We start from the raw sequence: 115343 nt of genomic DNA on the forward strand, positions 1-115343 counted from the left end.
TTCATGCAGAATCTCCCTGCGTATATATTACGAGAAAATTCTACTTTTGAAATCTACTATTTTTAGGGGGGATTACCCTGGTGATTATTACGATGGTGCTGAAGTGTTTTGGATGCTTTCAATATTCATTTATACGCCTCAAAAAAGAGCATAAGGTCACAGACAGATCTGCAGGTCAATTACCTTATTAATAACTGACTAAAAAACATTCATGATCTTTCCCTGCAGAAATACCTAGGTTTTTAGTGAGAACATTGAAGTAACTAGCGAAACAAAAATACTTATGCAATGTACTTAAAAAGAACATGTGATCATGATGATAATAGTGGGTCAAATAGCTTGTGAGTTATGTGAAAAACATTCAAATTTAAACTGATTCTTAGATCAATAATTTAACGAAGTAAATAAAAGCGATTGCTGTTGATTTAAACCATTAGCCGCTTAATTTGGCGAGTGTCGCACTTCGGAGTTGAATTAGGGCTTAATCGAATATCATAAAGATATAGATCTATATTTCAGGAAATAAGTATGACATTGATGAACGTAAACAATTGACCACGTAATTATCATGGTCATATTTATTACATTCTCATGTCTAATTCATTGTGTATTAACACCACGCATTGTGATGCAAACAACATTTTGGGCCCCAAGTTTATGTGCTGGGTACCCAGGCGTTTAAGGCTATTAAAGCTCTTCTTAGGCATAGGGATGTGATCGGTCAGTAAAAAACACGGGTTAGCTGCAAACTCTATATCACGTACAGGTGTACCTTTTTTCTCTAACATATACAGCTGATAATCTTCCGCTAACTCTTGCACCAGTTTTTCAAAGCTAACAGTGCGCACTGTGATACCTGCTTCAACTTCACGTAACTGTTCTTTCGCCATGCCTTTAGATGTCGTTAAAGCTTTAGCAATTTTATGGGTTAAGTTTTGCTCATGGAAGCCGCCAATATGACCTAACTCACTTGAACGGAAACAGATGGTGCGAGAAAAATCGAGGGTGCTTTCTAACACTAAATACACCACTACATCGTCGCGATGTGATTGGGCGACAAAAATGGTATTCATCAAAGTGTGAGCTAAAATTTCAGTGTGGGCCGATTGACCAATACCTGCCAAAAATTGTTGGCTATCAACGGGAGCTGCTCTGGCTCGAACTACAAAAGCGCGCATGGGGAAATCCTATTAGAGGTAAATTAAACATGAAGCGGATAACGTAGTCGAATAATCAATCAGTTACTGCGCATAGCATTATTATTGCAGTTTTGAGCTTGGCTGTAACGCGATTAATCTAATGGTTGAGTTTTAGATGGCACAGACTAGTGCTATTGAGCAATACAGTTGTTAAAACAAGCGCTAAGCGTTATGTTATTGATAATGAAGACGTGTGATTTATTCAATTATTGGTGCTGGTCACCAAACCCGTAAATTACATTCATGAGGTCACTAATTCAAGGTCATTTATGATGAAAATCAGGAAAGCGCTAGAGTCTGACGTTCAATCTATTTACAGCATGAGAAACCGAGCTATTATTGAAAAATGCACCGGCTTTTATAGTTCATCGCAGTTGGCACTATGGACACAAGGCGACATTTCAGCAGCATTGATTAATGATATTGTAGCGAACTTCTTTGTATCGGTATTCAAGGATCGTGTTATCGGATGCGGTAAAGTTAATCTCGAAACTGGCATGATAGACGCTATTTTTGTCGATCCTGACCATTCTGGCCAAGGGGTCGCAAAGTTCATGTTGGTTTTTCTGGAAGAGTTAGCCTTGGATAATGATCTGAAATTATTACAACTTGAATCTACACTGAACGCAGCGTCATTTTACCGTGCCTGTGGTTTTGTTGGTGATGAAGTATCGACTTATCATTCGCCAAGGGGAATTAGTTTGGATTGCATTCCGATGCGAAAATTGCTTAAAAACTAAAGCATCAATTATCATTCTGCAATTGCGGTAACAGTCATAACCCCTTAATCACCGCCAAATAAATAGCAAAGTCCATAATTATAGACAGTTATCTACAAGATGTAATCCAGAAGTTCACAGATCTGCTATCTGTGACTTCTCATTTCATCAGCTAAGGTTCGGCGAATCGCAGTTACTTGATTTCTGCAAGTAGCGCTGGGTTAGTGACTAAGTTTCTCACACCAAGAGCGTTTTCTCCTTGAAAATGTTACCCACACACCACTTGCCCGCAGTGCTAACATTCACTTTAACCCCTTTAGGGCGGACACTCCAAGACACTTGGAATGGTGATCCTTTTTCATTATAACTAAGGCCTGTTGTTGAACCATTATACAGAATCAAATTTTGTGTGTGAGATCGGTATTTATAACTAAAAAATACGTTATAAAGTACAAATAAATTACATCTTTAATTGGAGATACTATGTCTGGATCAGTTCACGGCCATCAAGTTATGCAAATGATGCTAACCCACGGCTCAGCGTTAACAAAACAAGAACTTAAAATGATGATGCAAACTACATTTGGTGCAGATACTCGTTATCATACTTGCTCTGCAACAGAGATGGACGCTGAGATGCTGATTGAGTTTTTAGAGGGCAAAGGTAAGTTTATTCCCAGTGACGGCGGTATTACCACTGCAGCAGATAAAATTTGTAATCACTAAATTAATCAAGATGACAATATGTGGCTTAGCACTAGTTGGTTCTAGATAAGCCTAATGTAAATATAATTTACCATACACTCTTCAATTTCACTCACTAACTCTTCAGTGTTGATTTCTGGCTCGGATAAATCCATTTCACCAATTAAGCACACAATCCCCTTTGAACCTTTGAATTTCAATATGTGATCAACATCAAACTTTAACAATAGGAAGGCTCGTATTGTGTAGATAAAGGTAAAGGTGTGGTTATACATATAAATATAGATTTTCTAATTACGCAATCTAATCACGCAATCTAATATCACACAAATAATCGCTGTTAAATAGCACACTTACGCAGATACTCAGGATTGGCTGAAGCCCATCCTGCTGATTTAAACACTCATGCCATTGGCAGTATCTAAGACTAAGGCCAACTCATGAACACATTCTTTTCGTCCTCAAAGTTGAATATTGCCACAAGCAGCCTTGACTGGGTTATGGGCCAAACCATAAGACATTCATTAAATCTGCAAGATGCTGTAGCACTTGATGAATTACAACAGCTGATTGTGCCAGACAAGCCGATTGAAACGCTTTATATCCACATTCCTTTTTGTCATACCTTGTGCCGTTATTGCTCGTTTCATAAAATTAAATTTAATGAACCAGTAGCCCGCGAATACTTTAAGGCGCTGAGACAAGAAATCCGCCAAGTGCTTGCCAAAGGATTTCGTTTTAATCGGGTGTATATCGGCGGTGGTACCACAACTATTTTAGAAGATGAGCTGATCAAAACAATAGAGTTGATTAAGTCATTAACATCAGTACGTGAAGTCACTTGTGAAAGCGATCCTATTTACTTTAAAAATGGTCAGCCGCATTTGCTTAACGGTTTGGTCGACCGAATGTCGATTGGAATACAAAGCTTTGACGATAAGATTTTAAAAGCGGTTGGTCGTTTTGAAAAATTTGGCAGCGGTTTACAACAAGCTGAGTATGTTAGCCGCGCTATCGAGATTATCCCTACGGTTAATCTAGATATGATGTATGGCTTTACCATGCAAACACCGCAGACGGTGGCGAACGACTTGGCTCAAACCATTCGTTTACGTCCAGATCAAATTACCACTTATCCGTTAACCATTGGCATTGGTAAAAATCGCAAAAAAGCCGGTTGCCTTGCTGGCGAACCTGAAGCGTTATGGCCACAGTTTTTAGCGGTAAAACAAGCGTTAGCTGAACACTATATTATGGAGTTTCCGTGGACCTTTAGCCGTAATTTTGGTCAGCCAGTTGAACATAAATATGTATTAGATGGTGAAGACTGCTTCGGTGTCGGTTCAGGCGCATTTGGCCGCTTTGGGGAGCAATTTAGAATTTCCAGTTTTAATATCCCAGATTACATTAACCGTATCAAAGCAGGACATAGCGGCACTTGTTATACCAAACCATTAAAAACCAAGGCACTGTCACAGCATTATTTAATGATGATGATGGGCTGCGGCTTACTGGACAATCGACAATGTAAAGCCTATACCGGCAAGTCTTTGTGGCACGCATTCCCGTTAGAAATGAGTTTTTTAATTTCAGCTGGAGCACTGAATAAGCAGGGTGATAATTATATCACTACGGTTGAGGGTCAGTTTATAGCGCTAAAAATGTTTTCAGGCTTTTTGTCTGGAATGGATTTTTTACGCGAACAGGCCTGTGGATTGCCCTTAAGCGCAATTGAAACGATGCCGAATATTTAGTCTGTGCGTTAGCGATAAACGTTTAAAAAAGCCACAGGTAAGCATATCTGTGGCTTTTTAATGAGATACTTTTTTACATAAACTAAACAATTATAAGTATCAGTTTATGCCTTATTGGCGACGTTAAGAATAACAGACTGCAAAGGGGCTAATTCAATATCAACACTGGCGCTGCCATCTTTGTGTAAAATGAGTTGTTGATTCTGTGGGGTACTTTTCAGCAAATCTGTCAGCTTTTTATTACTGCTAATTTGCCACGTTTGTATCAGTGTGTTTGGCAACTGAAGGGTAAATTGTTTGCTGTGGCTTTGACTGAAATTACTGACAATGATCAATTGCTGTACTTCGTTAAAACGGCTAAAAGCAAATACGCTGTCGTCATAGCCTTTAAGCTTATTTTGGCGTTGTAGGCTATCGAGTTCCCTGTACTCACCGCTTAGCGCAGTAGCAGTGTGGCTTAAGTTTAATAACGTTTGATAATAACCGCGTAATGTCTTTTCATCGCTTGTGGACTGTCCGCCATCAAACTTGCCGTTGTTCATCCAGCGTTGATGAGCCGGTACGCCCACATAATCAAAAATACTGGTGCGAGTCGGTTGGCCAAAGCCTGCATTTTCAGCGCCTTGTTCGCCAACATCTTGGCCAAAATACAGCAAGGTGGGTGAGCGACTTAAGGTTGTAGACACCACCATCGCTGGTAGGGCATTAAATGGATTGCCAGCAAACTCGTTGGTGTTGATGCGTTGTTCGTCGTGGTTTTCTAAAAAATGCAGCATGTGCTGATCGATGTCACTGACTTTGGCTTGAACTGTCGCAATGGCTGCAGTGCTAGCTTTACCTTGAATAATGGCTTTTAAGGTGTCATATAAATCGACTTTGTCGTACAAGTAATCCATTTTACCTAAATGAATATAATCGCGGTATAAATCGGGGTTATACACCTCAGCCAGAATAAATGCATTTGGATTGGTGTGCTTAATGTGGCTATTGAGGTAGCTCCAAAACTCTACTGGTACCATTTCAGCCATGTCGTAGCGAAAACCATCTACGCCTTTGGCTAGCCAATATTGCGCAATGTGCTCAAATTTACGCCATGAATCGGGAATGTTATCGGCCGCTTGTGTTTGCCAAAAGGCTAAATGCTCGGCGGTGCTTTTGTTTGCATATTCTTTTGGCAGAGCAGGGAAGTCATGGCTACCATCGGGTTTGACTCCATAATTTATTTTAACGGTTTCGTACCAATCGTTGGCATCGGGCTTGGCTAAACGTGAACCGTTGCCGGTCCATTTAGCCGGTGACTCGGCAAACTTTCCGTCTATGAGGGGATGTGTTTCGCCGCCTAATGGCAAATAACCATCCGATGCTTGTGGGACTTGAAAGTCTTCACCGACTACATAATAGAAATTGTTGTGTCTACTATAGGTGTTAGTTTTATCGTCGTTAGCACCAAAGTCTGGCTCGCCTTTTGGCGCTGAAATAGAATGATAATTGCGCGCGACATGATTAGGCACTATGTCGATGATGACTTGCATACCATTGGCATGGGTGCGGTCGATTAAGGCTTCGAATTCTGCTAATCGAGTCGCTGGATTATCCGCTAAATCTGGATTAACGTTGTAATAATCTTTTACCGCATAAGGTGAACCCGCACGGCCTTTGACGACATCAGGATCATCATTACCAATGCCATAAGCCGTATAGTCATTGACCAACGCATGATGTGGTACGCCGGTATACCAAAGGTGAGTGGTGCCTAAAGATTTTATATCTTGTAATGCCACATCGGTAAAATCACTGAATTTGCCTACGCCATTTTCGGCAATAGTGCCCCAAGCTTTGTTGGTAGTATTGGTGTTGCCATACAGACGAGTGAATACTTGATATACCACAGGTTTGCCTGTTGCAGCAGTTTGACTGGTTTGAGTCACTGATGCCTTATCGTTATCGTTTTTTACAGCAGTATCAGTTTGCTCAACGGTATTGGGTTGGCAAGCGCTTAATCCTAACCCCAGTATACAGGCTAGTACTAATACGTTTGAGGTCGGTGAAGGTAGGTGAAGTTGGCTTGCTAACGGTTTAATGATGGTGCCCATGAGTCTCTCTTTTATTATTTTTATGGGAGTGGTTCTATTGAAGAACATAGAACCACTCCTTAATTTCAAATAACGGATCAAAATATCAGTGATAAAAATCAACGGTTCAGTTTAAGAATCGTGACACCTTTATTGGATAACGTAAGCGGCTTAGATAATGAGTACGTTTGTTTGTTGATAATATCAACGCCAGTAGTGTTGTCATTAATCGCAGGTTTGAAACGTTGTAAATCAAGTTCAATAGGCTGGCTGTTTTTATTGTAAATGATCAGTAAGGTTTCATCGCCCTGATGACGGCTTTGGACATAAACACCGTCTTTGGGCACAAAGTGCTGCAACTTACCTTGTTGAATCGCTAATGAGTTTTTACGGTAATTTAATAATGTACGTACGAAGTTAAGTGCTTCGGTTTGTTGTGCATTCAAACCTTTACCCGTAAACACATTGACACTGTCTTGTGGCCAGCCACCAGGAAAATCTGCGCGCACAGCGCCGTCGTTACGGTCTTCTGTAGGACTTTGCATGACTATTTCTGAGCCGTAAAATATTTGTGGGATACGGTTGCTGGTCAGTACATAAGCCATGGCCATTTTGTACAGTTCAATGTCGTTTTTCATTAAACTGTAAATACGGTTAGTGTCGTGATTACCTTCAAATAACACTAACTGGCTTGGGTTTGCATACACCACATCGTTAGCCAACATTTGGTAAAGATCGATAAATCCAGCTCCCCAATCTTCCTCTTTGGTTAAGCTTGCTATAAGAGTGTCATACAAGGGGAAATCCATCATGCTAGGTGCAAAAGATTGATAACCATCTGCATTTACCTTACCAGCTTGCCAGTAGCTTACCGTCACTGGGTTACTACTCCATTCTTCGCCAACAATATTAAAATGCGGGTATTCATCCATAATGGCTTTTGACCATGCTGTTAGGAAACCTTTGTCAGCATAAGAGTAAGTATCTTCACGAACACCGCTCAGCCCCGCATATTCAACCCACCAAATGCTATTTTGGATTAAGTATGTTGCCATGTGTGGATCGCGCTGATTGAGATCTGGCATAGTGACGTCAAACCATCCATCGCTAAAATCGACCGTGTCTGCATTCACAGAGTAAGGATCTTGTACGGTAGTGCGTCTATGGCTTGAATAGCTAACATTTGTAGGGTCTTTCACCCAACGGGATTGACCATTAATCCAAGTGTTACTCGGCATACTGCTCATCCATTTATGACCCGAGCCCATGTGATTAACAACCACATCTTGGATGATGCCAATGCCAAAGGTTTTCGCTTCTTCTACCAAGGCTTGGTATTCTTGATTGCTACCAAAACGAGGGTCTATTTTATAAAAATCTGTGGTGGAATAACCGTGGTAAGAATATTTTTGTTGGTTATTTTCAAGCAGTGGATTAATCCACAATTGAGTGACACCTAAATCATGCAAGTAGGGCAGAGCTTTGCGGATCCCCATAATATCACCACCATGGCGGCCACCATCAAAGCTTCTATCGGCTTTTTCAAGCATGTCTGGGTGGTTATCATTGTCGGGATTACCGTTAACAAAACGATCTGGAGTGATTAAGTAAATCACATCTTTATTACTAAACCCTTGGCGATCGCGTGAACCTTTTTGACGGGTTTGCAGCTCATAATCAAATTGATCAACTAATTGGTCGTCTTTATATAGACCCAAAGTAAGTTGTTGTGGTTTAGCTTGGCTTAAGTCCAAATTAACGAATAAATGGTCGTTACTGTCGGTTTTATCTACGCTGCTGAGCGTGACACCTTCAGCCTTGATTAATTTCACTTGGGTGTCGCGAATGTTATCGCCAGCAATCAACAGTTGTAACGTAGGTTGTTGCATACCCGCCCACCATGACATGGGCTCGACGTTAAGTGCGGCATTCACCGACATGGCGCTGACACTGAGCGCACAGCCTAATACTAAACGTGATGCGAGCTTGCTGATGCGATGTTGGCCTAGGGGCGTTGGGTGTGAGTAATGTGATGACATGATTACTAGTCCTGTTTTATGTAATTTATTTTTATTCTGTTAACTCATTATTACTTTTTATCAAATACTTAAATTTTTTCGATATAGGTTTCATGGGTCGGCATTTGCTTCACCGTGCTGGCAATGACCTTACGGATATTAGTTAAGTAGTCGGTTAAATCGACTTGGGTGACCGCTTGGGTAAGTGGATGATAATCTAGAGGAATAATGCCTTGCCCTAACATGACCTGGATCCAGGCCGCTTCGGTAAAGAGTTCATCTTGATGCCGAAAAACCGTTGCCGTGGTGGTAAATAAATCTATTTTACGTTGTAAGCTTGCGGGAATATCCATGTCGCGACATTGCTGCCATAAACCGTGTTCACCGTCGGCAGATTGTTTAGAATTAAGATGATAGTGCAAAATAATAAAGTCGCGAATTTGCTCAAACTCGGTTTGTGATTGGCGATTAAACTCATCAATGTGCTGGGGTTGAATGCCGTTTCGGGGAAATAATTTGGTTAAACGAATGATAGCCGATTGGACTAAATGTAAGCTGGTGGACTCTAAGGGTTCTAAAAATCCGCTCGATAACCCAATAGCAACACAGTTTTTATGCCATTGCTTGACGCGCCTGCCTGTGGTGAAGTTGATTTTACGTGGCTCGGCTAACGGTTTTCCGTCTAGGTTGGCTAATAAATGCTGCTTAGCTTGCTCGTCGCTCATATGTTGGCTGCTATACACAATGCCATTGCCAGTGCGATGTTGCAGTGGAATCCGCCATTGCCAACCAGCATCGTGGGCGGTTGCTTTAGTGTAAGGAATGACAGGAGAAGAACTTTCAGATGGCACGGCATATGCGCTGTCACAGGGGAGCCAATGCTGCCAGTTTTCGTATTCTACCCCTAATGCTTTTTCAATTAATAAAGCAGAAAAACCTGAACAATCAATAAATAAGTCACCACTAATACAGCGACCATTTTGTAAGGTGATACTGTCTATCGAGTCATCATTGGTGAGTTGAGTGCTGGTTATAGTGCCTTCTATTCGAGTGACGCCACGTTGTGTGCTGTATTGGCGAAGTAAGTTGGCGTATAAGCTGGCATCAAAATGATAGGCATGGGTGATACCACTCATCTGCGCTTGAGCAATACTTTGAATAGGTTGGAATTTATTATGTTTAGCGGCCTGATAATTAAGCGAGTATTGCCAAAAGTCATTCGCGTTAAATGAATTTTGATTTTGTTGGCTACAATTAGCTTGAGCGCTGAGCCAATAATGATGAAACGAGGTAAAGCCTAAGTCACGACCAATGTTACCAAAAGCGTGCATATAAGCATCGCCTTGTTGGTGCCAGTTTTCAAACTCGATGCCCAATTTAAAGGTGGCTTGAGTTGCTTTAATAAAGTCTTTCTCGTTAATGCCTAATACGCTGTTAAATATCTGCAGTGGTGGAATGGTGGCTTCACCCACACCTATAGTGCCGATGGTATCAGACTCAATAAGGGTGATGTTAAGTTGTGTTTTAAACAACTTGGCTAACATCGCTGCGGTCATCCAGCCCGACGTTCCACCGCCTACAATGACAATGTTTTTTATTATTGTTTGATCCATTGTTATCGCCTTTTTAACTATTTTTGATTTATTTTTACTGAATCCGATAAAATAAAAAAGCCCCTGTAATAGGTTACAGAGGCTTTTTTGTCGGTTTAGTACATTCTATAAGCCCATTAGAACTTGTAGTTTGCGCCTAACATAAAGTTACGACCGTAGTTTTGATAATCACGCACGTGACGTGCATCTTCACCTGTGTACGATGTAAATGGCTCATTGGTTAAGTTGTTTACTTGGAACTGAACCGATAAGCCGTAAAGAGCATCGATACCGCTTTCGGTAAAGTCATAACCAATTTGGGCGTCAACAACTGTTTCAGCTTTTACGTTTACGTTGACACGAGTCAAGCTGATTGCGGTGACTTCACCTAAGAAGTCACTACGGTAACGTGAGCTAATACGTGCTTCGAAGCCAGCATTTTCATAGTAAACAGTGGCATTGAAGGTTTTTTTAGAAAGACCTTCAAGTTGTTGAGGTTCACTGTCAGCGGTTTCTTTCACTTCACTTTCGTTGTACGAACCACTTAAAATAGTACCAAAACCATCAAGCGAATCCGCAAATGTACCGAAATCTAGAGAAACTGAGGCTTCAACACCACGAACATAACCGCCATTACCGTTTTGAGGTTGGCTGATACTACCAATCGGGTTGTCACCTGGGTTTTGCGGTAAAAACGTGCTGAAGTCTAAAGTAGAGTCGTCGTTAAAAACATAGGTTTCTAGGTCTTTATAGAATACAGCTAAGGAAAAATAACCTTGATCACTAAAGTAGTTTTCATAGCTAATGTCATATTGACGCGCTAACCAAGGTCGAAGTTGGGGGTTACCCGAGTTACCAGACCAGTTAACACCATCATTAGGATTTTGGCTGTAACTATAATTGACGTTAGCATTCATTTTATCCATACGCGCACGGGTTAATGTACGCGCAGCGGCTAAACGTAGCATTTGGCCATCGGCAACTTCAAAACCTAAGTTAATACTTGGTAACCATTCAAGATATGTATCGCCTGCGGTACGAGGAAGTAACTCAACAATATTATTTTCAACTTTAGCTGCAGTGCCGTCTGAACTTTGATCTGTATAGACGGCTTGCAAGCCAATATTACCTATCAAAGGTAAACCAAATAGTTCTGACTCTAAGTTGGCTTTAACATAGGCCGTTGACACTTCTTCTGATACAGACCAAGAGTTGGTTGCACGTGATAAATCGACATCTGCAACGTCAGTTTCGGTATAACCGCCCGCATTGTAAAAGGCTAACGAATCGTAACTGAGCACATCACCCATGCCGAAAAAATCGAGTGAGGTTGGCGATAATAAATATTGCTCTGGCACAGATTCTAAGTAGTTATCTGTACCGTCATAACCCGCTAACGTTAGGTAATAACCTTTGTCTAACTTACTTTTATCGCGATTAGTGCGGTTAACACCAAACTCAACGCTGCGCACAGCGCCTTCATCAAACACATATTCAGCACTTAAGCGGAATGATGTTAATTCATCATCAATTTCGGGTTTGTTAATAAAACCATCTTGAGTATTGGCACCAAGCGGGCTTCCCCAACCCAGTGGGTCGCCTAATTTAATTAGGTTTGGATCTGCATAATTAAGATCATGAGTGAAGTTGTAACCACCTTCACCATTATATGCAAAACCTAGGTCATCAACCGCGCCAACACCGGTGCCACGGCCTGTACCGCTATAACTTTCCATACCAATATCGGTACGTTCAGCTTTTGATAAAGCGATATCTGCTTCAACGCGCCAATTGTCATTAATGGTGAACTTGTTGTTCCAACCAATTGACAGTGATTCAGCATCACGCTTGTTAACATCGTTACGGATGACGACTTCAGCGCCATTAATGGTACCTTCAGTCACTAAACCATTTTCTGTTTTAGTTGCTGTTACACCACCGTTAGTACCCCAAGCAGCAGGAATTTCGATACCGCGTAAACGTTGGTCATCAGTAAATTTGGTGTAATACACATCAACAACTGAAGTGAATTGGTCGTTAGGTGCGTATTCAAATACAGCTAATACACCGTCACGTTCTAATTCGCTTGAACGAACAAATGGTTTTGCGCCACCTAAAACACTGTCACCGGCATCATTTTCTGGGTAACCCCATGCCTGCCAGCGTTCTTCTTGGTTTGGTGACATCATGCGGGCATAACCTAACGCAATACCGATAGTGTCGTCTGCAAACTGGTCGATGTATGAAATACTGCCACGATAACCGGTGTCACTTGAGCCACTGTTAAGTGAACCTAAGTCGTTCATTTCGCCACGAAGCGACATGGCAATAGTTTGCTCACCATGGGTCAGCGGGCTAATTGTTTGCATATCAACGGTGCCGCCGATGGCTTGAGCCATGACAGACGCATCAGGGGTTTTATATACCACTACACGATTTAATAATTCAGAAGGGTATTGGTCAAACTCGACACCACGGTTATCGTTAACCGAGGCTTGTTCACGGCCGTTTAATGTCGCGGTAGTAAAATCTGGGCCTAAACCTCGAATTGATATGACGTTAGCGCGACCGTCAAGGCGTTGCGCTGCAATACCGGGTAGGCGAGCAAGTGACTCTGCAATACTGACATCAGGTAATTTACCAATGTCTTCGGCAGAAATGGCTTCAACAATGGATGATGAAGACATTTTTAGTGATTGTGATTCTTGTAAGCTGCGACGAATACCAGTGACTTGAATCACTTCAATATTTTCTTCGGCAGTATCAGTAGTATTAACGTCATCAGCAGCGTAAGCACTCATGCTTGCACCTGCAGCAACTAACGCTAGCGTAAGTAGGCTCGGTTTAAATAGCAACATTCATCTTTCCCCTTTAGTGGATACTTAACAACTTGAAGTCCAGGTCGAGTGTTAGTGTCCTTTTGAATTTTGGTTACAGTCTTTATTGTGTTTTTCCCTCAGCATGCTTAATTAACTTTTATAAGTGACTGCATAAGTGCTGAAGTTATGACCAAATTGTTGCGCAACAGTGACGATACTACTCCCAGTACAGTTTTGCCGACAATATTATGCATACGTATTCAACGTTATTAGTGGCGAATTAGCGGCTCGATTTTACAATTACGAAACAACTTAAGGATACTATTTATACAAGTTAACCTATTGTATTCATAGTTTTTTTATTGTTTCCAGTAAGTGCGTTAGGTCAATTAATTCTTTGCATACGTATGCAGGTGTATTGAACCTGATTTCCTTATTCACGTATCCTCGGGGTAATGAAAAACAACAGCGAGCTGTTACCCAGCCGCAACATCAAGGTAACTCACAGGTAATTTTGGGGTTAGCTTAATTCTAAGGGGAAGCAATGGATCAGGTAACCTGGTGGCGCGGTGGAGTGGTATATCAAATCTATCCACGCAGTTTAATGGATTCTAATGGTGACGGTGTTGGCGACTTACAGGGCATCATTGCTAAACTTGATTATATTGCCAGTTTAAACGTTGATGCTATTTGGATTTCGCCTTTTTTCAAATCACCGATGAAAGACTTTGGTTACGACATTAGTGATTATCTTGAAATAGACCCACTGTTTGGCACCATGGCCGACTTTGATCAACTTATTGAGAAAGCCCATCAATTAAATATAAAAGTGGTGATTGACCAAGTACTCAGTCACACCTCAGATCAGCATGATTGGTTCGAGCAAAGTCGTCAAAGCCGTGATAACGATAAAGCAGACTGGTACGTGTGGGCCGATCCTAAAGATGATGGCAGTGCGCCAAACAATTGGCTCGCTATTTTTGGCGGTTGTGCATGGGAATGGGAACCACGCCGTCAGCAATACTATTTGCATAATTTTCTTAAAAGTCAGCCAGATTTGAATTTCCATTGTCCGCAGGTTCGTCAAGCTGTGCTGGATAATGTTGAATTTTGGCTTAAAAAAGGCGTTGATGGTTTCCGTCTCGATGCGATTACATTCTGTTATCACGATGAACAATTACGCGATAACCCCGCTAAACCAAAAGATAAGCGTCAAGGCCGTGGCTTCAGTGAAGATAACCCGTATGCTTACCAATACCATTACTACAATAATACTCGTCCACAAACCGTTGGCTTTATTGAAGAGTTACGCGCATTAATTAATCGTTACCCTGGCGCGGTTACCTTAGGTGAAGTGTCATCTGAAGATTCACTTGCCACGATGGCAGAATACACTCAAGGCGATGACCGTTTACACATGGCCTACAGTTTTGAGTTGTTAACCGATGATTTTAGCGCGGCTTATATTCGCCAAACTGTTGAAGAACTGGAAGCCAGTATTGGTGATGGTTGGCCATGTTGGGCTATCGGCAATCATGATGTGAAGCGGGTTGCATCACGCTGGGGTAAAGATAGTGTTAACCCAACGATGGTGAAAATGCTCAATGCGATGTTGTTTTCATTACGCGGCAGTGTGTGTAGTTATCAGGGTGAAGAATTAGGCTTAACGGAAGCACCGATTGAGTTTAATCAATTACAAGACCCCTTCGGCATAGCATTTTGGCCGATGTTTAAAGGCCGTGATGGATGTCGCACGCCAATGCCTTGGGTAAAAGAAGCACCTAATGCAGGTTTTAGTGACGCAACACCTTGGCTACCAATAGATCCGTTACACAATAATAGTGCCGTAGATGTACAAGAAGCCGATCAAGATTCGATACTGAACAGTTATCGTCATTTTTTACAGTGGCGTAAACAGCAACATATCCTGATTGAAGGTGATATTCAGTTTATTGATAGCCATCCTGATGTATTAGCGTTCATCCGCAGTCAAGATCAACAACGGATGCTAGTTCTGTTTAACTTGTCAGCAATGCAACAAACCTTTGACCTAAAAGCGTTACGTTTATCTTCGACCTTAGATGGACATGGGTTACTCAGTGGCATGCAAGATAAACAGCATCCTGCGACTATCGTATTACCAAGTTATGCCAGTTTTTATGGCTTGCTTGCTAAGTAGAGTGACTAAGCTGAAATACGACAGTATTTCAGCTTTTTTGATCTATTAGTTTTCAGTAGAGAGACAATATAAAAATTAATGTATCAAACTTCAAATGCTATACGGCCGCCATTATAAATTTATAAAACAGCGACATAATAATTAATAAGAAGAGACCACACTATGGCTTCATCAATGCAAAGTACTCAACAAACAACAGTGACCGGAGGCAGCGGTAGTTATCGCTTTGCACTTGTGTCATTAACTTCACTGTTTTTCATGTGGGGATTTATTACCTGTTTAAATGATATCCTCATTCCACATTTAAAAGCGGTGTTCTCGCTTAATTACACCGAAGCGATGTTGATCCAATTTTGTTTCTTTGGAGCCTACTTTTTAGTCTCATTACCAGCAGGTAAGTTAGTCAAAAAATTAGGTTATCAAAAAGGCATCGTAACAGGGCTTGTTATTGCTTGTATCGGGTGTTTGTTATTTTACCCTGCTGCAGCGTTTGCAACGTATGGATTATTCCTTGGTGCACTGTTTGTATTGGCGTCTGGGATCACCATTTTACAAGTGGCGGCAAACCCTTATGTCAATGCGTTAGGCAGCGTTGAAACCGCATCAAGTCGTTTAAACCTAACTCAAGCATTTAATGCATTAGGCACGACAGTTGCTCCTTTCTTTGGTGCTGTATTGATATTATCTGTTGCATCTGGCGCGGTAGAAGGCTTAAGCCAAGCGCAATCAGAAGCAGAAGTGGTTAAGCTTCCATACCTTATTTTGGCTGCAATGTTAGGCTTACTCGCGTTAATTTTTTCAAAACTCAATTTACCTACCATTGCTGAACACAGCGATGATTCAGCGACTGGCGTGATAACGCATAATGGTAAAACAAGTGCCTTACAAAGCATCCATTTGGTGTTAGGTGCTGTAGGTATTTTTGTCTATGTTGGTGCTGAAGTGTCTATTGGTAGTTTTTTAGTTAACTTTTTAGGCGAAGAGCAAGTTGCCGGTTTACAAGAAGCAGAAGCCGCTAAATATATCACCTACTATTGGGGTGGGGCGATGATAGGCCGTTTTGTCGGTTCGGTTATTATGCAAAAAATTCCAGCAGGTACTTTATTAGCCTTCAATGCTTTTGCTGCCGCTGCACTGGTGTTAGTGGCAATGAACAGTACTGGCGCAGTGGCCATGTGGTCTATCTTGGCAGTTGGATTGTTTAATTCGATTATGTTCCCAACTATCTTTAGCTTAGCACTCCGAGATTTAGGCCCACACACCTCACAAGGCAGTGGCATATTATGTTTAGCCATTGTTGGCGGCGCAATTGTACCGTTATTACAGGGTGTGATGGCCGATAGTATGGGCTTACAAGTGGCGTTTATTTTACCGGTTGTGTGTTACGCGTTTATTTTATTCTATGGTGCTAAAGGCTCAAGAATGTAATCTCGTTTTGATTACCGGTCATTAGTATTAACCATCAGCGGCTTTCGGGCCGCTTTTTTAATGCGTTGCATTAGTGAACATAACATCATGCAGTTATGAATGGGGACGGGTTAGCTTCAGGGTATTAAGGTCGGTTGCTGCTACAAAATATTATTCACAGAAAACCTATAAAGGTAGAATAATTGGCTGTTTTATGCTGTCAAAGTGAGGAGTAAAGCCTGATATGGCCTTGCTATCAACAGCTTTAATCCCTATGATCAGCACGTTTTTAAATTGATCGTTATATTAGATAGAGAGCCCCCATGTTGACTTATCCGTTGTCAGGCAGTTCATCAGAGTTAGTCTTAAATGTACTAACCATGGTGTTAACCCGAGGAAAACCATTAGATAGAGCTTATTCAGAGCATTTTTCTGGTTTAACGCTTAACCCATCAGAGCAAGCGCGGATCACGCAAGTCACCGGCGATATTTTACGTCGTTTAAACTTATATTGTTTTCTGGTTGATATTAAACCAGAAGAATTCGATCGTTTAGGGTCAAAATTACTTAACGGTTGGCATGTATTTCATGGCTTAGATTTACCTAAAATGCAGTATTCATTGCAACTAGAGCAAGCAGCATTTGAGGCTAATCTAGAACAAGCCAAAACTGATCCTGTATTATGGGATGGTTGTCCTGAGTGGTTAAATGAGCTTGGTCAGGCACAATTGGGTGATAAGTGGCCTGCTGAACGTGCGGCACTGGCTGAACAACCAAAACGCTATTTACGCGTTAATGAACTGAAATGTAATCGCGACGCCCTTATTGAAAGACTTAATAAAGAAGGCGTAACGGCAATAGAAGTAAGCGATGTAGCTTCTGCTATTGAGGTCACATCAGACTCAGCATTATTTCGTACCGATGCATTTAAAGACGGTTGGTTTGAACAGCAAGACGCGGGTTCACAATTAGTTGCTAATGCTGTGGATGCAAAACCAGGTATGCGTGTTGTTGATGCTTGTGCAGGTGCGGGCGGTAAAACCTTGCACATTGCGGCACAAATGCAAGGTAAGGGACGTTTGCTTGCGATGGATGTAGAGCAATGGAAACTGGATAATCTTAAAACTCGCGCTAAACGTGCAGGTGCCCATAACGTTGAAACGCGGATTATTGCCAGTTCAAAAACCATTAAACGCTTAAAATTAACCGCTGACCGTGTGCTATTAGATGTTCCTTGTTCTGGACTTGGCGTGCTAAAACGCAATCCAGATTCAAAGTGGCGTGATACTCCTGAGCGTTTGCCTGTGTTGGTTGAATTGCAGAAGCATATTTTGCAAAGCTACAGCCGTATGGTTAAAGTCGGCGGAATATTAATCTATGCGACTTGTTCAATCATGCCAGAAGAAAATCGCGATCAAATTGATGCATTTCTTGCAGACAATCCACAGTTTACGCTTATTGAAGATGAAAACATCTTAGTTTCAGAACGCGGCTTCGATGGTTTCTATCTTGCAAAGATGGAACGCATTAGCGAATAATTATTCAAATAATACCCATTTTTATATTCATTAAATTGATGGTGAGTAACATAAAAACAGTGCATTTATTTGCACTGTTTTTATTTATGGATAAATTTTGCTCGTTAAACTGAGTGTTTTGAATTAATTTACGTTAAGACATTGATTAAGTTCTCACAAATGCATAATCTTATTCATATTAGAAATATCTATTTTTAAGCATTCGCCGTAATAATGGAGCGTTATGGATATAGGACCGCATATCAATAAATTCATAGAAGATACAGACCAACATGATTTTCGTGAATCGAGTATCGAGCGATACAGTACAATACTCGATATGGTATTGCAGGGCCTACCATTAGGCGAAATGCTTCATGCCTTAGTACTATTGATAGAAGCACAAAAAATTGGTACTCGTGCATCAGTGCTTTTATTGAGTGATGACGGTAAACGGTTATTCTCGGGTGCGGCTCCTAATCTTCCTGAAGAATATAACAATGCGATTAACGGCATCGAGATTGGCGTTGATGTGGGCTCTTGTGGCGCCGCCGCATATACTTGTGAAAGAGTCATTGTTGAAGACATTGAACATCATCCTAATTGGAAAGACTTTAAAGCATTACCTTTAAAAGCCGGACTAAAATCGTGTTGGTCTGAACCGATAAAAGACAGTAATCAAAAAGTACTGGGCACTTTTGCCATGTACTATGACACGATTAAATCGCCGTCCAAGCAAGATTTGCACCTAATACAAGAAGCGGCACGTTTGGCCAGTTTAGCCATTGAACGAAGCCGCGGAATGCATATTCAACGGTTAAGTAGCAAGATTTTTAACAGTTTGCCTATTGCGTTAGTTATTACGAGTGAAGATAACTCGGTGTTATCAGCCAATCCCATTTTTAAATCCTTAACGTCTACCTATTACGCCAATCTTAAATTATTTGATGTTCATCGTTTTTTGAGTCACTCCCAACAAGATGTAGTAGCAGATTTATTTGAGCATTTAAAGCGCGGACACCCTTGGCAAGGGGAATTAAAAGGTCTTAAAACCGACAATGATATTATTGATATCTCGCTTAATGTGACCGTTATTCGGGATAGTTTTACGCAACAGAATTGTTTTGCATGGTTAATTACCGATATTTCCGCCCGTAAAAACGCTGAAAAAATGATTAACTTTCAATCCAACTACGATCAACTTACCGGATTGTCGAACCGTAAATACTTGTTTGAAAGTCTACAAGCTATGATCGATTCAGAAGACAGCGTAAACGGTTGTAAGCAAGACTTTAGCTTGATGCTGATGGACATCGACCATTTTAAACAAATTAACGATACCCTCGGACATGATAACGGTGATCTTGTATTGAAATTTGTAGCGCAGCGCTTACTGAGTGCCATTCCTGATAATGTCCTTATTGCGCGTATTGCGGCCGATGAATTTGCATTAGTTTTACCGGGTAAAATGTGTACCGACTCATTAATTAGTCTTTTTGATGATCTAACGGATGAGTTGAAAAAGCTTTTTATTGTTGGCAGTCAAGATGTCATGTTATCCATGAGTACTGGCCTTGCTCGTTATCCACACGATGCTGATAATGTGGAACAAATATTAAATTGCGCCACGCAAGCTATGTACAACGCAAAATCTCGAGGTCGTAATTGTCTGCAGTTCTTTAATCTGCAGATCCAAAAAGATGCAGAAAGACATGCAGAATTGTACTTACACCTTAAGTCTGCATTGAGCCAGAATGAATTTGAACTGTATTATCAACCCATTGTGAATCCGTTTAGTGGCCAAATCATTAAAGCTGAAGTGTTATTGCGCTGGATACATGATGGTCAATTTATTTCGCCAGATGAGTTTATTCCTATTGCAGAAGAGTCTGGTTTAATTGTTCAAATCGGTGAGTGGGTGAGAACACAAGCAATAACCAGTATCATCGCATTGCAGAAAAGTGGTTATGCCATTCCATTTTCAATTAATGTGTCGACGATTGAATTTTGGACGACCGATCTACAACAACGATTTTTACGCTATTTTGATAACCTTTCACAGTTGTTAGGTGGTAGCCAGATCCCGTATCAGCTAATCACTTTAGAAATCACCGAATCATTAATGATGAAACAACAATCATCGATTAGCCAATTATTAACAGAACTTCGGCATCGTGGAATGAAAATTTCAGTGGATGATTTTGGTACTGGCTATTCATCTTTATCTTATTTGGCAAACTTCCCTGTGGATCAAGTTAAAATTGATAAATCCTTCATCCAGAAAATTTCATTGGGTGCGCGACATGAAGCGTTGATAGAAGCTATTGTCAGTATGAGCCGAGCATTAGATCTGTCAATTGTCGCTGAAGGTGTCGAAACTGAAGTTGAATTAGATTTTATCAAAAAACAGAATATTGAAGCGGTGCAAGGGTATTATTTTTATAAACCTATGCCTAAAGCTGACTTCTTTGCATTATTGGCGAAACAATCTCGTATCTTTTGATATCAGGGTTTAATATAAGTGTTTGATATTCTTGCTTAATAAACATAAAAAATGCCGCATTTATTAATGTGGCATTTTTATTGAATAAAGTTAATTCAATGACTTACTCATTCAAGCAAGCATGCTTCTTGGTTCAGTGAACTCAAGGTTCAACGCTTCTGCCACTTCTTTACAGACGACTTTACCGTGCATTACGTTTAAGCCATTTAATAAATGTTTGTCATTTAATAATGCTTGTTTGTAACCTTGGTTAGCTAACTTGATAATGTAAGGTAGTGTTGCATTGTTTAATGCAAATGTAGAAGTACGCGCTACTGCACCTGGCATGTTAGCCACACAGTAATGTACTACGTCATCAACAATGTAAGTTGGGTCTTGGTGAGTGGTAGCGTGCGATGTTTCAACACAACCACCTTGGTCAATAGCAACGTCAACAATTGCACTGCCTGGTTTCATGCGCTTAACCATGTCACGAGTGATTAATTTTGGCGCTGCAGCACCTGGAACTAATACACCGCCAATAACAAGATCAGCTTCTAATACGTGACGCTCAATAGCATCAGCTGTTGAGTAAATGGCTTTAACCGCTGAACCAAACTGAACGTTTAGACGACGTAATGCATCGATGCTGCGATCTAAAACAACAACATCAGCACCCATACCAACAGCCATTTGCGCTGCGTTTGTACCAACCATACCGCCACCAATGATGACCACTTTAGCTGGCTCAACACCTGGAACACCACCAAGCAACATACCACGGCCGCCTAATGATTTTTCAAGTGCGCGAGCTCCTGCTTGGATTGACATGCGGCCAGCCACTTCTGACATTGGTGCAAGTAATGGTAATCCGCCGCGGTCATCTGTTACGGTTTCGTAAGCAATACAAACAGCGCCACTGGTGATTAATTCTTCAGTTTGCGGCAAATCTGGTGCAAGGTGCAAATAAGTGAATAAAATCTGGTCGTGACGTAACATTGCACGTTCTACTGCTTGTGGCTCTTTAACTTTTACAATCATGTCTGATTTAGCAAACACTTCAGCTGCTGTAGCTAAAATCGAGGCGCCCGCATCCATATAGTCTTGATCGGTAAAACCAATACCCACACCCGCATCTGATTGAACATAAACAACGTGACCTTTTATGGTTAATTCACGTACGCTTGAAGGAACCATGCCTACACGGTATTCGTGGTTTTTGATTTCTGTTGGAACACCAATAATCATTATTTGAGCCTCGATTGACATAAAAAACCCCACTTCAAGTGGGTATAGTTGTTATTAATTGTGACCTGAACGTGCTTATTTCAGGTGACTCTAGTATAGTGCTGCTTTAGCAGATTATGTTGCTGAATTTCGATAATTAATAGGCAGAAATGTTGTTTTAAGGACAAAACAAGGTTGAATATATGGCAAATAGCAAAAGCTTTTCAGTGAAAGATTTAGACCGCATTGATCGTAATATCTTAAATGAACTTCAACAGGATGGTCGCATATCAAATGTTGAACTATCTAAACGAGTCGGCTTAAGCCCTACACCGTGTTTAGAAAGAGTAAAAAGGCTTGAGAAACAAGGTTTTATTAGCGGTTATACTGCGTTGGTTAATCCACATTTTCTCGGTGCTTCTTTATTAGTCTTTGTTGAGATCACTCTAAATCGTGACACTCCAGACATTTTTGACCGCTTTAACCGTGCTGTGCAATTGCTTGATGACATCCAAGAATGCCATTTGGTCTCTGGTGATTTTGACTACTTATTAAAAACTAGGGTGTCAGATATGTCTGCATATCGGCGATTATTAGGTGAAACCTTACTGAAACTGCCATCCATTTCAGATACTCGTACTTATGTAGTGATGGAGGAGGTTAAACAAACCAATAAGGTTGCGTTATACAACCTAGGGTAATCTCGCTAACTTAATCGCCTATCCCGTTTTTAGAGCCGGAATGATGAATTATAGATGACTGTTGTTGCCTATGTTCATCTTTTTCGCTAACTAAACATTTTTTGTATATAAAATCATCATCTTGACTACCATCATCAATGCTTTTATGTTTCTTGATTAATTCGACATAACAATCGATTGAGCTTGATTAATTCAAGGTGCATAATCACTGCAAATACAGTGATATTCTGTTATCTTAACCCTTATTTTTCACTTTTTTATGGATGCTTTCGTTTGACTCAGGAAAATAGTCTTAAAACACTCAGTGGCCTACAAAGGCTACTTGAAGGTGGTCTTATATTATGTTGCATGGTTGCAACCTATATTCTATTGGCATTATCCAGTTTCAATCCAAGTGACCCTGGCTGGAGTCAGTCGCATTTCCAAGGTGAGATACACAACTGGACTGGTGCTGTAGGTGCTTGGACAGCAGATGTGCTGTTTTATTTCTTCGGGTTCATCGCTTTTTTAATTCCCATGATTATAGCCACAACCGGTTGGTTTATTTTTAATCGCGCGCATCGAGTGTTCGAAATAGATTATTTTTCTGTTGGCCTAAGAATTATTGGTTTTATTCTGATGTTGCTGGCGTTAGCTGCGCTGGTCAGTATGAATGCCGAGAATATGTTTGTGTTTTCAGCCGGTGGTGTTGCAGGTGACGTTATTGGTCAAGCCATGTTGCCGTATTTTAATAAGCTCGGTACCACATTACTATTAATGTGTTTTATTGGTGCAGGCTTCACCTTAGCGACAGGCGTGAGTTGGTTAACCATTATTGAGTTAACGGGTTTAGGTTCTATCTGGTTAGCTAAGAAAATATGGACATTGCCACGATTATTTAAACGTGAACGTGAGACCGAAGATACCAAAGGTTTTATGTCATTAGTGGATAAGTTTACCCAACGCCGTAATGAAATTGATCTACAAAATGAGCCCTCACTGGATAAGCCAAGCAAATCGGCAGTCAAAGTGCCAATTCATATTAAGCCAGCAATAGAGACGCCACCTATTGTTGAGAAAAAACGCGGTTTCTTTAGCCGCAAGGCTAAACCTGCTGAAGATATTAACGTATCAGACAATGATGACGATGAATTTGATATAGATGATCGCCAAGAACCGTCGATGCAACTCGATAATGACGACACATCTTTTGCACCTTGGGTCGCGACTAAAGATGATGTCGATTTTGATATTGATGACGACAATGATGATGGCGTTAATGATAGCCCTGCAATTAATAATCTAGATATCGCAGATGAACCTTTTGAGGAAGCATTTAATAAGCCTCATTCAACAGGGGCATTAGTCGCTCAGCAAAAGCCGAAAAAAGATGTCCGAATTGTGGATGGCGTTGTGGTAATTGATGGCCAAACCCCTCAACAAGCGCGTCAAAAAATGGATCCGCTACCGAGCATTACCTTACTTGATGTTCCTGATCGTAAGAAAAACCCCATAAGTGAAGCTGAGTTGCAGCAAGTTGCTCGATTGGTTGAAACAAAACTGGCCGACTTTAACATTATCGCCAATGTAGTAGGGGTGTATCCTGGACCTGTGATTACTCGTTTTGAACTTGAATTAGCTCCAGGCGTTAAAGCGTCTAAAATCACCAATTTATCGAAAGATTTAGCCCGTTCATTATTATCTGAAAACGTGCGTGTAGTTGAAGTTATTCCTGGTAAAGCTTATGTAGGCCTAGAATTACCGAACAAGTTCCGTGAAACAGTGTTTATGCGCGATGTACTCGATTCTGCCGCGTTTAAAGACAGCAAATCGACATTGTCTATGGTGTTAGGACAAGACATTGCCGGTGAGCCTGTGGTCGTTGATTTAGGCAAAATGCCGCATTTATTAGTTGCTGGTACAACGGGTTCTGGTAAATCGGTTGGTGTGAATGCGATGATCACCAGTTTGTTGTATAAATCGGGCCCAGATGATGTCCGCTTTATTATGATTGACCCTAAGATGCTCGAATTGTCGGTGTATGAAGGTATTCCACATTTATTGTGTGAAGTGGTTACCGACATGAAAGAAGCAGCCAATGCACTGCGATGGTGTGTAGGTGAAATGGAACGCCGATATAAATTAATGTCGGCATTAGGTGTGCGTAACCTTAAAGGCTACAACTTTAAAATTAAAGAAGCAGCCGCCAAAGGGGAGTACATTCCCGATCCATTATGGAAGTCTTCTGAAAGCATGCTAGACGATGCGCCACCATTAGAAAAACTGCCTTCTATTGTGGTGGTCGTCGATGAATTTGCTGACATGATCATGATTGTCGGTAAGAAAGTAGAAGAACTCATTGCCCGTATCGCGCAAAAAGCGCGTGCGGCAGGTATTCACTTAATATTAGCGACACAGCGTCCATCGGTTGATGTGATCACTGGCTTGATTAAAGCTAACATTCCAACCCGTATTGCGTTCCAAGTGTCGTCACGAATTGACTCTCGTACCATTCTTGATCAACAGGGCGCAGAAACCCTATTAGGCATGGGTGATATGCTGTATTTACCTCCAGGAACCGGTTTGCCAAATCGTGTTCATGGGGCGTTTATTGATGATCATGAAGTGCATAAAGTCGTAGCCGATTGGTGTGCTCGTGGTAAGCCACAATATATTGAAGAAATTCTTAATGGTGCTACAGATGGTGAACAAGTACTGTTACCCGGTGAAACCTCCGATAGCGAAGAAGAGTTGGATGCGTTATATGATGACGCGGTAGCATTTGTTACCGAAACTCGCCGCGGCTCCATTTCTAGCGTACAACGCAAATTTAAAATTGGTTACAATCGCGCCGCCCGCATTATTGAAATGATGGAAAGCCAAGGTATTGTGACAGCCCAAGGCCACAATGGTAATCGTGAAGTGTTGGCGCCGCCACCACCGAGGAATTAATGATGAATAAACGTATTACAGTGTTAAGCCTATTATTAGCCACAAGTTTAAGCAGCGTTGCCGCAATGGCCGATGACGCAACCGAATTACGCGCTAAGCTATCTAATATAGACAGCTTGCATGCGACATTTACCCAACAAGTGACTGACATTAACAGTAAGCCTATTCAAACCGGAAGCGGGGTGTTTGCACTTGCATATCCGAATCAATTTTACTGGCATTTAACTCAGCCAGACGAATCATTAATTGTGGCAGATGGCGCTAACTTGTGGATTTATAATCCTTTTGCGGAAGAAGTGACTGTGATGGATGTTGCTCAAGCCGTTGATGCATCTCCTATGGCCTTGTTAGTGCATCGAGACGAAGCCACATGGGCTAAGTATTCGGTCACTAAGCGTGCCGTAAGCGGAAAATCAACTTGTTTTGATATTCAACCTAAAAAACTTAACAGCAATGTTGTTGCTGTGAGTGTGTGTTTTGACGCGAGCCAGTTAGTTAAATTCAACTTAACCGACGAGCAAGGCAACCTCAGTCAATTTGCGTTAACTCAGCAACGCAAAGTAAAAGATAACGAGACAAACATATTTAAGTTTGCCGTACCTGATAACGTTGATATTGACGATCAACGTTTAAAGCAAACAAACTAGGTTGTTTGATGGCTAATTTAGGTTTTGATTTTGCACCAGATTTTCGCCCCTTGGCCGCTCGCATGCGCCCAAGGGAGATTAGTGAATACATAGGTCAGGCACACTTATTAGGTGAAGGTAAACCTCTGCGTAAAGCGCTAGAGGCTAATCGAGCACATTCTATGTTGTTATGGGGCCCACCCGGTACGGGGAAAACCACCTTAGCTGAGTTAATTGCCCATTATGCCAACGCCCATGTTGAACGTATCTCTGCGGTAACATCTGGCGTAAAGGACATTCGCGCCGCAATAGAACAAGCTAAAGCCATTGCCCAAAGTCGTGGTCAACGAACCTTATTATTTGTCGACGAAGTTCATCGCTTTAATAAAAGTCAGCAAGATGCATTTTTACCTTTTATTGAAGACGGCACGGTTATTTTCATCGGTGCCACCACCGAAAATCCCTCATTTGAAATCAATAACGCTTTATTGTCGCGTGCGCGTGTTTACCTTATAAATCGACTAAGCTCTGACGAAATAAGCTTAATTGTCACTCAAGCATTAGCTGATGTTGAACGTGGTTTGGGCAAACGCCAATTAACATTACCTGCAGATGTAGCCAAGCAATTGGCCGACATTAGTGATGGTGACGCACGTAAAGCACTTAACTTGCTTGAATTAATGAGCGATTTAGTGGCTGATGCTGGCGCGTTTACCACCGAGATGCTGACGCAAGTCGCCGGACATCAAGCTGCGGGTTACGATAAAAATGGCGATCAATTTTACGATTTAATTTCAGCTGTACATAAGTCTGTGCGGGGCTCTGCGCCGGATGCCGCTTTGTATTGGTATTGCCGTATTTTAGAAGGTGGCGGTGATGCTTTGTATGTTGCTCGCCGCTTATTAGCGATTGCCTCTGAAGACATTGGTAATGCCGACCCAGTAGCCATGACCGTTGCACTTAATGCCTGGGATTGTTATCACCGCATTGGCCCTGCAGAAGGTGAACGAGCGATAGCGCAAGCAGTATTGTATTTAGCCAGTGCTCCTAAAAGTAATGCTGTTTATAGTGCATTTGGTGCTGCTCGCGAGTTAGCCAAACAAACCGGACACGAACCTGTGCCCAACCATTTACGTAATGCGCCAACCAAACTGATGAAAGACATCGGCTTTGGTAAGGAGTATCGTTATGCACATAATGAACCTGGTGCTTATGCTGCTGGCGAAAATTACTTTCCAGAATCACTGCAACACAGTCAATTTTATCAACCCACTAACAGAGGTTTTGAAAAGCGCATTCAAGATAAATTGGCCCAATTAAACCAACTTGATCAACAAAGCGAGGACAAACGCTATGACTAATGTGTTCTTGGTGGCATTAGGTGGGTCGATTGGTGCAGTTTTACGCTATCTTCTGTCAATTTTTATGATCCAGGTATTTGGAAGCAGTTTTCCTTTTGGTACACTGTTAGTCAATCTATTGGGATCGTTTTTAATGGGCGTAGTTTATGCGCTAGGGCAATTGAGTCATATTAGCCCTGAAATTAAAGCGCTTATTGGCATTGGTCTATTAGGTGCATTAACGACGTTTTCGACTTTTTCGAATGAAACCTTACTGCTATTGCAAGAAGGCTTATGGCAGAAAGCTATTTTAAATGTGTTGTTGAATGTCACCTTATGCCTCTTTATGGTGTATTTAGGTCAACAGCTTATATTTTCACGTGTTTAACTAAAAAGAACTCACAACATGCTAGATCCAAAATTTTTGCGTAATGAACTGGAAATCACTGCCGAGCGTTTAGCCACTCGTGGCTTTATTCTTGATGTCGAGAATTTGACCCAACTTGAAGAAAAGCGTAAATCGCTACAAGTTGCTACAGAAGACTTACAAGCATCGCGTAACGCGATCTCGAAGTCGATTGGTCAAGCTAAAGCGCGCGGTGAAGATACCAGTTCCATTATGGCGCAAGTGGGTGATTTAGGTGCGCAGCTAGATGCAAAGAAAGCTGAGCTTGCTGAGTTGTTGCAACAAATCAATAGTATTGCCATGAGCATGCCAAATTTGCCAGACGAATCTGCTCCTGTAGGCGCTGATGAAAACGACAATGTTGAAGTGCGTCGTTGGGGCACCCCAAAGGTATTCGACTTTGAAGTGAAAGATCACTTAGATTTAGGCGAAGCACTAGGCGGTTTAGACTTTAAAAGCGCGGTTAAAATTACCGGTTCACGTTTTATTATCATGCGTGGCCAAATTGCCCGTTTAAATCGTGCCTTAGGTCAGTTTATGCTAGACCTTCACACCACTGAACACGGCTATACGGAAGCTTACGTGCCGTTATTGGTGAACGAAGAAAGCTTATTAGGCACAGGCCAATTACCTAAGTTTGGCGAAGACTTATTCCACACTAAACCCGCTACTGAAGAAGGCCAGGGTTTATCACTTATCCCAACTGCTGAAGTGCCATTAACCAACTATGTGCGCGATATGATAGTGGACGAAAGTGAGCTGCCAATGAAAATGACGGCGTTAACGTCATGTTTCCGCAGTGAAGCGGGCTCTTATGGCCGTGATACCCGTGGTTTGATCCGTCAGCATCAATTCGACAAAGTTGAGTTAGTGCAAATTGCTCACCCTGATCATTCAATGCAAGCACTAGAAGAAATTACTGCCAATGCTGAAAAAGTATTACAGTTATTAAACTTACCGTACCGCACTATGGTGTTATGTACTGGTGATATGGGCTTTGGTTCAAGTAAAACTTTTGATATCGAAGTGTGGTTACCAGCGCAAAATACTTACCGAGAAATTTCATCTTGTTCAAATATGAAAGATTTCCAAGCGCGAAGAATGCAAGCTAGATACCGTAGCAAAGTCGACAACAAACCTGCTTTATTGCACACCTTAAATGGTTCAGGTTTAGCGGTTGGCCGAACGTTAGTAGCAGTACTTGAGAACTATCAAAATCAAGATGGCACCATTACAGTACCCGAAGTATTACGTCCATACATGGGCGGTTTAAGTCTGATTGGTTAATGTTAAGCGCTAATTATATAGTTAGCTAATATGATTGGCCAATTGATATAGTCCTAGCCGCAGTCCATTTTAGTGTGGCTAGGGTGTTAATTGTCAGTCTTGTGCAAGATAGAGCTTTAGGCATTCGTGGCCTTAAAAGACCTGTATGTTGTAGCGCGTTGAGTAACCCCCGTAATCCGTAAATCGTGTTAATGGGGTTACCGTATCGCAGCACATATTTTATTTTTACGTTGCATTGGAAATTGTGTCACTCAGTTTGAGTAGGTCACATATTTATAAGGGTTGGTACAACCAGTAATGGGTTCAAGTCGGCGTGATAATCGTAGGCTTATCTATTTATCAGTTATCTTCTTTTTTATTTTGTTGGTAATTGTTCAACTAGCTCAAGCAGCATTTATAGTGATAGAAAATATATTTCCAAAATAGCCTCAGTCAAGGTTAGCCATTTAAAAAGCCCGCTTAAGTTATCTTAAGCGGGCTTTTTTGTCAGTACTAATCAGCTATAAACATTTCGCCGGTTTGGGTAATCCTGCTATTTTTGTTGCTTGTTTCGCTGGGCCAATCGGAAACAAAGTATATAAGTATTTTGAGTTACCTTTATCTGCTCCTAATCGTTGGCCTATCGCTTTGACCAACACACGAATAGCTGGGCTGGTTTTGTACTCTAGATAAAAATCACGCACAAAACGGATAACTTCCCAGTGTTGCTCAGTTAACTGAATGTTCTCAGTGGCAGCAATCGCAATTGCCATAGGCTCTTGCCAGTCATTTACATTTTTTAAATAGCCCTGATGATCGGTTTCGATTTGTTGGCCATTAAATTCAAAAAAGTTTACCAAGTTATCACCTTCTCGTGTAACAAAGATTGTTCAACAAATTGTGAATAATCAATAATATCAAAAGAGCCCGCAGCCTTATTGGCTAACATAATCGTCAAGCGATCGGATAAACCCCGTGCAACAACATCATCTTGTAGCACAAACAGAGTAATGTTCACTAAACGCTGTTGCCACTGGGTTTGTAATAAACAATTCACCGCATCGCTAGACAATAAAATACTGTCGTTAGGGTGAATATAGCGTAAGCATGTAGTCAAGGCGTCGTCAGTCATTACTGACGTCTGGATATGATGTAATATCAAAATACTAACACCTCGTCAGCCGCTTGCAGGGTTTGGGTAATCGTCTCAGCCGTCGCCACTGTGGCTGCAATACTAAGGTCATTGGGCTGTAATCCTAATGTGTGCATTGACTCTGCACAAACCAACACGGTGTCAATATCGTAAAGAGATAGCGCTTTAAACGCCGACACATAATCTTTAGAACCTGCTTGCTCAGGTGTTTGGCCTGCTAATAAATGTAATACCGCTTCATTGGTAAATATAATACTCACTTGTTGTTCAAAGCTGGCACTGAGCATGGCAAAATCCAGCCCTTCACGGGTACTTGTAGTGCCCAATGGTGCATGCCTAAACATAATTGCCAGTGATTTCATTGTCTTTTCCACTAATACGTTAAAAGCTAATCAACCTGTCAGCTTGTTCAATACCGACCACTAATTCACCCAAACCGCCCATGGTAAATACCTCACTGCTATTCCATTGTGGTTTACCGTTTTCAGCAGCATCTTGTTGTGACAACACACCACGACGCAGCGCTGCAGACACACAATTGGTTAGCGGTATTGAATGTTGTGATGACAATGATTGCCAATTGGAATGCATATCAATTTCGTCAGATGCAGGACAGGTGAGGGCATTACTGTTGGTTACGCCATCTTGATAGAAAAAGACATTGATGACTTGATGGCCATTGGCTAATGCACTTTGACAAAATGATAACGCACGAAAACTGGCCGTAGAGCCATAAACGCTGCCGTTTACTTGAATGATGAATTTGCTCATGATAAAAAAAATGACCCTAATGTAGGGTCATTTTAACGTAATTTGTCAATGAACTCTATCGACGATTAATCGTCGTTGCCAATACCCATTAAATGTAACAGGCTGATGAACAAGTTCAAAAAATCTAAGTACAATGAGATAGTCGCACGAACGTAGTTTGTTTCGCCGCCATTCACGATACGACTAGTGTCATATAGAATGAAACCTGTCATTAGCAACGCAATACCTGCATTCATTGCCATAAATAATATTGAGCTACCGACGAATATATTAATGACCATCGCACCAATCATCACTAATAAACCCGCAAATAAGAAGCCGCGCATAAATGAGAAGTCTTTCTTAGTGGTTAACGCATACGCTGAAAGCGACACGAAAATGATAGAGGTTAACCCTAAGGCCTGCATAATTAAGCCAGGGCCATTTGCCATACCAGCATAATGGTTAAGAATGTAACCGAGCGACGCACCTTGCATACCGGTAAAGGCAAACACCCAAAATATAGCGGCTGCACTGTCTGCTTTTTTAAGGGTCACAAATAATAACACTAAGCTACCAAGCGATAAGCCTATCGACATCATTGGACCAATGTTGATTGCCATGGCTAAACCTGCAGTAACAGCAGAGAATGCCAATGTCATTGCAAGCAGCATATAAGTGTTTTTTAGCATTTTGTTGACATCAGTAGTCGATAGACTAGGTGATATAACTGATTGTTGATTCATTATCGTCTCCAGGTGTTAACTCAATGATTTGCTCAACGAGAAAAATATCTTTCACAAAAATATATTTCACTCTGAAGCTAAATCCTTTTGTATAGCGTAAGCAATGTACATTAAACAAAAATTAATTCATAACAAACATCATCTTAATAGTCGCTAATTTAACATAAACGTTTGTATAAGTAATGTTATTAACAAAAACTTATTTTGCAAAAGAGGTTTAACTAAGCCACTCTTTTTTTAATTTTTCGGTATCGCCGAGATGATCTAATACCCACTGCATAGCAGGCGTCATATTGGCATTATTCCAAGCTAAACAGCAGGCTGTGTCTTGCTTTGGGGTGGCAAGTTGTTTTTCTATTAGCGCGCCGGCTTTAATAAAAATATCGGCCAAATGATATGGCATGTAACCCACGCCTAAGCCTTCTCTAAAACAATTTATTGCTCTGATCCAATCAGGTACCACAATTCTGCGCTGGTTATTTAACAACCAATTTGGCCTGTGGGCAATATTATGAGCCGTGTCTTGCAGGCAAATTGACGGATATTGTAATAATTCATCATCGGTTAACGCATGCTCTGCTTTGGCTAACGGGTGATTTTTACCGACTAAAAAAGACCACTGAATCATTCCCATATCGCGCGACTTGAAAGTGCCACCAACAGGAATACTTGAGGTTGCTCCAATGGCGATATCGCTTTTACCCGTCGACAATGCTTCCCACACACCATTATAAACTTCTAAGCGAATAATCAATTCAATGTCGGTAAAGTGGCGATAAAAATCAGCAATCAAGCTACTGATTTTGTCTGCGCGAACCATATTGTCAATCGCAATAGATAAAGAAGGGCGCCAGCCATTAGCCACTTTCTGAGTATCACGTTTAATGTTGTTCAATTTAGTCATTATCTCGCGCGACTGCGCCACAAAATGCTCACCCGCGGGCGTCAAACTGACACTGCGATGGTGACGCTCAAACAATATTACCCCTAAGTCATCTTCAATCTGTTTAATGGCGTAACTCACTGCAGACGGTACTTTATTCAATTTATTGGCTGCGGCGGTAAAACTGCCCACACGGGCAACAATATCTATCATCTCGAATGCTTGTTCTGAAAGCATCTCGCTATCCTTGGCATTGGCAAAATTACTTGCAGTAAAGGTAAACATTAAGCCTAATCAAATCAAGCAAAGTCGCCGCTATCAGCTGTTTAATCACATTTTAAATGACAAAAATGGTCAGCTTAAGTTGATAAGCACAATTCAACTGCCGTTGAGCTCGTTTAAGAACACTTCAAACCACATATTGTGTTCATCCTCAGTATAGAGGCTTAGCTGTTAGCGAATAATCCATATCGATACACCAATTACAGTTAACTTGAGTGTTTAATCACCACTTAACAAATTATTTGCAATTTACCCTTTACACAAAACAGTCATTGTCATATTATTCGCCCGCTCGGAGGGATGGCAGAGTGGTCGAATGCACCGGTCTTGAAAACCGGCAACGGTTTATCCCGTTCTAGGGTTCAAATCCCTATCCCTCCGCCACATTAAATAAAAAGGCCTTATCGAAAGATAAGGCCTTTTTATTTGGGCGAAAGATAGGACTTTGAACCCACGGGTTCCTCTTTATTACAAGCAAGCTATCCCTCCGCAAGATTTAAGGCAAAGACGAAAAAGTATCATCATGAATTACAGATTAACTGCAGGTGTCACGATTAATTTTATTAGCTAAAACCCAAAGTCTATGTGTCAATGCGCATGCTATCTATTTGAAAATAAATATTGTTATTACTGTTTATCATCTTTAGGATGACATCCAATTGGTTGTATTGAATATTATGGATGATATTAATGTTACGTTGCTTATTAACCCTCTGCTTAATTGTTTTTTCTTGTCACTCTTTATCTTCTGAGAAAACGCCCTTTGTAAAAGTAACCTCAGCTTGGAATAAGCCGAGTTTAATCACAGATAATGATCCTGCATGTCAATCCTTGTTGGAAGATGCACAATCAAAATTCTACTCAGATATCGATTGGGGCGCAGCTTATGGCGTTAGAGGGCATGGCTATGTAAATACGGGAGAAATACTAGATTGGACAATATTAGGAGGAGACTCTTTAACAAGCCTGTATGCTTACGGTAAAGAATTCTATCTCTATAATTATTTGCATAGTGGCTGCAGTGGAGCGTGTGAGAGGCAGCAATCGCTAGTGTCTACTTCATCATTCATTGAGTTAACCGCCAAGCAAATTGCAGCACTAGCCAAAAACGCACCACCCGCAATGAGCTATGGTTATACATACGCACAGTCGGGCACAAATATCCCGTATATGTTTGTTTTAGGACATTATGGCGCTGATATAGGCCAGTTATTTGTTTATCGTCTTAGCCCAAACGCAACATGGGCACCAGCTTGCGAAATAAACTTAACAGCAACAGTAGTGCCATTCAACAAAGAGCATAGTTATTTCAGCGCGATGAAAAGTTTTGATGATTTGTATCAATCGACTCTGGCTTTAAGTCAAGGTAGTGGCTCTTCATGTGGGCGAATGAATACTCGTTGGCGTTGGGGAAATGCCATTAAGCATAAACTGAGTTTGACATTAACTCGCCCCTGGGCAATGAGGGGCGAAAGTAGAGAAAGTAAAAATAGTCACGGTAATTATTCTAAAATGATAACCGATTTAGAAAGGTGGTCATTAACCGGTGTCGCTGAGCAAAAAGCATTTAATGGCTATAAACATCAGTTAGCTATCTCGATAAAATCGCTTTCGCAATTTTATCAACAGGCGAATCATTGGTATAAACAACAATCCGATGAAATAGCTGAGCTTGCATTAACATCAGCAATTAGTGCAGGTTTTGGGTTCTATATGTATAACCCTGAATTTTCCGCAGGTGAGTTCAATCTAAGAAATGCAATTATTACCAAACAATCGTTAGATACCATAAAAACAATTGAATTTATTGCTAGTGATATCGACAGCATCGCAAAAACTTACTATTCGCAAGAAGCACAAGAAAGTATTTTAAACCTAGCGATAAACCAACCTGAAGTATTAGAATATCTATTGCAACAGGGTATAAGTCCCAATCACAGTAATGCATTTGGTAAAACACCTTTGATGTACGCGGCTCAATATAACTTATTAGAGTCCGCCAAGTTGCTTATTCAACACGGGGCTAATACCGTCGCCAATACCACAATACCTGATGATACTTGTTATTACGCGTTAAGCACCTTCAAAATGACGGCTCTTCATTATGCGGTAAGGTATGCTTCTCCTGATTTTATTAAGTTATTAATAGACAATGGTGCTGCAACTTATATGAAAGCTGAGAACCATCATAATTACCCAATGACAGAAGAAACACCATTGGATTGGTTCTATCGATATACCGATACAGCATCAGCTGAGATAAATAGTCATATTCCCCAAGAAAGTAAGTTAACTGTACAAAAGTGGCTTACGCCTCCAAGTTCACAACAATTAAATAAAGTAGAAAAAAATCAAATAAAATCGGCTATAGCGGCTTATCCACAGGGCAAAGTACAAGATGCTTATGAGTATTTAATCAAGGCATTGAGCATTAATCCTAAAAATGAGAAAGCACTCAGTGATATGTCATTAATCGCGTTAAAAAATAACCAATTTGGTCATTCATTATCAGTCAGTAACTGGTTAATTAAACATAGTGAAAATAGTAAAACTGTGGCTAATGCATGGTTTAATCAAGGACTAGCCTGTGAACAGCATCAAGTAAAAATGCTTAATACTGATATCGGCTATACCATTACGTATGACGGTCAATATTATTGCGCTGAACCAGCTATTTACTCATATATCAATGCTTGGATGTTGGCCAAAAGTACCGCTAGAAAAAATAAGATTATAAGCCAATTCGATGATGGATTAATACAGACTTGTAGTGCTGTTCTGGCGGGTAACAACCAATTAAGATTTTTCTTCCAAAATAGAAAAATATTGATACTGCGCGCTAAAAATGATCACACATCTCTAGATGTGTTATTCCAAAATATAACTTTCAATTACAATAGAATAGACAATAAGTCATTGGATAAGAATACTTCGATAGAGACGATTAATACATACGACTTAGATGATTATGTTATTGAAGAAGTTAACTCACCATTTGTTTTTTTTAATGCTAAATACAATGGTCAATTGCAGTGTCAGACTATAAATGCAGTTTGATTGAGGTTTGATATTGTTTAGGGGTTAGGTTGAAGTCATTCCACAGTATCGTTGCGGTTGTAGAATTACTATTTTTTAAGAACGGAGCCTATTTTATGGGTTCCGCATTATAAAAATGGGTGGCATCCCTGTTGACATGGCCACCCATTCCAACTGCAGAGAATTGGCTTAAAATCACCACTGAATTTGGTGCATTATTTAAAGGTGCAGTTGGAGTATTACCTGCCTTATCCGAATACTGCGAGCATTTAGACCGAAAACGACGACAAGGCGCTGTAAAATTACCAGCGCGGGTTGTGTGCGTAAACAATCACTTCTGAATCCCACAAACTATTTTCTACTTGATTGATATCAAGCTTTTCTGTTGCCTTGGTTTTAACTAATGAGTCATTTTGTGGCTATTGAGTAAACATTTTTCAAATCACTCGGTTGAATCTGTACGTTAAGAAAATCATAGCAGGTGTTGGCAACTCAAAAACGAAAGGCGTTATGTGTTACCTTAAAAATGGGTGGCATATTTTAATTGGAATATTTTGATGGAGATAGTGATCTTAAGCTCTTGGTTAAGAACATACCATGAACTCTGTTCATCCTGACTGAGTAAACTAGGCCATTTATGGCTTGATTATTGTTATTATTGTGCCATGAAATAAATGGCATCATAGGCTGAGAATTGCGCATTAATGCCAGTAGAAGCAATCATATTCTGCACGTCCCATCATATCCTGCACATCTAGACAAGAATTAACCTAAGGGGTCTTTTAGCATGAATAAAGAAAAGAATAGTGGCAGCCTTGATTTGCCAGTTGACACTTTCAGTAGCCACACCCCAACACCAACATCAGTTTCGCACTCCATACCCGCGGGGTTTGTGCGCGTGCGCGGCGCCCGAGAAAATAACCTGCAGAACGTTGACGTGGATCTACCCCGGGACTCGATAGTTGCTTTCACAGGGGTGTCCGGCTCTGGCAAATCCTCGCTCGCTTTTGGCACAATTTTCGCTGAGGCCCAGCGACGTTTCTTCGAGTCCGTCGCGCCGTATGCCCGGCGTCTGATCCAGCAAGGCCATACGCCTCAGGTGGACGAAATTACTGGATTGCCGCCAGCCGTCGCACTCCAGCAGCGCCGAGGTACACCCAACTCACGCTCAAGTGTAGGCACAGTCACCACCCTCTCGAACTCTCTACGGATGCTTTATTCCCGTACAGGTATTTACCCTGATGGGGCTTTGCGCCTCGAGTCGGACTCCTTTTCACCCAACACCGCCATGGGCGCTTGCCCTAAATGCCAGGGACTCGGAACCGCGCACACAGTCACCGAGGCATCGCTGGTGCTCGACCCTTCACTGAGCATTCGCGAAGGCGCCGTCACGGCTTGGCCTGGGGCGTGGCAGGGTAAGAACTTGCGCGACATCCTCACTGCGCTCGGCCATGATGTGGACATACCTTGGGAACAGCTGTCCCGCGCCGATCGCGATTGGATCTTGTTCACCGAGGAACAACCCGTGGTCGACATCATGCCGGAGCGAGAACGGCCCCGGCCTTACAAGGGGAAGTTCTGGAGCGCGCAGAGTTATGTGATGCACACGCTCGCCGATTCAAAAAGCGCTTCGGTGCGTAACCGTGTACTGAAATATGTTGAATCTGGACCATGCTTAATATGCGCGGGCAGCGGACTGCGCAGCGAAGCACTCGCCGTTACCTTTAACGGCCGCACCATAGCCGAGCTCAACAGCTTGTCGCTCACCGAGCTCCGCCACGTGCTTGACCGTCCGGCGGCCGCCAATACCCCGGGTGCGACTATCACCAAGGATCTCACTCGCCGCCTCGACGTGCTGCTCGATCTCGGCCTCGGATACCTAAGTCTAGGCCGCGCAACACCCACGCTCTCTCCTGGTGAAATGCAGCGGCTGCGCATAGCCACCCAGCTGCGCTCTGGGCTTTTTGGCGTAATCTACGTACTCGACGAGCCTTCCGCTGGGCTTCACCCGGCCGATGCCGAGCCGCTCCTAGCCGTACTCGACGAGCTCAAATCTAGTGGTAACTCAGTTTTTATCGTGGAACACAATATGGACGTGGTACGCCGCGCCGACTGGGTCATCGACGTCGGCCCGCATGCGGGAGAGCAGGGCGGAGTGGTCCTCTACAGCGGCCCGACGGCTGGACTCAAAGATGTACCTGCCTCGATCACGCGAAAATTTCTCTTTGCAAGCGAGCGTCCAGTCCCGGCTGCACGCGAGCTGCGACAACCGCTCGGTTGGCTTGGCCTGACGGGTATCACCCGCCATAACCTACGCGGACTCGACGCTGAGTTTCCGCTCGGCATACTGACCGCGGTCACGGGTGTCTCGGGCTCAGGCAAGTCCACTCTAGTGAGCCAGGTGCTTGCCGAGACTGTTGGCCTGCACCTTCATCCTGATCTGGATCCCAGTGACGGGAACGCATCCACAGCCTCGGTGGCCGGGGATAAGGATGAACAACCCGAGCCTAAACCCGTCGACATCACCACGGTTGAAGCGATCAACGGCGCGGATCTGATCGATCGACTGGTGCGCGTTGACCAGAAACCAATCGGTCGCACACCGCGGTCCAACCTCGCCACATATACAGGCCTGTTCGATGCCGTGCGCACCACATTCGCCGCGACCCCCGAGGCTCGGAGCCGAAAGTTCGGCGCTAGCCGGTTCTCGTTCAACGTGCCGGGTGGCCGCTGCGAGACCTGCCTTGGCGAGGGATTTGTGGCGGTCGGTCTGCTTTTTTTACCTGGCAGTTACTCGCCCTGTCCCGACTGCGGTGGCACGCGGTACAACCCTGAGACCCTCGAGGTGACATACTGTAACAAGAATATAGCCGAGGTGCTTGGGCTTACAGTGGATGCGGCAATGGTGTTTCTCGCCGATGTACCCTCGGCATTGCGCAGCCTTAAAACCCTTAGTGAGGTGGGGCTCGGCTACCTACGACTCGGCCAACCCGCCACCGAGCTTTCCGGAGGAGAGGCGCAACGCATCAAGCTCGCGACCGAGCTACAGCGGGCACGCCGCGGCCATACGTTGTACATTCTCGACGAGCCCACAACAGGGCTGCACCCTGCCGACGTACTATTGCTGCTCGCCCAGCTCAACCGGCTCGTCGATGCCGGCAATACCGTGATCGTGGTCGAACACGACATGGACGTGGTTGCCGCCGCCGACTGGGTTATTGACATCGGCCCTGAAGGCGGTGACAAGGGAGGCTGCATAGTGGTCGCTGGCACGCCCCATGCTGTGGCCGCCCACCCGGCGAGCCGAACGGCGCCCTACTTGGCCCAGTGCATCCCTACCACCTGAGCGACTGCCTGTCGTGGCAAACTAGGGGTCGCGCAATAATAAAGCTGACAGCTTTCTGAAATAGGCATGAATTTTGACCAGTGTACTCTTGAAAAAAGACTCTTAGCTGATTTGGGGCCAGCCTAATAGTTCCCGTATCATCAAACATGTCAATAAACGTTTTTGAAGCTTTTTTTTGCCGGCCCCAGGCGATCCGTACATAAAAATAGACACCGACTGTAGATCCGCAGGAAACGTGTTTAAATTGGCCTGTTCACGCGCTATCTGAGTGCGATTTGCTTTCGCATAGATGATGCCTTGGTTTCAATTTTAGTTTTTCTCTGTCATAGGTCGCGATAGGTTTACCCAATTAAAACAACAAGATACTAGCAATTGCAAGGTGAGTGTAAATTTACCATAGCTTGTATGTATCTACATGAACGGTTGGGTGTAATAACATCACGATAACATGGCACAACCTATTAATTATGATTACGGCAGCCTATATCGCGATGAAAACACCAATAAAACGGCGTTTTACCGCTAGGGAAATCGCTGATTTATTAAGCCATTGAATGGCTTTTTTATGCTCTCCGCCCTTAACTTCGTTGCTCATCGCACTCATCGCACTCATCGCACTCATCGCACTCATCGCACTCATCGCACTCATCGCACTCATCGCACTCATCGAGGGCATCGCTCACTTTGTTTGCAGTTTACCGCCTCATTGGTTTTACGCCGGTTGATACTTCGAGTATTGATGCCTATAAGGACAAACATAGTAGTATTTGTTTGGTTGAACTTGCTAACAAGTTTATCGACAGTCGCGACAAAAACACTTCCTTTTTCAGCACTATGTCATCTATTGAGTATTGCTCAATAGATGACAAAGTTGTGCCGTTTATCTACACGCTTGTGTACATACAATGGCGTAGAAATGCCTGTAAATAAGTGTATGTACGCAGTCGCACAGACAGTCAGATTGGCTGATGACATGATTTGAAGTTCTGACGTTATCGTACCGTGCGATTAAAGATCCTCAGATGAAGGAGTGACATGCCAAATGGATAAAACCTTAATCATAGATTATTACACTGACATTCTTTGTGTCTGGGCTTGGATTGCTCAGAAACGTGTTGATGAACTTAATAAAAAATTGGGACACAAAATCGAACTTAAATGTTACTACGTTGACGTTTTTGGTGATGTACCGACAAAAATAAACACTCAATGGCAATCAAAAGGCGGGTTTATTGGCTTTGCCGAGCACATACAACAGTCAGCATCTGCCTTTGAATATGCCTATATAAACCCAAAAGTATGGACGCAAGTTAGACCCACCACTTCAGCCAATGCGCATTTGATGCTTAAAGCGGTAGAGATTACTTATGATAAAAAGAAAAGTATCGATATGGCGCTAACATTTCGAACCGCATTTTTTGTTGATGGCTTGGATATTGGCAACCTTGAAGTCCTCTGTGATTTAGTTAACGCCAATGGACTAGACCTAAACACCATTAATACCAGCATTGGTGATGGCTCTGCTATGGCATCTTTAATGGGTGATTATCAAAAATCAAAGAGTCAAGGCATTAACGGTAGTCCTTCATATGTCCTTGATGGTGGGCGTCAAACATTGTATGGCAACATAGGTTTCGGCGTAATTCTTGCCAATATTGAAGAGCTTTTGAAGCATCCAACAGATGAGGCTAGTTGGTGCTAAAACGAAAGTGTACAGAGGTGAAGTTGAGAAGCATGTCTTCGATTGGAACATGAGGTTCTGCAACGCCCCAGCGCTATTTTACGTAATCAGATTAGCGCCTTCGCAGCCGCCACATCTGTTGGATATCGCACAGACGAATACCTATGGTCAAGTCCAGACTGACATACATTGAAAGTATAAGTCGTCTCAGTTTACCCAATCCTTAGCGCCGAAACTGACCAGATTACATCTGTTTGTGACAACCGGCTTATGGTAATCAGATAAGCTATAAATGTTTTAATAACAAGGGAATAATTACCATTACTGTCAAAAATGAAACCCTTCTTGAGAAATGTGATATTTAGGAGACAGACCATGATTGAAAAAATAGCAACTATCCAGTGGCAAGGTCAAGGTAAGAAAGGCCAAGGTAAAATAAGTACCGAGACCGGTGCACTGAAGCAATATCCTTACGGCTTCGGTAGTCGCTTCGAGGATGACCGAAGTGGCACTAACCCTGAAGAGATACTAGCCGCAGCCCATGCCGCGTGTTTTACGATGGCGTTTTCATTCGCCTGTGATAAGGCAGGGTTTGCCACCGCCAATATCGACACTAAGGCCAGCGTTCGTCTCGCTAAACAAGGCGAAGGTTTTGTTATAGACCGCATCGCGTTGACGATGAGCGCAGAGGTTGCGGGCATCGACGAGGCGAAATTTCAGGAGATTGCGGCTGCGGCAAAGTGTGACTGCCCGGTATCGAAGGCTCTTGCCGGTGTTGAGGATATTACCCTGCAAGCGACACTGAAGTAGGTCATCTCCTGAGACACGCTGTCAGCCCGCGCCATGCAACTACACAGCAGCAACGCCAAAGTCAGACCGAACGCTAAAACGAAGGTTTAATGACTGTATTCATATCCTGTTCCAGCATTTTTCTAACCGTCGGCAAGATTGCCGACGGTTCTTCTACGGTGAATAACGTTCGGTCTGGTGTCCGTGCGTTAACACATTCATCAATAGTCCTGATTTGGCAACTAACTCGGATACATAGACACAGAGCGGTTCGTCAATCGCATGAAAATGACACCAACGTTTGATAGCGTACAGACAGCGTTGCCGCTTTTACCTTTTAATAGTTCTGTATCGCTCTCATGTTGGTACATTTAACATTCGAAGGAGACGATACCTATGTTACGCACCGTTAACAATATAGAGGACTATGTCATCAGTGCTACAGATGGCAACATTGGTCATATCAAAGTCAAACGGATTCAGCATAAGGGGCCTGTGCTAATCAATATTTTTACCGTTCCCAATGCCTCCGTTCGTAAACATTGATCAAGTGAAAGGCATGGCAGCATCCATGGCAAAATTAATGTTGAATGGAAAATTTGCAGAAAGAGTCGATACAACCAGTACCGATCTAAAATACCTACGGGAATTATTATAAAACATGATGAAGCAAGCTATTAGGTTCACCACAATCGTCCTGCTTATTTTTGCCGTATTCATCTGCATTATTATCTGGCCTTTAGCAGGTTCTATTGTTCTTGTAGCGTTGCTCGTGCTGCTTGGGTTGTATGATTTATTTCAAACAAAACACACGATACTGAGAAACTATCCTGTCATTGGTCATATTCGTTATCTATTAGAAATGATAGGTCCAGAGCTTCATCAATATTTCGTAGAGTCTGATACCGATGGTAAACCCATTAACAAGAATCATCGCAATTACATCTACGAGCGAGCCAAAGAGCAAAATCAAACACGCCCCTTTGGCACTCAGCTAGATGTATATGATGATAATTACAAATGGATGCAGCACAGCATTTATCCTGCCAGCAAAATGGACACACCGCCACGGGTTATCATTGGCGGCAAAGATTGCCAACAACCTTACAGTGCTAGCCTATTTAATATCTCAGCCATGAGTTTTGGTGCGTTGAGCAAAAATGCAATTCAAGCCTTAAATTTGGGCGCTAAAGCAGGTGACTTCTTTCACGATACAGGCGAGGGAGGTATATCAGAATACCATTTACAAGGTGGCGATTTAGTGTGGGAAATTGGTACAGGTTATTTTGGTTGCCGCACAGATGATGGCTGTTTTGATGCGGAAAAATTTAAAGAAAAGGCAAATTTTGAGCAAGTAAAAATGATTGAAATCAAACTTTCACAAGGTGCAAAACCCGGGCACGGAGGGGTACTTCCCGCAGCCAAAAATAATCAAGAAATTGCTGGAATAAGAGGCGTTGAACCCCATACTGATGTGCTTTCACCTCCCGGCCATTCAGCTTTTAGCAATGCAGAAGGGTTATTGCAGTTTGTTGATCAATTGAGAGTACTATCCAACGGAAAACCTGTTGGCTTCAAACTTGCCATAGGCAGTAAGCAAGAGTTTATTGAAATATGTGAAAAAATGCTGGAAACAGGTATTAAACCCGATTTCATCACAGTGGATGGCGCAGAAGGGGGAACAGGCGCCGCTCCCATCGATTTCTCAAACTATGTCGGTATGCCTTGGGAAGATGCACTCATTTTCGCCGTGAATACGCTCAATACCTACAAGCTTAAAAAAGACATAAAAGTGATTACAGCGACTAAGATATTTACCGCTTTTGATCTTTTTAAAGCCCTTTGTATCGGGGCTGATATCTGTAATTCCGCTCGGGGTATGATGTTGGCTTTGGGTTGTGTTCAGTCCCTGAAATGCAATACCAATGAATGCCCTACGGGCGTCGCCACAAATAACCCCAAATTTGTGAGAGGCTTGGTGGTTTCAGAAAAATGGCAAAGAGTCCGTAATTATCACCAACACATGTTGGAAGATTTTTTGCAACTATTGGCCGCTTCGGGCTGTGATTCACTTGAAGAAATGAATCGAAGTTTAATTTATAGAAAGCTTGATAAGCAATGGTTTTCCTATGATGAGGTGGTAAAAGTCCGCTGATTTTTATGAATTCACGCTATTTAAACGCCGTATCGCTATACGCATAGCTATAACAGAAGCCGTGTCTACGCCTGCCATGATGCTTATGAGAGTGCCACGTTTTCACTGCAACATCATCTCTCAGAATGTGAGCGATGCTCAAAGTCTCATCACATCAACATTGGGCCCTGACAGGCCACAACATAAAGGAGTTTAACCATGAACAAGAAAGAAGCTTACCAAAAAAAACTACAGGCACAATTAGACCAGTGGAGCGCAGAGATCGATAAGCTCAAGGCAAAAGCTGATAACGCGGAGGCCGATGTACAAATTGAGTACTACAAACAAATCGAGGAACTGCGAACGATGCAAAAATCGGCCAACAGCAAACTTACCGAACTTAAGGCATCCAGTGACGATGCATGGGAGGAGCTTAAGGCCGGTATGGATAGTGCGTGGAATTCGCTGAAGTCGGCCACCTCTAAATTCAAATAAACAGCTGGTCATCTCGGTAGGATCTTGTGGTTATCGTTGTGCAGTTACCATATCCAATTCACCACTTAATCGTTCACTCTACAGTCGAATATGTTTACTTTTTGTATATGCAACCCGAGCGTAAACGCTCGAGAATGCGACTTGCCAACTCTGCCAATATACTATTGGTGGGTAATATTACAAAGGATCATTGTCAGTGGTCAGTGGTCAGTGTTAGTGACGGAGGCGGTTAGTCACTAGTCAGGCTCTGCAAGGCATTGGTGATCTCAGTCATCCGCGCCGCCGTGACTTTACCATGAACCTGCGATATAAGATTACCGTTCTTATCCAAAACAACAATGACCGCCTCTTCGCTATCAGAGGGCACACCCAACGCGCTTTCCATGATCTGTGAGTTGAGAATCCAGGTTTGATCGTGATAGCGCTGCGGCACTTGTTCTTTGGCTCGGCCAATGACATCTTCTTCCGACATAAAGAAGGGTAAATTGACAGCCAATACGTCGCGAACCCGATATTTACTATGATCTATCTCTGAGCGCAATGTGTTAACCCACTCCCGAGTGGATATTGCGGCATTGCGAGACGGCGTAAGTATGAGCAGTGTCGGTTGACCTATCAGTTTGTTACTGTCAACTTTTTCGCCGCTAAGCGCCGTCGCTGTAAATGACGGCCATGGTCCATCGCCTGCAGTAGCAGACGGCCCACATAGGGTTAGTATCGCAAGTAGGGTCAGTTCAGTAACGCGTCGGGATGTTGAGCCCCAAAGTGTTGTCGGTATCATTGGTCTGGTTAGCATAGTATTCCTCCGCTCAGTAGTAGGGGTGCGAACAAGCAGGCCAAGCCAGATCCAAATACAGAAGTCGCAGCATTCAGTGAAACTCCTTCATAAATCATCTTGGCTCTCATGTTTGACGAGTAAGCATCACACATACAATATGCGATTGACGACATTTCATCTGTTCGCTAGCGAACTTTCTGCCAGCCAATGACCCTATTAGATCTGCAGGCATCATTTGTGGGTATGTGTTCTAACGAACAGACCAGCTAAATGCCAGCGCGCAAGCTGTAGTTCTCAGGACTTGCCGCAATGATCTTTTCCTCGGGTTCGGCAGGATTCATCCTCATCATACATAACAGGATATCTAGCTTATGCTTTTCGAAACATTTTCTAACCGCTCGCTGCAGCTATCCAATCGCATGGTAATGGCGCCGTTAACACGCAGTCGGGCTACGCCTGAGCACACGCCTAACGCGCTGATGGCAACGTACTACGGCCAACGTGCGACGGCTGGACTGATTATTACCGAGGGCACTTCGCCCAGCCCCAACGGACTGGGCTACCCACGCATCCCCGGTCTTTTCGATAGCACGCAGATGAATGCATGGAAGGCAAGCACATCAGCGGTACACGCCAAAGGCGGTAAAATCTTCTTACAGTTGATGCACTGCGGTCGAGTCGCGCATGTCGACAACTTGCCAACAGGTGCCGAAATACTCGGGCCAGATGCCGCGGCATGTCCCGGCGAGATGTATACCGACACCCTAGGGATGCAGCCCCACAGTAGGCCCCGCAAAATGACCGAGGCCGACATCGCTCATGTGATAAATGAGTATGTGACGTCAGCGAAGCTCGCGCTGGAGGCAGGTTTCGACGGTGTCGAAATACACGGCGCCAACGGCTACTTAATCGAGCAGTTTTTGAATCCGCTTATCAACCTGCGCACTGACGGTTACGGCGGCAGCATTGAAGGCCGCAACCGACTCGCGCTGGAGATTGTGCGTGCGACAGTGGCAGCCATCGGCAGCGATCGGGTTGGTATCCGGCTCTCTCCTTACGGTGTGTTCAATGGCACCGGCGCATTCCCCGACATAGAGACGCAGTACCTGGCATTGACTAAGGCACTTTCCTCACAGGGGCTTCTCTACATCCACTTGGTTGATCATTCATCCATGGGGGCACCGGCGGTACCCGCCGACTTTAAGCTTAAGCTGCGCGCTGGTTTCGATGGTCTGTTCATTCTGTCTGGAGGGTTTGATCATCAAAGCGCTGAACAGGCGTTACGCGATAAACATGGCGACCTGGTAGCCTTTGGCCGTCCGTTTTTGGCTAACCCTGATCTCGTCGCTCGGATGCGCCAAGATGCAACGCTCAACACGCCAGACGAAGCGACTTTTTACGTACCTGGCGCCAAGGGTTATACCGACTATCCAACTCTCGCGACTTCTCCAGAGCGTTAACGCCAAAAGTTATCGCCGAGGTAGCACAATTTAGTAGAAGCTTGCGGCGTCCATAAGACCAAATTGAAACAGGATTTCACTATGACTTACAAAAGCATTAATCCCAATAACGGAACAATATTGAAGACCTTTGATGAAATCAGTGATGCACAGCTTGACATCAAACTTGCCACTGCGCATGCCTGTTACCAGACATGGAAAAACACCAGCTATAAGCAACGCGCCGCTATTATGGCCAAGGCTGCGGAACTTCTGCATGCGCATACTGATGACTATGCCAAGCTGGCAACACTGGAGATGGGCAAGCGAATTGATGAAGCCCGTGGCGAAGTCAATTTCAGTGGTAAAATCCTCAGCTATTATGCAGACCACGCAGAAGCGTTTTTAGCTCCAGAGCAACTTGACCCGGAACATGGCGAAGCCCATATGGAAAGCAGCCCGATAGGCGTGATTTTCTGCGTCGAGCCGTGGAACTTTCCCTTTTATCAACTTGCTCGTGTCGCAGGCCCGCAACTGATGGCGGGCAATGTTTTGGTGGTGAAACATGCCAGCAATGTACCCCAATGTGCTATTGCCTTTGAGCAGTTGTTGATTGATGCGGGCGCACCTGAGGGGTTGTACACAAATCTGCTGGTTTCGCACCAACAGTCTAACCAGATTATCGACGACCCGCGCGTCAAGGGCGTGGCACTGACAGGTGGTTTTGCCGCTGGCAGAAGCGTTGCCGCCCGAGCAGGGCAAAACCTCAAACCCTCGTCGATGGAGCTCGGTGGCAGTGATGCCTTTATCGTGCTTGATGACGCTGATCTCGACAACACTATTCCCTGGGCTGTTTGGGGCCGTATGTACAACCAGGGACAAACCTGCTGTGCTGCTAAACGCTTTATTGTGCTCGATTCGATTGCTGACAAATTCATCGAAAAGTTTCAAACCGCGCTTGAACTTCAGCAACCTGGCGATCCGATGGACGAAACAACGACCAAGGGACCGATGTCGCAAGAAGCCGCTCTGGTTAATATTTTGAAGCAGGTCGATGATGCTGTAGCCCATGGTGCTAAGGTGTTAATGGGCGGCAAGCGTATCGACTGCCCGGGCTCTTTCATGCAGACCACGATACTGACCAACATTGCGCCAGGCAACCCTGCTTATCGCACTGAGTTCTCGGCCCAGTTGCGTTGATTTTTCGTGTCAAGGACGAAGCCGCGGCCATAGCGCTTGCCAACGATTCTGACTTCGGACTTGGTGGATCTGTGTTTACCGAAGATGCCGCTCGTGGCAAACGCGTCGCCAGTCAGATTGATACCGGTATGATGTTCATCAACAATATTGATTGGACCGATGCCGCGCTTCCGTTCGGCGGGGTCAAAGATTCCGGTTATGGCCGCGAACTCGGCGAAATGGGCATTCAGCAGTTCGTTAATAAGAAGCTGGTTCGCACCATTTCGATGGCAGCACCGGTGTAACGGTTGCACAGCTAGGGGCTAGCAAACTGAAAATATTAATATTTCACAAGCAATACCCTATATGGCAACGGCATAAGATGGCGAATGAGCTTAGTTATCTAAGATAGCGACATAGTTATCGAGAGTTTAACTAAATCGATGGGTTAGGTGGCTGTGGTTTGAAAATGCTATGGTTTGACAATGCTGTGGTTTAACAATGCTATGGTTTCACAGCGCTGAGTTTGAATGAAATTAATTCATAGCACTTTAAGCGTCTAGCTGTGAAGCCGATTAATCTTGCTTGGGAGGATATAGAAAGGGCATGACGTTATTGTTTTTAATGTTTGGGATGATTTGTTATAAACGACAAGATGGCCAAATATACCATGTCAAGCCACCAATGAGGGGTAGCTTGGCATAGATGATTAGTTAATAGATGATTAGTTAATAGGTTTCTAGTCTATCGGTTTCTGTTTTTACCACGGCATAACATTCGCAGCACAGCGTTTCGAGTTTTTGTCTGTTGGTCACGGTAATTTGACCGCGCTTATAGTTGATTACCCCAAGTTTTTGCAGTTTACCGGCGGCTTCAGTTACGCCTTCTCGTCTGACGCCTAACATGTTGGCGATCAACTCTTGGGTCATTGTGAGATTGTTGCTAGCCAGTCTATCAAGTGATAGTAGCAGCCAACGACAAAGTTGCTGGTCGATAGAATGGTGCCTGTTACATATTGCCGTCTGCGCCATTTGTGCCATCAGTGCTTGAGTGTAACGTAACAACAGTTCGCGAAGGTTTTGATTGTCGTTAAATTCATCGAACAATATCGATGCGGACAATTTATAGGCTCGGCCTGCGCTTTGAACTATGGCGCGATTTATGGTGCTTTCTCCCCCCATAAACACGGCAATGCCCACTAAACCTTCATTGCCGACAACAGATATTTCTGCCGATGCGCCATCTTCGAGAACATTCAGTAAAGAGACAATACTATCAATGGGAAAATAGACATTTTCAAGGTTTTGACCAGCTTCATAAATAACTTTACCTAAGGGCAGTTTTATTATCTTTAACTGTGGAAATAAGCGCTGTTTTGTCGCTTCAGGTAATGCTTTAAGTAATGCGTTCTCATTTGGGTCAATCATTGATAACCTTTCAATATATTAAAGTGAGACATTCACTACTTGCTATGATCTTTCTTATGTCATTGATTTAATGCAAGATTACATAATACTTAAGTAATCTTGTTATCAATATAACAGAGTTTGTTGAATCGAGAGGGTTAAAATGCCTTGTTTAGCGTGATTTGCGATCACAGCAGGCGAGTGGAACCATTATTTTTGGTTCAAAAGGCATTGCATGTTGAGTTGTATTTATGAGTTGTATTTATACTCATCGACAGGATATTTAGTTGGGGGGGAGATAGTAAAAAGACCTTTGCAAAGCTGCGTTTCGCTCATAGGAAAGAGACTAAACAACGGCCTACAGCGATTACGTTTAGGCCGCAAGTCAGCTGCTAAGGCTGCTGTTTTGTGAAGATGGATGGCATAAAAGGGCTGAGCAGAAAAGTGATTGCAAGATCCATTTCTCTAGTGGCTATACATTCGGCTTTTGCCGCCGGAGTTAGTTAAGTTTATGTGCTTTAAGTTTATGTGCAGTCTGATGCAAGATGCATTTAACATCTGATTTTTTCGTCGACCTAAACTCACATGTTGAAGCGCTTTGACTGATATTTACAATTTAATCATTTTGAATATCATCAAGCGCCTGACGAACTTCATCCAAAATTAATCTGTTTGCCACTTTTTCATCGATATCGGGTACATCCCATCCAAAAATAGCGCGATATTTCTCAATCAAATTGTTGACATCTTCGATGATATCGCTGCGATGGGCCGCTAACTCTAATTTTTCTATGTCAGTCATGCTCGTTCACCTTAAAAGTTTATAGATAACTCCAGATTAAACTATTATTCATGCTCCATCGGTGCGACACCGAACAGATTGAATAGAAAATTTGGTGCAAGCTGATAGACATCCACTCTATTAGGAAAGCAATGATTTATTGTTTGCCATCTTTAATCTGGAGCAAATACATCATGTTACATACATTGAATGATTTACAAAATTTATCTATTCACGCCTCTGATGGCGATATTGGATTAACCAAAGATTTTTATTTTGATGACAAGCATTGGGTGATTAGATATTTGGTAGTCGAAACGGGTTCTTGGTTATCAAGCAAAAAAATATTGCTTTCACCCATATCAATCAAAGAATTTAATCAGGAACAAAAGACGCTTGCTGTCACAATCTCAAGAGAGCAGGTAAAAAACAGCCCTGACATCGATAGCGAGAAACCAGTCTCTAGGCAGCATGAGGTCGATCATATGGAATATTATGGTTACTCACAATACTGGGGTAACACTGGTATTTGGGGAAGTGAGCCCAGTCCAAACATGATGGCACCTGGTTATTATAGTGTCGCGCCAAAGCCAGATAACTTAGATAACCCAGAGATGTCCGCAGATGTTGAGGCAGCACTATCACGGGATAATGATCATCATCTACGCAGCAGTCATGCCGTGGCGGGTTATCACCTTGATGCCATAGACGGTGAATTGGGTCATTTGCAAGGTATGTTAATAGATATCGACACTTGGGCTATTCGTTATTTGATTATTAACACCAGTAATTGGTGGTTGGGTCATCTGGTTTTGATTGCGCCCAAATCGATTAAAGAGGTGAGTTGGCCTACCTCTAAAATTTATGTTGATATGACGCAGCAGCAAGTGAAAGATGCTCCCACATACGATCCATCAGTGCCTTTCGATCTTGAACATGAGCAAAATCTGCATACTCATTATGGCCATAATGATGGATAACATTATTACCTCTCTATAAGGTGTTTGGCTGTCGTGTTTAGGTTGTTTGTTTAAAAAGTGTTCTTGGAGTCAGTTATCTATTTCAATATGAAAATATAGTCAATATCAGTTAGTTATTGCAGTTTTTTCTTCTTGAAATTACTGCAATTAATTGAAACTAGGAGACATATTAAATATTTAAGACGATGACTTTGAACCCAAGGGGTACCCTTTATAAAAACAAGCTATCTGTTTTCAACATTTAACGATAAAGCTTTATCAGACATGATGAAGCTTTTTTGTGTTGATGAAAGACTCCCATCAGATTCATTAGACCATTACACAAGAACCTCGCGGGCCTGAGACACACAGACCTTTAAATACTCTTCAAACGTGTCGACTAAATTAAGCGTTCCGATGAAGCTTAAATGGTGGCTGGATTTACTTTAATGAATGAAAGATAAACATTTATGCAGGCGCTTTGGATTAGGTTGTTGCTTCAAATTGGCTGGCAATTTTGTTTTGATACAGTCAAGAGCTTGCTAATATCATGTGCACTCTATACTCGACATCTTGTTTCATACTTTCTGATTCGAATCCCGCGCGGGCACGAAATACATAGCCCTGTCGAATATCAAACATAAGCTTTGCACGTGCTAATGATGGAAAATTGGCAGGTAAAACACCTCTTGCTTTTTCTAGCTCAAAGCGTCGCGATAATCGCGCATCGGTATCTAATACTGCTCTTTGTAATAGTTCTTGTGCTCCCTCGACCTCGCCAGCACTTGTGGCAACGCTGGAACTGAGAAAGCAGCCTTTTGCGCCGCTACCATTTGCAGTACTGTAATCAATCACTGCAATCATGAACGAGCGGACAGCTTGGTTAATATCGGGTTCTGTTTCAAAGGCTACTAATGGTGCGCATGCATCAATTGTGGCGTAGCAGTTTATAGCTTCTAAATAGAGTTTACGTTTGTCACCAAAAACCGAGTAAAGGCTAGGGCTGTTAATACCCATTGCTTGGGTTAAATCTTTAATGGAGGCGGCATCATATCCTTGTTTCCAGAAAACATGCATGGCGGACAAAAGCGCTTCGCTACGATCAAAAGCGCGTGGCCTACCAGCCTTATTTTGAATCATATCGGATACCTCAACGCTGTGGATTTAATGATTTATTTTAGTATCAAATGATACATAATTCAATTAATTAAAACCCATTAACCTCGGTAAGGTAATGATTATGCTCTAGGAAGTTGTCTATATTGGCAATATAATTTTGTAACGATCACTATGAAATGTTGACACCTTGGCATTATTTTGTTTTTATAATATTCACTACAAAACATTGGAATAAACATGAACTCATCTAAATTAGTAGCAGGACAAACCTTTCCAGACATCACTCTAGCGCTGCTTGGTGGTGGTGAAATTAATCTTACGGCTGTTCCGGCAGAGGGCTGCGATTGGCGTATGGTGGTTGTTTATCGGGGTAAGCACTGTCCCATTTGTACTCAATATCTATCGACGTTGAACGAGCTGTTGCCTGAATTCAAGAAGTTAGGTGTTGATGTTGTAGCTGTATCCGCCGATCCCATAGAAAAAGCGATGGCTCAAATGGAGCTGGTTAAGCCTTTATTTGATGTGGCGTACGGCTTAAGTATTGAACAAATGCAACAAATCGGGGTGTATATTTCAAATCCTCGCTCGCCGGAAGAAACTGACCGACCTTTTGCCGAACCCGGATTGTTTATTATTAATGATAAAAAACAGGCACAAATTATTGATATATCGAATGTTCCTTTCTCTCGCCCAGAGCTGAAGTCAATGATTATGGGTTTAGGTTTTATCCGTAATCCACAAAACAATTACCCAATAAGAGGAACCTACAAATAAAAAATCATGGCCCTCTACATGAAGAAGTACGGCAACTAATTGTGTAGTGACATGGTATTTTAGCCACCTAAATAGAGGTAATATTATTGCCTCGTACATGACTTTAGGTGAGCAAATGAAATCAAATACCAGAAGCACACCATAATACCGTTGCTGTAGCGGTATATTATGGCGTGCTATCTTTTGGCAAGTGGATACTGCGGTGAAAGCAGGCCGTTGTGGTTTTATTTTCATAACGTTCATTCATCAATGGCGGTATCGTTATGTGTTACAACGCTTATAAATCGATTTCGACGATGCTTATTTCATTTAAATTGCTGTGTGATGATTGTTTTTTAGGAACCGCACAACAAAGCAATACCTCACCTTCGGTTGGAGTGACCACTGGCTTAGTTCGATAAGTGATTGATCCTTTTAGCAGTCTTACTGCGCACGTGCCGCAAGTTCCGTTACGGCAACTGAAGTTAGGCGTGAGCCCATGGTTTTCTGCTGTTTCTAAAAGTGTCGCATCATTTGCGTTCCATCTTTGTTCAAAACCAGACTTAACAAATTTGATGACGGCTTCATCGGCTTCGTTTTCTGCTGCAAGTGACTTTTTTGCTTCAAGTAACATTTTTTCTTCAAGTAACATTGATTCATTATCGATTTGGCGAATAAGTGCCGCAGGCCCAAACGCTTCGGCAAAAATACGTGCATCACGTACTCCTAAACTGCGTATTTCATCATAGAGTGCTTGCATAAACGCAGGTGGACCACATAAGTAAAAATCATAATCGTCTAGTGCTAATATTTGCCGAAGTGTATCGGCGGTAATGTGGTCGATTGCATTAAAATCAATGCCTATTTTTTCCTGCTCATTAGGTTGAGTGATAATTGAATAGTATCGAATTTTACCATTAGATTTTATTTCAGCATCACGGAAGTTTTGTGTAAAAGCGCGTTGTTGGGTCGTTTTGGCGGCGTGTAATATGGTCAATGGTCTTAAATGACGGGTACGCTCAGCTTCATTTAGGATATGCGAGGTCATCGAAATCATCGGCGTAATCCCTACGCCTGCGCCGATTAATACGGCCGGGCGCTTTTCTGCTGCATCAATATAAAAATTACCCGAAGGAGCTTTAGCTTCAATAACATCGCCGACGCGCACATTATCGTGTAAGCATTGCGAAATAGTGCCATTAGCTTCTCGTTTAACTGAAATGCGGTAATACATGTCGTCTGGTGTTGATGATACGGTATAAGTTCTTATCACGGCTGTGTTTGCATTGGGTGGGGTAAGGCGCACCGTTAAAAACTGCCCCGCTTTTGAAGACACTAACGGGGTGTTGTCTTTTGGTTCTACATAAAATGAACGAATAACACTACTCTCATTTTCAATACGTTTGACTGTATAAGATAACCACGATTCTCTTGTGGCTTCAGCTGCCAGTGAAGCATGTGCTTGTTCCCAATCACCAGCCATTAAAGTATTTGGTGAATACGCAGTAAACGATGCGCGAAAGGGTAGTGCATTCCTTAATGTCACTCCGTGGCTGAGAGTGAAACGCCATGCTCGTTCAGCACCTTTAAAAGCGCTGACTTCTGGAGTGTCTTCCCATAATAATTCGACAGTGCCGGTTAACATAAATAAGTCACCAGTCGAAAAGTCGATAAATATCAAGCCTGCTTTAGGGTTAACCAAAAAGTTACCGAGAGTGTTAAAAAAATTGTTGCCTGAATAATCAGGAATAGTCAGTGTATTGCCGTCTACTTTCACAAAACCAGGCCGTCCTCCACGGTGTGAAATGTCGACACCTTCATGTTCAGGGTGTTCTTTAGCTGGCACATAACTGGACACAAAAAAGGTATCAGCATCACGGATTATCTTACTAACATCATGACTCAATACCGTAAATTCTTCTATGTTAGAGGCCGGATTAGTGACGTGAGATTGTTTATTAAATTGAATACTGCGGCTTTGTATATATTGCGGACAATTGCCAAAAGATTGATCGACAGATATTGAAAAATGAGTAGGACTGATTTTATGAACCCGGCCATTTACACGATTACGACGACGAGAGTGCATTTCAATACCAAGTAAACCTAAAGGACTACCATCATTTTTTAGTTGTGGTGCGATAGGGTCTCCAGCTATTGCCGATGCGTTAATCGTTAATGTTGTTGAGTCTGGTGATGTTATAAATCCTGGATATCCCGAAAGTATCGATGCCCAAGGCCAACCTTGTTGGTCAACACTGCCAGCAACAATAAAGGGCAGTTGTTGATAAAACTCACGATGTTGTTCTGGAATGTATGGACGTATTGCGCGTTGTCCAAAACTCTCCATCACAGCGCGTTTACCAACACGATCCTGAATGTTCTGTTCACCAGGATGAAATGGCGATAAAGCTGATTTTTGATGGGTCTTATCGCGAGTTTGGTTTTGCATAATAGGCATCTCTTAGCGGGATTTCGGTGGCACTGGATATTAAATAAATCAACATGCCCTACGACTGGCTCACAAATTCATCGGTACCAAAAATCCGCAGTGGATGTGCGAGCTGCCAAGAGCTAGTCGTCTTATTCTACTAATCCAGCTTTGGTTGCTGGCATAGCAACAAATCCTCTCAACCCTTCAATGTTTGTTAACCAGCGACGTACATTTGGGTAAGGTGCTAATGACACATCGCCTTCAGGTGCATGAGCAACGTAACTGTATATAGCAAAGTCAGCTAAGCTGATTTTATTTGCGACCAAATAATCTTGGTCGATAAGTTGTGCTTCTAATTTTGTTAACGCTTTTTCTGCTGTGGCTTTAGCAAACACCGGATCTGATGGTGAATTGAAAACATTAATTAACCTCGCTGCGCCTACGCCATAAGAGATTTCGCCCGCTGACATCGCAAGAAAACGATGCATTTCTGCTTCATGTTGCAGATCTTGAGGGATAAACGAAGGCGCATATTTACGAGCCAGATAAATGAGGATTGAAATTGAGTCGTGAACAACCGCATCACCGTCTTCAATAACAGGGACCAAACCCAAAGGATTAAGGGTAAGAAACGGTGCTTTTTTATGCTCCCCAGCAGGAAGATCTACGTGGATAATGTTGTGCGCAATCCCCGCGACACTCGCAAATAGCTGCACGCGATGAGCATGACCTGAAAGTGGGAAACTGTGAATTTTAATGGCATTAGACATGATGTGTTCCTTTAAGGGTTGAATGATTTGTGCGTGAGAAAGAATAAAGTTCACACGGTATAAATACAATGACCTGTTTTATTGAAACATTATCTCTATTATGGATATAATATTAATGGCTGTTATTAATGGTCATTACTCATGTGAGGATCATCTATGGATACAATTGATAGTATGCGTATTTTTGTTGCGGTCGCGGGGCAAAAATCGTTTACGGCGGGGGCAAAACAGCTAGGTATTAGTACTAATTTGGCCAGCAAGCATGTGCGACAGTTAGAGGCCCGTTTAGGTGCGCAACTTATTCATCGGACAACTAGACGTGTCACTTTGAGTGATACAGGACTCGCGTATTTTGAACGCTGCGTGTTTATAATTGATCAATTTGATGAGTTAGAAGGTTTAGTTCAAGAGCGTCAATCCGAACTTGCGGGGCCTATTCGTATTACTGCGCCAACAGGATTTGGGTCAAGGGAATTGGTAGAAGCTATTCGACCTTTTCAAATTGCACACCCTAAAGTGACTATCAATCTGCATCTGTCCGATCAGCATGTCGATATACTTGACGAAGGTTTTGATCTCGCCATTCGTTTTGGTCCACTGCAAAATTCTACGCTTATTGCTCGTAAGTTGCTTACTATGCGATTAGTGGTGTTTGCATCACCGGAATATATCAATACACATGGTGAACCATTACATCCTAGCGATTTATCAACACATAATTGTTTATTACAATCATCGTCAGCAGATCCGGAGCATTGGGCCTTTACGGTTGCTGGCACAGAACAAAAATATCGGGTAAATGGGTCTTTTACGGCAAATTCGCCTCGGGCGGTCGCGCATATGGCCGTTGGAGGTTTAGGTATTGGTCGTTGTCCGCTGTACACCGTTGAACCCTTTCTTAAAAGTGGTGAGTTGGTATTGTTGTTTGACGATAAGATGGTTAGCGTATTTAACTTATACGCTGTATATCCTTCTGCACGTCATTTAACAGCTCGGATTAGAAAATTGATAGATCACTTAGTAACGGCGTTAGGATAATTTTATCTAAAATAATATCGTATCAGCTTAGGGCTATTGACCATTAAACCTGCATTGATGATGCTATTCGATATGTCGATGAGGTCATTGATACACTTAGAACTCAGTTTAATTCAACTGAGTATCATAATTGACGTTATTAAAAATATCTTACAATCCAATTACTTAACGGCCACTCAACGCAATAGTAAATGTTTGAATTGTTGCTGAGTTTAAAATACTCCAGTTCGTCTTCTCGACCGCTTCGGACATTTAGTGGATTTAGATTTTTAACATAAACATAAATATAAACATTTAAAAAAGTGAGGTTTCAGGGCTGTGTGATTATTGTCCGTTATTTACGACATCTTTGAGGTGCATCAAGGTTTCATCGACACATTTGACTTAAATTTATTAGGTAAGTGTTATTTTTATTTGCTGTTATGTATCAGATTCTTTCAGCTCTACTTAGCCAAGGTGGGTTAGCAAAAAGGTAAAATAGCAGCATTAATAGACCGATAATGTTTGGATTGTCCTAGCAGCCTGACGTTTTATAGGTGAATCAATATGAGTAAAGCTAAAAGTGATACCAATAAACATCGTGACAATCTCGAAGGAGACATTAAAGAGGCGGTTGAGGCAGATAAGGATATTCGGGACACCGTTCGGTGCATTACTCTTAAAGCATTGAGTGAAGGAAAATTAGACCTCAATGAGCTCTCACAGATTGCACTCTGCGTGATTAAAGGTGCCGGTTTAGGTGCAAGTGATGGTCAAACCCACCAGCTCACTAAGGCGGTTGCTGGGCTTGAGGATGCCTTATGTTCTGCCGTAGAGGCATCCAAATTAGCTGTTGAAGAAGCCAGTTCGCATGTTAACACCTTTAGTAAACAAGATTTACAGCGCACCATTAATGACCTTAGTGAACTTGAAGCTATGTATTTAGAGACGTTAAAAGACGTGGCAAAAGAGGCTAATGAGGCGGTATCCGTTACTTTAAATGATTTGGCTCGTCATGGTCGAGTAAGCGGCACCGCCGTCGGCCAGAAAGTAACTGAAGTTTCTACATTATTAAACCAACAATTAACTGAGCGGTTAAGCGACACGGTGGCAGCTGGAGTCGATTCTGCAGCTAAAGTAACCCGTAACCTCGCTTATGCGGCAGCAGGTTTTCTTGATGCTTTTGCACAAAAATTGGATGAGAAATCAACATCTAATTCCAACTCAAATAAGAGTCAATAATGGGTGAAGCATGCTTTGGCAAACGTTAGGTACCGCGCGAGATATTGGCCGACTGAATGAGCTTGCTTCGGTTTTAATTCGTTATGGCTTCGGCGATGTGTTGCGCAGGCTTGGCCTTGCTAATGTGTTTAATGTCGCCGGTAAGGCTCTGCATTGGAAGCATGCAGCTGAAATAACCCAGTTAGAATCACCGGTTAGGTTTTGCCATGCACTGGCAGAAATGGGACCAACCTTTATCAAACTAGGACAGATCCTTGCTACGCGTTCAGACCTATTTCCACCAGAGTGGACTGCTGAATTTGAAAAATTGCAGAATCATGCGCCGCCGGTATCATTTGAATTAATCTGTAAACAGTTACAGGAAGACTTAGGTTGTAGTCCGCAACAGGCTTTTGCCGAATTTAATCCAACCCCTTTTGCTGCCGCATCGATTGCCCAAGTTCATCGGGCTCGCCTACACGATGGTGCTGAAGTCATTATTAAGGTTCGCAGGCCAGGCATAAGACCTGTTATGGAAGCTGATCTACGTTTACTTGCCCGTATTGCAGAGGTGATGGAGTCAGAGTCACCGACACTACGCCGTTTTAGGCCTCGTGAGGTGGTCCGTCAATTTACCCATTCTCTACGGCGGGAACTGGATTTATTGGCCGAGTGTCGTAATGCTGAAAGGGTGGCCAAAAATTTCAAAATTAACCCTAACATCGTTATTCCAAAAGTGTATTGGTCGTGGTGCAGTGAACGCGTCAATGTTCAACAGTTTATTGATGGTATTTCTGGACGGAATATAGCAGCAGTGGAGCAGGCTGGATTAGATAGGAAGCTGTTAGCTAAGTATGGTGGTCAAGCTGCGTTGAAAATGATTTTAATTGATGGTTTTTATCATGCGGATCCCCATCAAGGTAATATTTTTTATCTGCCTGAAAATCGAATCGCATTTATTGACTTTGGCATGGTGGGACGATTGTCTTTCGAACGCCGCCATCAAGTGGTGCAACTTTTACATAGCATGGTTGAATTGGATGCTTCTCGTGTTGTTGATGTATTACTGACTTGGGCTGGCGATCCTCCGCTCAATAGTGAGAATCTTACTTTTGAAGTAGAAGAATTTGTTGATAAGTATCATGGCGTTTCGTTAAAAAGTTTCCATTTGAGCATGATGTTGACTGAACTGATATCACTGCTTAGAGAATATGGCCTCAGCTTACCTCCTGATATTATTATATTGATCAAAGCATTAATTGCGCTTGAAGGTGTTGCCCTGCAATTAGATCCTGACTTTAATATGGTGTCTGAAGCAAAACCATTATTACACCAGTTAATGTTAGAACGATACGCACCAGACGCATTGGCCAAAAGAGGTTGGCAAGCCATTGTCGATACCGGTGAATTGTTAAGTGGATTACCGCAAGACTTACAACAACTTTTACGTTCAGCCCGTAGCGGTAGATTTCAGCTGCATATTGATGTCACAAGACTAAAAGCCTTTGGCAATCAACTTGACCGGGCAGCGAGTCGAGTCGCCATTGGTAATGTGGTAGCGGCCATGATTATTGGATCGTCTATTGTGATGACAGTTGATGGAGGACCAACTTTATTTGGTTTGCCGTTATTTGGCATACTTGGATTTCTGAGTGCTGCCGTCGGTGGGATTTGGTTGTTATTCTCTATTTGGTCAAGTGGGCGCTGGAAGTAGCAAATTATCACTACATCAATAATAAACATGAGGCTGCATTAAATTTTATGCAGCTTTGCAGTGCCAAAGCATTAAAAATAGACCTCGATAAGAGTAAATCATATTACCTTTGCTGTTTTGAACGATATGAGTAACGGCTCCATTGATTCAGTGTAAAACATAACCATTCCTTCCAAAAACAAGCTGAATGATCAGACCATTTAGTCTAAAAGGTGACAAGAAGTTGCAAACACTCAATGCTGTCTAATGCTTAACGTGTAAAATCTGACTTTTAAAATCTGACGTTTAAAATCTATAAACTACATTTGTACTTAATTGATGTAGTCACTAACGCTTTATCTAATTCAAATGTGAAGAGACTTTTTCTTAACTAATCGTTGGTTTTTTTGCGGTAAATCGACATGCTATTTATGTGATCTATTGATAACAAAAAACGTTTCATTCGTGCTGCTTTAGGTATTAGTACTGACTGTTATGTCAAATTGTTGCATCGGTAAACTTCACTCAAATACTTGAATCGGTCACGCAATGCTTGTTGAAAAACAATCTATGAAAATAATGTGCAATAACAAGATCATGCAATGGCTCGATTACGTCATTGATACGGTTTAAACGCATCGGTTGAGATGACGATTAACGCTTAGACCAAAGTCGATAGCCAACAATGACATAGAGAGTGCTAATCTGAGTAAAAATGGATTGGAGTATTCATGCTAAATAGAATGATTTTGATTAATGGTTTAGTGGTATTTGCCATCACTGTACTGCTGAGTTATTTAACCTTACCTCCTTGGCTGTATGCATTATTGATCGCACTCGCGTCCGTAGCCACGCTACTGCTTACCCACAAAAAACAAATAAGCCCAGAAATCCTTGAGTCATCTCAACACGATGAGCATGTTGCGAGTGGTATCAGCAAAGCCGCCACTCGAATTGCTATTGGTGGGGCTGAAGTGTCATTTTTTATTGAAAAGCTAGCACATGCAATGGGTTTGCAAGTAAAGCATGTTCAAGAAATATCAGAGCGTGCGGGTAATTTAGAGCAAGGTGCTCAACAACTGTTAGGCCAATCAGCCAAAGTACGTTTACTGGTTGAAGAGGCAAATACCCAAGCTTCAAGCTACGCCAAAGAAATAAAACAAGTTGATGAACAACAACGCAGCTTGTCTACTGAAATTGAATCAACTGCAGTGTTATTAATAGAACTTAACAACAAAGCAAACGCTATAAGCAGTATCACCGACACTATTAATAAACTATCTGATCAAACCAATATGTTGGCACTCAATGCTGCAATTGAAGCGGCTAGAGCTGGTGAACAAGGCAGAGGATTTGCCGTGGTTGCTGATGAAGTTCGTAATCTGGCACATAAAACGGCTGAAGCAACGCAAGGTATAGAATCATTGCTGTCAGAAATTGGTGAAAATAGCATTCAATCTGTACAAGCAATGCAACGAGTCAGTGATATGGGGGGAAAACTCTCTCAGCGTATGAATGAGATTTATATTCTTACAAAAGCAAGCCAAGAAAGCATGGCCGATGCAGCAAGCGAAATGCTGCAAATGGATCAAACTGTAGGTTTTACCGTTGATAACACCAATGGCATAGGTGCCAATATTGAAGGAATAGGGGCCTCTATACTCAAAGTTGATACCGACTTAATAGAAGCTTCAGATCGAGTTCTTGAGCTTAGTGGTTTTGCAGAACAGATATTTCGTCATTTACAAAGTTTCGATTTATCGGATAAACACGCAATTATCGCTAATGTCGCACTCAATGCTGCGGCTGATGTCGGAGCGGTTTTTGAAAATGCTCTGTTAAAAGGTTCACTCACACAAGCCCAATTATTTGACTCAAATTACCAGCCAATCCCTAAAACCGACCCTCAAAAATTTACCACTGGTTTTGACCGTTTTACAGACTCCAATTTACCTAACATTCAAGAGGCCATTTTAAAAAATAATACTGATATTATTTATGCCGGAGCTGTAGATGTAAGAGGGTATTTCCCTACCCACAATATCAAATTTTCTCAGCCTTTAAGCGGAAACCGGGAGCAAGATCTTGCTGGTAATCGCACCAAACGCATTTTTAATGACCCTACAGGAAAGCGATGCGGCAACAATACTGAAAGTTTTTTACTGCAAACATATAAGCGTGATACCGGTGAGGTGATGCATGATCTCTCTGCACCAATTTACGTTAACGGCAAGCATTGGGGAGGATTTAGAATTGGTTACAAGGCCGAAGAGTCATAAATAATGAGCTCTATCCGGCTAATTTTTATGATTTTATGAGTATGTTGCCAACGAAACTTAACACAGGGGAATCATGTTTTTCATTCATTGACTAAGTTCCAACATGAACAGCAATCTAAATTCACTTGTTGTGCGTTATTAACAATCAACATTAGCAGCGTAAAAAAATCAAGTAAGCTAAAATTATTACCTTGTAGAAACCGCCCATAAACATACCGTTTATTCATATCGGTAAAAACATTATCTTTAACTTATTAGTCTTTAAAGGCTAGCTTAGTTAAATATTTAGGCTTTTCTGTTTAAGGCTAAAACCTGCAAGGAAAGTGATCGCAAAATTAGCCTGTTAATAGCTGTTATTTATGTTCATGTTTGGTGAAGCGAAAATACAGAATGTGATATATAAATATATGATTATTTATATGTTTTTTATTTTTAAATTAACCTGATTTTGAAATAAGCCTGAAATCACGAGCCGATTTTGTTAAAATCCTTGCCTGAAGATGCAATCGAGTATCAATTTAATAGGGCAAGGCGGCTCTAATTGAGGTTTTATGAAGATAAATAAGGACAAATACAGTATAGATAACTCCGATTATACTGTCGGGCAAGATAACATTCAAAAATGGGGTTTTGATATACATAACCCTGTATTTGGAACGAGTGCAGGCTTAATCGCTATTTTTTTAATTGCCATTTTAATTATCGACCCGGCAACATCAAAAGAATTTTTAGATGGTATGAAATGGCAGATAATAGGGGCATTTGACGGTCTCTTTATGTGGTCTATGAATCTATTTGTAATCTTCTGTCTGGCATTAATTGTGTCACCTTATGGTAAAATTCGCCTAGGTGGTGACGGCGCAAAAGCCGATCATTCAAGACTGTCCTGGATAGCGATGCTTTTTGCAGCAGGTATGGGTATTGGTTTGATGTTTTGGGGCGTTGCAGAACCGTTAGCGTATTACACCGGCTGGTATGAAACACCACTGAATGTGGTCGCCAATACCCCGGCAGCAGCAGAGCTTGCACTGGGTGCAACTATGTTCCATTGGGGATTACACCCTTGGGCGGTTTATGGCGTAGTCGCCTTATCGTTATCTTTCTTTGCGTACAACAAAGGCTTACCGCTTTCCATACGTTCTGCTTTTTATCCTATATTAGGCGACCGTACCTGGGGTTGGCCCGGACATGTGATTGATGTTTTAGCTGTAATCGCCACATTATTTGGTTTGGCAACATCACTCGGTTTAGGTGCTCAACAAGCTGCGGGTGGTTTCCAGCACGTGTTTGGTATTGAAGGTGACCTATCCTTGCAAATCACTATTATTGTTGTAGTGACCATGCTGGCTATTGTCTCTGTGGTACGCGGGCTTGAAGGTGGTGTTAAAGTAATCAGTAACGTCAATATGTTACTTGCTGTTGTTTTAGTTGTCTTTGTTGCGCTTGTGACCGCTGCTGTTTCTATGGGCACTATTCCTACCACAGTAATGGGTTATGTTAAGAATATCATTCCCTTGAGTAATCCAATTGGTCGTGAAGATGAAGCTTGGATGCACGGCTGGACCGTGTTTTATTGGGCATGGTGGATTTCATGGTCTCCATTTGTGGGTATGTTTATTGCTCGTATTTCTCGTGGCCGTACGGTACGTGAATTTCTTACCGCAGTATTAATTATACCAACATCAGTGACTATCTTATGGATGTCAGTATTTGGTGGTGTCGCTATTGACCAAGTTGTCAATGAGGTCGGCATATTAGGCAGTGAAGGACTAACGGACGTTCCGCTTGCTATGTTCCAGATGTTTGATGCACTGCCATTAGGCAATATTTTATCAATGATAGCTGTGCTACTGGTACTGGTTTTCTTTATTACCTCTTCCGATTCCGGGTCGTTGGTGATAGACAGTATTACTGCCGGTGGTAAAATTGATGCGCCGATCCCACAACGTATTTTTTGGGCTACAATTGAGGGTGCTATCGCAGCGGTATTACTCTGGGTTGGTGGCACTCAGGCGATTGAGGCATTACAAGCAGGTGCCATTTCGACGGCCTTACCCTTTACCATTATTTTATTGGTAATGTGTGTCAGTTTGTTGATGGGTATGCGCACTGAAAAACATAATAAAAACTAGTTTTTATTTGCTACAAAAAAGCCGATGATTGATTCATCGGCTTTTTTTTAAGCATAATTTTTGATCAATCAAAGCACATTACAACCATAATTTGTCAATCGCAGTGTCTGGACTAAAATGATATTTAATTTGAGCCTGCAGTAACTCTGCGGTGGCAATTGCATCGGTTAACGCATCATGAGGGGCATAAGCAGGTAAGTGATAACGTTCACGGCTATTGGCAAGCCGAATTGATTCTGTGCGCTTTCTTTTAAATAAATTAAGCAACCCTTGTGACTTCGCCCGTTGCACATTAGCCTCAATCTGCATGGTATCGATAACCGGAAACACAATACCTTCATTAATCAACATGCGTAAAGTGTGGTCAAGAAAATCACGCTCAATATGCCGATAATGCACCACCACAACTTTTCCAGCCAATTCATTTAAAAGCTGCTCCAAAATCAACAACAAATCTGGTGCACCTTGTAAATCTGAGTGGGTAATACCGTGAATAATAATTGAGTTTTCTTGTAATTTATCGATAGGGTTGAGATACCATTTTTTTGCTTTACTACAAAAAATTCGCTGTAAATTAAATGGTACTAGCCCAATACTAATGATGCTGTTTTGCTGTGAATCTAAACCGGTAGTTTCAAAATCCAATGCGACAAACTCAATATCACTTAATGGTGTTTCATTATGATAAGTACCTGCATGATAAAAATCATGCAGGCGTTTATCTTTACTGTTATTGGCTTTTAATTCTAGAAAGGCTTGCCAGTTTAAAATCTCCTGGTCGCTGAAATTAGTCATGAGTTAACCTTTAAAGTTTGTTAGAACTGTAGCGATATTTTAAAAAGTTTTGCGCATTGCTTAACACTAAAAAAGCATCTTTAAGGTTGCGTCTTTCAAAATCAGACATACTTTCGGGTTCAATATTATTATCAGGCTCAATCCCAGACTCTATGTCTGTTGACTGATGACGCAAACGAACCAAAGAAATAAGCTCCATGGCATGTTGTAAATCTTCGCCCTTGGATGTAGGCAGAATACCCGAATCGATAATGTCTTCTAAACGTTCAAATGAGTTTTGTGATTGTGAGCCGATGGCAAGGGCATGCACTCGGATCAAATCGGCCAATGGCGCAGTACCACGACGTTTTAAATTGATAGAGTTATTATGACGACCATCTTTTTCCATCACAAAATCTTTAAAGAATCCCAGAGGTGGTTTTCGGTTGAGGGCATTGTGTGCTAAACAGGCTAAAAAGCGGTTGTTTTTCTTGGCTTTACTTAAGATAAAGGCATTGAGTTGTTCGGCCCATTTTATGCGACCATAAACCCCCGTAAGATCAAAGAAAATAGAGCAGTTTAATAAGGCTTGAGGGTTGGGGTTTTCTATCCAGTCACCGAAACATTCTTCCCATTGCTCGCGTGTTTTACGGTATTCAGGGTTACTTGCCATAATATCACCGGTGCAGTAACTGTACCCGCAGGCAGCTAAACCATCACAAACAAAATCTGCTAACTTTTCAAAATATGCTCCATGCAACGCAACGTTATAGCTATTATCCAGGATAATAGCATTATCCTGATCGGTCACCATTAGCTGTTCATCTCGAGCCATCGAACCCAGAGCTAAGAAGCAATATGGAACAGGTGGCGGGCCGAACTTTTCTTCTGCAAGTTCTAATAAACGCTGTTTAAAGTTACGACCGATTTCAGACATTGCCCGTCCGACCATGTGTGAATTAGCGTCTTCGTTAACCATGCGTACAAAACAGTTTTTTAACTCCGCAGAAAGCAGCACTAAATCTTCGCTACTTTTTTGCTGGAAGATACTGCTTACAAATAACAAACTATTTTGCGATTCGTAGCGAATGATATCCGCAACTTCAATCAGACCAATCGGTTTCTTATTTTTTAGAATGGGCAGATGATCAATATTGTTGCGCAGCATAAGCAACATCGCTTCAAAAATATACGCGTTGTGATCCAGCGAAATTAAATCGGTCGACATGACTTGTGAAATAGGATTATCAACACTTACCCCGGCTGCAATGACCTTAGCGCAGAGATCATGTTCGGTAATAATACCAACGAAACTGCTATCTTGTTGATCATCTATATCTGGGTCATTAATTAATACCGCAGATATATTCTCTTCGGCCATGATTTTGGCCACAGCTTGTATGCTGCTATTACAGGACAGAACCACAGGCTCTCTGGTAACTAAGGTTTTTACTTTGGAAGTGGTCAGTGCATTAGCATCATCGGTTTTTCCTTTTACCGCTTGTTTTAAACGGGTGGAATCCTCAGCTTCAACAAAATCAGCAAAATCATCATAATTCTCGCACAAATCATTGAATACCGACTCAGGAATACAGTATACCAGCGTATCTTTTACCGCTTTGGCTGGGAAGCGCACTTTATTATTGGTTAACAAGCCCATTTGTCCAAATAACTGACCCTGGTCTAAACGATTATAAAGTTCACCTTTACGGCGATATAACTCTACGACTCCGCTGCGGATCATATATAGCTCTTTAACGTTGTCATTAAAGTTAACAATCATGCTATCTGTGCGGTAATAAGAAATCTCAACACTTTTAGCAACGTCAATTAACACTTGTTCTGGAAGCTGATCAAATGGGGCGTACTGAGCAATAAAGCTCTGAATTTCGAGTACTTCGGCTGTCATGAATAGACCTGCTAGTTGGTGATGACTGGAGAATTGTTAATATCTATTTAGCTATCATACGAGTGAAAATTGCTATTGTGTTCGAATATATAGCGGTTGCTGAGGCCATTAGTTACCTTTACGTGTTAACCAGTAATGATGGTGGCCTAGCCAAAACGAACGATAATCTACTTATGTTATTAGCCATAGTAGCACTGCTGTTCTGATATTGTACCCAAAGCATTTCTGTGTGGTTAGATATTGAGTTAATTTGGTGAAACAAGTGACATTGCTGAATATTGTCATCAATGATGACATTTACTGTTCGATTTTAATAAGGCAATTTTATAAATTCCAGCCTAAGTGGTTAATCTATCCATACTTATTCGTGCGTAATTAACGCCATAGAAGCTAAAAATACGAATTTTCTCTGAGGATAAAGGCTGTTAATTAAGCAGAGTCTCTTGTTATGTGAACATCGATATAAGGTTGTAGAACGTAATGTAACTCGATAGCAAGCGCTGCACTCGAGGTGCCAGTTTATTTAAGTGCAATACTAAGCAGCACAATCTAAGTCAATTTATTGATATTTATCAACATATATAGCCCGAGATGATGGGCGTGTTATCCATTTTAGCTGAAGATTTTACAGATCAAATTTATGCTGCTGACACCATGCTTTCATGCCGTTGTGTAAGGTATCATCGTGTTCAAAAATGGATGATAGTACTGCTATTGTGTCATTGAGTTAGCTTTATATTGTTAACTAAGCTTGGCACTTTTGTGAATGAAGTTAAGGCATAGTGTTTAGGATATAAATCAATTTCATAGGGTTATGCTGATGTAGTGTTATTTAAGCGGATGATGTTTTATTAATCATGCAATGCGCATTAACTAAACTCGCTATACTGTAATAGAGTTGATCAAGATCAAGCGTATAGTTTGTCTGTGGGCCTAAACTGATTACTGTAGATGGGTTAAAAGCTGTTTATTGATCCGTTGCAAACTTGCTCTCTGTGAGGGGATAAAATGAATTTTAAAGACTATTACACTGTATTAGGCATCGATCCTAAAGCGAATGATAAAGCGGTAAAGGTCGCTTATAAAAAACTCGCCGTGCAGTATCATCCCGATGTGAGTAAACATCCAGATGCAGAAGAAAAATTCAAAGAAATTGGTGAAGCCTATGAGGTGTTGCATAACACTAAAAAGCGAGCCGAATATGACGAGTTACGTCATCATCATCTTAATAGAACCCAAAATAGCTATGCCAATCAAGGTGGAGCGAATGGCGCCAGTCAAAATTGGGGACAACAGCAAAGCGATCCTCAAACCGATCAAGAATTTTCAGACTTTTTTAGTTCAATTTTTGGTTCAAGCCACGGTGGTTTTGAACAAGGTGGCCAACATAGGCAACGCCAAACCCAGCCCCCAAAAGGCCAAGATATTGAAATTGAGTTTCCGATGTTTCTCGAAGAAACATTGGTCGATACTCTTAAGCCAGTCGAGTTTACCTTACAACAACGAGAACCTAGCGGTCGTATCGTTGAGCAACCTAAATCGTTAAAAGTTAAAATTCCTGCTGGCGTTGTTAATGGCGAACGTATTCGCTTGAAAGGACAGGGCGGTCCGGGACCGACCAAGGCCGACAATGGCGATCTCTATTTACAAATTCGGTTTGTGCCTCATCCAATGTTTGATGTTGATGGCCGAGATTTGAGCATTGTTGTGCCAATAGCGCCATGGGAAGCAGTGCTGGGTACCAAGCTTAAACTGCCCACGTTAACCGGTCATATTCAGCTCACTATCCCTGCTAATAGTCAGTCAGGACAGCGATTACGTATAAAAGGAAAAGGCTTACTCAGTAAAAAAGTACATGGGGACTTATTTGCTGTACTCAAAATAGTCGTCCCGACATCACCAGACGAAACAAGCACACAATTGTGGACTGAATTAGCAGAGAAAAATAAATTCGACCCACGTGCCAGTTGGAGTAAATAACGATGCTGCAGATTAATATAAGCGAACAAGATTGTTGGTTGAGTAGTGATGAACTGTGCGAGTGCAGTGATATCAGCTCAGCCTTACTACTTGAACTTGTGGAGCACAGTATTGCGATTCCATTGCAGGGCGAGGTGATAGAAACATGGCAATTTAGTGTCGAGAATTTACATCAAGTTAAAAAAGCTACGCGCATTCAACGTGATCTGGCACTCGACTGGGGTGGCATTGGTTTAATTTTACAATTACTCGATGAAAGAGACCGATTAGATCATGAAGTCCATATGCTAAAACAGCAACTAAGTCGGTTTAAAATATAATGACATATCGCTGACTATTGGATGTTAAGGCTCGTTACACTTCTCATTGGCAGTTGCGATTAAGCGGCAGCCTGATTATGTAAGTACCGCGATTTAGGACAGTCATTTAATTAATGCTACCTAACTATCGTTATTTAAGCTGTTTATAAAGGTTTATTAACGTTCTTTGCCGCTAAAAAACCAATACAGCTAAAATACAGTTAAAGCCGAATAATGACTGTTGATTGTGGCCTAATGACATCACTTGTGCTCATTTAAGTACAATGCCTCTGACCATAAATGGGCTGTAGGCAATGCTTCTTCTACCGATTGTGCCGCATATAGGCATCGTTTAATAAAGGAACACAAATTCAGATAATCAAATCGATGACATCAATATAATAATGGATAATTACAGCGTTTGAAGTTGGTTTTTTGCAATGGTATTAATGAACAAGCTCAATGGTAAACAGACACAGATAGACGAGAAAGATACCAACAATAACGAATCTAAACCAGCGCGTAGCGGTGCTAAAAATATCCAATAGCGACATCGGAGTTACAATTAAAAACGCCGTATTATCTAGTGCTTTCTCACGAATAATTGCCGCTGATACAAACATAAACATCGTCATAGTTAGGATCACCGCAAGTAAGCTAGGCACATGGCGAATATCGCTATTATCAGCATCACCAAATATCATTATTTGCGGTTATACAATTTTCACTATCATGTTAAATGTGATCCGATCCCGACTCTATAATCATCCTGTTTTTGTAATCATTCTAAATGGCTATAGGCGAAGGTTGTAATTTGCTGTCATCGCTTACAACCCGCGATGACAGGGGTAACACTCATAAATAACCCATCAAACAGAGGGCGCGTGATGTGACTTGCTTGGCGAGGAGCATCAACGTAATTAATGTGACAAGAGAAACAGAAAAACTCATGTAATACTTCTTAACAAAAGTATAAGCCAACAATAACGTTAGTGAGTCAAAGTGGTTGTGTAGTCGTACGATAAATATTCATAATCTAGCCATGAAAAGATAAGTCATCACTGCATAAAACACTTGATTCATGTGAATTAAAAAACAGCAAATTAATTCAGTTTCTGAAGCCTATAAATTTACTAACTAGCCAATTAACGATAAGCCTAAATGATTAACCACATAGTGCTTAGTTAACGAGGATGATGTAGACAACTAAATCAATAAATTACCCCTAACAAATATAAGGGTAATCTGGGTTTTATTTTTACAATTAAATTCAATGATTTATGTCTGTTTTTGAAAACACTAACATTGACATGATTAGCGTTTAGGGACTACTGTATAAAATATATCGCGAAAGTGTGTGGTAAATATTTAACAGCGCAAAATTTATTCACGTGCTTTTTATGTAGCGTTAGTACAAAAAAGCAGAACGGCGTAAAAGAGCGTCATGGAAAATATTATGGAAAAAATAGTAATAAAAAATCTCTATAAGGTTTTTGGTTCTGAACCTCGCAAGGGGGTAAAATTACTTGAACAAGGGAAAAGTAAAGAAGAAATTTACGAACAGACAGGACTAACTGTTGCAGTTCAAGGTGCAAGCTTTACTGTGAACAAAGGTGAAATTTTTGTCGTGATGGGTCTGTCCGGCTCAGGAAAATCAACTCTAGTAAGAATGCTAAACAGGCTTATTGAACCAACGTCTGGAGAGGTGTTAGTTGATGGTCAAAATATCCTCAAAATGAATAAGGATGAGCTGGTAAAGTTTCGCAGAAGTAAAACCAGTATGGTCTTTCAGTCTTTCGCTCTTATGCCTCACCAAACAGTGTTAGAAAATGCTGCATTTGGACTCGAGCTTGATGGTATGGATAAGAAACAACGTGAAGAGCGAGCTCTAGATGCTTTAAAACAAGTCGGACTCGAAGGCTTGGAGAATGCATATCCCAAAGAGTTAAGTGGTGGTATGCAGCAGCGAGTGGGATTGGCGCGAGGTTTAGCGGTTGATCCTGATATCTTGCTCATGGATGAGGCATTTTCGGCGCTTGATCCTCTTATTAAGACAGAGATGCAAGATGAACTGCTTAAACTGCAAGATCGTCATGAGCGCACCATCATTTTTATCTCCCATGATTTAGACGAAGCACTACGTATTGGTGACCGAATTGCCATTATGCAGGGCGGCCGAGTTATCCAAGTCGGGACGCCAGAAGAGATTTTGCAAAATCCCGCTGACGATTATGTACGCGCTTTTTTCCGCGGTGTTGATCCAACCGGTGTTATCTCCGCAGGGGACATTGCCCGCGATAGCCAGCCAACGGTCGTTTGGCATACTAAAGCAGGTAGCCCACGAGCCACATTAGAAATGTTGAGTATGAAAGATCGCGAATTTGCCTATGTATTAGATTCAGAACACCGGTTTTTAGGTGTTGTCTCTTCAGATTCCCTGCGCGACGCTATTGACCAAGGAAATGGTACCAGCAAACTTGAGCATGCCTTTCTTGCAGAAGCTAAATCTGTTCAGGAAACCGATAGTCTTCAAGACATTTTATCTTTGGTAGCATCTCATTCTTGGCCTATTCCAGTTGTAAACTCAGAAAATAGATATCGCGGAGTTGTTTCTAAAAATCTGTTTCTTCGTACCTTAAACCGTGCAGAGAAGGGGACTTATTTTGAGCAGTCAGCATCTTAGAATACTAGCTTCAGGAGTGTTATATCATGTTCAGTTTTAATGAAAGAGTTATTCCCTTAGATGCATGGATCACAAGCCTTGTTGACTGGTTGGTAGAAGGGTATCGATGGTTTTTCCAGATGATAAAATGGCCCGTAGATTTCATTTTATCGAGTGTGTCAGATGGACTTCTGGCAACTTCACCTCTGCTTGTTATTGCACTGTTTGGCGTCATTGCTTGGCGGGTGTCAGGTTTCAAGCTTGCTGGTTTTACGCTTGCATCGTTGATTCTCATTGGTCTGCTTGGTTTCTGGTCTGAAACCATGATAACCCTCGCCATGGTATTTTCATCTGTTGTGTTCTGCACCGTTGTTGGCGTGCCATTTGGTATATGGGCTGGACGCAGTGATCGTGTTAATAACATTCTACGACCCATTTTGGATGCGATGCAGACAACGCCAGCCTTTGTCTATTTGGTACCTATAGTGATGCTTTTTTCTATTGGCAACACTGCGGGTGTTCTTGCAACCATCATTTTTGCCCTGCCACCGTTGGTTAGATTAACCAGTCTCGGTATCAGGCAGGTACACCCAGAGTTAGTCGAGGCTGCGCTCGCCTTTGGGGCAACAAGCTCGCAGGTTTTACTTAAAGTTCAGATACCACTTGCTCTTCCGACCATCATGGCTGGTCTTAATCAGACCATCATGATGTCGCTCTCCATGGTGGTTATCGCCGCAATGATTGGCGCAGGAGGCCTCGGGGCACCTGTCGTTCTGGGCTTAAATACACTTGATATTGGTTTGGCCACGGTTGGCGGTCTTGCGATTGTTTTATTAGCAATCATTCTAGATAGAATCACCCAATCAATGGCAACCCCAAAAAATAAGGACGTAAAATGATACTTAAAAAAGTAATACTGGGCGCAGCTTTAGCTGCAATCACAATGACAGGGTCTGCAGCTCTTGCTGATACTCTCAAGCCAGGAGAAGGCATAACCGTTAAACCAGCTCGAGCGACATGGGACACCGGTTTTTTTCAGGAAGCGCTTGTACGACGAGGCCTTGAGACTCTTGGGTATGATGTGGAAAAGCCCAAAACGCTGGTCAATCCAATCTTTTACAAAACGGTCACTCTCGGTGATATTGATTATTGGACCAATGGTTGGTTTCCAATGCATAACGATCAACTACCGAAAAATTTTGATAAAAAAGCTGAAAAGATTGGTTATGTCATGAAAGCCGGTGGACTGGGTGGCTATTTAGTGTCTAAAAAAGAGGCCGATAAATATAATATTACCTCCCTTGAAGATTTTAAACGCCCTGAGGTGAAGAAAGCCTTTGATACCAATGGTGATGGCAAGGCCGATCTGACTGCCTGCCCTCCAGGCTGGGGATGTGAAAAAATAATCACCCATCATATGGACGTATATGGTCTCAAAGATGCTATCAATCCAGTTAAAGCGGCATATGCAGCAGGAATGGCATCGGCGATGGCGGGTTATAAAAATGGTGGACCAATCTTCTTCTATACCTGGGCACCAAATTGGACCATTTTTAAACTGAAGCCAGGCAAGGACGTTGTGTGGATCAACGTGCCTGAAATCAATCCGACCAAAGCACAAAGTTCTGCTGTTGAACGAATGACGATAAAGGGACTTGAAGGCGCAGTTTCTGACCCGGTAAAACTTGGTTTTGTTGCTTCTGACATCCAGGTCGTCGCCAACAAAAAATTCACCAAGCAAAATCCAGCAGCTAGGAAATTTTTTGAAGTATTTACCCTGCAGCTTGCCGACGTCAACGAACAGAATACTCGGATGAACGATGGCGAAAAGAGTGAACAGGACATTCAACGCCACGTTGATGCGTGGATTGCCAAAAACCAAGATCAATGGAACGGTTGGCTGACTGAAGCACGTAATGCTGCTAAATAGTCTCAACCTGCAATAGCTTATTGGTAACCCGGAGCACACATACCGTGCTTACGGGTTATTTTTATACAACCCCCCAAGTGTTTAGTAAAACGTATGCCAGCGCTTTCAAAATAGAGGACTAAGCTGATAGTGATTTAGCCCCTAAAGAGGCAATGATGTTTTTCAAAGGAACAAGCCTAAGTTCTTATCATATTTTTCAAAATACATTTCGAATTCAACATATTATTTAAAATATAATTCATAAAAAAAATGAATGTGCTTATTTAAGTCCAAAGGTACAGGTCTATTATTGGTAATTATTTAAAGATAATGACCCAATCTATGGCAACAAAAAATAAGGAACGAAAATGATAATTAAGAAAGTAATAATGGGTGTCGCTTTAGCTGCAATAACCATGACAGGGTCTGCAGCTCTTGCCGATAATCACCAGCCAGGTGAAGGCGTAACCGTTAAACCTGCGCGGGCCACGTGGGACACGGGATTTTTTCAGGAAGCGCTTGTACGACGAGGTCTTGAAACACTGGGGTATGATGTAGAAAAACCTAAAGATCTGTCGAATCCGATCTTTTACAAAACCGTGACTCTCGGTGATGTTGATTATTGGACCAATGGCTGGTTTCCAAATCATGACAGCCAGATGCCGAAAGGATTTTATGACAAAGGTGAGAAAGTTGGTTTTGTGGTTAAGGCTGGGGGTCTGCAGGGCTATTTGGTGTCTAAGAAAGAGGCCGATAAATATAATATTACCTCCCTTGAAGATTTTAAACGCCCTGAAGTGAAAAAAGCCTTTGATACCAATGGCGATGGCAAGGCCGATCTGACCGCTTGCCCTCCAGGTTGGGGATGTGAAAAAGTCATCAGCCACCATATGGATGTATACGATCTCAAAGATGCTATCAATCCTGTGACCGCTTCATATGCAGCAGGAATGGCGTCAGCGATGGCGGGTTATAAAAATGGTGGACCAATATTTTTCTATACCTGGGCACCAAACTGGACCATTTTCAAACTGAAACCAGGCAAGGACGTTGTCTGGATAAACGTGCCTGAAATTAAGCCATCCGAAGCTCAACGTTCTGGTGTTGAACGAATGACGTTGAGTGACATTGAAGGCGCGGTTTCTGACCCAGTAAAACTAGGTTTTGTTGTTTCTGACATCCAAATAGTCGCCAACAAAAAATTCACCAAGCAGAATCCCGCAGCAAGGAAATTTTTTGAGGTATTTACCTTGCCGCTTGGCGATATCAACGAACAAAACACTCGGATGAACGAAGGCGAAAAGAGTACCCAGGATATTCAAGGCCACGTGAATGAGTGGATTGCCAAAAATCAGGATAAATGGAACGGTTGGCTGACTGAAGCACGAAATGCGGCCAAATAATCTCAACTTGCAATAGCTCATTGGTAACCCGGAGCACACATACCATGTTTCCGGGTTTTTTAAAGATAAGACTGGTGTGTATAAAGACAATTTGACATATAACCACTACTTATCAATGAAGAGGTCATTTACTTTTGTGTTTGAAAATAGGGTATGAATAAACATTTATAGCATGCATTATTACGATCTAGCCTTTGGTAAGCCATCTCGGTATTGGTCACCATCACGCGCTGATTTAGCATCGGTTAAACGGCTAATACTTTTAAAATAGCGTTAGGAATATAGTTAAGTAGGTCACTGGCTAACATGCCATATTGGCTTAAGTCCTCTGCAGCAATGTCGCCTGCCAAACCGTGTAAATAGACACCCAAACACGCTGCATTTATTGGGCTAACGCCTTGAGCGCAAAACCCTGAAATCATACCTGTTAACACATCGCCGGTTCCGGCTTTGGCTAGCGCGCTGTTACCTGTTGGGTTGATAAATACTCGCTCGCCATCACTAATCACACTGTGTTTGCCTTTAAGTACCACCACTGTGTTTAATTGCTTAGCGGCAATACTGGCATAGTGCACCCGTTTGGCTTGAATTTCGCTGACATCAACATTGAGTAACCTTGATAACTCCTTTGGGTGTGGTGTGATAATGCTGTTTTTGGGCAAGTTGATAGATGTTTTCGATGGGCCGCTAGGATGAAGTAAGTGACTCATAAAGTTAAGTGCGTCAGCGTCAAAGATGACCGGATTAGGATTAGCTTGTATCTCAGTTAATAGGGCGTAAAAAAATCCATTATTGCCATCAGGAACAGATAAACCCTGTGAATGGCTGTTGCTAAGATGTTTGTTACTGAGTGGAGGGTTAGCGAGAGGACTAATGTTAGTGCTAATGTTAGGGCTAATAATGAGTTGGTCAGTACTGTGGCCAATACTTAATCCACTGCCCATGGAAATGACACTGGCTTGGTTGAGTTTATCGCGAAGTTGTAACACAGCCCTTTTATCAATGGCCTGTACGTCAATAGCTTGTAGGTCACTCGACTGAGTATTCGATGGCTGCATCTTTGTTGATAATAAGTCTGTTGCTTGCTCTGCATCATCATGCCTTTGTGTTACATGAGTGAGTAGTGGCAAGGTAACAACATTTGGCGTTAATGCACTCACACTGTCACATACCGATGGGCTACTGGCTAAGGTGACGTAACCCGCACCAACTCGTAATGCGGATAAACTCGACAAATAAGCCGCTCCCCGATAATGCAATGAACCAGCAATATTCAATACATGGCCAAAAGTCATTTTATGGCTGTTATCCGGCCTTGGAGGCAATATACTTTTGATATATTCAAGGGTTAACGTATTCATTGGCACTCGCGAGTTAATTTTGCATATCGATACAATAAAGTAGCACAAACAGGAAAACCGTAATGGCTACTGCGACAAAAAAATGATGATATTTAGCTCTTACTATTAATTCATTAGTCTTGGAGGTATTGTGAATAGATTAATACCCTTTGGCTTAGACATAATATTAAGGAAAATGAATGACTAGAATAAACTGGGGCATAGTGAGTACTGGCAGAATAGCGGCTTTATTTTGTCAAGATTTAGTCTTTTCGGCTAACAGTCATTTATATGCCGTTGCCGCGCGGCAACAAACGGATGCCGATGCTTTTACAAAGCAATACGGCGCCGAAAAGGCCTATCAAGGCTACCAAGCATTATTTGATGATCCAGACGTTGATATTGTGTATGTCGCCACGCCACATAATTTTCATTTTCAGCAAGCTTATGATGCTTTAATGGCAGGTAAACACGTGTTGTGCGAAAAGCCGATGACAGTGTCGGTTGAAGAATGCAATATTTTGGTTACGTTAGCCAAAGACAAAGGCTTGCTGTTGATGGAAGCATTATGGACTTATTTTTTGCCAGCAATTAAACAAGCAAAAAAATGGTTAGATGAAGGCCGTATTGGTCAGCTTAAACACGTCAAAGTCGATTTTGGCTATCCGATCCCATTTACGCCTGATGGGCGTGAATATAATCCGCAATTAGCGGGTGGATGTTTATTGGATATGGGTATTTACCCATTGGCGATTGCAGATTATTTTATTAAAGCTGACATCGATAATCTGTATGTTCAAGCACATGTATGTGAAACCGGTGTTGAAGATGATGTGATTATTATTGGTAAAAGTGGTGATATCGCTGTGAGTTTAGCTTCGTCGTTTCAGTGCCGATTAAGTAACAACGCTTATCTTATTGGCGATAAAGGTTACATTGTTATTCCTGATGCATTCAGAGCGTCTGAATGCAGTTTGTATCATCTAGATGAGTTGGTCGATAGCTTTATTGATAGCAGAGCATCATTGGGCTATCACTTTGAGGCGGATGAAGCATGTCGACTCATCGAACAAGGCGATCTTGAAAGTAGGGTAGTAACACATCAACATAGCTTATTGTTTCAGTCGCAACTAGCGAGAATAAAGGCACTGATTTAAGATTGATTCAGCCGCTATGCTGGCAATATAGTCAATATAGCGGACGCCAATCATTGAGCGGATTAACTCTTTTTTTCGGTAGCGGGTTTGCTGAAACTTTTATTGTCGCTTAACTGCATGGCGACCAATATTACAGCCATAATACTGGCTAATAGCATGGCGGTAGAAAAGCTCACCGTGGTGCCACCGGGAATAAATTCAACAAACGAAGTGATAAACTGACCGCCAAATACGGCCATCGTAAAATAGGATAAATTTTTGCCTCTAACGTTGGCTGCACTTTTTTCTACCGTCATATGGTTAAGTAACGGAATACTGAAACCAAAACCAATACCCGCAAAGACAGCTCCAATGAGTAATATCGGCATACCGTTTGCGTTTGCAAAACCAACATGCGCGAGGGCATATGCTACAAATGCGACAGCTAACAAATACGTAGCGCTCATGTGTTTGGCAACTTTTGGCATAAAGTACGCAGCAACCACTGCAACCAATGAGATAAACGCTAGTAAATTACCCACTTGAGCTTCGTTATAGCCTTGTTGAACCATGCTCTTTGGGAGCACGACAATAGCGGTAAAAAAGATCGCCATTGCCATAGTGGCAAAAAGATAAACCTGATGAAGTGATAGCCCTTGTTGAGTCTGGTTGTTATCACATTCAGCCTCAACCGTGATGGATGGATGTTTACGCGGCACAAATAACAACAGCATCAGTAAAAATAACCAAGCTATTAAGTATAAACTCAGCGGATAAGCCCAATTAATACTGGCTAATGTACCGCCTAAAAACAGAAACAATACCCCACCTAATTCGATAGCCATACCTTGTTTAGCTATCATGCTGAGCCGCTCATTACCGGTGTACCATTGCGAAATAAGTACGGTACTGCTCGCCATAACTACCGCAGTAATACCGCCTAATAAAATACGATTAGACAATACAAACCAAGGGCCATTCAGCCAATACACCGCAAAGCCCAAGGCCCCATAGAGTATTAAACCGACGATGAGCGCCCGATAAGCACCAAACTTATCAATTGATTTACCCGCTATTGGGGCAAATAATACTGCACCTAATGCCGGAAAAGTCACCAGCCATACCGCATATTCATTGATACCCAATGCATTCGATATGCTTAGTAATCCCGGAGCAACAAGGGCGCCAACCATAATGGTGAGGCTGGCAATACACAGCAGCGAAAAGCTGCCAAGTTTAGATAAACGAGTCATTGTTTTACCTGTGATTTGCTGAAGAACCATGATTAAGAAAAGAGGGCGAAAGAGTGATTGTTCAACCACTCAGTCATTGGTATCAGCATTGAACGTTAAGCCAGCAGCTTTAATGCTTGTATGATGTCTTCTGGCTCTGAACGAGTTCGGTAATCTACGTTGACATAACGCCAGGTGACAACGCCGTCTTGACCGATAACGAATGTCGCGGGGATCGGTAACACACTGCCATTGCCATTATTGATGGCTTCAAGGTCGAGCTTGCGATCAAGGCGCATATGTTCAGCGAGAAATTCAGGCACTTGCCATGCAACCCCATATTGTGATGCAACTTTTGCATCTTGATCTGACAATACCAAGAACTCTAGGTCGTGCATTTCATCTTTTGTCATAGAGCCATCCGGCACTTGCGGACTGATGGCAACCAATTGAGCTCCAAGGGTATGAATATCGGCTAACCGTGCTTGTAAAGCACGCAGCTGTAAGTTGCAGTACGGGCACCAACTGCCACGATAAAATGTCACTACAACAGGGCCTTGGTGCAGTAAATCTACCAGGGATATTAATTTCCCATCCGAATGAGGTAACGAAAAGTTGGGCGCTTTTTGGCCAAGATTAATTGCACTATCACCTTGTTGAAATGCTTTTGCTTGTTCAATAATATCGTCAACGACTTTCATGAAATCAGGGTTCTTTTGTCGTCCCTCATTCATTTTAGCGTCGGTTTGCTGTTGTAAACTTTTCATATATTCCCTCGATAGCAACTAATTTAGCTAGCCTTTGGCAGACGACTCTGTGATTGGGACTTTGTAAATATAACTAGGCTAAAGAGTAAAGTGTTAGCGTCTATAATAAAAATGTTATTATTTTATTGAATCTATAGCAAAAGCGTATTTGAGGTGATTGTGGATATAAAAACATTGAAAAGCTTTATTAGCGTAGCGTCACACCAAAGCTTTTCTGGCGCGGCGCGTGATCTCAATACGGTACAGCCGGCGATTAGCCGTCATATTGCCATGTTGGAAGAAGAGCTAGGAGTTATGCTGTTTATCCGCAATTCGCGCCAGGTAAAAATCACTAACGCGGGAGAGCAATTGCTGCACGATGCGAAACAGATTATTGCATTGGCAGACAACGCAAAAAGTCAGGTAAAACGAGCACAGCAGGGGCAGATAGGCGAGCTTAATATCGCTCATTTAAGTTCAGCATGTTTGACTTTTATGGCAGATTTAGTTCGCAGCTATTCGCAGCAATATCCTGATGTGCATGTCACGTTATTTGAAATGACCGCGACAGAACAAATTGAAGCATTTAAAGATAACCGCATAGATGTTGGGTTTTCGCGGCCATTACCCAGCGGGATTATTGATGAATTTAACAGTAGTGATATTTACATCGACAAGTTGATGGCCGTTGTGGGACAACACCATCCCCTGGCTGAATATAGCCAAATAGAATTGGGTCAATTACAACAGCAAAAGTTGATCATCTTTAACCGTGACGAAGCAGTAGGTTTGTTTGACGATACTATTATGCTGTGTAAACAAGCAGGATTTTCGGCCAATATTATTAGCCAACCTAAACATATGCAGACCTTGTTAACTGAGGTGGCTGCTGGTCTAGGTGTTGCTATTGCGCCTTATTGTATTCGTAAATTATACAGTCAAGGTTGTCATTTTTTACCTTTCACTGATGCACATAAAGCTATACCCACTCAGCTACATGTAAAGCGTGCTAATGATCGTGCTACTGTAGATGCTTTTGTCGCGTTGGCATTACACAACAAAGCTAAAATTGCCAAAAGTATGGCTTAATTAATAGAGCTTGAATGATAGAGTTTAAGAAGTGCAGCTTAAGTGATGAAGTTTAAGTGAGATGGAACATTGCACTTAAGCCAGCTAGATACTCAACATTTTATACTAACAGGCCAGAGGAAGGCATTGACTATGGATCAGGTTTTACCACAAAACAGGCGTTATTCAGAACTTGATTGGTTGCGGGTGGTACTGATTTTTGCAGTTTTTTTACACCATGTATTGATGCCATTTAATGGTGACGACTGGCATGTGATGAATAATGAATCGAGCAAAGTGCTTGACGATATCATGGTGTATTTTGAACAACTCAGACTGCAAACATTGTTTTTTATCGCGGGTGCAGCCAGTTTTTTGTTACTGCAAAAAATGCCCGTTCGCCAATTTCTCTCGAGTAAGTTTCATCGGCTTTTTATCCCTTTGCTGGTGGGAATGATATTGATTGTGCCGCCACAACATTATTATGAGAACATTACTGAATATAGCTCTTTAGCATCGGCGTATGGTGAGTTGATGTTGTCGTTTGATAGTAATCATTTATGGTTTATTGAATTTTTAGTTATCTTTATGCTGCTTGCGGTGCCACTTAGGTATTTGTTAACACACCAGACCGGTATTAAGTTACAACAATGGCTTGAACGAATAAGCCGTCATCGTTTTGGGTTGCTCAGTTTAGTTTTAGTGTTAATCGTATTACGTGGTGCGCTCAAATATGTTGCGCCATCAGACAGTCACCATATCGAAAACCTGTCATTGAGTGTGTTTTATTTGTTTTTCTTCTTTGCAGGCATGTGCTTTGTCAAAAGCGAGCTTATTTGGCGCGCGTTAGCTGAACATCGATACACTTATTTAGCCAGTTTGTTCGTGAGTTCAATCCTGTTTTATGGCTACTATTACTCACCTGATTTAAGCCCGTATTTGTCACTTACCACACGATGGCAATTATGGTGGTTAGTTTGTACGCTAGTGTCTTGGTCTGGGTTATTAACCATGGCAGGTTTTGCGATTGCTCATATTAAAAATACGCCAACATGGCTGCATCAAACCAACGAATTGATCTACCCGTTTTATATTTTGCATCAAACTGTGATTGTGATGTTGGCGTTTTATATTGTGCAGTGGCAAGCTTCAATCGCAATTAAATCGGTAAGTTTATTATTGAGTGCTTTTATAGTGTGTGCATTGCTATGTTATTGGTTGATACGGCCGTTTAACGTTACGCGGTATTTATTTGGACTTAAAATTATGTCTAAATCCAAATAACAGCTATTGATTAAGTTTTTGATATTAAGGAGTTTAACCGTAATAGATCACATTTAATCAAATTGAAACACCCAGATGTGAAAAGTCCGCCAAAGGCGCAACACGCTTAATATTCGCCTTAGCTTAGTACATAAAACAATCAATTAAAAAGCGGAAGTGGATTAGCCTTCGTGCGCTAAATACTCAATAATTTGTTCCATGTTCAGATTAAAATCATCAGCACGTACACACTTAACAATTAAGTCATCAGTGACAGTCGCTAAATCAATTTTGTTTCCGACTTCAAAGCGGTCTGGTTTTAAATGATAGAAAGGTCTGACTAATGGTCGGATAGGGTCTTTTGGGTTATGACCTTCAACAATAGCGAGTCTATTTGACTCAAGTTGAACCACTGAACCGATAGGGTAAACTCCCATACAACGAATAAACTGGTCGACTAAGTCTTTATCCAATTCATTTTTTTCAGCTAACGCGCGCAAAATACTGAACGATTTCACTTGGGCATAACCCTGCTTGTAACAGCGGTGCGAAGTCAGCGCATCAAAAATATCGCATATGCTGATCATGCGCCCATAAAGGGTAATTTTTTCTGCTGGTACGCCAAATGGATAACCCAATCCATTGAGTTTTTCATGATGTAAGCTTGCCACTTCTAAACTTAGTTGGCTGATGCCTGGGGTATTCTTCATAATTTCAATCGAGTAACTGGCATGAGTTTTCATAATATGAAACTCTTCATCGGTCAGTTTGTCTGGTTTGTTTAAAATCCGATCGGGGATCATGATTTTCCCAACATCATGTAAAAATGCGCCAATAGCCAGTTGATTAACTATGTCTTTGTCGATTTTTTTATAGACGGCAAACATGGTCATCAAAACAGAGACAGACACAGAGTGTTCTAATAAATATTCATCTTTATTACGAATATTTATCACACATGATAGGGCATTGGGATTATTAAAAATTAAATCGGTGGATTCTGAGGTGATCTTTTGTACCGGATCCATGTCTAACGGAAGACCGTGCTGCGCATTATGAAACAGCTTTTTCTGAATGTCTTTTGATTCATTGAACACTTGGCGCGCTCTCACTATTTCTTGATTAAAGAAATTTGCTTTCACATCGGTGCGTACAGGCGTCACTTTTCGGGGCGCTTGAGGCTTAGGCCAACTGATATTTTGCTCAATTGTTGCGACATCAACTTCAGCTTTACTGGTATCAATGAGTAGTTTGGTAACTGATTTACGTTTTAATGCTTCAATAACCTTTTCGCTTTTAAGCACACCAGGTTTAGTGAGCGAAAAAGTATCTTTGGGTTCGGTTATTTCGACTACATACATTCCAACACAAACGTCAGTAATGTCATGTTCAATCAGCATAAATCGGTTCCTTGGGGCTATTTTCAACGTATGAGCGATGCGAGTCAAAGTACAGTTATAGTACTGCTATAGTACGACATTTTTAATAATATAGCGTATATAGTGCTGCAATATAAGCGTGATAACTTAATGAAGATCAATATTTTACCAAAAAAAATACTTGGCGAGTGCTTATAAATGTAACGATAATGAAATATAAACATAAACGCAGTTTATGATGAATTACCAACGACGTCCATTGTGTTTAAATTATCGGCATGTAACTGCGCGTTTTTTATTCAAAATTCATGATTAATTCTACTAATACATGAGCTTAAATATTTTACTCTATCCCTATTACTTAACACATCGTGTTTAATTAAATGAATAAGCATCGAGTGCTAACAATTCATACTCAACGTCTTGATGTATTTTTTTGGCAACACTTGCTTCGCTCGCCCCTAAAACAGCAATAAGTGGTAAAAAATGTTCCTGAGTCGGATGATTAAACTTAGCAAATGGTGCGAGCTGTAAGTAGTTTAATAACGATTGGGTATCATTATTTGCTAGCTTTTCTTCAACCCATTTGGTGAATTGATTCATCATATCAACGCCATTTAGTGTTTTAGGTTGACGAAAAACCTCGCTTAAATTATGGCTTATTCCACCCGAACCTAATATGAGAATATTATCGTGTTTTAATGACGCAAGTAATTGTCCATATTGATAATTTTTTTCAGCGCTAACACGGGTGTTAATGGATATTTGTACGATAGGAATGTTTGCTTGTGGATACATTAATCTCAATGGGATCCATACACCATGATCCCAGCCATGTGTTGGGTCTAAATTCACCTTGATGCCAGCGTTAGTCAACGTGTTGGCAATTTGCTGAGCCAGTACAGGCTCTCCTGGCGCAGGGTAGTGAATTTGATACAGTTCATCAGGAAAACGATAGAAATCATGAACGGTTTCTGGTTGCGCCCCGGCGGTGATCACCACATCGTCAGCGACATCGAGGTGGGCAGAAAACACCACAATAGCTCTAGGTGCAGGCCGCTGCTGGCCTAATTGTTGTAAAAATCGAGATGTTTTGCTGTTTTCAACAGCCATCATAGGAGAGCCGTGTGAAATAAACAGAGGTTTTTGATGCTGTTGCATATTAGGTTTCTCGTTTAATGTCATTAACTACGAGGTTATTGTGGATTCAAATAACAATTTTGATAAGTGTTTTATCAACATGCTGAATACGACAATAATTGGCGTAATGAATGCCTGAGTTGTTTAAATACCGGTTCGTGACTGTAACGATGGTGCTGTATAACATCAACATTCGCTTGCCAGCCAATCTCTTTAAATTCAGACGGTAACAAAACTAGTTGACCGCTATTAACATAGTTATTGGCAATATGATTGGGCAGTAAACACCAACCATGCCCCTGCAATGCCAGTTCTAGCAAAATATAGTAATTGTCGGCGTACCAAGCATCTGGGCTCATGGCTGACTGAAAGCTACTGGATTTAGTATTTCGCGAACGGATTAACAGTTGGCGGTGCAATTTTAAATTGGCTAAATTATCACACACCTGTTGTGCTAAAGGGTGAGAACTTGCCACATACATATCAAACTTAATTGACCCGATTGATTCAAAATCAATGTGATTCGGAATCGTTAACTCACTGAAAATAATCCCGGTCACAGCCCGATCTGTGTCAATCATATCGATAATATCAATACTTGATGCAGTTAAAAACTCAAGCGTGATAGTTGGAAATTGAGTTTCGAGTTCATTAATAATATTGGACAGTTTTTGCAGCGGGATGCCTTCATCTAAACCAATCGTTAGCTCTGATACTGCTTGTTGGTCTAGGCTTTGGGCGCAATCACGCAGGCGTTGATGCTGGCTCAGTAATACTTGGGCATGGGGCAGTAGTTTTTTCCCTGCTGGTGTCAATTGTGGGTAACGTCCGCTGCGATCAAATAGCTCGCTATTGCAGTCTATTTCAAGGTTTATCACATGCTGACTGACAACCGACTGGGCTTTATTAAGGCTTCTAGCCGCCGATGAAAAAGACCCTGTGTTAACTGTCAGCACAAACGCTTCAAGCTGTTCAATACTATACATATCGTTTTTACCGATACTTACTAACTTTAATGTATCTTTATATTGGATGAAAATAGCGAAAACGTCACCATTAAATAGAGATAAACATGCAAAGAAGAGAAAGAGTGTTTCACGCCGTGTCTTTTGAGCTCGTTGCCATGGCCATTATTGTCCCTGCAAGTGCATTATTAATTGAAAAAAATCCATTAGATATGTTACTTGTCAGCATAGGGTTGACGCTATTTGCAATGCTTTGGAATTATGTTTACAACCTGCAGTTTGATAAGTTAATCGGCCCAAATAGAGTTGAGCGTAAAATTGGCATTAGAATTGTGCATGCGTTGGGGTTTGAAGGCGGTATGTTATTGGTGACGATTCCGTTAGTGTCATGGTATTTGGCATTAAGTCTGATTGACACCTTAATATTAGAAGCTGGGGTTTTAGGCTTTATTTTAGTGTATACCGCAGTCTTTAATTGGCTTTACGACGTGTATCAACCGTACCAAAAATGGTTTGCTCATTTGGTACATTAATATGGTTTATTAGTGTGGCTTTTCGTCTAGGTTCATTATTAGTTAACCATTGATGTAACAGAGGATTTAACCACGACGCAACGTTTGTTTTCTATTAGTGTCATGGTTGCTGTGGCATCATGATAGTTGAATAATGATAAGCTGGATGCAAAACGTGAAAAATTACCGCCTAAATTATGCTGCCATCGTTATCGCCAGTGCATTGATGTTAATTAATCCTGTCGTAGCGGACACACTCGCACCGTTTACTAGTGATGGTTGCAGCGCATTTCCAGATGGCACGTTTGAACAAAGCGAATTATGGTTAGCGTGTTGCCAAAAACATGATTATGACTATTGGAAGGGCGGCACGTTTGATGAACGCCTCGCATCAGATAAAGCATTACGTGCCTGTGTTACCAATGTGGGCCAACCGCAAATTGCTTTATTAATGTTAGCCGGTGTAAGAGTGGGTGGCTCGCCATATTTACCCACCCAATTTCGCTGGGGTTATGGTTGGTCATACCCAAGAGATTACGGTTCGTTAACTGAAGACGAGCACAAACAAGTAGAACGACTCTTTGGTCAAGAGCAAAAGTAATCATTAATCATATGACAACAAAATCACCACAACACATCGGCACTCTTTTAGGCGTGTTATATGGCATATCGTTAACAATATTGGCGATATACCAGCGCTAAATAACTTTGGTGGGCTGATTACCATATCATTTATGTTTGTGGTTCCGTTGGTTATTGGTCTTATTCGCGTTCACTTTTAAGCTCAACAAAGAGTAAAATTTTTTAGCCGAACCCTTCGGACAGCGTTTGTTGGTCATTTCTACTATGTTATCTGCTTTTATTTAAGTCATAACCAACAATTCGCTGCAAAAACAACCTTGAAAGATCATCTGGTCCTGGCGATTAAACCGATGTCACCAGTGTCATTTCGATGCCAAAAACCGTTAAGCTTAATTAAAACCTCACGCCGTTAAGCTATCCCATGAGTGTTTAATCGTTATATTTGCTATTTCGATAACATCTCAATATCCACTATTTATCGTCATAATCTCTATTATTAGAAATGGGTTGTCATTTAAAGCCTCATTCAATCGCCTTTTTAATAATGTGTTAAATAGCGTCAACAGCCACTTGCGCCTCGATGTTATTTCAGCATACAATCGTGCGCTGAAATTGAGCTAACACGTGTACGCTATAAATGAATTTATTGACCCGACTTAACAAAGTCACTGCTAAAACCTTATTTCATACTGAATCATTAGGCAGTTATTTCGAACCGCTTATCCAACGTGTTAAGCCTGCGTGGCGAGCCCACTGGTTTCGTGCCCAGGTTTTGTCAGTTAAACCGCTTCGCGATGATGTATTACAGCTTGAGTTAGCCCCGCAAAAATCTTGGCCGCAAGCCAAAGCTGGCCAACATGTGTTATTAACGGTTGAGCTAAATGGACGGTTAATGACGCGGCCTTTCTCTATTTCGTCGTCGCCCGAACAACATCATGCTCAATACCCCAAAACACGGGTTATTCGCTTAACCATTAAACATAACGCGAATGGCGCTTTTACCTCAGGGTTAAGTTGGCATATCACTGCTGGTTGTTATGTTAACTTAAGCGCGCCGCAAGGTGATTTTGTGCTAGGTGAGAGTGTTGTTGACCTGCCTGAAACCCCATTATGGTTTGTTGCTGCAGGCAGTGGTATTACTCCGTTTATGGCTATGTTGCATCAATTGGCATTGTCTATAGAACGATCAGTATTGCAATCATTAAGCCCTATTCAGCTCATCTATTTTGCTAAAGCCGGCGAGCACTTATATGTTGATGAACTTACTGCTTTAGCGCAACAGATCCCTCAGCTCTCTGTGAAAATGTTGGTGCGTAAAAATGGCGACAGTTTAGCTGCTGCATTACAGGAGTGCCCAGCAGCGAGCCAAGTGTTGATCTGCGGTCCCGGCAAGTTTAAGCAAGATGTTGACTGCCAATTAGATGCCATTAATCACCCGCCACAACACCGTCAAGCCGAGTACTTTCAAGCACCGGTATTGCCCCAAACAGATAACGGCCACCAGCATATTCAGTTAACGCAGCGAGGCAAACAAACCCAACTTATATTAGCAACGAACGATACTTTGCTAAATGGTTTAGAACTACAGGGAATAACTGCCAATTTTGGCTGCCGTATTGGTGTGTGTCACCAATGCCAGTGTGTGAAAAAAACGGGCGTGGTTAGAAATTTACGCACCGGTGAGCTATCGCAACAAGGTGAACAATTGATCCAATTATGCATTTCTCAGGCAGTGACGCCACTTGAGTTGGAATTATAAATCGATGAATAAAAATATTAATTTTGAGTTGTTAGCTAACGAGTTAGATGACTTAAAGCGCCAAACTTTAAGCGAGGTTGGTGCCACTGATGCTGCTTATATTCGTAAAGTGATTGTGTGGCAACGCGCTTTAGAGTGGGGCGGTCGTGTGTTATTGATGCTCGGGTTTATCCATCCACTATGCTGGGTTGTGGGGGTGTTGAGCTTAGCGAGCGCCAAAATTCTCGACAATATGGAAATTGGTCATAATGTGCTGCATGGGCAATATGATTGGATGAACGATCCTCATATTAACTCGCGTCAGTTTGATTGGGACATCGCCTGTGATGGTAAAAGTTGGCAACGGATCCATAATTACGAACACCACACTTACACCAATGTAATAGGTAAGGACCGTGATTTTGGTTATGGTTTGCTGCGTTTGTCGAATGATTTTTCGTGGCGGGTTAAAAACCTATGGCAATTTATTACTTACGTTAATTTAAGTATGCTATTTCAATGGGGTGTGTCTTACCATGAACTCGCTGCAGAACGTGTTTTTATGGGTAAAAAGAAACAAGACCGATCATCAAAAGTTGATGCTAGTGAGCTCAAACGTCGCTTTTTTAGTAAAGGTGGTAAGCAACTAATCAAAGATTACCTGCTATTTCCTCTGCTGGCAGGTCCACTATTTTTGTGGGTGATATGTGGTAACTTAATGGCTAATCTAATTCGCAATCTATGGACGTCTACCATTATCTTTTGTGGCCATTTTACCACCGATGTACATACCTTTAGCCAAGCAGAGTGTGAAAATGAAACTCAAGGTCAATGGTATTATCGTCAGGCGTTAGGGTCGTCAAACATTCTCGGTGGCAAATTGTTTCATATATTTACAGGTCACTTGAGTTTTCAAATAGAACATCATTTGTTCCCAGACTTACCATCGTCACGCTACCAGCAAGTGGCGCCACAAGTGGTGGCAATATTTGCCCGCCATGGGATTGCTTATCATACAGGGCCTTTTTTACGTCAATATAGCCAAGTGGTTAAACGTATTTTACGTTATTCTCTACCATAAACTGGATGAAATCCGCTGACTAAGCACTTCAACCGAAGTGCTTTTTTTTATCGATAAAATATTCATAGGCGTGGTTATTAACAGCCGTTAAGATAGGTCAATCTGTTTAAACTGGAAACGCGAGAGATGATACCTTCAGATAAAGGGGTACGAGCTATAGCGATGCTAGAAGCAAGTAAAGGAGTATTGGCTTTATTGGCTGCAATAGGCTTACATGTGTATGCTGGTACAAATTTGTCGGTGTTGGCAACACAATGGGTGACGCATTTACACCTAAACCCTGCAAGTCATTACCCGAGTATTTTTATTGCAGCGATAGGATCGGTATCGCAATCAAGTCTGACGTTATTAGCATTAGGAGCTGCGGCATATACTTTGGTGCGCTTTATTGAAGCCTATGGTTTATGGCATAACATGCGTTGGACTCAATGGTTTGCACTTTTTAGTGGCGCAATCTATTTACCTTTTGAGCTTTACGAAATGATGAGCCACTTTAGCCTGCTCAGTGTGATTGTGTTGCTAATTAATCTTGTGGTGGTCATATATATGTATTTTGTATTGTTTCCGCGTAGAGCAGCCATATGAGCTCCGCTTCAATGTTTCGTTACGCAGATTAATCTAAAATTATTAACAGAGTTTAATGGCCAGCGGTTGATCCATTAAGTGGTAATGTTAGTATAAATACTCACTAGCATTAACGATGAGTTAGCGAAAACACGATTGATTGACTCGAAATGATTTATTTTACGCGAGTTTATGACGTTAATTTATGTAGACATTCAATTAAGTCATTTGCTTTACTAAATGCACTTTATTTGAATTGAGACCCGTTTTATTAGTGGTGTAATATTTGTTTTAACGGCGAGTGTTTTTATTGGTTTAATAAAACGACGATAAATACTCGCTGAGATACAATGTAAGCAACATGTTAATAGTAGAGGTGTTTATTATTAATCTTGCTGGCTTGTAATCACCATTTATACAAATGCTGTAATGTTATGACTAATTAATTCTACTTTACGAGGAATAAAATGACTGACATCGATATTGGTATAAAAAAAGATGACCGACTAAAAGTTGCCGAAGGCTTAAAAAGTTTATTGGCTGACTCTTACACGCTTTATTTGCAAACCCATAATTTCCATTGGAATGTTACCGGGGTACATTTTCGCGAATTACACCTAATGTTTGAAGAACATTACACTGAACTTGCGACAGCGGTCGATGATATTGCCGAACGTATTCGTACCTTGGATGTGGCCGCACCGGGAACGTATAAAGAGTTTGCGCGCCTGAGTTCTATTAAAGAAGTAGAAGGTGTGCCGAGTTCTACTGATATGGTTGACTTACTTACTCTAGGCCATGAGCAAGTCGTTAAAACATCGCGACAAGTGCTTAAGTTAGCACAAGCTGCTGATGATGAGTCAACGGTAGCCTTGGTGTCTGACCGTATGCGGATACACGAGAAAACGGCGTGGATGTTAAGAGCGACACGTAAGTAATCTGTACGATACTGAACCGTGTTGATACAATTTGCGATGGTTAGTGCTGTTATTATTTGAATTTGAGATGCGACGATCTACTCACAAAGTCGATAGTTAGCATGATATTCTGGCATTAACTAAAATGTGAGTTAAAACGTGAATTAAAAAAGCGCCTCAATAAGGCGCTTTTTTGTGTTTAAGCAGTAGCAAGTTGTTTAAAAAACTCTTCTTGCTGTTGTCTCACTGTGTCAACGTCATTGGTTGCTTTTAAATAAGATCGCAAACCAATAATGTTGATTTGAATTTTCTTCGCCGTGAGTTGACTGTCTAAATGGGCAGGTAAGTCGCCTTCAAGTTTGGCTTGGTCAATAATACTGGCAAATCGTTGTTCAAATTTGTTGAGCTGCTCACGGGCAACGTTTAATGTATCTAGATGAGATTCATCTAATTCAGATAACGTCCTTACTAACATGCACAATTCACTGGGTGAACCTTCACAGCATGGTTTAACCAGCCCACGTAGATAATGTGTTAATCCAACCCATGCACGATCATGTTGTTGTAACATATTATTCAAATTACGTTCGCCCGTTTGAGCATAACGAATAAGTGTCGCTTGATATAAATCAGCTTTACTACCAAATGCGGCATAAATACTGCCTGGTCGCATGTCCATAGTTGTTTGAATTTCTCGCGTTGATGTGGCCAAAAAACCTTTCTGCCAAAACAGATTTTTTGCTCTTTCAAGTACGTCATCGCGATCAAATTTAGAAATATTAGCCATTACATCCTCTTTGGTTAGTTGGCTATTTTACGTTAACCCTATGAGATAAGGCCAGTATCTTTTGGCAATTTTTTAACCATAATGGCCATTGTTGCTGATTATGCTTAATTATGGATTTGATATGAACGATTTCTAATTGAGCAAATAATGTCGATTAAACAACAAAGCTGCATTCACGAGAGGTTATTTGAATTACAAAATTGACGGGTAAATGCAGTGGATAAGCATGAGTGGTATTGTGATATTGGTGTTGTGACATTAGCGTTGTACTAGTAATGATGTAATGGTGGCATTTTGATATTGGCGTTATATTAGTACGGCTATAATGAGCCGTTATTAACGATAAAGCGGAATTGAACTAATGTATTCAATTCCGCTTTCAAAACTAAGCGCTCAATTTACACTCAAGTTAAATCCATTGTAAAAATGCGCTGATTAAAGGCTAAGACCAAACCCCTTTTTCGGTTTTACCTTGTATTTCTACATCGGCCAGTTTGAACTCAGGCTTGTTAGTGGTTTTAAGTTTAACTTGATAATCACGGGTTAAATTTACGATGGTCGGGGTTAACAGCATAATGGCACTGATGTTCACTACCGTCATTAAACCTAGTGCCATGTCGGCCATGTTCCACACTTCTTTTAATGAGGCGTTGGCTCCCCAATACACCATGCCTAAATACAATAGTGTATAAATGGTGCGGCCATAGATGTTATCGAGTTTAAACAGATGCAAGTTACTTTCTGCGTAGGCGTAGTTTGCTACTACAGACGTAAAAGAGAATAGCGTAATAATGATGGCAACAAACATATCGCCGCTTATTCCCATATGGTAAGTCATGGCGTTTTGAGTGATCCGAATACCTTCCATTTCAGAGCCAATACTGCCTTGAGCCAATAAAATCACAATGGCGGTACAGCTACACAACACCATAGTGTCAATAAACACCCCAAGCATTTGTACGTAACCTTGCGCAACCGGGTGATTAGGAACCGGAGTGGCGCCCGCTGCCGCATGTGGCACACTACCGGCGCCGGCTTCGTTAGAATATAACCCGCGTTGAATCCCATTTTTAATTGCAGCACCGAGCGCACCAGCTGCTGCTTCATTTAACCCAAAAGCAGAGTTAATAATATCCATCAATACCCCAGGGACTTGTTGGATATTAATAATGGTGACGGTTACCGCTGCCAAAATAAATGCTAAGCCCATAAAAGGCACTACGAACTCGGCAAAACGAGCAATGCTGCGAAGGCCTCCCATAACAATGATGCCAGCAATTAAAGTAATGACCGCTCCAGAATAAACCGGTGAAATTTCGAAGGTGTGGTTGAGTGCGTCGGTGATGGTGTTGGCTTGCATGGCACTGAAACTAATGCCGTAACCCAGGAATAAACATAATGCGAATAGTACCGCTAACCAAGGTTTATTCAGTCCTGCGCGGATATAATAGGCGGGTCCTCCGCGGTATTCTTTATGATCGTCTCGCACTTTATATAGCTGACCTAAAATGCTTTCGGCAAATCCGGTCGCCATACCCAGTAGCGCGATAACCCACATCCAAAATACCGCACCGCTACCACCGAGTGATATTGCCATGGCGACACCGGCTAAATTACCAGTACCAACACGGGCAGAAAGGCCGGTACACAAGGCTTGATACGAGCTAATGCCCGATTTGTCACCTTGAGTACTGCCTTTCATTACTTTAAACATATAACCAAAATGGCGAAGTTGAATAAATCTTAACTTCAATGAAAACCACACACCGGCAAATACCAATATATAAATGAGCACTTGGTATTCGCCCCACAACACATTGTTGGTGAGCGATATAATGTCATTAATCATTTAGCAACTTCCTTTTATTGAGTCTTCTCTTTATTATTAGAGTTTATTGTTAAGAGTCTTTTTAAAGTTTGTTGATGCTGAAGCTTATCTTTTCGATAAATGGATCCCTGCCAACATACAACGAACAGAACCGCCAGCCATCTCTATAGCCGATACATCTAATGGTAGCAGAGTCACGCTTTGAGTTAATAACGCAATTTGCTCATGTGTTAACGCATCAAAAGCACGTTGTGATAATGCTAAAAAACGGCCTTGTTTTGATTGTAACTCAAGTGCATTACCACAAAAATGACGAATTTGATCTTCGGTTAAGTTAATAATCACTCTGCCACTGTCTTCAAATCGTTGAATAATTTGCTGACGACGTTGAGTGTCTTTAATCATATCGAACCCAGCCATGACATAATCACTGCCAATGCACATCAATACATTGGTGTGATAAACCGGTACTCCAGCTTCATCTTGCGCATCAAACACCATTGGCTCGTAATTAAATTGAGTACAAAAACGCTCAAGCACTAATGAATCGGTACGCTTGGATCGAACCGCATAAGCCACTCGTTCAACATGGTCGAGAACCATGGCACCAGTACCTTCTAGATATATGTTGTCGTATTCTAAGCCCGAATAATCAATAACATCCTGTACTCGATATTGCTGTTTGAGCATATCGATGATGTCAGTCCGGCGTTCTTTACGACGATTTTTAGCATACATAGGATAGATAGCAACATGACCACCTAGATGGGTTGAAAACCAATTGTTAGGAAATACCGAGTCTGGTGTTTCTGTGGTGGTATCTTCAAAAACGTGCACCGTGATGCCTGCTGTTTGTAATAGTTGCTGAGCTTGGGTCACTTGATCATAAGCTTGTTGCGATAGCTGCAGAGCATCTTCGGCCAATTCATGGCTTTGATAGCTGTTATCTGGCAACGTTTCAGGGTTAGGACTGAAATGATGTGGACGGATCATCACCACCGCAGATGGCGCTTGAGGGTTAATGGCCATTATGCACCTACAGCCAAGCGACTAGCTTGAGATGCTGGGGTTAATAAACCAAATAAATCCCGTGGATTTTCTTGGTTGGTGAGTAACTCGAGTTGCTGATGACTTTGTTGCTGCATAATTAAATCATGTACATATCGTAATGCAGAAAAATCTTCAATTGCAAAGCCGACACCATCAAAAATAGTCAGTTGTGAATCGTGGGTGCGACCTTGTTGCTCACCGCGAATAACGTGATACATCTCTGTAACGGCAAACGTTTCATCTAGTTGCTGGATATCACCTTCAATACGGGTTTGTGGTTCATATTCCACAAACACATCGGCACGTAATAGTAAGTCTGCTTCAAGTTCTGTTTTACCAGGGCAATCGCCGCCAATGGCATTGATGTGTACTCCATCACGCACCATTTTGCTGGTTAAAATAGTCGCATTACGTTTATCGGCAGTGCAAGTAGTGATCATATCAGCGCCTTCGATAACACTTTCAGCTGAATCACATAACGTAAGTGTGATGCCCTGGTCTGCCAGGTTATGCTGGCATTTAGCCATTGCGCTTGGATCAATATCGTAAATTCTGACATTGGTAATCCCTAACACCACTTTACAGGCCAAAATTTGGAACTCAGATTGAGCTCCACAACCTATCATCGCTAAGGTAGTGGCGCCGCGTGGGGCCAAGTATTTAGCCATCATGGCGGAGGTTGCAGCGGTACGAAGTGCGGTGAGTATGGTCATTTCAGACAACATAACAGGATAACCGCTGGCCACATCAGACAACACACCAAAAGCGGTGACAGTTTGCAAACCGATATGGGTATTTTTAGGGTGGCCATTGACGTATTTAAAGCTAAATTGTTGTTGATCACTGGTTGGCATTAGCTCTATCACGCCGTCAGTTGAGTGGCTGGCAAAACGTGGTGATTTATCAAATAACTCCCAACGACGATAATCTTGTTCAATATAGTCTGTTAACCCTAATAGAAACGCCTCAGTGCCAACGTGTTTGAGTAAGGCTAACATGGCTGTGACACTGACAAAGGCAACATTTGAAGACTTTTTATTGATGGCTATATTCATTATATTAATCACTTTAGTTGACACGTTTGGTCATGTTGACCAAACGCTAAATAAGACTGTGATTAAGCTTATCGAGTGTCTTTGCTAAACAAAATGCTATTATGTTGTAATAATTTAACTATTATTTGTCATAATGCTAGGCTGTATATTACAAAATGACAATTATTCTCCAAATAAGGTCTTAACACCATGCAACCACCACATCAATCTGCCCACCCTTATTTGTATGATACGCTCGACAAACAGCTTATTTCTATCCTGCGTAAAGATGCCAGAGCATCAATTTCTAAGCTGGCGCAAGTATTACAAGTTTCACGCGGGACGGTGCAAAACCGTTTAGACAGATTGGTTAGTAGTGGCGCTATTTTAGGGTTTACCATTCGCGCACACGAACAAATTGAATCTAATGTGGTGCGGGCCATTATGATGATTGAAGTAGTAGGGCGCTCAACAACCCAAGTGATCAATAAACTCCGGGGCATACCGCAACTCGAAAAATTGCATACTACTAACGGCGCTTGGGATTTAGTCGCCGATATTAGGGCCACCAGTTTAGAAGAATTTGATAAAGTGTTGAGGGAAGTTCGCACCATTGAAGGGGTACTCAATAGTGAAACCAGCATTTTATTGAGTACAGTGTAATCATCACCACTGAGCTGACGTCTAATATCTGGCCACGCAGATCGGACAATGCTAAGTGGCCTATGATGCTTTACCGAACGAGGAAACGGTTACATGACGAACGTTAACGTGCCTTTAAGTGCTAATCAACACCAATTAGCCTTACTGCGATTAGTCAATTGGGGCCTTAAAATTGGCCTTATTCTGTTTGCCACCGACTTATTTGGCTTAACCACGCCTCCAGTAACCTTGTCTTACGTGCTCATTTTTGAAGCCTGTTATGTTGGCTTTAGCTACCGATTTCATCGACTCAGCATGAACAACAATGGTTTGTTGTTTTTAACCTTATTATTAGACACCTTGTTCTGGGCTACCTGGTTATATTTTACCGGTGGAGCAACCAATGCCTTTGTCTCATTACTGCTATTACCGATTGCGATTTCAGCGATTACCTTACCCAGATGGGCACCGTGGTGCTTAACCATCGTATCGACGATATTTTATACTTTGATGATTGTTGATATCACCGAACAAAATAGTGGCTCGGTAATGGACCATGACATGAGCCAAATGCCAATTAACCACGTTATGCAAGCAAACCAGGCAATGGCTGCAAATCATGTTATGCCTGCAAGCCACAGTATGGACATGGGCTCGCACTATTTAGGCATGTGGTTTAATTTTGTTATTTCGGCATTAGTGTTAACCGTCACGGTGGGTTTTATTGCCAAACGAATAAGACAAAAAAATGCCGAGCTGCGCTATTTACGAGAAGGCCAGTTACGCCAGGAAAAGATATTGGCCTTAGGCACCGTATCAGCGCAAATGGCCCATCAATTGGCAACGCCGTTAGCCACATTGCGTTTACTCACCGATGAGTTAGTCGATACCCATCATGATGCTGAACAACTGGAATTGATCAGCGAAATGCAGCAAGCACTGAATCGTTGCGAAGTCACCTTAGTTGACTTACGGTTAGCAACAGAATCGATACGGGAGCAAAAACTAGCACAACAGCGGGTCGATAAGTTAGTGGCAATCTTAACCGAGCAAATCAGTTTATTGATGCCAGAAGCACAACTGAATATCGCCATAGCACCACAAGTTGAGTCACGTATAGTAATGACCGACATGAGCTTGTTGCCTGCATTAATGGCGTTAATTCAAAATGGCATTCAAGCCAGTGAAGATAATCAACACCAGACCCGCGTAGATATCAATATTGGCTTGTCACAACCCAATCAGCTGACTATGACTATTCGTGATTACGGTGTCGGCATTGCGACTCATGTATTGCAAACTTTAGGCAGTAACATGGTGAAAAGTCCCAAAGGGATGGGCATTGCGGTATTATTAAGTCACACCAGCTTCGAGCGTTTAGGCGGTAAGTTATACCTTAAACCTCACCCAGAATGTGGCACAGAAGCCATCGTGACGTTGCCGTTAAGCGTATAAAAAACGAGTTGAAGCTATTTTGAACGAATAGAAGCTATTTTAAACGAATAGAAGCGAATCGAAGTAAATAGACGTTGAAATAAATACAAGCTGAATTGAGAACATCATGAACAAGCTATTGATTATAGAAGACGATTTAGCCCTAGCCGCCATTTTAGCCCGCCGCCTCGGTAAGCATGGCTTTGAGTGTAAAACCTGCCATCACGCCAGCGACAGTTTATTAATGGCAAGGCAATTTGTGCCAACGCATATCGTGTTAGACATGAAATTGGCTGAACATAATGGTTTGTCGTTAATTAAACCATTAAGACAATTATTACCCAACGTCCACATGGTATTGCTCACTGGCTTTGCCAGCATCGCCACTGCAGTAGAAGCCATCCGCCTCGGTGCAGACAATTACCTCGCCAAACCCGTCGACACCCAAACCTTATTAAATGCATTATTAGTCACACCAGACACTACAACGACTTATGGTGATATTGAAGAACTACCACTTAACCCCAAACGGGTCGAATGGGAACACATTCAACAAGTCCTCGCCACCAACAATGGTAACGTATCAGAAACTGCCCGCCAACTGGGGATGCACCGCAGAACTTTGCAGCGCAAATTGCTGAAAAAGCCAACGGCAGATAATCGGTAGAATAGGGGAGTTGGGTGTTTGTCCTACTTTGGACAAAGGGTGTTTTTAGATATTGCTTCATGGCCTGCGGCCACCAATGTCGTGGCGCTTTACCCACACCAGAGTTTTAAAACTTCGTTTGAATTCTCATCGATAAACTCCACCATAAATCGGTCGATTATAGCGTTATTTCGGTAATGGTATTGAGCATGAATTTAGGTTTATTTTTAGATTATTGCTTATTGCTTATTGCTTATTGCTTATTGGCCTGCGGCCACCAACGTCGTGGCGCTTCACCCACACCAGACCAAGAGGAAACCAACGGCTGTTCCCTCTTGGAACTCCCAGCCGCCCCGCAACATTTTCGCTATTTACAAAATAAGAGCTGCGAAAAGTCGCCATGGGGATTTATCCAGCTTTGAATCTCGTTTGTAATCGGCCTCGGCCTTACTCGAAAATGCTAACGCTTTCGATAGTACATCCTGTACCGCGAAAGCTAGCCTGACGTCCTGTCAGGCTCACGCTATTTTCTTCAACGGTCTCAAGTTCAGAGTTGAATTTAACCATTCCCAATCATGGATTCTGACTCATTTATGGACAGTAACGTTTTAGAAAAGCCAATGTTTCAATTTACTTTTTATAAAAGTTTACCCTGACCCCACTAAATCTTTAAACCTATTAGGTCTTGCACATAGCCATGACCGTTGTGGCGCTTAGTCCATACCAGACCAAGAAGAAACTGTATTGGCTAACGAAAGTTGGGCACTACTTTAGAAGTTATCTAGCTTATTTTTGGACAGAAACGAGCCAGTGGCGCTGCTAATTTAGTTATTATTGAATTACTTTTTGTATGGCACAACGCCTTAAACAGACAGCCCAACGGGAGGACAAGAAAACCAGACGTCAGAAGCCACTCTTAATTGCATATTCCGCCCACAATGGACCACTGCTTCGCAACTCATGGACCAGTACTCAGAATTGCTTGGACCAGGCTTCCGCTGAGAATGGACCACAAAATACCATCTCGATGAACAAGTCGAACAAGCAGTAGAGAAACAACCCGAGCAGCCAAACTATAACGCGCTGGGGCCTAGGCCCGAAACAATGGGTGTCTCGTTTAAATGTTCAAATAAAAACTCGAACAACAATGAATATCGTAATAAAAAAATATGTTACATAGCTATGCAACCTAATTTTTCTAGGGTCTATACTGGTTTCAAAATCAAGTTCATATATTTTTAACCTTTTACAAAGAAGTGAATAAATGTATAGCCATAAAGCACATATTAAAAATATAAAAAAATACCCGCTCACGCTAACATCTGAAAAAATACTAACATCATTTGCATTTAACACCCCATGCAAGATGAGAAAAACAAAACCTAATGATGAAAGCAATACCATAGACACTGCCCCAGAATGGCCAAAACTTTTACTTCTATAATATGCATAACCGCCAACAATATAACTACGAAAATTATACATTTTTAATTACCTCTAAGGTTTATATCTGTGTAGTGGCACATCTATTTTGGTCACTGCTTTATAGATTTCGAAGTCGATATTTGGTTTCTATCATTAGATAAATGATGCAAGTCAGAAATCGTGATTAACTCATAACGGGGCAAAAGTGGGTTAGAATCTGTGCATAATTCGAGAGCAGTAACATTAACAGCAGCATCACAAACTTAATCCCGTAGTTGTTTGCTAGGTAAGTTGCACAATAGCTCTTCTAGCTATTCCGTGGCTTATTAGACAACTCGACTTTGGATGGATCTATCAGTCCATAGTTCTTGTTTCTAAGGTGAGGAACAACCTGCATCCAATCAGTGCAAGTGTTGAAGTGTTGTTGTTCATTTCCCCCTTCATCAAACTCCACTATTTCGAACGAATTGGCAGTGGTACTATGCTTTTTTTGCAATTCACTAGTAAGTCTCTCCCAGTAGTTCCATGCTGAGTCAAAGGCTTTCTTTGACAATTCTCGGTTTCGTGTTTGAAATTTTGATATTGAATGAACGAAGCCATCTAGAATCACATTAACATCAAGGACAAAATTGGATTCACTGATAGCACGCTTGTTAGAATTTTTAATCTTCGGGTCATCAAGAATGCTCTGTTTAGATAATGGTAAAGTGAAGCGAGCAACAATTGTCTTGTCAGCTAAACCTCCATCAAAACCTACGGATAGGTTGTCTACTAACGAAGATCTGTGTTGGGCAATGTTTCGCAGCACTGAACCTAAGAAGTAGAGTCCGTTGGCATGATGTTCAGCAACATACTCCTCTACGATTAATTTATGCAATTCAGGCTCACCGGTCACATTTAAAAGAAATGACTTTTGTTGACCTTTATAAATATGCGAATCCATGTAGAATTTACTTTGGTTCAGTACACTGTTAAGGCATCTATTTAGCCTGGCGCGAGACTCATGGTTAAACACGTAATCGAGCTTGCTTCCCATCGTAAGGCGGTTGACGTTCTCTCGGTGAATTGCAACTTTAAAGTCTTTGTACGCCTCAATCAAATTATCAAAAGAAGACTCTAGGTTATAGACACGCATAATAAGATTCCTAGTAGCTAAAATCTCATTGTACATATCATTATTGAGCTCAAAGTATTCAATGGAAGGCGTCATGCCATTAAATTCAGTGGTTTTTAATTTAATCATTACTCTTTCCATAAGTTATCTACTGAAGATAATTGAACTGTTCCAGCTTTTTCAAGGGAAATAAAGTACCGCCCCCTCCTTTTTTAATCAATAGCTTATTACCATTGATGTAGCTGACGCACACATAAACGACAGTTAACCAACACTATTACCATTCCAAGTTTATTGGTTACTCAGAGGATCTAGGACTGGCATAAAGAAAAGTATTAAAATTTGAAGTCCACTTCCACTACAGCGTCATGACACTGAAATACAATGGGGCAAAGACATGTTTCAAGGTGGCCTAGTGAATGACCGTAAATTGCACAGAATTACTAAATCTCGACTACGTTCTGCCCCTGGTCATGTTAAAATCTCCGCATCAGAATTACCGAGAAATTCAATGTTTATCCATCATGTTAACGGCATCGACTGGCTAGTTATCACAGCTTTTGAAGAACTGAAAACTATGTTTATTGAAGAAGCCGGTACGATACCCTCTTGCTTCTCTACCGCCAGCGAATTGAAACTGGTTGATCAAGCAAAGCGAACTTATAGATATTTGCCTACTCTCAGCGGCGTAATCACCGATATCGGTACATATCAAAGACAGGGTAACGAAGAAGATTTGGACCCACAGCTTGCCTGCTTAGTTGAGGGGCATGGTCGGGTATTTATCTATCACGGCGGCTTTGTAGCTTTTGTGGATGACGAGCAAACCTTTATTACCCGAATAGACTGAAAATTATTCAGTAAGTTGAAATTGGCGAATTGGCATCCCTAGCAAGGAATGGGGCATAAATGATTTGCATACCTTGCTCGCAATTAGTGTGATTCAACTCTGAACTTGAGGACGTTGAAGAAAATAGCGTGAAGTTCACATGGATGTGAGCTTAGCTTTCGCGGTACAGGATGTACCATCGTAAGCGTTAGCATTTTCGAATAAGTCCGAGGCAGGATTCAAATGAAGTTAAAAGCTGGATTACTTTCCGTCGCAATTTTTTCGCCGCTATTGTTTTGTAAATAGCGAAAATGTTGCCGGAACGGCAAGGGTGATCCAAGAGGGGATTGCTGTTGATCCCCTTTTGGCCCGTGCAGGGTGGAACCTTGCGATCTAATTCAAACGAAGTTTGATAAATCTGGTGTGGGTGAAGCGCCACGACGTTAGTGGCCGCAGGCCATAAGTCAGAATAGATACCCTATGACATGATATCAATTTTGCAGATGCAGCAAGCTAAGCTTTCCATTAGTATAACGAGTCGTTACCATGGGTGTCGGTTCCATCCATTTCTCTCAGGCTCTTTCTAATTATACCGCGCAGGCCTTCGACATATGCTGACAAGATCCGCTTCCAGAAATCGAACAAATCGAATCATCGTCGACACGATGAACCATCAAGTTGTGAACAACCCTTCGACTCAAACAACAAGGTATCCCTATGACTAATCAACTGTCCCAGCAAACTCCCCTTACTGTCGAGACAGTCGACGATCTCGCTAAATTGGTCAACTACTCATTGATGGACACGCTCAACAGCGATCCTGACGCGACAGCTAATGGTGACGACCACGCGCCGCGACAAGTATTTTCGGGCCACTATGTGCCTGTTAAACCAACACCGATTGAAAATCCAGAATATGTAGCACACAGCAGCAGCTTGTTTGCTGAATTGGGTTTTGCTGACAGCATGGCGCAGTCTGCCGATTTTATGAGCTTATTCTCCGGCGATCTTTCGAACGTTCCTGTACCCATGAGTAAGGTTGGGTGGGCGTGTGGATATGCATTGTCCATTTTTGGTACCGAATACATCCAACAATGTCCTTTTAGAACGGGTAATGGCTACGGCGATGGTCGAGCCGTTTCTGTGGTTGAGGCTGTGATTAACGATAAACGCTGGGAAATGCAGCTTAAAGGCGGTGGTCGCACGCCATATTGCCGCGGTGCGGATGGTCGCGCTGTGCTGCGATCCAGTGTGCGTGAGTTTCTCGCGCAAGAACACATGCACGCGCTTGGCGTACCAACATCGCGATCGCTGAGTTTGTATGTGTCTAAAACCGAGACGGTGCAGCGGCCTTGGTATTCTGAGGGCTCTAACGCACAAGATCCTGACCAAATGATTAGTGAGGCGGTTGCTATCTCGACACGTGTGGCACCTTCGTTTATTCGGGTTGGCCAACTTGAGCTATTTGGTCGCCGTGCCCGCACGCAGGAACACCCGCAAGCGATGGCAGAGCTTGAACAACTGATGTTGCATGTAATTGATCGTGAATACGCTGATGTTATCGACCAAAAACTCACTAACGAAGAGAAAGTGCTTTTACTGGCGCGTGAGTTCCGTAGCCGTTTGACGTCACTGATAGCGAACTGGATCCGTATTGGTTATTGTCAGGGTAACTTTAATAGCGATAACTGTGCCGCTGGTGGCTTTACGCTCGATTACGGTCCGTTTGGATTTTGCGATGTGTTCAATCCACAATATCAACCATGGACGGGTGGCGGGCAACATTTTGCATTTTTGAATCAAGGCGTGGCAGCAGAACGTAATTTCTTGATGTTTTGCACCGCATTAAGCCCATTATTGATGTCTACACCAGATTATCTAGAACAGCTCCAGCAGTTGGTCGATGGTTTTGCCACCGAGATGCAAACAAAGATGGAGCAGATGTGGACGGCTAAGCTTGGGCTTAACACTTTTGATGCGGCGTTATTTAATGAGCTTGAAACGCTGATGCTGCAAACCCCAGTGGATTACACAATATTCTTCCGTGAGCTTTCGTCGTTGCCTGATGATATTGGTCCACTGACTAACAGTTTCTATCGAGATTTATCGCAAGGGCCACAAGGATTGGAGCAACGCTGGTCTGCTTGGCTGACACAATGGCAATCATTGCTTGGTACCGAAGACAATAGCAATATGCTTATTGCAGATGCAGATGCAGATGCAGACGCACAACCACGTAGCCGTGATGATATTATTGCGCAGATGCAACGCGTTAACCCTAAATTTACTTTGCGAGAGTGGTTGTTAGTACCTGCTTATCAGCAAGCTAGCGTTGGCAATTATGCACTCGTTCGAGAATTGCAGAAGGTGATGACTCAGCCATACGCAGAGCAGTCTCAAGAAGTTGAAGACAAATACTATCGACTCAAGGCATCAGAGTTCTTTGGGGTAGGTGGATGTTCGCATTTAAGCTGCTCGTCGTAATGGTGAGATAATCTATCAGCTTTGATTGGTGTCATGCTTTATGTCACCTGCGTCAGGATGGTTTTCTCAACGTATCTGACGATTAAGCTGGTATATTATCATTAGCCTAAAGTGGCTAAATGTTTATTTTTAGCCATAAACGGCTAAATCAGCCTGTGTGCTATCAATGCTCTTAGTCGTTATTAGCCAAAAATGGCTAAACTTGCATTATTAGCCATTTTTGGCTAAATTGGTCTAAGTCTGCAAACAAAGGAGCGTTATGTGGAGCCTACCAATAAACCTATAGCCGTGATTGTTGGCGATGTTGTTGACTCAACAAAGCTAACTTCTGCGCAGTTTGAGCAACTACTTAAACGGATCAAATCTATCCAGACATGGATTAGCGAGGGGCATAGCGAAAATGCGCACAGTATTGAGCGCGGTGATGAGTTTCAGTCTGTCGTGCATGATATTGAAAATGCGTTGAGATATACCGTTATATACCGGATTGGCATTAAGGCGCTTGGTAAAGAGTTTGATAGCCGGATTAGTTTTGCAATTGCTGCAAATGCTGATTTACGTGAGTCGGTGTCGGAGTCGATGGGGCAAGCATTTGTGCTGTCTGGCCGCGGACTCAGTGGCCTTAAGAATGACCGATTATTGTTTAGCTCCGATAGCATCGCTCTTACTGAGTATTTTGACTTACTGTTTAAGTATCTTGATAAGCAACTTAACGACTTAACTGCGCGCCAATGTGAAGTGATGTTGCCAATGCTTCGAACCAATGAGGATTTGTCGATTAGTGAGTTAGCTAACATGCTCGATGTGGCTACAGCCACTGTCAGCAAGTCACTTAAAGCGTCTGGTTGGCCGTTGATCCATGAGTTAAATTGTCGGTTTATAAAGAAAGTCGCGGGGCTCAAGTATGTTTGATTTTTTCAGCGTGCTCATTCCATTTTTACTAATTCACACCATCTGTGACTTTTATCTTCAGACCGATCGGTGGGTAGAAGCTAAAAAAGCTCGCACTTACCGTTCACCTGAGTTGTACCTTCACGCGACTTTACAGGGTGTTGCATTATTACTGCCTGCAATGGCACTAGGAATTGATTGGCGTTCAACGGTTTGCTTAATCGTTATTGTCGCGGTAAGTCATTTTATTATCGATTTATGGAAGGTCACTACACCAAAGGGAGATAAGTTAGCCTACTTTGTTATTGATCAGGCTTTGCATGTTTCAGTACTGGCTGCGATTGCTTTTCATGTTGCAGATGGCGCATCGATTGATGCAGTGTTACAGCATGAACGTTTCTCTGATGGCGTGTTGGTGGTGTTTGCTTATGTACTCATTCTAAAGCCAACTTCAATTGTGATTGGCGCTGTGTTGAATAAGTATCCCATCGTTAACTCAGCAATGGATACTGACACAGACGCCGTTACCGACACCGATGGTGTTGCAGAACTTGTTAGTGATAAGACAGCAAATGTGAGCGGCCTTGTTGCGGGTGGCGAGTTGATTGGTTACCTAGAGCGATTATTAATACTGACGTTTATGTTGGTGGGCAGCTATGCCGCAGTGGGTTTTGTATTAGCCGCTAAGTCGATATTCAGATTTGGTGAGTTAAATCAATCAGCCAACCGAAGCATGACTGAATATGTACTGATTGGCTCACTGATCTCTGTGGTCATCACAACCTTAATTGGGGCGCTAGTCTCATTGGGTGTAGGTATAAAATTTAAGTGAAAAAACCATAAAAAAAGGCCTCTATATCAATAGAGGCCCAATAATCTTATTCAGATTTAAACTGATACCTTTAATCAGCCTTTATCCCCATTCCCATAGCAGATAGAGGCTGAGTAAAGTCACCAAGCATTGAGTAGACATTTGATTGCGACTCAAAGCCATCAACCAAACAACGCCAAAGTGTGTACCAAAAATCGATAACGTCAGTTAGATATAAGTTATTAAAACGGGGGGATGTTTCCGACGTTACCTATCACATGATTGTGCTTAACCTCAACCATTCTGACAATATAAAAACACCAAACTGCGACACAATGTCGCAGGCTACTGACTTGAATTTATAAAGATTGTTAACTACTGGTTAGCATTTATCGATGTATACCATGGTGTTGCACTTATTCATTGCTGATTCATTTGTGGGCAGCGGCTTTTGTTGTTATTGATGTGAGTTTTTGGTGCTGATGAAAGCGTATTCAGATCAAAAGTGAAAAAGTCTGCCGCGATATTTGCTTAATTAGCACTACATTTTATAAGGGTATAAGCATACATTGATGGCTCGATAATGAGTCGTTAGCCATTGCTGAGTTGATTTTAAACTCACTCAGACGATGTGTAATAACGCGCCTGGGGATAATACCAATTTATGAAAATAGCACTATTTATACCGTGTCTAGTGAATCAAATGATGCCAGATGTGGCCATTGCAACACTGACATTATTAGAAAAGTTAGGCCATGAAGTCATATTTCCTGCTGGGCAAACCTGTTGTGGTCAGCCGATGACAAACTCGGGTTGCTTTGATGAAGCAAAAAACACCACCCTTAAATTACTCAACGCTTTTAAAGGTGTCGATTGTGATGCCATTGTGTGTCCTGCTGCCAGTTGTCTGGTGGCGGCTAAAGAAAACTTCCATGAGTTTGATGGCAGCCAAGAAGCCCAAGAGGTCATCGGTAAGCTTTATGAGTTAACGGAGTTTTTGCACGATATTGCCCCGATTAAAGCTTTTGCCCGCCCTGTAGCGGCCAAAATAAGCATGCAAATGAGCTGTCATGGTATTCGTATGCTTAATTTAGCGACGCCGACAGAGCAAATGGGTAAACAACGCTTTAATAAAGTGGAAGCGGTATTGGGTAACATTGCCGGGCTCGAGATTGTCTATCCTGCTCGTATTGATGAATGTTGTGGTTTTGGCGGCACGTTTGCGGTTGATGAAGGCGCGGTGTCGGCCAAAATGGGTAAAGATAAAGCCCAAGCTCATGCGGCAACGGGTGCTAAGTATGTCGTGGGGTTTGACCCTTCATGCTTGCTGCATTTAGATGGCATGATCCGTCGTCAAAAATTACCGATTGAAACCCGTCACATTGCCCAAATCATTAATGATGCTTTATAGGAGCCACTATGACCGAACTATATACCGCATCGGGTTCTAAGGTGCATGCCCATAAAGCTGATATTTTTTGTCGCGATGAAACCCGAGTTGATTGGCATTCTAAAGCCCTGTGGGCATTACGTGAAAAACGTGATCGCGCTGCAGGCAGTTTGCCTGAATGGGAACAACTAAGGCTGCTTGGCTCGCAACTCAAACTGCATACTTTGAGCCATTTAGCCCAGTACCTTGAGCAATTTGAACAACAATGCTTGAGTAATGGCATTAAGGTGCATTGGGCTAGCGATGCCCAGCAACACAATGAAATTGTTCATGGGATTTTAGCGAAACATAAGGTTAAAAAACTGGTTAAATCAAAATCGATGTTAACCGAAGAATGCCACATGAATCCGTATTTAGAACGCCACGGCATTGAAGTGGTTGATACCGATTTAGGTGAACGAATTATTCAGCTCGCCAATATGCCACCATCGCATATTGTGGTGCCCGCTATACACATGAAAAAAGAGGAAGTAGGCGAGTTATTTCATCAACAGTTAGGCACTAAAGCGGGTGAGTCTGATCCGCTGTATTTAACCCGTGCTGCTCGCGCGCATTTAAGAGAGAAATTCCTTACTGCCGATGCTGCCATGACCGGTGTCAATATGGCGATAGCAGACCAAGGTGCAATTGTTGTGTGTACCAACGAAGGTAATGCAGACATGGGCGCTAACTTGCCTAAGTTGCAATTGCACTCAATGGGCATCGATAAAGTGGTCCCTGATATGGATTCTGTTGGGGTGTTGTTGCGTACATTAGCCCGCAATGCCACTGGGCAACCTATCACCACTTATTCATCGTTTTACCGCGGTCCACAAGAGGGCGGCGAGATGCATGTGATCATTGTTGATAATGGTCGCACTGAGATGATGAAAGACAAAATTTTAGCTGAATCATTAAAGTGTATTCGTTGCGGCGGCTGTTTAAATACCTGTCCTGTGTATCGCCGTTCAGGCGGTTATAGCTACAACTACACGATTCCTGGTCCTATTGGTATTGCGGTAGGTGCTAAGCATGACGATACCAACTCTATTCCTTGGGCCTGTACGTTATGTGGCAGTTGTACTTATGTGTGCCCAACGATGGTGCCGTTGGATAAAATTATTGCCCATCATCGTCGTTTGAAAGCAGAAGCTAAGAGGTTGCCGTATGGCAAAGGTGGCTATATGCCGCTAGTAGGCCGTTTTATGGCCAATGAAACCTTAATGAATACCTCTATGTCTGCAGCAAGATTAGCACTGCGAGTATTACCGGGGAGTTTACTCAAGCCGTTTAGTGGTGCATGGGGTAAATATCGCGAGTTGCCTGTCGCACCAGAGTCTAGCTTTGCCAGCTGGTATAATAAGAATCGGAGTCGTTAATATGTCGAATAAACACACTATTTTATCTGCACTAAAGCAATCGGCTTTGGCTCAACATGCCATGCCAGCCATGGATGTTATTGCTAACAATGATGATCTTGTTGGCCAATTTAATGCAAGTTTGAACACAGTAGCGGGCACGCTGCATAGTGAAGGCGGTTTAGCAGCGTTACAACAGGCAGTAGATGAATTGATCCAACAAAATATGCAGGTAATCTCGTTATTGGACGGTATTAAAGGTAATCGCCAAGTGCCTGAGACCGCTCACGATCTGGCTGATATTGACTATGCCGTGATCCCTGGCGATCTTGGTGTAGCCGAAAACGGCGCTATTTGGGTTAATCAACCCAGTCATCGAGTGACGCCTTTTATTTGTGAAAACCTGATATTGGCGTTGGCTAAAGACAATATTGTCGCCAACATGCACCAAGCGGTTAAACAAGTGGCACTACAACCAGGCGAATTAGGATTATTTATTGCGGGTCCGTCTAAAACCGCTGATATTGAGCAAGCATTAGTGGTGGGGGCTCATGGTGCCTGTAGTTTAAATGTGTACTTATACTAATGGTTAGTGACTAGCGGTTAGTTGCTTGTGTTGTCATTGATTGAGTGTGTCAGTCGATGGCATCACGCTAAACTATAGCAATATTAATCGCACCACTTAGGTTAGAGTAATCTGCTATTAATCAGAACGTTCAGTTTCAAATTCAAATTCAAACTAAAATTCCAATTAAAATTCAACTTCGAATGTAGATTCGAATGTAGATTTAACTTTCACTTCAAACTCTAAGCATCTAAGCATCTAAGCATCTAAGCATCTAAACATCTAAGCATCTAAACATCGAAAATCGAATCGAGTTAGAACAAGTCGAAGATAGTGGCAGCACGTTGCTGAATAAACTCAATAAACAATTTCACTTTTAAGGGTTGCTGGCGACGTTGATGATACAAAATACTGATCCGCCGATGCTCACCAGCCCAATCAGGTAACACAGGTACTAGCTCTTGATTCAATAGTTGTGGTTTAACAAATAATTCTGGTCCATATAAAATCCCGCCATCACCAACAGTTGCGCGTATTGCGCCGTGTAAATCCCCTAGGGTTAATTTAGCGGGTCCATCGTAATAATATTGTTCACCACTGTGATGTTTTAAGGTCCAGTTAAACAGCGGCCACACTTTAATTAACTGATAATCAACTAGCTGCTGCGGGTGGCGAAGTTCAATGAGTTGCTTGGCATACTCAGGTGATGCATACAGGCCGTAATTTAATACTCCCAACGATGTTGATACCCAAGATGAGTCTGGTTGTGCGCCACCGACAATGGCAACGTCGACTCCTTCATCTATCAAATCAATGGTGCTGTTATTTTGGGTGATGTGCAGTTGAATGTGCGGATGTTGTTTGGAAAAGTCATTGATGGCCTCAATTAATATCATCGAGGTTATCGAAACGGGTGTCGATATCCGTAAGGTACTTTGCGGCTCATTAATAGTTTGACCACAAATACGATCAAATTGCGCCACCACATTATAGTAACGGTCAAATAATGCCCCACCTTCTTCAGTTAATCGAAGTTTACGGGTGCTGCGCATTATCAACTGAGTATTGAGGCTTTGTTCTAATTTGCTAATTTTGCGGCTAACAGTGGCAATGGGCAACTTTAACTCTTGTGCTGCAGATGAAAAACCACCGGCATTAACGACATGGACAAACAAATGGATCAATTCAAGTTGGCAGGCTAAATGTTGGCTCATCAAGAGACCCTTATTGTATTTATTGCTCTATTTATTGTTGGATTAATCGATGTCTCAATCACTTTATAAAGAGGAGTGTAACCCAACATAGTGTGTACAGATAGCTGAGTAATCATCGAACCACAAAGGCGTGATGAGTTATACCGTGGTGGCTAATATTAGCATGGGCTGACTTAAGGTTTATTGAGTGGTGTCATAAATTGGTAATCGCTAACGCTTTATGATGAATTGGATTAATTGTCGACAAAAAGTGCCTTTTGGGGTTGTTATACGATTTAAAGGTGCTATATTGTCGACAACTTGTTTTGTGTAGCTGTTTTTTAATGTCAGTTTTTATTATCCAAGGTATGAATATGATCCAGCCGATTACTTCTGCAGATAAGACCTTTGTAGCCCTTAGAGACGATATAGTCGAAGGTCGTATTCAGGCCGGCTCTAAATTGAGCGAAACTGAATTGTCGACAAAGTATGCAGTGAGTAGAGCCGTGATCCGTGAAGCCATTAACCGTTTAGAGTCGTGTCATATTGTTGAGCGTAAAGCCAACGTAGGCGCTCGTGTGGTGGCGTTATCTCCGCAAGGCTTGATAGAGCTGTATCAAGTGCGTGAATCACTTGAAGGCATGGCGGCACGTTTAGCGGCAAAGAACATGACCGATGACGAAATTGCCGATTTAAACCGTTTATTACAATCTCACTTTGACGAGGTCAAAGGGGGCGAGTCTTATTATCAAGAAGCCGGTGATGTTGATTTTCATTATCGGATTATTTTAGGCAGTAAAAACAAACACCTAATTTCAATGCTGTTTGATGGCATTTATCATTTAGTGCGCATGTATCGCGTACAACTTGGCATGGCGGGTCCGCGTGTGACCACCGCTTATGATGAACACAAACACATTGTTCAGGCCATTTTAAATCGTGATGCAGAATTGGCTGAAATGCTGATGCGTCGCCATATTATGTATTCTAAAAATAATATCGAACACAAATTATCGTAATGTCTTGCGTGTGGCGTGTTACGCCCACGGTCATAATTGCATATAAGGAAAATATCATGAGCGCAGGTAAAAAATTTCGTCAAGCATTAGCTAACAACAAACCACTGCAAATTGTCGGTACCATTAATGCTTATGCCGCCATGATGGCAAAGCAAATTGGTCATCAAGCCATTTACTTGTCTGGTGGCGGTGTGGCTAACGCCTCTTATGGTTTACCCGACTTAGGCATGACATCACTCAATGATGTACTGGTTGATGTGCAACGAATTACTTCAGCCTGTGACTTACCTTTGCTGGTGGACATTGATACGGGTTGGGGCGGGGCATTTAACATTGCCAAAACCATTCGTGATATGGAAAAGGCTGGCGCAGCAGCGGTACACATGGAAGACCAAGTGGCGCAAAAGCGTTGTGGTCATCGTCCAAATAAAGAAATAGTTCCAGTAGAAGAAATGGTCGACCGCATTAAAGCGGCGGTTGATGCCCGTACCGACCCAGATTTTTTCATTATGGCGCGCACAGACTCGTTTGCTCAAGAAGGGTTAGAAGCCGCTATCGAGCGTGCTAAAGCGTACGTGGCAGCGGGTGCTGACGGTATTTTTGCTGAAGCAATTAAAACTGAAGAGCATTACCGCGCCTTTGCTGAAGCATTAGATGTGCCTATTTTGGCTAACATTACTGAGTTTGGCCAAACTGAATTATGGAATAAGCAACAATTAGGCGAGTGGGGCGCGGCAATGGTGTTGTACCCATTGAGTGCATTCCGTGCAATGAACAAAGCGGCTGAAAATGTTTACAGTGCTATTTTAACCGATGGCGACCAAAAAGCAGTGGTAGATATCATGCAAACGCGGATGGATTTATACGACTATTTGGGTTATCACGATTATGAACAAAAATTAGACAGTTTGTTTGCCGAAGGCAAAAATAAATAGCGGCCTCAGTACGACAGCAAGACTCGATTACAACTAAAATAACAATACCCTACAATCACGATTTAGCATGGCTAAATCGTGAAAAGCATAAGAAGGAAGATATCATGGTAGACAAGAAATTATCAGGCGCAGGATTACGCGGTCAGAGTGCTGGCGAAACAAAATTATGTACAGTCGGTAAATCAGGTTCAGGCCTAACGTACTGCGGTTACGATGTCTCTGATTTAGCCGATAACGCTACCTTTGAAGAAGTCGCTTATTTATTATTTAACGGCGAGTTACCAAACCAGGCTCAGCTAACTGCATATAAAGCAGAATTGAAAGCGCAGCGTGATTTACCTGATGCACTAAAAGCGGTATTAAAATTAATTCCTGCTGATGCTCATCCAATGGATGTTATGCGTACTGGTTGCTCGTTTTTAGGTAACCTTGAGCCAGAAGTCGATTTTACTCAGCAACACAAAGCGTCGAACCGCTTATTAGCCGCATTTCCGGCCATCATGTGTTTTTGGTACCGTTACACTCATGACGGTGTGGAAATTGATTGCACCACAGATGAAGATTCTCTGGGTGGACATTTTCTTAAACTGCTTCGCGGTGAAACGCCGTCAGCGCAACATCGCCGTGTAATGGATGTGTCGTTAATTTTGTATGCAGAGCATGAGTTCAACGCATCAACCTTTACCGCGCGTGTATGTGCTTCAACATTATCGGATATGTATTCTTGTGTTACTGGTGCGATTGGTTCATTACGTGGCCCGCTGCACGGTGGTGCTAATGAAGCGGCGATGGACATGATCCAAAAGTTCAGCTCGCCAGCCGATGCTAAAGTACAAATGGCATTGATGTTAGAACGCAAAGAAAAAATCATGGGCTTTGGTCATGCTATTTATAGCGAGTCTGATCCACGTAATGTGATTATTAAGAAGTGGTCTGAAAAGCTGGCCCATGAAAACGGTGACACCTCGCTATATGACATTTCTGTCGCGTGTGAAGAGTTTATGTGGGACACCAAAAAGTTATTCTGCAATGCAGATTTCTTCCATGCCTCTGCTTATCATTTTATGGGTATTCCAACTAAGTTATTTACGCCGATCTTCGTTTGTTCACGTTTAACCGGTTGGGCTGCACATGTAATGGAGCAGCGATCGAACAACCGCATTATTCGTCCAAGTGCAGATTATGTGGGCAGTGAGCCTCGTAAAGTGGCGCCTATTAGCCAACGTTAATCAGCATGCCGAGTCTTATTATAATGGCTCGGCTTTTTTCGATATAGATTAGCGCTTATTCCTTTCATATTTATTGTGGATGAAGTTATGAATACTCAATACCGTAAAGCCTTACCTGGCACCCAATTAGATTATTTTGACACCCAAGAGGCTGTAGATGCGATTGAAGCTGGAGCCTATGCCAAACTACCTTATTGTTCTCGTGTGTTTGCCGAGAACTTAGTCCGTCGCTGCTCACCTGACATGCTTACTGATTCGTTAAAGCAGCTGATTGAACGTAAAAATGACCTTGATTTTCCGTGGTATCCAGCCCGTGTGGTTTGTCATGATATTTTAGGCCAAACCGCATTAGTCGACTTAGCGGGTCTGCGTGATGCGATTGCTGAAAAAGGCGGTGACCCCTCAAAAGTGAACCCAGTAGTACCGACTCAATTGATTGTCGATCACTCGCTGGCTGTAGAGCATGCTGGTTTTGAAAAAGACGCGTTTGAGAAAAACCGCGCCATTGAAGACCGCCGTAATGAAGACCGTTTCCATTTCATCAATTGGACCAAAACGGCATTTAAAAACGTTGATGTTATCCAACCGGGTAACGGCATCATGCATCAAATTAACTTAGAGCGTATGTCGCCAGTGGTGCATGCTCAAAATGGTGTGGCGTTTCCTGACACCTTAGTGGGCACCGACAGTCATACACCTCATGTTGATGCGTTAGGCGTTATAGCCATTGGTGTGGGCGGTTTAGAAGCTGAAAGCGTCATGCTCGGCCGTGCATCTTATATGCGTTTACCGGAAATTGTTGGTGTTGAAGTAACGGGTAAGCCACAACCTGGCATTACTGCTACCGATATTGTTCTGGCGTTAACTGAATACTTGCGAGCGCAAAAAGTTGTGTCATCGTATCTTGAGTTTTATGGCGAAGGGACCACCCATTTAACCCTTGGCGATCGCGCTACTATTACTAACATGACGCCTGAATACGGCGCCACCGCGGCGATGTTTTATATCGATAAACAAACTATCGATTATCTAACGTTAACCGGTCGTGAAGATGCACAAGTTAAACTAGTTGAAACCTATGCCAAACAAGCGGGTTTATGGGCTGATACCTTAACTAATGCTGTGTATGAGCGAGTATTGCACTTTGACTTGTCATCTATTGGCCGTAACATTGCCGGCCCGTCTAATCCACACAGTCGGGTGCCGACATCTGAATTAGCGGCGCGTGGCATTAGTGGTGTGGTTGAAAACGAACCCGGTAAAATGCCCGATGGTGCAGTGATTATTGCCGCTATTACCAGTTGTACTAACACCAGTAACCCGCGCAACATGATTGCCGCAGGTCTATTGGCTCGCAATGCCAATGCCCGTGGTTTATTACGTAAACCTTGGGTGAAATCATCGCTTGCGCCTGGTTCTAAAGCGGTGCAATTGTATTTAGAAGAAGCAGGTTTATTGCCTGAGCTTGAAAACTTAGGTTTTGGTATTGTCGGTTTTGCCTGTACGACGTGTAACGGCATGAGCGGCGCGCTTGATCCGGTTATTCAACAAGAAGTGATTGATCGCGACTTATACGCTACCGCAGTGTTGTCGGGCAATCGTAACTTTGATGGCCGTATTCATCCTTATGCTAAACAAGCCTTTTTAGCATCACCACCTTTGGTCATTGCTTATGCCATTGCCGGTACGATTCGTTTTGATATTGAAAAAGATATCTTAGGTATCGATAACCAAGGTCAAGCTGTCACGTTAAAAGATATTTGGCCAACCGATGAAGAAATCGATGCAGTTGTTAAAGCAAGCGTTAAGCCTGAGCAATTCCGTAA

Annotated in this window: 94 protein-coding genes, 1 tRNA gene and 2 pseudogenes (1 of these 97 running past the window's edge); 62 read left to right on the plus strand and 35 right to left on the minus strand. The window is 42.1% G+C overall.

All coding sequences use genetic code 11. The annotated features are described in order from the left end of the window. Positions 1-581 precede the first annotated feature (581 nt). Entirely contained in the window at positions 582-1178 is a 597-nt protein-coding gene (trmY, locus tag AAEY97_RS13765) for a tRNA (pseudouridine(54)-N(1))-methyltransferase TrmY (RefSeq protein ID WP_192116069.1), read from the minus strand. Between the two features lie 290 nt (positions 1179-1468). On the opposite strand from trmY, the gene AAEY97_RS13770 reads away from it, so the two are divergent. Then, positions 1469-1939: a GNAT family N-acetyltransferase gene (locus tag AAEY97_RS13770; protein WP_182743655.1), complete on the plus strand. Its 471-nt coding sequence runs from the start codon at positions 1469-1471 to the stop codon at positions 1937-1939. A 172-nt stretch (positions 1940-2111) separates the two neighbouring features. On the opposite strand, the pseudogene AAEY97_RS13775 reads toward AAEY97_RS13770, so the two are convergent. Continuing rightward, positions 2112-2311, minus strand: a pseudogene (locus tag AAEY97_RS13775) (delta-class carbonic anhydrase); the annotation flags it as partial. Positions 2312-2401: 90 nt separating this feature from the next. Here AAEY97_RS13775 and AAEY97_RS13780 point away from each other — a divergent pair. Beyond that, positions 2402-2644 (plus strand): YecH family metal-binding protein, encoded by a 243-nt coding sequence (locus tag AAEY97_RS13780; RefSeq protein ID WP_182743654.1) that lies wholly within the window; start codon positions 2402-2404, stop codon positions 2642-2644. A 419-nt stretch (positions 2645-3063) separates the two neighbouring features. Continuing rightward, the gene (locus tag AAEY97_RS13785; protein WP_162022954.1) at positions 3064-4377 is read left to right on the plus strand and encodes a coproporphyrinogen III oxidase family protein; all 1314 of its coding nucleotides are present in this window, start codon (positions 3064-3066) and stop codon (positions 4375-4377) included. 104 nt (positions 4378-4481) lie between these two features. On the opposite strand, the gene AAEY97_RS13790 is transcribed toward AAEY97_RS13785, so the two are convergent. From AAEY97_RS13790 to AAEY97_RS13805, 4 genes are all read right to left on the minus strand, one after another. Further along, positions 4482-6470, minus strand: coding sequence for an alpha-amylase family protein (locus AAEY97_RS13790; RefSeq protein ID WP_350999405.1), 1989 nt, complete (start codon positions 6468-6470; stop codon positions 4482-4484). 98 nt (positions 6471-6568) lie between these two features. Beyond that, a complete protein-coding gene (locus AAEY97_RS13795; protein WP_350999408.1) occupies positions 6569-8488 on the minus strand; it encodes a glycoside hydrolase family 13 protein in 1920 nt (639 codons plus the stop codon). A gap of 68 nt (positions 8489-8556) precedes the next feature. Beyond that, a complete protein-coding gene (locus AAEY97_RS13800; RefSeq protein WP_101087623.1) occupies positions 8557-10080 on the minus strand; it encodes a tryptophan halogenase family protein in 1524 nt (507 codons plus the stop codon). A 116-nt stretch (positions 10081-10196) separates the two neighbouring features. Next, a complete protein-coding gene (locus AAEY97_RS13805; protein WP_101087624.1) occupies positions 10197-12917 on the minus strand; it encodes a TonB-dependent receptor in 2721 nt (906 codons plus the stop codon). A gap of 505 nt (positions 12918-13422) precedes the next feature. Here AAEY97_RS13805 and AAEY97_RS13810 point away from each other — a divergent pair. The 4 genes from AAEY97_RS13810 to AAEY97_RS13825 all read left to right on the plus strand — a co-directional run bounded on the left by AAEY97_RS13810 (position 13423) and on the right by AAEY97_RS13825 (position 20484). Beyond that, positions 13423-15057: an alpha-glucosidase family protein gene (locus tag AAEY97_RS13810; protein ID WP_192116062.1), complete on the plus strand. Its 1635-nt coding sequence runs from the start codon at positions 13423-13425 to the stop codon at positions 15055-15057. Between the two features lie 162 nt (positions 15058-15219). Beyond that, the gene (locus AAEY97_RS13815; RefSeq protein WP_350999413.1) at positions 15220-16485 is read left to right on the plus strand and encodes a sugar MFS transporter; all 1266 of its coding nucleotides are present in this window, start codon (positions 15220-15222) and stop codon (positions 16483-16485) included. Positions 16486-16787: 302 nt separating this feature from the next. Continuing rightward, a complete protein-coding gene (locus AAEY97_RS13820; RefSeq protein ID WP_350999416.1) occupies positions 16788-18002 on the plus strand; it encodes an RsmB/NOP family class I SAM-dependent RNA methyltransferase in 1215 nt (404 codons plus the stop codon). 223 nt (positions 18003-18225) lie between these two features. Continuing rightward, positions 18226-20484, plus strand: a complete 2259-nt coding sequence (locus tag AAEY97_RS13825; RefSeq protein ID WP_350999419.1) for a bifunctional diguanylate cyclase/phosphodiesterase — start codon at positions 18226-18228, stop codon at positions 20482-20484. A gap of 111 nt (positions 20485-20595) precedes the next feature. Here the strand turns inward: AAEY97_RS13825 and ald are convergent, their stop codons facing one another. Then, positions 20596-21711: an alanine dehydrogenase gene (gene ald / locus AAEY97_RS13830; protein ID WP_192116148.1), complete on the minus strand. Its 1116-nt coding sequence runs from the start codon at positions 21709-21711 to the stop codon at positions 20596-20598. A 182-nt stretch (positions 21712-21893) separates the two neighbouring features. On the opposite strand from ald, the gene lrp reads away from it, so the two are divergent. The 6 genes from lrp to serS all read left to right on the plus strand — a co-directional run bounded on the left by lrp (position 21894) and on the right by serS (position 28981). Continuing rightward, a complete protein-coding gene (gene lrp, locus AAEY97_RS13835; protein ID WP_101087629.1) occupies positions 21894-22391 on the plus strand; it encodes a leucine-responsive transcriptional regulator Lrp in 498 nt (165 codons plus the stop codon). Between the two features lie 273 nt (positions 22392-22664). Then, positions 22665-25322, plus strand: a complete 2658-nt coding sequence (locus AAEY97_RS13840) for a DNA translocase FtsK (protein ID WP_350999422.1) — start codon at positions 22665-22667, stop codon at positions 25320-25322. Between the two features lie 2 nt (positions 25323-25324). Then, positions 25325-25969 (plus strand): outer membrane lipoprotein periplasmic chaperone LolA, encoded by a 645-nt coding sequence (gene lolA / locus AAEY97_RS13845; protein ID WP_182743712.1) that lies wholly within the window; start codon positions 25325-25327, stop codon positions 25967-25969. Between the two features lie 8 nt (positions 25970-25977). Continuing rightward, positions 25978-27309, plus strand: coding sequence for a replication-associated recombination protein A (locus AAEY97_RS13850; protein ID WP_192116059.1), 1332 nt, complete (start codon positions 25978-25980; stop codon positions 27307-27309). Further along, a complete protein-coding gene (crcB, locus tag AAEY97_RS13855; RefSeq protein WP_101087633.1) occupies positions 27302-27676 on the plus strand; it encodes a fluoride efflux transporter CrcB in 375 nt (124 codons plus the stop codon). Before AAEY97_RS13850 ends, crcB begins: the two co-directional genes overlap by 8 nt. A gap of 18 nt (positions 27677-27694) precedes the next feature. Next, the gene (serS, locus tag AAEY97_RS13860; RefSeq protein ID WP_350999426.1) at positions 27695-28981 is read left to right on the plus strand and encodes a serine--tRNA ligase; all 1287 of its coding nucleotides are present in this window, start codon (positions 27695-27697) and stop codon (positions 28979-28981) included. Between the two features lie 500 nt (positions 28982-29481). Here the strand turns inward: serS and AAEY97_RS13865 are convergent, their stop codons facing one another. The 6 genes from AAEY97_RS13865 to punR form a co-directional block, all read right to left on the minus strand. After that, positions 29482-29820 (minus strand): TusE/DsrC/DsvC family sulfur relay protein, encoded by a 339-nt coding sequence (locus AAEY97_RS13865; protein WP_350999429.1) that lies wholly within the window; start codon positions 29818-29820, stop codon positions 29482-29484. Beyond that, complete coding sequence (gene tusB / locus AAEY97_RS13870; RefSeq protein WP_350999432.1) at positions 29814-30122, minus strand: sulfurtransferase complex subunit TusB; 309 nt, start codon at positions 30120-30122, stop codon at positions 29814-29816. Before tusB ends, AAEY97_RS13865 begins: the two co-directional genes overlap by 7 nt. After that, positions 30119-30475, minus strand: a complete 357-nt coding sequence (tusC, locus tag AAEY97_RS13875) for a sulfurtransferase complex subunit TusC (RefSeq protein ID WP_350999435.1) — start codon at positions 30473-30475, stop codon at positions 30119-30121. Before tusC ends, tusB begins: the two co-directional genes overlap by 4 nt. Before the next feature lie 19 nt (positions 30476-30494). Continuing rightward, on the minus strand, positions 30495-30884 hold the full coding sequence (tusD, locus tag AAEY97_RS13880) for a sulfurtransferase complex subunit TusD (protein ID WP_350999438.1): 390 nt from the start codon (positions 30882-30884) through the stop codon (positions 30495-30497). A gap of 65 nt (positions 30885-30949) precedes the next feature. Then, on the minus strand, positions 30950-31609 hold the full coding sequence (locus AAEY97_RS13885) for a Bax inhibitor-1/YccA family protein (RefSeq protein WP_101087639.1): 660 nt from the start codon (positions 31607-31609) through the stop codon (positions 30950-30952). A gap of 217 nt (positions 31610-31826) precedes the next feature. After that, positions 31827-32729, minus strand: a complete 903-nt coding sequence (gene punR, locus AAEY97_RS13890) for a DNA-binding transcriptional activator PunR (protein ID WP_350999442.1) — start codon at positions 32727-32729, stop codon at positions 31827-31829. Between the two features lie 339 nt (positions 32730-33068). Here punR and AAEY97_RS13895 point away from each other — a divergent pair. The 4 genes from AAEY97_RS13895 to AAEY97_RS13910 all read left to right on the plus strand — a co-directional run bounded on the left by AAEY97_RS13895 (position 33069) and on the right by AAEY97_RS13910 (position 39156). After that, positions 33069-33158: transfer RNA gene (locus tag AAEY97_RS13895), tRNA-Ser, on the plus strand. A gap of 306 nt (positions 33159-33464) precedes the next feature. After that, the gene (locus AAEY97_RS13900) at positions 33465-35831 is read left to right on the plus strand and encodes an ankyrin repeat domain-containing protein (RefSeq protein WP_350999445.1); all 2367 of its coding nucleotides are present in this window, start codon (positions 33465-33467) and stop codon (positions 35829-35831) included. A gap of 131 nt (positions 35832-35962) precedes the next feature. Beyond that, positions 35963-36151: a hypothetical protein gene (locus tag AAEY97_RS13905; RefSeq protein ID WP_350999567.1), complete on the plus strand. Its 189-nt coding sequence runs from the start codon at positions 35963-35965 to the stop codon at positions 36149-36151. 446 nt (positions 36152-36597) lie between these two features. After that, positions 36598-39156 carry an excinuclease ABC subunit UvrA gene (locus AAEY97_RS13910; protein WP_350999448.1) on the plus strand — a complete coding sequence of 853 codons (2559 nt, stop codon included), beginning with the start codon at positions 36598-36600 and terminating at the stop codon, positions 39154-39156. Positions 39157-39637: 481 nt separating this feature from the next. Here AAEY97_RS13910 and AAEY97_RS13915 read toward each other — a convergent pair whose 3' ends face one another. Next, a complete protein-coding gene (locus tag AAEY97_RS13915) occupies positions 39638-39823 on the minus strand; it encodes a hypothetical protein (RefSeq protein WP_350999451.1) in 186 nt (61 codons plus the stop codon). A 17-nt stretch (positions 39824-39840) separates the two neighbouring features. Here AAEY97_RS13915 and AAEY97_RS13920 point away from each other — a divergent pair, with 17 nt between their 5' ends. The 6 genes from AAEY97_RS13920 to AAEY97_RS13945 all read left to right on the plus strand — a co-directional run bounded on the left by AAEY97_RS13920 (position 39841) and on the right by AAEY97_RS13945 (position 44255). Further along, positions 39841-40086, plus strand: a complete 246-nt coding sequence (locus tag AAEY97_RS13920) for a hypothetical protein (RefSeq protein WP_350999454.1) — start codon at positions 39841-39843, stop codon at positions 40084-40086. 112 nt (positions 40087-40198) lie between these two features. Beyond that, complete coding sequence (locus AAEY97_RS13925; protein ID WP_101088479.1) at positions 40199-40858, plus strand: DsbA family oxidoreductase; 660 nt, start codon at positions 40199-40201, stop codon at positions 40856-40858. 354 nt (positions 40859-41212) lie between these two features. Beyond that, positions 41213-41647 carry an OsmC family peroxiredoxin gene (locus AAEY97_RS13930; RefSeq protein WP_123777477.1) on the plus strand — a complete coding sequence of 145 codons (435 nt, stop codon included), beginning with the start codon at positions 41213-41215 and terminating at the stop codon, positions 41645-41647. Between the two features lie 375 nt (positions 41648-42022). After that, positions 42023-42172 (plus strand): hypothetical protein, encoded by a 150-nt coding sequence (locus AAEY97_RS13935; RefSeq protein WP_259395455.1) that lies wholly within the window; start codon positions 42023-42025, stop codon positions 42170-42172. Positions 42173-42287: 115 nt separating this feature from the next. Continuing rightward, complete coding sequence (locus AAEY97_RS13940; protein WP_259395454.1) at positions 42288-43781, plus strand: FMN-binding glutamate synthase family protein; 1494 nt, start codon at positions 42288-42290, stop codon at positions 43779-43781. Positions 43782-43979: 198 nt separating this feature from the next. Next, positions 43980-44255, plus strand: coding sequence for a sll1863 family stress response protein (locus AAEY97_RS13945; RefSeq protein ID WP_350999459.1), 276 nt, complete (start codon positions 43980-43982; stop codon positions 44253-44255). Between the two features lie 229 nt (positions 44256-44484). On the opposite strand, the gene AAEY97_RS13950 is transcribed toward AAEY97_RS13945, so the two are convergent. Continuing rightward, positions 44485-44796, minus strand: a complete 312-nt coding sequence (locus AAEY97_RS13950) for a hypothetical protein (protein WP_350999462.1) — start codon at positions 44794-44796, stop codon at positions 44485-44487. 608 nt (positions 44797-45404) lie between these two features. On the opposite strand from AAEY97_RS13950, the gene AAEY97_RS13955 reads away from it, so the two are divergent. After that, positions 45405-46493: an alkene reductase gene (locus AAEY97_RS13955; protein ID WP_350999465.1), complete on the plus strand. Its 1089-nt coding sequence runs from the start codon at positions 45405-45407 to the stop codon at positions 46491-46493. Positions 46494-46574: 81 nt separating this feature from the next. Then, positions 46575-47956 (plus strand): annotated as a pseudogene (locus tag AAEY97_RS13960) (NAD-dependent succinate-semialdehyde dehydrogenase). A 423-nt stretch (positions 47957-48379) separates the two neighbouring features. Here the strand turns inward: AAEY97_RS13960 and AAEY97_RS13965 are convergent. Further along, positions 48380-49078: a Crp/Fnr family transcriptional regulator gene (locus AAEY97_RS13965; RefSeq protein WP_101088470.1), complete on the minus strand. Its 699-nt coding sequence runs from the start codon at positions 49076-49078 to the stop codon at positions 48380-48382. 595 nt (positions 49079-49673) lie between these two features. Beyond that, positions 49674-49859, minus strand: coding sequence for a hypothetical protein (locus tag AAEY97_RS13970; RefSeq protein ID WP_162022975.1), 186 nt, complete (start codon positions 49857-49859; stop codon positions 49674-49676). Positions 49860-50032: 173 nt separating this feature from the next. Between AAEY97_RS13970 and AAEY97_RS13975 the strand changes: the two genes are divergently transcribed. Further along, the gene (locus AAEY97_RS13975) at positions 50033-50818 is read left to right on the plus strand and encodes a PRC-barrel domain-containing protein (RefSeq protein ID WP_101088494.1); all 786 of its coding nucleotides are present in this window, start codon (positions 50033-50035) and stop codon (positions 50816-50818) included. A gap of 510 nt (positions 50819-51328) precedes the next feature. On the opposite strand, the gene AAEY97_RS13980 is transcribed toward AAEY97_RS13975, so the two are convergent. Then, positions 51329-51937 (minus strand): TetR/AcrR family transcriptional regulator, encoded by a 609-nt coding sequence (locus AAEY97_RS13980; RefSeq protein ID WP_192114794.1) that lies wholly within the window; start codon positions 51935-51937, stop codon positions 51329-51331. A gap of 216 nt (positions 51938-52153) precedes the next feature. Here AAEY97_RS13980 and AAEY97_RS13985 point away from each other — a divergent pair, with 216 nt between their 5' ends. Beyond that, positions 52154-52690, plus strand: coding sequence for a peroxiredoxin-like family protein (locus tag AAEY97_RS13985; RefSeq protein ID WP_101088467.1), 537 nt, complete (start codon positions 52154-52156; stop codon positions 52688-52690). Between the two features lie 277 nt (positions 52691-52967). Here the strand turns inward: AAEY97_RS13985 and AAEY97_RS13990 are convergent, their stop codons facing one another. Both AAEY97_RS13990 and AAEY97_RS13995 read right to left on the minus strand, forming a co-directional pair. After that, positions 52968-55121 (minus strand): pyridoxamine 5'-phosphate oxidase family protein, encoded by a 2154-nt coding sequence (locus AAEY97_RS13990; RefSeq protein WP_192114795.1) that lies wholly within the window; start codon positions 55119-55121, stop codon positions 52968-52970. A gap of 131 nt (positions 55122-55252) precedes the next feature. Then, entirely contained in the window at positions 55253-55873 is a 621-nt protein-coding gene (locus tag AAEY97_RS13995) for a glutathione S-transferase family protein (RefSeq protein WP_192114796.1), read from the minus strand. Positions 55874-56029: 156 nt separating this feature from the next. On the opposite strand from AAEY97_RS13995, the gene AAEY97_RS14000 reads away from it, so the two are divergent. The 5 genes from AAEY97_RS14000 to AAEY97_RS14020 all read left to right on the plus strand — a co-directional run bounded on the left by AAEY97_RS14000 (position 56030) and on the right by AAEY97_RS14020 (position 64215). Further along, complete coding sequence (locus tag AAEY97_RS14000; RefSeq protein WP_192114797.1) at positions 56030-56911, plus strand: LysR family transcriptional regulator; 882 nt, start codon at positions 56030-56032, stop codon at positions 56909-56911. 546 nt (positions 56912-57457) lie between these two features. Beyond that, positions 57458-58132: a DUF6781 family protein gene (locus AAEY97_RS14005; protein WP_192114798.1), complete on the plus strand. Its 675-nt coding sequence runs from the start codon at positions 57458-57460 to the stop codon at positions 58130-58132. A 10-nt stretch (positions 58133-58142) separates the two neighbouring features. Continuing rightward, positions 58143-59825, plus strand: a complete 1683-nt coding sequence (locus tag AAEY97_RS14010; RefSeq protein WP_350999472.1) for an ABC1 kinase family protein — start codon at positions 58143-58145, stop codon at positions 59823-59825. 710 nt (positions 59826-60535) lie between these two features. Then, a complete protein-coding gene (locus AAEY97_RS14015; RefSeq protein ID WP_350999475.1) occupies positions 60536-62083 on the plus strand; it encodes a methyl-accepting chemotaxis protein in 1548 nt (515 codons plus the stop codon). Positions 62084-62634: 551 nt separating this feature from the next. After that, positions 62635-64215 (plus strand): BCCT family transporter, encoded by a 1581-nt coding sequence (locus tag AAEY97_RS14020; RefSeq protein WP_350999478.1) that lies wholly within the window; start codon positions 62635-62637, stop codon positions 64213-64215. 78 nt (positions 64216-64293) lie between these two features. Here AAEY97_RS14020 and AAEY97_RS14025 read toward each other — a convergent pair whose 3' ends face one another. Together AAEY97_RS14025 and AAEY97_RS14030 are read right to left on the minus strand one after the other, a co-directional pair. Continuing rightward, on the minus strand, positions 64294-65010 hold the full coding sequence (locus tag AAEY97_RS14025) for a 3'-5' exonuclease (RefSeq protein WP_101088459.1): 717 nt from the start codon (positions 65008-65010) through the stop codon (positions 64294-64296). 10 nt (positions 65011-65020) lie between these two features. Continuing rightward, positions 65021-66898, minus strand: coding sequence for a DUF294 nucleotidyltransferase-like domain-containing protein (locus AAEY97_RS14030; protein ID WP_101088458.1), 1878 nt, complete (start codon positions 66896-66898; stop codon positions 65021-65023). Positions 66899-67906: 1008 nt separating this feature from the next. Between AAEY97_RS14030 and AAEY97_RS14035 the strand changes: the two genes are divergently transcribed. Together AAEY97_RS14035 and AAEY97_RS14040 are read left to right on the plus strand one after the other, a co-directional pair. Next, positions 67907-68878 carry a DnaJ C-terminal domain-containing protein gene (locus AAEY97_RS14035; RefSeq protein ID WP_101088457.1) on the plus strand — a complete coding sequence of 324 codons (972 nt, stop codon included), beginning with the start codon at positions 67907-67909 and terminating at the stop codon, positions 68876-68878. Positions 68879-68880: 2 nt separating this feature from the next. Then, positions 68881-69198, plus strand: coding sequence for a chaperone modulator CbpM (locus AAEY97_RS14040; RefSeq protein WP_101088456.1), 318 nt, complete (start codon positions 68881-68883; stop codon positions 69196-69198). A gap of 425 nt (positions 69199-69623) precedes the next feature. Here AAEY97_RS14040 and AAEY97_RS14045 read toward each other — a convergent pair whose 3' ends face one another. Beyond that, positions 69624-69881 carry a hypothetical protein gene (locus AAEY97_RS14045; protein ID WP_162022986.1) on the minus strand — a complete coding sequence of 86 codons (258 nt, stop codon included), beginning with the start codon at positions 69879-69881 and terminating at the stop codon, positions 69624-69626. A 752-nt stretch (positions 69882-70633) separates the two neighbouring features. Between AAEY97_RS14045 and proV the strand changes: the two genes are divergently transcribed. The 4 genes from proV to proX (AAEY97_RS14065) all read left to right on the plus strand — a co-directional run bounded on the left by proV (position 70634) and on the right by proX (AAEY97_RS14065) (position 75151). Continuing rightward, the gene (gene proV / locus AAEY97_RS14050; RefSeq protein WP_192114803.1) at positions 70634-71860 is read left to right on the plus strand and encodes a glycine betaine/L-proline ABC transporter ATP-binding protein ProV; all 1227 of its coding nucleotides are present in this window, start codon (positions 70634-70636) and stop codon (positions 71858-71860) included. A 26-nt stretch (positions 71861-71886) separates the two neighbouring features. After that, a complete protein-coding gene (locus AAEY97_RS14055) occupies positions 71887-72738 on the plus strand; it encodes an ABC transporter permease (RefSeq protein WP_101088453.1) in 852 nt (283 codons plus the stop codon). Then, positions 72735-73769: a glycine betaine/L-proline ABC transporter substrate-binding protein ProX gene (gene proX / locus AAEY97_RS14060; protein WP_162022988.1), complete on the plus strand. Its 1035-nt coding sequence runs from the start codon at positions 72735-72737 to the stop codon at positions 73767-73769. The genes AAEY97_RS14055 and proX (AAEY97_RS14060) overlap by 4 nt, the downstream gene beginning before the upstream one ends. 347 nt (positions 73770-74116) lie before the next feature. Beyond that, complete coding sequence (gene proX, locus AAEY97_RS14065) at positions 74117-75151, plus strand: glycine betaine/L-proline ABC transporter substrate-binding protein ProX (protein WP_350999485.1); 1035 nt, start codon at positions 74117-74119, stop codon at positions 75149-75151. A gap of 245 nt (positions 75152-75396) precedes the next feature. Here the strand turns inward: proX (AAEY97_RS14065) and AAEY97_RS14070 are convergent, their stop codons facing one another. Then, positions 75397-76512, minus strand: a complete 1116-nt coding sequence (locus AAEY97_RS14070; protein ID WP_335692136.1) for an NAD(P)H-hydrate dehydratase — start codon at positions 76510-76512, stop codon at positions 75397-75399. A gap of 179 nt (positions 76513-76691) precedes the next feature. Here AAEY97_RS14070 and AAEY97_RS14075 point away from each other — a divergent pair, with 179 nt between their 5' ends. Then, positions 76692-77648 carry a Gfo/Idh/MocA family protein gene (locus tag AAEY97_RS14075; RefSeq protein WP_350999487.1) on the plus strand — a complete coding sequence of 319 codons (957 nt, stop codon included), beginning with the start codon at positions 76692-76694 and terminating at the stop codon, positions 77646-77648. Between the two features lie 62 nt (positions 77649-77710). Here AAEY97_RS14075 and AAEY97_RS14080 read toward each other — a convergent pair whose 3' ends face one another. Further along, positions 77711-78880, minus strand: coding sequence for an MFS transporter (locus AAEY97_RS14080; RefSeq protein ID WP_350999489.1), 1170 nt, complete (start codon positions 78878-78880; stop codon positions 77711-77713). Positions 78881-78975: 95 nt separating this feature from the next. Then, the gene (locus AAEY97_RS14085; RefSeq protein ID WP_350999492.1) at positions 78976-79626 is read right to left on the minus strand and encodes a peroxiredoxin-like family protein; all 651 of its coding nucleotides are present in this window, start codon (positions 79624-79626) and stop codon (positions 78976-78978) included. A gap of 159 nt (positions 79627-79785) precedes the next feature. On the opposite strand from AAEY97_RS14085, the gene AAEY97_RS14090 reads away from it, so the two are divergent. Both AAEY97_RS14090 and AAEY97_RS14095 read left to right on the plus strand, forming a co-directional pair. Further along, entirely contained in the window at positions 79786-80694 is a 909-nt protein-coding gene (locus tag AAEY97_RS14090; protein WP_350999494.1) for a LysR family transcriptional regulator, read from the plus strand. 132 nt (positions 80695-80826) lie between these two features. Next, entirely contained in the window at positions 80827-81957 is a 1131-nt protein-coding gene (locus AAEY97_RS14095; protein WP_350999496.1) for an acyltransferase family protein, read from the plus strand. A 161-nt stretch (positions 81958-82118) separates the two neighbouring features. Here the strand turns inward: AAEY97_RS14095 and AAEY97_RS14100 are convergent, their stop codons facing one another. From AAEY97_RS14100 to AAEY97_RS14110, 3 genes are all read right to left on the minus strand, one after another. Beyond that, positions 82119-83336 (minus strand): cyclic di-GMP phosphodiesterase, encoded by a 1218-nt coding sequence (locus AAEY97_RS14100; protein ID WP_101088445.1) that lies wholly within the window; start codon positions 83334-83336, stop codon positions 82119-82121. Between the two features lie 354 nt (positions 83337-83690). Beyond that, on the minus strand, positions 83691-84476 hold the full coding sequence (locus tag AAEY97_RS14105; RefSeq protein WP_350999499.1) for a DODA-type extradiol aromatic ring-opening family dioxygenase: 786 nt from the start codon (positions 84474-84476) through the stop codon (positions 83691-83693). A gap of 74 nt (positions 84477-84550) precedes the next feature. Continuing rightward, complete coding sequence (locus AAEY97_RS14110; RefSeq protein WP_350999502.1) at positions 84551-85441, minus strand: LysR family transcriptional regulator; 891 nt, start codon at positions 85439-85441, stop codon at positions 84551-84553. Positions 85442-85527: 86 nt separating this feature from the next. Between AAEY97_RS14110 and AAEY97_RS14115 the strand changes: the two genes are divergently transcribed. From AAEY97_RS14115 to AAEY97_RS14140, 6 genes are all read left to right on the plus strand, one after another. Continuing rightward, positions 85528-85953 carry a PACE efflux transporter gene (locus tag AAEY97_RS14115; protein ID WP_162022997.1) on the plus strand — a complete coding sequence of 142 codons (426 nt, stop codon included), beginning with the start codon at positions 85528-85530 and terminating at the stop codon, positions 85951-85953. A 145-nt stretch (positions 85954-86098) separates the two neighbouring features. Then, positions 86099-86533, plus strand: coding sequence for a hypothetical protein (locus AAEY97_RS14120; RefSeq protein WP_502959464.1), 435 nt, complete (start codon positions 86099-86101; stop codon positions 86531-86533). A gap of 618 nt (positions 86534-87151) precedes the next feature. Beyond that, a complete protein-coding gene (locus AAEY97_RS14125; RefSeq protein ID WP_350999505.1) occupies positions 87152-88273 on the plus strand; it encodes a flavin reductase family protein in 1122 nt (373 codons plus the stop codon). A 4-nt stretch (positions 88274-88277) separates the two neighbouring features. Continuing rightward, positions 88278-89333, plus strand: coding sequence for a fatty acid desaturase family protein (locus AAEY97_RS14130; RefSeq protein ID WP_101088440.1), 1056 nt, complete (start codon positions 88278-88280; stop codon positions 89331-89333). Positions 89334-89459: 126 nt separating this feature from the next. Then, complete coding sequence (locus AAEY97_RS14135; protein WP_350999508.1) at positions 89460-89918, plus strand: DUF2127 domain-containing protein; 459 nt, start codon at positions 89460-89462, stop codon at positions 89916-89918. 446 nt (positions 89919-90364) lie between these two features. Then, positions 90365-90835: a Dps family protein gene (locus AAEY97_RS14140; protein WP_101088438.1), complete on the plus strand. Its 471-nt coding sequence runs from the start codon at positions 90365-90367 to the stop codon at positions 90833-90835. Between the two features lie 178 nt (positions 90836-91013). Here the strand turns inward: AAEY97_RS14140 and AAEY97_RS14145 are convergent, their stop codons facing one another. From AAEY97_RS14145 to ocd, 4 genes are all read right to left on the minus strand, one after another. After that, on the minus strand, positions 91014-91601 hold the full coding sequence (locus AAEY97_RS14145) for a TetR/AcrR family transcriptional regulator (RefSeq protein WP_101088437.1): 588 nt from the start codon (positions 91599-91601) through the stop codon (positions 91014-91016). 442 nt (positions 91602-92043) lie between these two features. Then, positions 92044-93450, minus strand: coding sequence for an alanine/glycine:cation symporter family protein (locus AAEY97_RS14150; RefSeq protein WP_162023001.1), 1407 nt, complete (start codon positions 93448-93450; stop codon positions 92044-92046). A gap of 84 nt (positions 93451-93534) precedes the next feature. Then, a complete protein-coding gene (gene ctlX / locus AAEY97_RS14155; RefSeq protein ID WP_162023002.1) occupies positions 93535-94458 on the minus strand; it encodes a citrulline utilization hydrolase CtlX in 924 nt (307 codons plus the stop codon). After that, positions 94458-95534, minus strand: coding sequence for an ornithine cyclodeaminase (ocd, locus tag AAEY97_RS14160; RefSeq protein WP_162023003.1), 1077 nt, complete (start codon positions 95532-95534; stop codon positions 94458-94460). Before ocd ends, ctlX begins: the two co-directional genes overlap by 1 nt. Before the next feature lie 189 nt (positions 95535-95723). On the opposite strand from ocd, the gene AAEY97_RS14165 reads away from it, so the two are divergent. From AAEY97_RS14165 to AAEY97_RS14180, 4 genes are all read left to right on the plus strand, one after another. Beyond that, positions 95724-96176 (plus strand): Lrp/AsnC family transcriptional regulator, encoded by a 453-nt coding sequence (locus AAEY97_RS14165; protein WP_101088433.1) that lies wholly within the window; start codon positions 95724-95726, stop codon positions 96174-96176. A 93-nt stretch (positions 96177-96269) separates the two neighbouring features. Further along, positions 96270-97610, plus strand: coding sequence for a sensor histidine kinase (locus tag AAEY97_RS14170; protein WP_350999513.1), 1341 nt, complete (start codon positions 96270-96272; stop codon positions 97608-97610). A gap of 106 nt (positions 97611-97716) precedes the next feature. Beyond that, positions 97717-98256 carry a response regulator transcription factor gene (locus AAEY97_RS14175; RefSeq protein ID WP_350999516.1) on the plus strand — a complete coding sequence of 180 codons (540 nt, stop codon included), beginning with the start codon at positions 97717-97719 and terminating at the stop codon, positions 98254-98256. Between the two features lie 188 nt (positions 98257-98444). Further along, entirely contained in the window at positions 98445-98657 is a 213-nt protein-coding gene (locus AAEY97_RS14180; protein ID WP_350999519.1) for a hypothetical protein, read from the plus strand. A 1310-nt stretch (positions 98658-99967) separates the two neighbouring features. Here AAEY97_RS14180 and AAEY97_RS14185 read toward each other — a convergent pair. Continuing rightward, a complete protein-coding gene (locus AAEY97_RS14185) occupies positions 99968-100903 on the minus strand; it encodes a hypothetical protein (RefSeq protein ID WP_350999522.1) in 936 nt (311 codons plus the stop codon). A gap of 382 nt (positions 100904-101285) precedes the next feature. Between AAEY97_RS14185 and AAEY97_RS14190 the strand changes: the two genes are divergently transcribed. The 7 genes from AAEY97_RS14190 to AAEY97_RS14220 all read left to right on the plus strand — a co-directional run bounded on the left by AAEY97_RS14190 (position 101286) and on the right by AAEY97_RS14220 (position 109162). Continuing rightward, positions 101286-101624 carry a cytosolic protein gene (locus AAEY97_RS14190; protein WP_350999558.1) on the plus strand — a complete coding sequence of 113 codons (339 nt, stop codon included), beginning with the start codon at positions 101286-101288 and terminating at the stop codon, positions 101622-101624. A 696-nt stretch (positions 101625-102320) separates the two neighbouring features. Beyond that, positions 102321-104087 (plus strand): protein adenylyltransferase SelO, encoded by a 1767-nt coding sequence (locus tag AAEY97_RS14195; RefSeq protein WP_350999525.1) that lies wholly within the window; start codon positions 102321-102323, stop codon positions 104085-104087. A 261-nt stretch (positions 104088-104348) separates the two neighbouring features. Further along, positions 104349-104999, plus strand: a complete 651-nt coding sequence (locus AAEY97_RS14200) for a hypothetical protein (protein ID WP_350979257.1) — start codon at positions 104349-104351, stop codon at positions 104997-104999. After that, positions 104992-105810 (plus strand): DUF3307 domain-containing protein, encoded by an 819-nt coding sequence (locus AAEY97_RS14205; RefSeq protein ID WP_350979258.1) that lies wholly within the window; start codon positions 104992-104994, stop codon positions 105808-105810. Before AAEY97_RS14200 ends, AAEY97_RS14205 begins: the two co-directional genes overlap by 8 nt. Positions 105811-106453: 643 nt before the next feature. After that, complete coding sequence (locus AAEY97_RS14210; protein ID WP_350979259.1) at positions 106454-107200, plus strand: (Fe-S)-binding protein; 747 nt, start codon at positions 106454-106456, stop codon at positions 107198-107200. An 8-nt stretch (positions 107201-107208) separates the two neighbouring features. Then, positions 107209-108597 (plus strand): lactate utilization protein B, encoded by a 1389-nt coding sequence (locus AAEY97_RS14215; RefSeq protein ID WP_011637317.1) that lies wholly within the window; start codon positions 107209-107211, stop codon positions 108595-108597. Between the two features lies 1 nt (position 108598). Continuing rightward, a complete protein-coding gene (locus AAEY97_RS14220; protein WP_182745340.1) occupies positions 108599-109162 on the plus strand; it encodes a LutC/YkgG family protein in 564 nt (187 codons plus the stop codon). Positions 109163-109455: 293 nt separating this feature from the next. Here AAEY97_RS14220 and AAEY97_RS14225 read toward each other — a convergent pair whose 3' ends face one another. Further along, entirely contained in the window at positions 109456-110355 is a 900-nt protein-coding gene (locus AAEY97_RS14225) for a LysR family transcriptional regulator (protein ID WP_101088422.1), read from the minus strand. 353 nt (positions 110356-110708) lie between these two features. Between AAEY97_RS14225 and AAEY97_RS14230 the strand changes: the two genes are divergently transcribed. The 4 genes from AAEY97_RS14230 to acnD all read left to right on the plus strand — a co-directional run. After that, complete coding sequence (locus tag AAEY97_RS14230) at positions 110709-111353, plus strand: GntR family transcriptional regulator (protein WP_392342035.1); 645 nt, start codon at positions 110709-110711, stop codon at positions 111351-111353. A gap of 56 nt (positions 111354-111409) precedes the next feature. Further along, entirely contained in the window at positions 111410-112288 is an 879-nt protein-coding gene (gene prpB, locus AAEY97_RS14235) for a methylisocitrate lyase (protein ID WP_350999530.1), read from the plus strand. A gap of 104 nt (positions 112289-112392) precedes the next feature. After that, a complete protein-coding gene (prpC, locus tag AAEY97_RS14240; RefSeq protein ID WP_011637322.1) occupies positions 112393-113517 on the plus strand; it encodes a bifunctional 2-methylcitrate synthase/citrate synthase in 1125 nt (374 codons plus the stop codon). Positions 113518-113604: 87 nt separating this feature from the next. Beyond that, positions 113605-115343 carry the 5' portion of a Fe/S-dependent 2-methylisocitrate dehydratase AcnD gene (gene acnD, locus AAEY97_RS14245; RefSeq protein ID WP_335692121.1) on the plus strand. It continues 853 nt past the right edge of the window, so 1739 of the gene's 2592 nt are visible here — the first part of the coding sequence; its start codon is at positions 113605-113607; its stop codon lies off the right edge, out of view.

This window comes from Shewanella sp. TB7-MNA-CIBAN-0143, from assembly GCF_040310065.1.
GTDB lineage: Bacteria > Pseudomonadota > Gammaproteobacteria > Enterobacterales > Shewanellaceae > Shewanella.

What these genes read in the sequence shown, in the direction of transcription:
- AAEY97_RS14180 (WP_350999519.1), top strand. Translation starts at nt 98,445, where the DNA reads ATGAATTTAGGTTTATTTTTAGATTATTGCTTATTGCTTATTGCTTAT.
- AAEY97_RS14070 (WP_335692136.1), bottom strand. Translation starts at nt 76,512, where the DNA reads ATGAATACGTTAACCCTTGAATATATCAAAAGTATATTGCCTCCAAGG.
- AAEY97_RS14045 (WP_162022986.1), bottom strand. Translation starts at nt 69,881, where the DNA reads ATGATATTTGGTGATGCTGATAATAGCGATATTCGCCATGTGCCTAGC.
- AAEY97_RS13970 (WP_162022975.1), bottom strand. Translation starts at nt 49,859, where the DNA reads ATGACTGACATAGAAAAATTAGAGTTAGCGGCCCATCGCAGCGATATC.
- AAEY97_RS13965 (WP_101088470.1), bottom strand. Translation starts at nt 49,078, where the DNA reads ATGATTGACCCAAATGAGAACGCATTACTTAAAGCATTACCTGAAGCG.
- AAEY97_RS13785 (WP_162022954.1), top strand. Translation starts at nt 3,064, where the DNA reads ATGAACACATTCTTTTCGTCCTCAAAGTTGAATATTGCCACAAGCAGC.
- AAEY97_RS14220 (WP_182745340.1), top strand. Translation starts at nt 108,599, where the DNA reads ATGTCGAATAAACACACTATTTTATCTGCACTAAAGCAATCGGCTTTG.
- AAEY97_RS13930 (WP_123777477.1), top strand. Translation starts at nt 41,213, where the DNA reads ATGATTGAAAAAATAGCAACTATCCAGTGGCAAGGTCAAGGTAAGAAA.
- AAEY97_RS14130 (WP_101088440.1), top strand. Translation starts at nt 88,278, where the DNA reads ATGAATAAAAATATTAATTTTGAGTTGTTAGCTAACGAGTTAGATGAC.
- AAEY97_RS14040 (WP_101088456.1), top strand. Translation starts at nt 68,881, where the DNA reads ATGCTGCAGATTAATATAAGCGAACAAGATTGTTGGTTGAGTAGTGAT.
- AAEY97_RS13795 (WP_350999408.1), bottom strand. Translation starts at nt 8,488, where the DNA reads ATGTCATCACATTACTCACACCCAACGCCCCTAGGCCAACATCGCATC.
- AAEY97_RS13910 (WP_350999448.1), top strand. Translation starts at nt 36,598, where the DNA reads ATGAATAAAGAAAAGAATAGTGGCAGCCTTGATTTGCCAGTTGACACT.
- trmY (WP_192116069.1), bottom strand. Translation starts at nt 1,178, where the DNA reads ATGCGCGCTTTTGTAGTTCGAGCCAGAGCAGCTCCCGTTGATAGCCAA.
- AAEY97_RS14110 (WP_350999502.1), bottom strand. Translation starts at nt 85,441, where the DNA reads ATGTATAGTATTGAACAGCTTGAAGCGTTTGTGCTGACAGTTAACACA.
- AAEY97_RS14190 (WP_350999558.1), top strand. Translation starts at nt 101,286, where the DNA reads ATGTTTATCCATCATGTTAACGGCATCGACTGGCTAGTTATCACAGCT.
- AAEY97_RS14105 (WP_350999499.1), bottom strand. Translation starts at nt 84,476, where the DNA reads ATGCAACAGCATCAAAAACCTCTGTTTATTTCACACGGCTCTCCTATG.
- lolA (WP_182743712.1), top strand. Translation starts at nt 25,325, where the DNA reads ATGAATAAACGTATTACAGTGTTAAGCCTATTATTAGCCACAAGTTTA.
- lrp (WP_101087629.1), top strand. Translation starts at nt 21,894, where the DNA reads ATGGCAAATAGCAAAAGCTTTTCAGTGAAAGATTTAGACCGCATTGAT.
- AAEY97_RS14185 (WP_350999522.1), bottom strand. Translation starts at nt 100,903, where the DNA reads ATGATTAAATTAAAAACCACTGAATTTAATGGCATGACGCCTTCCATT.
- AAEY97_RS13770 (WP_182743655.1), top strand. Translation starts at nt 1,469, where the DNA reads ATGATGAAAATCAGGAAAGCGCTAGAGTCTGACGTTCAATCTATTTAC.
- AAEY97_RS13825 (WP_350999419.1), top strand. Translation starts at nt 18,226, where the DNA reads ATGGATATAGGACCGCATATCAATAAATTCATAGAAGATACAGACCAA.
- AAEY97_RS14195 (WP_350999525.1), top strand. Translation starts at nt 102,321, where the DNA reads ATGACTAATCAACTGTCCCAGCAAACTCCCCTTACTGTCGAGACAGTC.
- AAEY97_RS13990 (WP_192114795.1), bottom strand. Translation starts at nt 55,121, where the DNA reads ATGCAAAACCAAACTCGCGATAAGACCCATCAAAAATCAGCTTTATCG.
- AAEY97_RS13885 (WP_101087639.1), bottom strand. Translation starts at nt 31,609, where the DNA reads ATGAATCAACAATCAGTTATATCACCTAGTCTATCGACTACTGATGTC.
- crcB (WP_101087633.1), top strand. Translation starts at nt 27,302, where the DNA reads ATGACTAATGTGTTCTTGGTGGCATTAGGTGGGTCGATTGGTGCAGTT.
- AAEY97_RS13985 (WP_101088467.1), top strand. Translation starts at nt 52,154, where the DNA reads ATGAACTCATCTAAATTAGTAGCAGGACAAACCTTTCCAGACATCACT.
- AAEY97_RS14205 (WP_350979258.1), top strand. Translation starts at nt 104,992, where the DNA reads ATGTTTGATTTTTTCAGCGTGCTCATTCCATTTTTACTAATTCACACC.
- AAEY97_RS13955 (WP_350999465.1), top strand. Translation starts at nt 45,405, where the DNA reads ATGCTTTTCGAAACATTTTCTAACCGCTCGCTGCAGCTATCCAATCGC.
- AAEY97_RS14025 (WP_101088459.1), bottom strand. Translation starts at nt 65,010, where the DNA reads ATGACTAATTTCAGCGACCAGGAGATTTTAAACTGGCAAGCCTTTCTA.
- AAEY97_RS13995 (WP_192114796.1), bottom strand. Translation starts at nt 55,873, where the DNA reads ATGTCTAATGCCATTAAAATTCACAGTTTCCCACTTTCAGGTCATGCT.
- AAEY97_RS13900 (WP_350999445.1), top strand. Translation starts at nt 33,465, where the DNA reads ATGTTACGTTGCTTATTAACCCTCTGCTTAATTGTTTTTTCTTGTCAC.
- AAEY97_RS14120 (WP_502959464.1), top strand. Translation starts at nt 86,099, where the DNA reads ATGCAAAACGTGAAAAATTACCGCCTAAATTATGCTGCCATCGTTATC.
- AAEY97_RS13925 (WP_101088479.1), top strand. Translation starts at nt 40,199, where the DNA reads ATGGATAAAACCTTAATCATAGATTATTACACTGACATTCTTTGTGTC.
- AAEY97_RS14210 (WP_350979259.1), top strand. Translation starts at nt 106,454, where the DNA reads ATGAAAATAGCACTATTTATACCGTGTCTAGTGAATCAAATGATGCCA.
- AAEY97_RS14175 (WP_350999516.1), top strand. Translation starts at nt 97,717, where the DNA reads ATGAACAAGCTATTGATTATAGAAGACGATTTAGCCCTAGCCGCCATT.
- serS (WP_350999426.1), top strand. Translation starts at nt 27,695, where the DNA reads ATGCTAGATCCAAAATTTTTGCGTAATGAACTGGAAATCACTGCCGAG.
- AAEY97_RS14085 (WP_350999492.1), bottom strand. Translation starts at nt 79,626, where the DNA reads ATGAAAAGTTTACAACAGCAAACCGACGCTAAAATGAATGAGGGACGA.
- AAEY97_RS14080 (WP_350999489.1), bottom strand. Translation starts at nt 78,880, where the DNA reads ATGACTCGTTTATCTAAACTTGGCAGCTTTTCGCTGCTGTGTATTGCC.
- AAEY97_RS14165 (WP_101088433.1), top strand. Translation starts at nt 95,724, where the DNA reads ATGCAACCACCACATCAATCTGCCCACCCTTATTTGTATGATACGCTC.
- AAEY97_RS13820 (WP_350999416.1), top strand. Translation starts at nt 16,788, where the DNA reads ATGTTGACTTATCCGTTGTCAGGCAGTTCATCAGAGTTAGTCTTAAAT.
- AAEY97_RS14115 (WP_162022997.1), top strand. Translation starts at nt 85,528, where the DNA reads ATGCAAAGAAGAGAAAGAGTGTTTCACGCCGTGTCTTTTGAGCTCGTT.
- proV (WP_192114803.1), top strand. Translation starts at nt 70,634, where the DNA reads ATGGAAAAAATAGTAATAAAAAATCTCTATAAGGTTTTTGGTTCTGAA.
- AAEY97_RS13935 (WP_259395455.1), top strand. Translation starts at nt 42,023, where the DNA reads ATGTTACGCACCGTTAACAATATAGAGGACTATGTCATCAGTGCTACA.
- prpC (WP_011637322.1), top strand. Translation starts at nt 112,393, where the DNA reads ATGGTAGACAAGAAATTATCAGGCGCAGGATTACGCGGTCAGAGTGCT.
- AAEY97_RS14005 (WP_192114798.1), top strand. Translation starts at nt 57,458, where the DNA reads ATGAGTAAAGCTAAAAGTGATACCAATAAACATCGTGACAATCTCGAA.
- AAEY97_RS13810 (WP_192116062.1), top strand. Translation starts at nt 13,423, where the DNA reads ATGGATCAGGTAACCTGGTGGCGCGGTGGAGTGGTATATCAAATCTAT.
- AAEY97_RS13780 (WP_182743654.1), top strand. Translation starts at nt 2,402, where the DNA reads ATGTCTGGATCAGTTCACGGCCATCAAGTTATGCAAATGATGCTAACC.
- AAEY97_RS14000 (WP_192114797.1), top strand. Translation starts at nt 56,030, where the DNA reads ATGGATACAATTGATAGTATGCGTATTTTTGTTGCGGTCGCGGGGCAA.
- AAEY97_RS14095 (WP_350999496.1), top strand. Translation starts at nt 80,827, where the DNA reads ATGGATCAGGTTTTACCACAAAACAGGCGTTATTCAGAACTTGATTGG.
- AAEY97_RS14100 (WP_101088445.1), bottom strand. Translation starts at nt 83,336, where the DNA reads ATGCTGATTGAACATGACATTACTGACGTTTGTGTTGGAATGTATGTA.
- AAEY97_RS14055 (WP_101088453.1), top strand. Translation starts at nt 71,887, where the DNA reads ATGTTCAGTTTTAATGAAAGAGTTATTCCCTTAGATGCATGGATCACA.
- AAEY97_RS13975 (WP_101088494.1), top strand. Translation starts at nt 50,033, where the DNA reads ATGTTACATACATTGAATGATTTACAAAATTTATCTATTCACGCCTCT.
- AAEY97_RS14230 (WP_392342035.1), top strand. Translation starts at nt 110,709, where the DNA reads ATGATCCAGCCGATTACTTCTGCAGATAAGACCTTTGTAGCCCTTAGA.
- AAEY97_RS14020 (WP_350999478.1), top strand. Translation starts at nt 62,635, where the DNA reads ATGAAGATAAATAAGGACAAATACAGTATAGATAACTCCGATTATACT.
- tusC (WP_350999435.1), bottom strand. Translation starts at nt 30,475, where the DNA reads ATGAAATCACTGGCAATTATGTTTAGGCATGCACCATTGGGCACTACA.
- punR (WP_350999442.1), bottom strand. Translation starts at nt 32,729, where the DNA reads ATGCTTTCAGAACAAGCATTCGAGATGATAGATATTGTTGCCCGTGTG.
- AAEY97_RS13940 (WP_259395454.1), top strand. Translation starts at nt 42,288, where the DNA reads ATGATGAAGCAAGCTATTAGGTTCACCACAATCGTCCTGCTTATTTTT.
- AAEY97_RS14145 (WP_101088437.1), bottom strand. Translation starts at nt 91,601, where the DNA reads ATGGCTAATATTTCTAAATTTGATCGCGATGACGTACTTGAAAGAGCA.
- AAEY97_RS14035 (WP_101088457.1), top strand. Translation starts at nt 67,907, where the DNA reads ATGAATTTTAAAGACTATTACACTGTATTAGGCATCGATCCTAAAGCG.
- AAEY97_RS13815 (WP_350999413.1), top strand. Translation starts at nt 15,220, where the DNA reads ATGGCTTCATCAATGCAAAGTACTCAACAAACAACAGTGACCGGAGGC.
- proX (WP_162022988.1), top strand. Translation starts at nt 72,735, where the DNA reads ATGATACTTAAAAAAGTAATACTGGGCGCAGCTTTAGCTGCAATCACA.
- AAEY97_RS13805 (WP_101087624.1), bottom strand. Translation starts at nt 12,917, where the DNA reads ATGTTGCTATTTAAACCGAGCCTACTTACGCTAGCGTTAGTTGCTGCA.
- AAEY97_RS14075 (WP_350999487.1), top strand. Translation starts at nt 76,692, where the DNA reads ATGACTAGAATAAACTGGGGCATAGTGAGTACTGGCAGAATAGCGGCT.
- prpB (WP_350999530.1), top strand. Translation starts at nt 111,410, where the DNA reads ATGAGCGCAGGTAAAAAATTTCGTCAAGCATTAGCTAACAACAAACCA.
- tusD (WP_350999438.1), bottom strand. Translation starts at nt 30,884, where the DNA reads ATGAGCAAATTCATCATTCAAGTAAACGGCAGCGTTTATGGCTCTACG.
- AAEY97_RS14135 (WP_350999508.1), top strand. Translation starts at nt 89,460, where the DNA reads ATGATACCTTCAGATAAAGGGGTACGAGCTATAGCGATGCTAGAAGCA.
- proX (WP_350999485.1), top strand. Translation starts at nt 74,117, where the DNA reads ATGATAATTAAGAAAGTAATAATGGGTGTCGCTTTAGCTGCAATAACC.
- AAEY97_RS13790 (WP_350999405.1), bottom strand. Translation starts at nt 6,470, where the DNA reads ATGGGCACCATCATTAAACCGTTAGCAAGCCAACTTCACCTACCTTCA.
- AAEY97_RS14170 (WP_350999513.1), top strand. Translation starts at nt 96,270, where the DNA reads ATGACGAACGTTAACGTGCCTTTAAGTGCTAATCAACACCAATTAGCC.
- AAEY97_RS14140 (WP_101088438.1), top strand. Translation starts at nt 90,365, where the DNA reads ATGACTGACATCGATATTGGTATAAAAAAAGATGACCGACTAAAAGTT.
- AAEY97_RS13800 (WP_101087623.1), bottom strand. Translation starts at nt 10,080, where the DNA reads ATGGATCAAACAATAATAAAAAACATTGTCATTGTAGGCGGTGGAACG.
- AAEY97_RS13945 (WP_350999459.1), top strand. Translation starts at nt 43,980, where the DNA reads ATGAACAAGAAAGAAGCTTACCAAAAAAAACTACAGGCACAATTAGAC.
- AAEY97_RS14010 (WP_350999472.1), top strand. Translation starts at nt 58,143, where the DNA reads ATGCTTTGGCAAACGTTAGGTACCGCGCGAGATATTGGCCGACTGAAT.
- ctlX (WP_162023002.1), bottom strand. Translation starts at nt 94,458, where the DNA reads ATGGCCATTAACCCTCAAGCGCCATCTGCGGTGGTGATGATCCGTCCA.
- AAEY97_RS14015 (WP_350999475.1), top strand. Translation starts at nt 60,536, where the DNA reads ATGCTAAATAGAATGATTTTGATTAATGGTTTAGTGGTATTTGCCATC.
- AAEY97_RS14125 (WP_350999505.1), top strand. Translation starts at nt 87,152, where the DNA reads ATGAATTTATTGACCCGACTTAACAAAGTCACTGCTAAAACCTTATTT.
- AAEY97_RS13850 (WP_192116059.1), top strand. Translation starts at nt 25,978, where the DNA reads ATGGCTAATTTAGGTTTTGATTTTGCACCAGATTTTCGCCCCTTGGCC.
- AAEY97_RS14150 (WP_162023001.1), bottom strand. Translation starts at nt 93,450, where the DNA reads ATGATTAATGACATTATATCGCTCACCAACAATGTGTTGTGGGGCGAA.
- ald (WP_192116148.1), bottom strand. Translation starts at nt 21,711, where the DNA reads ATGATTATTGGTGTTCCAACAGAAATCAAAAACCACGAATACCGTGTA.
- AAEY97_RS14215 (WP_011637317.1), top strand. Translation starts at nt 107,209, where the DNA reads ATGACCGAACTATATACCGCATCGGGTTCTAAGGTGCATGCCCATAAA.
- AAEY97_RS14030 (WP_101088458.1), bottom strand. Translation starts at nt 66,898, where the DNA reads ATGACAGCCGAAGTACTCGAAATTCAGAGCTTTATTGCTCAGTACGCC.
- AAEY97_RS14225 (WP_101088422.1), bottom strand. Translation starts at nt 110,355, where the DNA reads ATGAGCCAACATTTAGCCTGCCAACTTGAATTGATCCATTTGTTTGTC.
- AAEY97_RS13980 (WP_192114794.1), bottom strand. Translation starts at nt 51,937, where the DNA reads ATGATTCAAAATAAGGCTGGTAGGCCACGCGCTTTTGATCGTAGCGAA.
- ocd (WP_162023003.1), bottom strand. Translation starts at nt 95,534, where the DNA reads ATGAATATAGCCATCAATAAAAAGTCTTCAAATGTTGCCTTTGTCAGT.
- AAEY97_RS13915 (WP_350999451.1), bottom strand. Translation starts at nt 39,823, where the DNA reads ATGAGTGCGATGAGTGCGATGAGTGCGATGAGTGCGATGAGTGCGATG.